The 106,406-nt window shown below is 72.0% G+C and carries 99 protein-coding genes and 1 pseudogene; 58 read left to right on the top strand and 42 right to left on the bottom strand.

The window, feature by feature from the left end:
* Nucleotides 1–326: 326 nt before the first annotated feature.
* Nucleotides 327–812, bottom strand: coding sequence for a pyridoxamine 5'-phosphate oxidase family protein (locus ACIRHA_RS00005; RefSeq protein ID WP_403838098.1), 486 nt, complete (start codon nucleotides 810–812; stop codon nucleotides 327–329).
* Nucleotides 813–971: 159 nt separating this feature from the next.
* Between ACIRHA_RS00005 and ACIRHA_RS00010 the strand changes: the two genes are divergently transcribed.
* Nucleotides 972–1,613 (top strand): cysteine hydrolase, encoded by a 642-nt coding sequence (locus tag ACIRHA_RS00010; protein ID WP_403838100.1) that lies wholly within the window; start codon nucleotides 972–974, stop codon nucleotides 1,611–1,613.
* 29 nt (nucleotides 1,614–1,642) lie between these two features.
* On the opposite strand, the gene ACIRHA_RS00015 is transcribed toward ACIRHA_RS00010, so the two are convergent.
* The gene (locus ACIRHA_RS00015) at nucleotides 1,643–2,113 is read right to left on the bottom strand and encodes a Rieske (2Fe-2S) protein (RefSeq protein ID WP_403838102.1); all 471 of its coding nucleotides are present in this window, start codon (nucleotides 2,111–2,113) and stop codon (nucleotides 1,643–1,645) included.
* A gap of 126 nt (nucleotides 2,114–2,239) precedes the next feature.
* On the opposite strand from ACIRHA_RS00015, the gene ACIRHA_RS00020 reads away from it, so the two are divergent.
* The 7 genes from ACIRHA_RS00020 (at nucleotide 2,240) to ACIRHA_RS00050 (ending at nucleotide 8,346) form a co-directional block, all read left to right on the top strand.
* Nucleotides 2,240–3,049 carry a HipA family kinase gene (locus ACIRHA_RS00020; protein WP_403838104.1) on the top strand — a complete coding sequence of 270 codons (810 nt, stop codon included), beginning with the start codon at nucleotides 2,240–2,242 and terminating at the stop codon, nucleotides 3,047–3,049.
* Entirely contained in the window at nucleotides 3,046–3,435 is a 390-nt protein-coding gene (locus tag ACIRHA_RS00025; RefSeq protein WP_403838106.1) for a DUF3037 domain-containing protein, read from the top strand. The genes ACIRHA_RS00020 and ACIRHA_RS00025 overlap by 4 nt, the downstream gene beginning before the upstream one ends.
* Before the next feature lie 159 nt (nucleotides 3,436–3,594).
* Nucleotides 3,595–4,356, top strand: coding sequence for a 3-oxoacyl-ACP reductase FabG (gene fabG / locus ACIRHA_RS00030; RefSeq protein ID WP_351342819.1), 762 nt, complete (start codon nucleotides 3,595–3,597; stop codon nucleotides 4,354–4,356).
* 17 nt (nucleotides 4,357–4,373) lie between these two features.
* A complete protein-coding gene (locus ACIRHA_RS00035; protein WP_403838108.1) occupies nucleotides 4,374–5,141 on the top strand; it encodes an SDR family oxidoreductase in 768 nt (255 codons plus the stop codon).
* A 163-nt stretch (nucleotides 5,142–5,304) separates the two neighbouring features.
* Nucleotides 5,305–6,882, top strand: coding sequence for an ABC transporter substrate-binding protein (locus tag ACIRHA_RS00040; protein ID WP_403838110.1), 1,578 nt, complete (start codon nucleotides 5,305–5,307; stop codon nucleotides 6,880–6,882).
* Between the two features lie 97 nt (nucleotides 6,883–6,979).
* The gene (gene ung, locus ACIRHA_RS00045; RefSeq protein ID WP_403838112.1) at nucleotides 6,980–7,663 is read left to right on the top strand and encodes a uracil-DNA glycosylase; all 684 of its coding nucleotides are present in this window, start codon (nucleotides 6,980–6,982) and stop codon (nucleotides 7,661–7,663) included.
* Nucleotides 7,664–7,800: 137 nt separating this feature from the next.
* A complete protein-coding gene (locus ACIRHA_RS00050) occupies nucleotides 7,801–8,346 on the top strand; it encodes a hypothetical protein (protein WP_403838113.1) in 546 nt (181 codons plus the stop codon).
* A gap of 88 nt (nucleotides 8,347–8,434) precedes the next feature.
* On the opposite strand, the gene ACIRHA_RS00055 is transcribed toward ACIRHA_RS00050, so the two are convergent.
* Complete coding sequence (locus ACIRHA_RS00055; RefSeq protein WP_403838115.1) at nucleotides 8,435–9,034, bottom strand: TetR/AcrR family transcriptional regulator; 600 nt, start codon at nucleotides 9,032–9,034, stop codon at nucleotides 8,435–8,437.
* A 95-nt stretch (nucleotides 9,035–9,129) separates the two neighbouring features.
* Here ACIRHA_RS00055 and ACIRHA_RS00060 point away from each other — a divergent pair, with 95 nt between their 5' ends.
* Nucleotides 9,130–10,404 carry an FAD-dependent monooxygenase gene (locus ACIRHA_RS00060; protein ID WP_403838117.1) on the top strand — a complete coding sequence of 425 codons (1,275 nt, stop codon included), beginning with the start codon at nucleotides 9,130–9,132 and terminating at the stop codon, nucleotides 10,402–10,404.
* Nucleotides 10,401–11,303: a Gfo/Idh/MocA family protein gene (locus ACIRHA_RS00065; RefSeq protein ID WP_403838119.1), complete on the top strand. Its 903-nt coding sequence runs from the start codon at nucleotides 10,401–10,403 to the stop codon at nucleotides 11,301–11,303. The genes ACIRHA_RS00060 and ACIRHA_RS00065 overlap by 4 nt, the downstream gene beginning before the upstream one ends.
* 40 nt (nucleotides 11,304–11,343) lie before the next feature.
* Here the strand turns inward: ACIRHA_RS00065 and lnt are convergent, their stop codons facing one another.
* Together lnt and ACIRHA_RS00075 are read right to left on the bottom strand one after the other, a co-directional pair.
* Nucleotides 11,344–12,897: an apolipoprotein N-acyltransferase gene (gene lnt, locus ACIRHA_RS00070; RefSeq protein WP_403838121.1), complete on the bottom strand. Its 1,554-nt coding sequence runs from the start codon at nucleotides 12,895–12,897 to the stop codon at nucleotides 11,344–11,346.
* A gap of 107 nt (nucleotides 12,898–13,004) precedes the next feature.
* The gene (locus tag ACIRHA_RS00075) at nucleotides 13,005–13,481 is read right to left on the bottom strand and encodes a nuclear transport factor 2 family protein (RefSeq protein WP_403838123.1); all 477 of its coding nucleotides are present in this window, start codon (nucleotides 13,479–13,481) and stop codon (nucleotides 13,005–13,007) included.
* Nucleotides 13,482–13,581: 100 nt separating this feature from the next.
* Here ACIRHA_RS00075 and ACIRHA_RS00080 point away from each other — a divergent pair, with 100 nt between their 5' ends.
* A complete protein-coding gene (locus ACIRHA_RS00080) occupies nucleotides 13,582–14,250 on the top strand; it encodes a maleylpyruvate isomerase N-terminal domain-containing protein (protein WP_403838124.1) in 669 nt (222 codons plus the stop codon).
* A 69-nt stretch (nucleotides 14,251–14,319) separates the two neighbouring features.
* Complete coding sequence (locus ACIRHA_RS00085) at nucleotides 14,320–15,060, top strand: SDR family oxidoreductase (RefSeq protein ID WP_403838126.1); 741 nt, start codon at nucleotides 14,320–14,322, stop codon at nucleotides 15,058–15,060.
* Nucleotides 15,061–15,102: 42 nt separating this feature from the next.
* On the opposite strand, the gene ACIRHA_RS00090 is transcribed toward ACIRHA_RS00085, so the two are convergent.
* Both ACIRHA_RS00090 and ACIRHA_RS00095 read right to left on the bottom strand, forming a co-directional pair.
* Complete coding sequence (locus ACIRHA_RS00090) at nucleotides 15,103–15,252, bottom strand: hypothetical protein (RefSeq protein ID WP_403842226.1); 150 nt, start codon at nucleotides 15,250–15,252, stop codon at nucleotides 15,103–15,105.
* Nucleotides 15,253–15,403: 151 nt separating this feature from the next.
* Entirely contained in the window at nucleotides 15,404–16,255 is an 852-nt protein-coding gene (locus tag ACIRHA_RS00095; protein WP_403838128.1) for a helix-turn-helix transcriptional regulator, read from the bottom strand.
* A gap of 101 nt (nucleotides 16,256–16,356) precedes the next feature.
* On the opposite strand from ACIRHA_RS00095, the gene ACIRHA_RS00100 reads away from it, so the two are divergent.
* Nucleotides 16,357–17,064 (top strand): SDR family NAD(P)-dependent oxidoreductase, encoded by a 708-nt coding sequence (locus tag ACIRHA_RS00100; RefSeq protein WP_403838129.1) that lies wholly within the window; start codon nucleotides 16,357–16,359, stop codon nucleotides 17,062–17,064.
* A gap of 119 nt (nucleotides 17,065–17,183) precedes the next feature.
* Here ACIRHA_RS00100 and ACIRHA_RS00105 read toward each other — a convergent pair whose 3' ends face one another.
* The 3 genes from ACIRHA_RS00105 to ACIRHA_RS00115 form a co-directional block, all read right to left on the bottom strand.
* Nucleotides 17,184–18,104: an NADP-dependent oxidoreductase gene (locus tag ACIRHA_RS00105; protein WP_403838131.1), complete on the bottom strand. Its 921-nt coding sequence runs from the start codon at nucleotides 18,102–18,104 to the stop codon at nucleotides 17,184–17,186.
* A 99-nt stretch (nucleotides 18,105–18,203) separates the two neighbouring features.
* A complete protein-coding gene (locus ACIRHA_RS00110) occupies nucleotides 18,204–19,079 on the bottom strand; it encodes an undecaprenyl-diphosphate phosphatase (protein ID WP_403838133.1) in 876 nt (291 codons plus the stop codon).
* A 155-nt stretch (nucleotides 19,080–19,234) separates the two neighbouring features.
* On the bottom strand, nucleotides 19,235–20,224 hold the full coding sequence (locus tag ACIRHA_RS00115; protein ID WP_403838135.1) for an ArsR/SmtB family transcription factor: 990 nt from the start codon (nucleotides 20,222–20,224) through the stop codon (nucleotides 19,235–19,237).
* Nucleotides 20,225–20,429: 205 nt separating this feature from the next.
* Here ACIRHA_RS00115 and ACIRHA_RS00120 point away from each other — a divergent pair, with 205 nt between their 5' ends.
* Nucleotides 20,430–21,671 (top strand): MFS transporter, encoded by a 1,242-nt coding sequence (locus tag ACIRHA_RS00120; RefSeq protein ID WP_403838137.1) that lies wholly within the window; start codon nucleotides 20,430–20,432, stop codon nucleotides 21,669–21,671.
* Here the strand turns inward: ACIRHA_RS00120 and ACIRHA_RS00125 are convergent.
* Nucleotides 21,601–22,314, bottom strand: coding sequence for a TVP38/TMEM64 family protein (locus tag ACIRHA_RS00125; RefSeq protein ID WP_403838139.1), 714 nt, complete (start codon nucleotides 22,312–22,314; stop codon nucleotides 21,601–21,603). The genes ACIRHA_RS00120 and ACIRHA_RS00125 overlap by 71 nt on opposite strands.
* A gap of 444 nt (nucleotides 22,315–22,758) precedes the next feature.
* On the opposite strand from ACIRHA_RS00125, the gene tuf reads away from it, so the two are divergent.
* Both tuf and ACIRHA_RS00135 read left to right on the top strand, forming a co-directional pair.
* Entirely contained in the window at nucleotides 22,759–23,940 is a 1,182-nt protein-coding gene (gene tuf, locus ACIRHA_RS00130; RefSeq protein WP_403838141.1) for an elongation factor Tu, read from the top strand.
* 64 nt (nucleotides 23,941–24,004) lie between these two features.
* Complete coding sequence (locus ACIRHA_RS00135) at nucleotides 24,005–24,871, top strand: spermidine synthase (RefSeq protein WP_403838143.1); 867 nt, start codon at nucleotides 24,005–24,007, stop codon at nucleotides 24,869–24,871.
* On the opposite strand, the gene ACIRHA_RS00140 is transcribed toward ACIRHA_RS00135, so the two are convergent.
* Nucleotides 24,858–26,150, bottom strand: coding sequence for an MFS transporter (locus ACIRHA_RS00140; RefSeq protein WP_403838145.1), 1,293 nt, complete (start codon nucleotides 26,148–26,150; stop codon nucleotides 24,858–24,860). The two genes, ACIRHA_RS00135 and ACIRHA_RS00140, sit on opposite strands and share 14 nt — an antisense overlap.
* Before the next feature lie 172 nt (nucleotides 26,151–26,322).
* Between ACIRHA_RS00140 and ACIRHA_RS00145 the strand changes: the two genes are divergently transcribed.
* The 4 genes from ACIRHA_RS00145 to ACIRHA_RS00160 all read left to right on the top strand — a co-directional run bounded on the left by ACIRHA_RS00145 (nucleotide 26,323) and on the right by ACIRHA_RS00160 (nucleotide 31,812).
* Nucleotides 26,323–26,760 carry a DUF4442 domain-containing protein gene (locus ACIRHA_RS00145; RefSeq protein ID WP_403842024.1) on the top strand — a complete coding sequence of 146 codons (438 nt, stop codon included), beginning with the start codon at nucleotides 26,323–26,325 and terminating at the stop codon, nucleotides 26,758–26,760.
* 210 nt (nucleotides 26,761–26,970) lie between these two features.
* Nucleotides 26,971–29,481: a beta-glucosidase gene (locus ACIRHA_RS00150; protein ID WP_403838147.1), complete on the top strand. Its 2,511-nt coding sequence runs from the start codon at nucleotides 26,971–26,973 to the stop codon at nucleotides 29,479–29,481.
* A 1-nt stretch (nucleotide 29,482) separates the two neighbouring features.
* A complete protein-coding gene (locus tag ACIRHA_RS00155; protein ID WP_403838148.1) occupies nucleotides 29,483–31,078 on the top strand; it encodes a carboxylesterase/lipase family protein in 1,596 nt (531 codons plus the stop codon).
* 89 nt (nucleotides 31,079–31,167) lie between these two features.
* Nucleotides 31,168–31,812, top strand: coding sequence for a DedA family protein (locus ACIRHA_RS00160; protein ID WP_403838150.1), 645 nt, complete (start codon nucleotides 31,168–31,170; stop codon nucleotides 31,810–31,812).
* A 79-nt stretch (nucleotides 31,813–31,891) separates the two neighbouring features.
* On the opposite strand, the gene ACIRHA_RS00165 is transcribed toward ACIRHA_RS00160, so the two are convergent.
* Complete coding sequence (locus ACIRHA_RS00165; RefSeq protein WP_351342380.1) at nucleotides 31,892–32,419, bottom strand: gamma carbonic anhydrase family protein; 528 nt, start codon at nucleotides 32,417–32,419, stop codon at nucleotides 31,892–31,894.
* 140 nt (nucleotides 32,420–32,559) lie between these two features.
* Here ACIRHA_RS00165 and ACIRHA_RS00170 point away from each other — a divergent pair, with 140 nt between their 5' ends.
* Nucleotides 32,560–33,303, top strand: coding sequence for an acyltransferase (locus ACIRHA_RS00170; RefSeq protein WP_403838153.1), 744 nt, complete (start codon nucleotides 32,560–32,562; stop codon nucleotides 33,301–33,303).
* Nucleotides 33,304–33,327: 24 nt separating this feature from the next.
* On the top strand, nucleotides 33,328–34,632 hold the full coding sequence (locus tag ACIRHA_RS00175; protein WP_403838155.1) for an MFS transporter: 1,305 nt from the start codon (nucleotides 33,328–33,330) through the stop codon (nucleotides 34,630–34,632).
* Nucleotides 34,633–34,822: 190 nt separating this feature from the next.
* On the opposite strand, the gene ACIRHA_RS00180 is transcribed toward ACIRHA_RS00175, so the two are convergent.
* Nucleotides 34,823–35,689 carry an EamA family transporter gene (locus ACIRHA_RS00180; RefSeq protein WP_403838157.1) on the bottom strand — a complete coding sequence of 289 codons (867 nt, stop codon included), beginning with the start codon at nucleotides 35,687–35,689 and terminating at the stop codon, nucleotides 34,823–34,825.
* 129 nt (nucleotides 35,690–35,818) lie between these two features.
* Between ACIRHA_RS00180 and ACIRHA_RS00185 the strand changes: the two genes are divergently transcribed.
* Both ACIRHA_RS00185 and ACIRHA_RS00190 read left to right on the top strand, forming a co-directional pair.
* Nucleotides 35,819–36,391, top strand: coding sequence for a helix-turn-helix domain-containing protein (locus ACIRHA_RS00185; protein ID WP_403838159.1), 573 nt, complete (start codon nucleotides 35,819–35,821; stop codon nucleotides 36,389–36,391).
* Between the two features lie 43 nt (nucleotides 36,392–36,434).
* Entirely contained in the window at nucleotides 36,435–36,995 is a 561-nt protein-coding gene (locus tag ACIRHA_RS00190; protein ID WP_403838161.1) for a YbaK/EbsC family protein, read from the top strand.
* A gap of 14 nt (nucleotides 36,996–37,009) precedes the next feature.
* On the opposite strand, the gene ACIRHA_RS00195 is transcribed toward ACIRHA_RS00190, so the two are convergent.
* Nucleotides 37,010–37,999, bottom strand: coding sequence for a LacI family DNA-binding transcriptional regulator (locus ACIRHA_RS00195; protein WP_403838163.1), 990 nt, complete (start codon nucleotides 37,997–37,999; stop codon nucleotides 37,010–37,012).
* A 225-nt stretch (nucleotides 38,000–38,224) separates the two neighbouring features.
* Here ACIRHA_RS00195 and ACIRHA_RS00200 point away from each other — a divergent pair, with 225 nt between their 5' ends.
* The 5 genes from ACIRHA_RS00200 (at nucleotide 38,225) to ACIRHA_RS00220 (ending at nucleotide 45,676) form a co-directional block, all read left to right on the top strand.
* Nucleotides 38,225–39,121, top strand: a complete 897-nt coding sequence (locus ACIRHA_RS00200; protein ID WP_403838165.1) for a carbohydrate ABC transporter permease — start codon at nucleotides 38,225–38,227, stop codon at nucleotides 39,119–39,121.
* A 5-nt stretch (nucleotides 39,122–39,126) separates the two neighbouring features.
* Nucleotides 39,127–40,062: a carbohydrate ABC transporter permease gene (locus tag ACIRHA_RS00205; RefSeq protein WP_403838167.1), complete on the top strand. Its 936-nt coding sequence runs from the start codon at nucleotides 39,127–39,129 to the stop codon at nucleotides 40,060–40,062.
* A 75-nt stretch (nucleotides 40,063–40,137) separates the two neighbouring features.
* Nucleotides 40,138–41,484 (top strand): ABC transporter substrate-binding protein, encoded by a 1,347-nt coding sequence (locus tag ACIRHA_RS00210; RefSeq protein WP_403838169.1) that lies wholly within the window; start codon nucleotides 40,138–40,140, stop codon nucleotides 41,482–41,484.
* Between the two features lie 39 nt (nucleotides 41,485–41,523).
* Nucleotides 41,524–43,575: a beta-galactosidase gene (locus ACIRHA_RS00215; RefSeq protein ID WP_403838171.1), complete on the top strand. Its 2,052-nt coding sequence runs from the start codon at nucleotides 41,524–41,526 to the stop codon at nucleotides 43,573–43,575.
* A 67-nt stretch (nucleotides 43,576–43,642) separates the two neighbouring features.
* Complete coding sequence (locus tag ACIRHA_RS00220; RefSeq protein ID WP_403838173.1) at nucleotides 43,643–45,676, top strand: RICIN domain-containing protein; 2,034 nt, start codon at nucleotides 43,643–43,645, stop codon at nucleotides 45,674–45,676.
* Nucleotides 45,677–45,724: 48 nt separating this feature from the next.
* Here ACIRHA_RS00220 and ACIRHA_RS00225 read toward each other — a convergent pair whose 3' ends face one another.
* Together ACIRHA_RS00225 and ACIRHA_RS00230 are read right to left on the bottom strand one after the other, a co-directional pair.
* Complete coding sequence (locus ACIRHA_RS00225; protein ID WP_403842027.1) at nucleotides 45,725–46,801, bottom strand: FecCD family ABC transporter permease; 1,077 nt, start codon at nucleotides 46,799–46,801, stop codon at nucleotides 45,725–45,727.
* Between the two features lie 2 nt (nucleotides 46,802–46,803).
* Complete coding sequence (locus ACIRHA_RS00230; protein WP_403838175.1) at nucleotides 46,804–47,856, bottom strand: FecCD family ABC transporter permease; 1,053 nt, start codon at nucleotides 47,854–47,856, stop codon at nucleotides 46,804–46,806.
* Between the two features lie 71 nt (nucleotides 47,857–47,927).
* On the opposite strand from ACIRHA_RS00230, the gene fes reads away from it, so the two are divergent.
* From fes to ACIRHA_RS00275, 9 genes are all read left to right on the top strand, one after another.
* Nucleotides 47,928–49,253 carry an enterochelin esterase gene (gene fes, locus ACIRHA_RS00235; protein WP_403838177.1) on the top strand — a complete coding sequence of 442 codons (1,326 nt, stop codon included), beginning with the start codon at nucleotides 47,928–47,930 and terminating at the stop codon, nucleotides 49,251–49,253.
* A gap of 68 nt (nucleotides 49,254–49,321) precedes the next feature.
* The gene (locus ACIRHA_RS00240; protein ID WP_403838179.1) at nucleotides 49,322–50,323 is read left to right on the top strand and encodes an ABC transporter substrate-binding protein; all 1,002 of its coding nucleotides are present in this window, start codon (nucleotides 49,322–49,324) and stop codon (nucleotides 50,321–50,323) included.
* Nucleotides 50,320–51,129, top strand: a complete 810-nt coding sequence (locus ACIRHA_RS00245; RefSeq protein ID WP_403838180.1) for a 2,3-dihydro-2,3-dihydroxybenzoate dehydrogenase — start codon at nucleotides 50,320–50,322, stop codon at nucleotides 51,127–51,129. The genes ACIRHA_RS00240 and ACIRHA_RS00245 overlap by 4 nt, the downstream gene beginning before the upstream one ends.
* Before the next feature lie 143 nt (nucleotides 51,130–51,272).
* Nucleotides 51,273–52,469, top strand: coding sequence for an isochorismate synthase (locus tag ACIRHA_RS00250; RefSeq protein WP_403838182.1), 1,197 nt, complete (start codon nucleotides 51,273–51,275; stop codon nucleotides 52,467–52,469).
* Entirely contained in the window at nucleotides 52,466–54,100 is a 1,635-nt protein-coding gene (locus ACIRHA_RS00255; protein ID WP_403838184.1) for a (2,3-dihydroxybenzoyl)adenylate synthase, read from the top strand. Before ACIRHA_RS00250 ends, ACIRHA_RS00255 begins: the two co-directional genes overlap by 4 nt.
* 14 nt (nucleotides 54,101–54,114) lie before the next feature.
* Nucleotides 54,115–54,756: an isochorismatase family protein gene (locus ACIRHA_RS00260; RefSeq protein WP_403838186.1), complete on the top strand. Its 642-nt coding sequence runs from the start codon at nucleotides 54,115–54,117 to the stop codon at nucleotides 54,754–54,756.
* Nucleotides 54,753–54,992: a phosphopantetheine-binding protein gene (locus ACIRHA_RS00265; protein WP_403838188.1), complete on the top strand. Its 240-nt coding sequence runs from the start codon at nucleotides 54,753–54,755 to the stop codon at nucleotides 54,990–54,992. Before ACIRHA_RS00260 ends, ACIRHA_RS00265 begins: the two co-directional genes overlap by 4 nt.
* On the top strand, nucleotides 54,989–58,882 hold the full coding sequence (locus tag ACIRHA_RS00270) for an amino acid adenylation domain-containing protein (protein ID WP_403838190.1): 3,894 nt from the start codon (nucleotides 54,989–54,991) through the stop codon (nucleotides 58,880–58,882). The genes ACIRHA_RS00265 and ACIRHA_RS00270 overlap by 4 nt, the downstream gene beginning before the upstream one ends.
* Nucleotides 58,883–58,903: 21 nt before the next feature.
* Complete coding sequence (locus ACIRHA_RS00275) at nucleotides 58,904–59,725, top strand: class I SAM-dependent methyltransferase (protein ID WP_403838192.1); 822 nt, start codon at nucleotides 58,904–58,906, stop codon at nucleotides 59,723–59,725.
* Between the two features lie 16 nt (nucleotides 59,726–59,741).
* On the opposite strand, the gene ACIRHA_RS00280 is transcribed toward ACIRHA_RS00275, so the two are convergent.
* Nucleotides 59,742–59,861, bottom strand: coding sequence for a hypothetical protein (locus tag ACIRHA_RS00280; protein ID WP_403838193.1), 120 nt, complete (start codon nucleotides 59,859–59,861; stop codon nucleotides 59,742–59,744).
* Nucleotides 59,862–60,271: 410 nt separating this feature from the next.
* On the opposite strand from ACIRHA_RS00280, the gene ACIRHA_RS00285 reads away from it, so the two are divergent.
* From ACIRHA_RS00285 to ACIRHA_RS00295, 3 genes are all read left to right on the top strand, one after another.
* Nucleotides 60,272–61,246: a TauD/TfdA dioxygenase family protein gene (locus tag ACIRHA_RS00285; RefSeq protein WP_403838194.1), complete on the top strand. Its 975-nt coding sequence runs from the start codon at nucleotides 60,272–60,274 to the stop codon at nucleotides 61,244–61,246.
* A 398-nt stretch (nucleotides 61,247–61,644) separates the two neighbouring features.
* The gene (locus ACIRHA_RS00290) at nucleotides 61,645–62,124 is read left to right on the top strand and encodes a hypothetical protein (protein ID WP_403838196.1); all 480 of its coding nucleotides are present in this window, start codon (nucleotides 61,645–61,647) and stop codon (nucleotides 62,122–62,124) included.
* Entirely contained in the window at nucleotides 62,121–62,474 is a 354-nt protein-coding gene (locus ACIRHA_RS00295; protein WP_403838197.1) for a hypothetical protein, read from the top strand. Before ACIRHA_RS00290 ends, ACIRHA_RS00295 begins: the two co-directional genes overlap by 4 nt.
* 16 nt (nucleotides 62,475–62,490) lie before the next feature.
* Here the strand turns inward: ACIRHA_RS00295 and ACIRHA_RS00300 are convergent, their stop codons facing one another.
* From ACIRHA_RS00300 to ACIRHA_RS00310, 3 genes are all read right to left on the bottom strand, one after another.
* Entirely contained in the window at nucleotides 62,491–62,673 is a 183-nt protein-coding gene (locus ACIRHA_RS00300; RefSeq protein WP_403838198.1) for a hypothetical protein, read from the bottom strand.
* Between the two features lie 370 nt (nucleotides 62,674–63,043).
* On the bottom strand, nucleotides 63,044–63,451 hold the full coding sequence (locus ACIRHA_RS00305) for a CoA-binding protein (protein ID WP_403838199.1): 408 nt from the start codon (nucleotides 63,449–63,451) through the stop codon (nucleotides 63,044–63,046).
* A gap of 74 nt (nucleotides 63,452–63,525) precedes the next feature.
* Nucleotides 63,526–65,496 (bottom strand): amino acid transporter, encoded by a 1,971-nt coding sequence (locus ACIRHA_RS00310; protein ID WP_403838200.1) that lies wholly within the window; start codon nucleotides 65,494–65,496, stop codon nucleotides 63,526–63,528.
* A 125-nt stretch (nucleotides 65,497–65,621) separates the two neighbouring features.
* On the opposite strand from ACIRHA_RS00310, the gene ACIRHA_RS00315 reads away from it, so the two are divergent.
* From ACIRHA_RS00315 to ACIRHA_RS00325, 3 genes are all read left to right on the top strand, one after another.
* A complete protein-coding gene (locus tag ACIRHA_RS00315) occupies nucleotides 65,622–66,242 on the top strand; it encodes a YigZ family protein (RefSeq protein ID WP_403838201.1) in 621 nt (206 codons plus the stop codon).
* Between the two features lie 160 nt (nucleotides 66,243–66,402).
* Entirely contained in the window at nucleotides 66,403–67,569 is a 1,167-nt protein-coding gene (locus ACIRHA_RS00320; protein WP_403838203.1) for an exonuclease SbcCD subunit D, read from the top strand.
* On the top strand, nucleotides 67,566–70,727 hold the full coding sequence (locus ACIRHA_RS00325) for an AAA family ATPase (RefSeq protein ID WP_403838204.1): 3,162 nt from the start codon (nucleotides 67,566–67,568) through the stop codon (nucleotides 70,725–70,727). The genes ACIRHA_RS00320 and ACIRHA_RS00325 overlap by 4 nt, the downstream gene beginning before the upstream one ends.
* Nucleotides 70,728–70,739: 12 nt before the next feature.
* On the opposite strand, the gene ACIRHA_RS00330 is transcribed toward ACIRHA_RS00325, so the two are convergent.
* Nucleotides 70,740–71,207 carry an Lrp/AsnC family transcriptional regulator gene (locus ACIRHA_RS00330; RefSeq protein WP_403838206.1) on the bottom strand — a complete coding sequence of 156 codons (468 nt, stop codon included), beginning with the start codon at nucleotides 71,205–71,207 and terminating at the stop codon, nucleotides 70,740–70,742.
* 94 nt (nucleotides 71,208–71,301) lie between these two features.
* Between ACIRHA_RS00330 and ACIRHA_RS00335 the strand changes: the two genes are divergently transcribed.
* Together ACIRHA_RS00335 and ACIRHA_RS00340 are read left to right on the top strand one after the other, a co-directional pair.
* Nucleotides 71,302–71,754 carry a rhodanese-like domain-containing protein gene (locus ACIRHA_RS00335; protein WP_403838208.1) on the top strand — a complete coding sequence of 151 codons (453 nt, stop codon included), beginning with the start codon at nucleotides 71,302–71,304 and terminating at the stop codon, nucleotides 71,752–71,754.
* Between the two features lie 183 nt (nucleotides 71,755–71,937).
* The gene (locus ACIRHA_RS00340; protein WP_403838210.1) at nucleotides 71,938–72,783 is read left to right on the top strand and encodes an SDR family oxidoreductase; all 846 of its coding nucleotides are present in this window, start codon (nucleotides 71,938–71,940) and stop codon (nucleotides 72,781–72,783) included.
* 19 nt (nucleotides 72,784–72,802) lie between these two features.
* Here ACIRHA_RS00340 and ACIRHA_RS00345 read toward each other — a convergent pair whose 3' ends face one another.
* Both ACIRHA_RS00345 and ACIRHA_RS00350 read right to left on the bottom strand, forming a co-directional pair.
* Entirely contained in the window at nucleotides 72,803–74,491 is a 1,689-nt protein-coding gene (locus ACIRHA_RS00345) for a DUF885 domain-containing protein (RefSeq protein ID WP_403838212.1), read from the bottom strand.
* Nucleotides 74,492–74,511: 20 nt separating this feature from the next.
* Nucleotides 74,512–75,009, bottom strand: coding sequence for an Lrp/AsnC family transcriptional regulator (locus tag ACIRHA_RS00350; RefSeq protein WP_403838214.1), 498 nt, complete (start codon nucleotides 75,007–75,009; stop codon nucleotides 74,512–74,514).
* 60 nt (nucleotides 75,010–75,069) lie between these two features.
* Between ACIRHA_RS00350 and ACIRHA_RS00355 the strand changes: the two genes are divergently transcribed.
* The gene (locus ACIRHA_RS00355) at nucleotides 75,070–76,332 is read left to right on the top strand and encodes a trans-sulfuration enzyme family protein (protein ID WP_403838216.1); all 1,263 of its coding nucleotides are present in this window, start codon (nucleotides 75,070–75,072) and stop codon (nucleotides 76,330–76,332) included.
* On the opposite strand, the gene ACIRHA_RS00360 is transcribed toward ACIRHA_RS00355, so the two are convergent.
* The 3 genes from ACIRHA_RS00360 to ACIRHA_RS00370 all read right to left on the bottom strand — a co-directional run bounded on the left by ACIRHA_RS00360 (nucleotide 76,229) and on the right by ACIRHA_RS00370 (nucleotide 80,808).
* Nucleotides 76,229–77,539 carry a GNAT family N-acetyltransferase gene (locus tag ACIRHA_RS00360; RefSeq protein ID WP_403838218.1) on the bottom strand — a complete coding sequence of 437 codons (1,311 nt, stop codon included), beginning with the start codon at nucleotides 77,537–77,539 and terminating at the stop codon, nucleotides 76,229–76,231. The two genes, ACIRHA_RS00355 and ACIRHA_RS00360, sit on opposite strands and share 104 nt — an antisense overlap.
* 123 nt (nucleotides 77,540–77,662) lie before the next feature.
* Entirely contained in the window at nucleotides 77,663–79,243 is a 1,581-nt protein-coding gene (locus ACIRHA_RS00365; protein ID WP_403838219.1) for an alkaline phosphatase D family protein, read from the bottom strand.
* 125 nt (nucleotides 79,244–79,368) lie between these two features.
* On the bottom strand, nucleotides 79,369–80,808 hold the full coding sequence (locus ACIRHA_RS00370) for a PLP-dependent aminotransferase family protein (protein WP_403838221.1): 1,440 nt from the start codon (nucleotides 80,806–80,808) through the stop codon (nucleotides 79,369–79,371).
* 102 nt (nucleotides 80,809–80,910) lie between these two features.
* On the opposite strand from ACIRHA_RS00370, the pseudogene ACIRHA_RS00375 reads away from it, so the two are divergent.
* A pseudogene (locus ACIRHA_RS00375) lies at nucleotides 80,911–81,699 on the top strand (DMT family transporter); the annotation flags it as partial.
* A gap of 84 nt (nucleotides 81,700–81,783) precedes the next feature.
* Here the strand turns inward: ACIRHA_RS00375 and ACIRHA_RS00380 are convergent.
* Nucleotides 81,784–82,614 carry an alpha/beta fold hydrolase gene (locus tag ACIRHA_RS00380; protein WP_403838223.1) on the bottom strand — a complete coding sequence of 277 codons (831 nt, stop codon included), beginning with the start codon at nucleotides 82,612–82,614 and terminating at the stop codon, nucleotides 81,784–81,786.
* Nucleotides 82,615–82,808: 194 nt separating this feature from the next.
* Between ACIRHA_RS00380 and sigJ the strand changes: the two genes are divergently transcribed.
* Nucleotides 82,809–83,702: an RNA polymerase sigma factor SigJ gene (gene sigJ, locus ACIRHA_RS00385; protein WP_403838224.1), complete on the top strand. Its 894-nt coding sequence runs from the start codon at nucleotides 82,809–82,811 to the stop codon at nucleotides 83,700–83,702.
* A gap of 235 nt (nucleotides 83,703–83,937) precedes the next feature.
* Nucleotides 83,938–84,699: a GntR family transcriptional regulator gene (locus ACIRHA_RS00390; RefSeq protein ID WP_403838226.1), complete on the top strand. Its 762-nt coding sequence runs from the start codon at nucleotides 83,938–83,940 to the stop codon at nucleotides 84,697–84,699.
* A gap of 143 nt (nucleotides 84,700–84,842) precedes the next feature.
* Here the strand turns inward: ACIRHA_RS00390 and ACIRHA_RS00395 are convergent, their stop codons facing one another.
* The 3 genes from ACIRHA_RS00395 to ACIRHA_RS00405 all read right to left on the bottom strand — a co-directional run bounded on the left by ACIRHA_RS00395 (nucleotide 84,843) and on the right by ACIRHA_RS00405 (nucleotide 88,023).
* Complete coding sequence (locus tag ACIRHA_RS00395; RefSeq protein ID WP_403838228.1) at nucleotides 84,843–86,000, bottom strand: ROK family protein; 1,158 nt, start codon at nucleotides 85,998–86,000, stop codon at nucleotides 84,843–84,845.
* A gap of 130 nt (nucleotides 86,001–86,130) precedes the next feature.
* The gene (locus ACIRHA_RS00400) at nucleotides 86,131–86,781 is read right to left on the bottom strand and encodes a response regulator (protein WP_403838230.1); all 651 of its coding nucleotides are present in this window, start codon (nucleotides 86,779–86,781) and stop codon (nucleotides 86,131–86,133) included.
* Between the two features lie 24 nt (nucleotides 86,782–86,805).
* A complete protein-coding gene (locus ACIRHA_RS00405; protein ID WP_403838232.1) occupies nucleotides 86,806–88,023 on the bottom strand; it encodes a sensor histidine kinase in 1,218 nt (405 codons plus the stop codon).
* Between the two features lie 108 nt (nucleotides 88,024–88,131).
* Here ACIRHA_RS00405 and ACIRHA_RS00410 point away from each other — a divergent pair, with 108 nt between their 5' ends.
* The 3 genes from ACIRHA_RS00410 (at nucleotide 88,132) to ACIRHA_RS00420 (ending at nucleotide 90,686) form a co-directional block, all read left to right on the top strand.
* Nucleotides 88,132–89,055, top strand: a complete 924-nt coding sequence (locus tag ACIRHA_RS00410) for an ABC transporter ATP-binding protein (RefSeq protein WP_403838234.1) — start codon at nucleotides 88,132–88,134, stop codon at nucleotides 89,053–89,055.
* A gap of 12 nt (nucleotides 89,056–89,067) precedes the next feature.
* A complete protein-coding gene (locus ACIRHA_RS00415; RefSeq protein ID WP_403842029.1) occupies nucleotides 89,068–89,802 on the top strand; it encodes an ABC transporter permease in 735 nt (244 codons plus the stop codon).
* An 86-nt stretch (nucleotides 89,803–89,888) separates the two neighbouring features.
* On the top strand, nucleotides 89,889–90,686 hold the full coding sequence (locus tag ACIRHA_RS00420) for an SAM-dependent methyltransferase (RefSeq protein ID WP_403838236.1): 798 nt from the start codon (nucleotides 89,889–89,891) through the stop codon (nucleotides 90,684–90,686).
* 28 nt (nucleotides 90,687–90,714) lie between these two features.
* Here ACIRHA_RS00420 and mug read toward each other — a convergent pair whose 3' ends face one another.
* The 3 genes from mug to ACIRHA_RS00435 all read right to left on the bottom strand — a co-directional run bounded on the left by mug (nucleotide 90,715) and on the right by ACIRHA_RS00435 (nucleotide 93,656).
* Nucleotides 90,715–91,257 carry a G/U mismatch-specific DNA glycosylase gene (gene mug / locus ACIRHA_RS00425; RefSeq protein ID WP_403842031.1) on the bottom strand — a complete coding sequence of 181 codons (543 nt, stop codon included), beginning with the start codon at nucleotides 91,255–91,257 and terminating at the stop codon, nucleotides 90,715–90,717.
* Entirely contained in the window at nucleotides 91,254–92,693 is a 1,440-nt protein-coding gene (gene purB, locus ACIRHA_RS00430) for an adenylosuccinate lyase (RefSeq protein WP_403838238.1), read from the bottom strand. Before purB ends, mug begins: the two co-directional genes overlap by 4 nt.
* Nucleotides 92,694–92,759: 66 nt before the next feature.
* Complete coding sequence (locus ACIRHA_RS00435) at nucleotides 92,760–93,656, bottom strand: LysR substrate-binding domain-containing protein (RefSeq protein WP_403838240.1); 897 nt, start codon at nucleotides 93,654–93,656, stop codon at nucleotides 92,760–92,762.
* A 177-nt stretch (nucleotides 93,657–93,833) separates the two neighbouring features.
* On the opposite strand from ACIRHA_RS00435, the gene ACIRHA_RS00440 reads away from it, so the two are divergent.
* Complete coding sequence (locus ACIRHA_RS00440) at nucleotides 93,834–94,844, top strand: aldo/keto reductase (RefSeq protein WP_403838242.1); 1,011 nt, start codon at nucleotides 93,834–93,836, stop codon at nucleotides 94,842–94,844.
* Between the two features lie 49 nt (nucleotides 94,845–94,893).
* Nucleotides 94,894–95,313: an SRPBCC family protein gene (locus tag ACIRHA_RS00445; RefSeq protein ID WP_403838244.1), complete on the top strand. Its 420-nt coding sequence runs from the start codon at nucleotides 94,894–94,896 to the stop codon at nucleotides 95,311–95,313.
* Nucleotides 95,314–95,330: 17 nt separating this feature from the next.
* On the opposite strand, the gene ACIRHA_RS00450 is transcribed toward ACIRHA_RS00445, so the two are convergent.
* The gene (locus ACIRHA_RS00450; RefSeq protein WP_403838246.1) at nucleotides 95,331–96,119 is read right to left on the bottom strand and encodes an SGNH/GDSL hydrolase family protein; all 789 of its coding nucleotides are present in this window, start codon (nucleotides 96,117–96,119) and stop codon (nucleotides 95,331–95,333) included.
* A gap of 123 nt (nucleotides 96,120–96,242) precedes the next feature.
* Between ACIRHA_RS00450 and ACIRHA_RS00455 the strand changes: the two genes are divergently transcribed.
* Nucleotides 96,243–96,524, top strand: a complete 282-nt coding sequence (locus ACIRHA_RS00455) for a holin (protein WP_403838248.1) — start codon at nucleotides 96,243–96,245, stop codon at nucleotides 96,522–96,524.
* A 12-nt stretch (nucleotides 96,525–96,536) separates the two neighbouring features.
* Here ACIRHA_RS00455 and ACIRHA_RS00460 read toward each other — a convergent pair whose 3' ends face one another.
* The 7 genes from ACIRHA_RS00460 to ACIRHA_RS00490 form a co-directional block, all read right to left on the bottom strand.
* On the bottom strand, nucleotides 96,537–97,550 hold the full coding sequence (locus ACIRHA_RS00460) for a hemolysin family protein (protein ID WP_403838250.1): 1,014 nt from the start codon (nucleotides 97,548–97,550) through the stop codon (nucleotides 96,537–96,539).
* Nucleotides 97,547–98,995, bottom strand: coding sequence for a hemolysin family protein (locus ACIRHA_RS00465; protein WP_403838252.1), 1,449 nt, complete (start codon nucleotides 98,993–98,995; stop codon nucleotides 97,547–97,549). The genes ACIRHA_RS00460 and ACIRHA_RS00465 overlap by 4 nt, the downstream gene beginning before the upstream one ends.
* Before the next feature lie 189 nt (nucleotides 98,996–99,184).
* A complete protein-coding gene (locus ACIRHA_RS00470) occupies nucleotides 99,185–99,610 on the bottom strand; it encodes a GNAT family N-acetyltransferase (protein WP_403838254.1) in 426 nt (141 codons plus the stop codon).
* Nucleotides 99,611–99,714: 104 nt separating this feature from the next.
* Nucleotides 99,715–100,605 carry an LLM class F420-dependent oxidoreductase gene (locus ACIRHA_RS00475; protein ID WP_403838256.1) on the bottom strand — a complete coding sequence of 297 codons (891 nt, stop codon included), beginning with the start codon at nucleotides 100,603–100,605 and terminating at the stop codon, nucleotides 99,715–99,717.
* A gap of 100 nt (nucleotides 100,606–100,705) precedes the next feature.
* Nucleotides 100,706–103,270, bottom strand: coding sequence for an ABC transporter permease (locus tag ACIRHA_RS00480; protein ID WP_403838258.1), 2,565 nt, complete (start codon nucleotides 103,268–103,270; stop codon nucleotides 100,706–100,708).
* A 2-nt stretch (nucleotides 103,271–103,272) separates the two neighbouring features.
* Nucleotides 103,273–104,064 carry an ABC transporter ATP-binding protein gene (locus ACIRHA_RS00485; protein WP_403838260.1) on the bottom strand — a complete coding sequence of 264 codons (792 nt, stop codon included), beginning with the start codon at nucleotides 104,062–104,064 and terminating at the stop codon, nucleotides 103,273–103,275.
* A 117-nt stretch (nucleotides 104,065–104,181) separates the two neighbouring features.
* A complete protein-coding gene (locus ACIRHA_RS00490) occupies nucleotides 104,182–105,447 on the bottom strand; it encodes a sigma-70 family RNA polymerase sigma factor (RefSeq protein WP_403838262.1) in 1,266 nt (421 codons plus the stop codon).
* A gap of 152 nt (nucleotides 105,448–105,599) precedes the next feature.
* On the opposite strand from ACIRHA_RS00490, the gene ACIRHA_RS00495 reads away from it, so the two are divergent.
* Together ACIRHA_RS00495 and ACIRHA_RS00500 are read left to right on the top strand one after the other, a co-directional pair.
* A complete protein-coding gene (locus ACIRHA_RS00495) occupies nucleotides 105,600–105,839 on the top strand; it encodes a toxin-antitoxin system HicB family antitoxin (protein ID WP_327664513.1) in 240 nt (79 codons plus the stop codon).
* 64 nt (nucleotides 105,840–105,903) lie between these two features.
* Nucleotides 105,904–106,242, top strand: coding sequence for a fic family toxin-antitoxin system, toxin component (locus ACIRHA_RS00500; RefSeq protein WP_389274051.1), 339 nt, complete (start codon nucleotides 105,904–105,906; stop codon nucleotides 106,240–106,242).
* Nucleotides 106,243–106,406: the final 164 nt, after the last annotated feature.

The raw sequence follows: 106,406 nt of genomic DNA on the forward strand, positions 1-106,406 counted from the left end.
GCCCCGGGCCCCGCGCCTCGCGCGCCGGCGGGGCTGACAGACCGGGGCTCGGCCCCGGGCCCCGCGCCTCAATCGCCGGCGGGGCTGAAAGATCGGGGCTCTGCCCCGGGCCCCGCGCCTCAATCGCCGGCGGGGCTGAAAGATCGGGGCTCTGCCCCGGACCCCGCGCCTCAAACGCCGGCGAGGCTGGAATAGCTCAAGTGCCGGCGGGGCTGAAAAGGCTCAAGTGCCGGCGGGGCTGAAAAGGCTCAAGTGCCGGCGGGGCTGGAATAGCTCAAGTGTCGGCGGGGCTGGAAAGGCTCAAGTGTCGGCGGGGCTGGAAGAGCTCAAGCGTCGGCGGGGTTTTGCATGGCCATTTTCCGGAAGTCCCATGACGCGATCTTGTCCGGAGTGAGCCGTGCCCACGCGTGCCGGCCGTCGTAGACCATCTCGGTCAAGCCGAAGTTCTTGTGTGCGAACAGTCGCTCGGGGGCGTCGAGTTCGGGGCACGGCTCGCCGGTGCGCGGGACCTCCCCGACGAACTCGATGCGCCCGGACAGCTCGACCCCGCGCAGCTCCCCGTACTCCTCGCCCGCGTCGACGATGACCGCCACCCGGCCGTCGGCCCGCAGGTCGGCCCAGCGGCGGCTGCGGGACAGCGAGTACAGCCACAGCGATGTGCCGTCCCAGGCGAACCAGAGCGGGCTGACGTGCGGCGTGCCGTCCGCGGCCACCGTGGCGACGCGGCAGGTGCGCTGCTCGGCGAGGAACGCGTCGCGCTCCTCGGGCGTCATCATGATCTTCCGGCCGCGGCGCTGGGTGGCGGTGGTCATAGGGGCTCCCTTGTCCGGCATCCGAGGCACGCCCGCCCCGGCGCGCCTGACGTGACATCAGGAACGCAGCATGCGGCCTCTTCCCTGTGCACGCAATGGTGGCTACCCTCCAGCAGCCCGGAGAAGCAGCCGAAAATCCGTACGGGACAGGGGGCGGTCGTGCCGTCGCACGAGAAGCGAGAGAGGCTGGCCGGGCTGCTCGACCCGGCGAGCACCGTACTGCTGACCGTCGAGTGCCAGCAGGGTGTCGTGGGAGCCGACAGCGCCCTTCCCGAACTCGCCGAAGAGGCACGGTCGTCGGGGGCCCTCGCCAACGTGGCGCGACTGGTCGCCGCCGCCCACGAGAGCGGGGTCCAGGTCCTGCACGCCGTCGCGGAGCGGCGCCCGGACGGCCGCGGGGCCAGCCGCAACGCCCGCCTCTTCCGCGCGACCGAGCGGCTGCCCGTGAAGCAGCTCTCGGGCACCGACGCCGTACGCGTCGCCCCGCCCGTCGAGGTCGCGGACGAGGACCTCGTCGTACGCCGTCTGCACGGGCTCTCACCGATCGCCGGCACCGACGTGGATCCGCTGCTGCGCAATCTCGGCTGCCGCACGCTCGTCGTCACCGGTGTCTCCGCCAACGTAGCCATCCCGAACGCTGTGTTCGACGCCGTCAATCTCGGCTACACGGTGGTGGTGCCCCGGGACGCCATCGCGGGGGTGCCCGCCGACTACACCCCCGCGATGATCGACAACACGCTCGCCCTGGTCGCCACCGTGACGGCGACGCCGGACGTGCTCGACGCGTGGAAGCGCCGTTAGCGCTTGTCGTTCGGAACAGGCGCTAACGGCTACGCGAGCTCGATCGAGTCGCCGCTGACCTTGAGCTGCTTCTCCTCCAGCGGATGCGTGGCCGGAGGGTGCGCCACGCTGCCGTCCTTGATGGAGAACTTGCTGCCGTGGCACGGGCAGTCGATGGTGCCGCCCGCCACCTTGCTCACCTTGCATCCCGAGTGCGTACAGATGTTGGTGAACGCCTTGAACTCGCCCGAGGCCGGCTGTGTCACCACCACCCCCGCGTCCGCGAAGATCTTTCCACCGCCCTCCGGGATGTCCGAGGTCTTGGCGATCGCCTGGCCTTTCTTCTCGCTCTTCTTCTCGCCGCCGCCCGACGACGCGTTGCCCGCGGGCTGTGACGTGTCCTCGTCCGAGCTGCCGCACGCGCTCAGCGCCGCGGCGATCCCCGCGGCGCCGACCACCGAGACGACGGTCCGGCGCGACGGGACGTGGTTCGTGGGGGCGGGCTCCTGCGAAGCGGTCATGAGGTGAAGGTCCCTTCATCGGTGGGTCGGTTCGAGGGGACGTGCTGGATCCCGTGGGGGTTTTCCTGAGGTACGTACGGTGATCCCTGGACGTTCAACGCCATCCTGATCTCATAGCCTGGGCGCATGCTCACCGAAGTCACCGCGACCCGCTATGTCACCCCATTGAGGGAAGGCGGGTCGCTCCCCGGTCTCGTCGAGGCCGACGACCTCGCCTCGTACGTCATGAAGTTCACCGGCGCGGGACAGGGCCGCAAGACGCTCGTCGCCGAGGTGATCTGCGGCCAGTTGGCGCGCGCCCTCGGCTTTCGCGTGCCGGGGCTCGTCACGCTCGACCTGGACCCCGTGATCGGCCTTGGCGAGCCCGACCAGGAGGTGCAGGAGCTGCTCAAGCGCAGCGGCGGCACCAACCTCGGTATGCGGTTCCTGCCGAGGGCGCTCGGCTTCGACCCCCTCGCGTACGTCGTCGATCCGGTGGAGGCGGGCCGGATCGTCTGGTTCGACGCGCTGATCAACAACGTCGACCGGTCCTGGCGCAACCCCAACATGCTGGTCCAGAGCGGCGAGCTGTGGCTCATCGACCACGGCGCCAGCATGATCTGGCACCACAACTGGCGTGGCGCGCACGCGTGGGCGGACAAGCCCTACGACGCGAGCGACCACGCCCTCGCCCGCTTCGGACCCGAGGTGGGCGTGGCCGCGGCCGAGCTCGCGCCGCTCGTCACCGAGGAGCTGATCGCCGAGGCCGCCGCCGACGTGCCCGACGTATGGCTTGCGGACGAGCCCGGATTCGACACCCCGGACGCCGTGCGGCGCGCATACGTAGAGACGCTACGCGCGCGTGCCACCACGATTCACGAACGCGTCACGCTGCCCGCCGGTGGCGCACGGCCCGCCGGAACGCCCGGCTGGGTGACAGAGGGGGCAGTCCGATGAGTGAGACCGAGCGCCATGTCTTCGAGTACGCCCTGCTGCGCGTCGTGCCGAGCATCGAACGCGGGGAACAGATCAACGCCGGTGTCGTCGTGTACTGCCGCGCCAAGTCCTTCGTCACGGCCCTCACCCACCTCGACGAGAAGCGGCTGCTCGCGCTCGACCCCGAGGCGGACGTGACCGGCGTGCGCGCCGTGCTTGCCGCCGTCGAGCGGCACTGCCGCGGGGGAGACGACGCGGGCCAGGCGGCCGAGGACGACGCCGGGCGGCGCTACCGCTGGCTCGTCGCGCCGCGCTCGACCGTGGTGCAGCCCGGCCCCGTGCACACGGGGCTGACCGCGGACCCGGCCGCCGAGGCGGAACGCCTCCTGGCCCTGCTGGTGCGCTGAAGGCCCAGGCCGGGACAGGTTCTAGTGATCAGCGGCACCTGGTGGGCACGTTGACACCGGGTGTCAGGGCTTCTAGCGTCACACGCACAGGGTACTAAGCGGTTGCTCACCCGTCTCGGGTGCGGCGGCCGCACCTCTAGGGCGAGGAGACCGAAGAGCATGTCCACCACTGAGCAGCGCGTAGCGATCGTCACGGGAGCCGCGCGCGGCATCGGCGCCGCCACCGCGATCCGTCTGGCCGAAGAGGGCCGCGCCGTCGCCGTGATCGACCTCGACGAGGCCGCCTGCAAGGACACCGTCGAGAAGATCACCGCCGCCGGTGGCAAGGCCCTTGCCGTCGGCTGCGACGTCTCCGACGAGGCGCAGACCGAGGCCGCCGTCGCGCGCATCGCCGAGGAGCTCGGCGCCCCCACGATCCTCGTGAACAACGCGGGCGTGCTCCGCGACAACCTGCTGTTCAAGATGAGCGCCAACGACTGGGACACGGTCATGAACGTGCACCTGCGTGGTGCGTTCCTGATGTCCAAGGCCGTCCAGAAGCACATGGTGGACGCCAAGTTCGGCCGCATCGTGAACCTGTCGTCGTCCTCGGCGCTCGGCAACCGCGGCCAGGTCAACTACTCCGCCGCCAAGGCCGGTCTGCAGGGCTTCACGAAGACCCTCGCCAAGGAGCTCGGCAAGTTCGGCGTCACCGCCAACTCCGTCGCCCCGGGCTTCATCGTCACCGACATGACGGCGGCCACCGCCGAGCGCGTCGGTATGGGCTTCGAGGACTTCCAGGCCGCGGCCGCGACCCAGATCCCGGTGCAGCGCGTGGGCCGCCCGGAGGACATCGCCAACGCCATCGCCTTCTTCACCGGTGAGGCGGCCGGCTTCGTCTCGGGCCAGGTCATGTACGTGGCCGGCGGCCCGCTCAACTGAGGCCGGGGGATACGGACATGACCACTTCTGAACTCCCGGAGCCCTCCGGCAGGGTCGCGCTCATCACGGGCGCGAGCCGCGGCATCGGCTACGGCATCGCCGAGGCGCTGATCGCGCGTGGCGACCGCGTCTGCATCACCGGGCGCGGCGAGGACGCTCTCAAGGAGGCCGTCGAGGCCCTCGGCTCCGAGCGCGCCGTCTACGTAGCGGGCAAGGCGCACGACGAGGCGCACCAGGCCGCCGCCGTCGAGCGCACCATGGAGGCGTTCGGCCGCGTCGACTTCCTCGTCAACAACGCCGGTACGAACCCGGTGTTCGGCCCGATCGCCGAGCTCGACCTGAACGTGGCGCGCAAGGTCTTCGAGACCAACGTCGTCTCCGCGCTCGGCTTCGCGCAGCAGACGTGGAAGGCGTGGCAGAAGGAGAACGGCGGCGCGATCGTCAACATCACGTCCGTGGCGGGCATCTCCGCCTCGCCGTTCATCGGCGCGTACGGCATCAGCAAGGCCGCCATGGTCAACCTGACGCTCCAGCTGGCGCATGAGTTCGCGCCGGTGGTTCGGGTCAACTCGATCGCTCCGGCGGTCGTGAAGACCAAGTTCGCGACCGCGCTGTACGAGGGCCGGGAGGCCGAGGTCGCGGCCACGTACCCGATGGGCCGGCTCGGTGTGCCGGAGGACATCGGGGGCGCCGCCGCGTTCCTCACCTCCGAGCAGTCCGGCTGGATCACCGGACAGAACCTCGTGGTGGACGGCGGCAAGTTCCTCAACGCCGGCGTCGAATAGGTCCCCGGGGCCGGCCCGCCCCGAGGTGAGATTCCGGGCGTTGCGCGACAACGTTCCACAAAGGGTCCCGCTCGTGAAGTGCCCCGTCGTTTCAAGCAGTTGAACCGGCGGGGCGCTGCGATATTGTCTGCCGACCTGGCATGGCTGATCGAGGAGCGAGCGCGTGTTCAACCGGTTCCCTGCCCCTCGTGCGTGGGCGGCATTCGCGTCGATGACCCTGCTCACCGGGTGCGGTCTGATGAATTCGGGCGAGGATTCCGATGAGCGGCCCATCGCCGTGGGCACCACCAGTGTGCCGAGCACGCTGGACCCCGCGATGTCCTGGGACGGCTCGTGGGAGCTGTTCCGCAACGTCTACCAGACGCTGGTGTCGTTGCCCTCGGGCGCCGCCGAACCGCAGGCGGACGCGGCCGAGTGCCGGTTCGAGGACTCAGCCAACCGCGTCTACCACTGCGAGCTGCGGGAGGACATGAAGTTCTCCAACGGGGACGCGCTCGACGCGAAGGCCGTGAAGTACTCCATCGACCGGGTCCGCAGGGTCGGCGGGGGTGGCGGGCCGGCGGGGCTGCTGGGCAGCCTCGACCGCGTGGAAACGCAGGGTGATCGAGGCGTAACGTTCCGCCTCACCAAGCCGGACGCCACCTTCCCGTTCGTGCTCTCCACTCCCGCCATGTCGATCGTCGACCCCTCCGCGTATCCCGCGAAGTCCGCGCGCACGGACGGCAAGGTGACGGGTTCGGGGCCGTACGTGCTCAAGTCGTACGCCGACGGCAGCAAGGCCGAGCTCGTGCGCAACGACAACTACCAGGGCTTCGCGGACCGCAAGAACGACGCGGTGACGATCCGCTACTTCAAGACGTCGTCCGCGATGGTCGGCGCCCTGAGGGCGAAGAAGATCGACGCGACCTTCCGCGGTCTCGCGGCCGACGACATCGTGAAGCTCCAGGACAAGCAGGGCGCAGGCGACCTGCAACTCGTCGAGGGCGCGGGCATGGAGATCAGCTATCTGGTGTTCAACCCCAAGGACCCGTGGGCGGGCAAGAGCGCGGTGCGCCGGGCGGTCGCCCAGATCGTCGACCGCGGGGCGATCGCGGAGAAGGTGTACGCGAACACCGTGGAACCGCTGTACTCGATGGTCCCGAGGGGCCTCGCGGGCCACACCACCGACTACTTCGACGAGTTCAACGACCCGAGCTCCGCGAAGGCGGCCGGGATCCTCTCCAAGGCGGGCATCAACGCCCCCGTCCCGCTCACGCTCTGGTACGCATCGGACCGTTACGGCTCCGCGACCGCGCCCGAGTTCGCCGAGATCAAGAGGCAGTTGGAGGCGTCGAAGCTCTTCAAGGTCACGCTCAAGAGCCGTCCCTGGAAGTCGTTCGAGCAGGGGTACAAGAAGGGCGAGTACCCGGTGTTCGGGCGCGGCTGGTTCCCCGACTTCCCCGACGCGGACAACTTCATCGCGCCCTTCGTGGGCGAGAAGAACGCCCTGAGCACGCCGTACGTCTCGCCGGAGATCACCGACAAGCTGCTTCCGCTGTCCCGCAAGCAGAGCGACCGGGGCGTCGTGGTGCGGCAGTTCGAGCAGGCCCAGCACATCATGGTGCGGGACGCGCGGCTGCTGCCGCTGTGGCAGGGCAAGCAGTTCATCGCGGCGAGCGAGGAGATCTCGGGCGGCGAGCGGGCCCTCGACCCGTCGACGATCATGATGATGTGGGAGCTGCACCGCAAGACGAGCTGGTGACTGACCCCGTCCGTGCCGGGGCGGGCGTGGATTGTCAGTGGGCGCCGGTAGGTTTCTGGGTGTTGAAGCACAGGCCCGTACCCCGGAGGTTGTTGACGTGACCGACACCGCGATGCTGCCCGAGTCCTGGCGCGGCGTCCTCGGCGACGAACTGCAGAAGCCCTACTTCAAGGAGCTCACCGAGTTCGTCGAGGAGGAGCGCGCGAGAGGTCCCGTCTACCCGCCGCGTGAGCAGGTCTTCGCCGCGCTTGACGCGACGCCCTACGACAAGGTGAAGGTGCTCGTCCTCGGCCAGGACCCCTACCACGGCGAGGGGCAGGGGCACGGGCTGTGCTTCTCCGTGCGGCCCGGCGTGAAGACGCCGCCCTCGCTGCGCAACATCTACAAGGAGATGCAGGCCGAGCTCGGCACGCCGATCCCGGACAACGGATATCTGATGCCGTGGGCCGAGCAGGGCGTGCTGCTGCTCAACGCGGTGCTCACGGTGCGGGCCGGCGAGGCCAACTCGCACAAGGGCAAGGGCTGGGAGAAGTTCACGGACGCGGTGATCCGCGCCGTCGTCCAGCGGGCGGACCCGGCGGTGTTCGTGCTGTGGGGGAACTACGCGCAGAAGAAGCTGCCGCTCATCGACACCGGGCGGCACGCGGTGGTGAAGGGCGCACACCCCTCGCCGCTGTCGGCGCGGAAGTTCTTCGGCTCGCAGCCGTTCACGCAGATCAACGAGGCGATCGCCGCGCAGGGCCACCCGCCGATCGACTGGACCGTTCCGGACCTGGGCTGAGCCCGGAGCCCGGGCGGGCCCGGCTCGCGGGGAGCCGCGCCTGAGCCGGATTGTCAGTGCCGCCGGTTAGCGTCGTCGGATCGGACATCGTGGTCGGGCGCGCGGGGCGTGCCGGGCGGTCGGGCTTGGAGGAGACAGTGGCACAGCAGCGTGAGCAGGCGTCGGACGACGCCATGATGAGCCGCATCGGGCAGGCGGTCATGCTGCACCACGGCGGCGACCGGGAGGAGGCGCAGGAGCGCTTCCTCGGCCTGTGGGCGGAGATCGGGGAGGACGGCGACCCGCTGCACCGTTGCACGCTCGCGCACTACATGGCCGACACCCAGGACGAACCGTCGGACGAGCTGGCCTGGGACCTGCGTGCGTTGTCCGCCGCGGATTCCCTTACGCAGGAGCGGCTCGCGGAGCATGAGTCGTCGTTGGCCTTGCAGGCGTTCTATCCGTCGCTGCATCTGAACCTGGCGGCGGACTATGTGAAGTTGGACCGTCCTGGGGCGGCCCGCAGCCATTTGACGCGGGCGCGGGCGGCGGCGGGGGCGTTGGGGGATGACGGGTATGGGGAGGGGGTGCGGGCCGCCCTCGCGCGGCTCGAGGAGCGGGTGGGGTCGATGGGGGTGGGTGTGGTGGAGCCGGGGGAGGGTGGTGGTGGGGAGCCGTTGGGGCCGCCACGGAGTGGGGCGTAGACGTCTCGGGGCTCTGCCCCGGACCCCGCTGCTCAATCGCCGCAGGGGCTTGAATTGCTCGCCCGCCGCTGGAGCTTGAAAGGCCTGCTCAATCGGCGCAGGGGCTTGAATGGGGGAGCATTCCGTGGAGCAGCTCTGCGTAGCCGTCGTGGAGTTGCGTGAGGGTGGGGGGTGTTGTGTGGAAGGAGCCTGCGATGGACGAGAACATGATGCCTTCCGTCCATGCCACCAGGGACAGGGTGTGCCGCTCGGGGGAGCGTGAGCCCGCCGCTCGGAGCAGCTGGGTGAGAGGTTCGCGGAACTGGCGGCCCGTCTCGTCGAAGAAGGCGCGCAGCTCGGGCCTGCGGGTGGCCTCGAGGGCCAATTCGTAGCGGCAGACGAGCAGTTGCGGGTGGCGGGTGAGGTAGCGGTGCAGGGCGAGGGCCATGCCGTCGGTCAGGGAGGCGAGGCCGCCCGCGGGGTTCGGCAGTTCGTCGACCGACAGCACCCGGCCCTCGCGCACGGCGAGCCGCCGTACCGCCGTTTCCAGGAGGGCGAGTCGGGTGCGCGCGTGGTTGGAGGTCGAGCCCTGGGGCAGCCGCGCCGCCTCGTCGACCGCGCGGTGGGTCAGCCCGCGCATGCCGCGCTCCGCGAGCAGCTCCAGTGCGGCGTCGGCGATGCGGTCGGCCCGGGGGAGGGGGAGGTCCATGGCGGCAATCTACCGCGATCACTACAGGTGTAGTACCGTCGAGGCCTGAGTTCACTACAGGTGTAGTGGCCGTTCGCTGCGCCAGGGGAGGCGTCATGTCCCGACAGCCCCGTGCCGTCGTCGTCGGAGGCGGGATCGGCGGGCTCACCGCCGGGCTCGCGCTCCATCTGCGCGGCTGGCAGGTCACCGTTCTGGAGAGGGCGAGGGAGCTCAAGCCCGTCGGCGCGGGGATTTCCCTGGCGCCGAACTCGCAGCGCGCCCTCGACGTGGTCGGGCTGGGCGACGAGATCCGCTCGCTCGAGGCCTGGGAGGGCGACGGTGGGCTGCTCACGCCGGAGGGTCGCTGGCTCTCGCGGGTCAACCCGAAGCCGGCGGCCGAGCGCTTCGGCGGTTCCATCGTGCTGCTGCACCGCGCGACACTGATCGACAAGCTGGCGGAGCGGCTGCCCGCCGACGCCGTGCGCACCGCGTCCGAGGCGCGGCTCGCCGACCCCGGAGACCCGGACGACCCGGCGCGCCCCGCGCGCGTCACCACCCCGGAGGGCGACCTGGAGGCGGAACTCGTCGTCGGCGCCGACGGCATCAACTCCGCCGTGCGCGGCGCGCTGTTCCCCGAGCACCCCGGCACCGAGTACACCGGCTTCACCACCTGGCGCGTACTCGTGCCGCCGCTCGGCCGCCCCTTCACGCAAGCCGAGACCTGGGGGCCAGGGCAGCTCTGGGGCACCCACCCCTTCGCCGACGGCACGATCTACTCGTACGCGGCGGCCATGGCCCCCGCCGGGCAGCGGGCGCCGGGCGGTGACGAGAAGGCGGAACTCCTGCGCCGGTACGGCAGTTGGCACGACCCGATCCCGGCGATCCTCGACGCGGTCGAGCCCGGCCAGGTGCTGCGTCACGACGTCCACCAGATCGCCGAGCCGCTGCCGGCCTTTCACCGTGGCCGCGTCGCGCTGCTCGGCGACGCCGCGCACGCCATGGCGCCGACCCTCGGGCAGGGCGGCAACCAGGCCATCGAGGACGCGGTCGTCCTCGCCCACCATGCCGCGCCCGGCGCCCCGCTCGACCTGCCCGGCTACACGGCCGCACGGCTGCCGCGTACGACGATGATCGCGCGCAAGGCGATGACCGTCAGCCGGATCAACCTCACCGCGAACCGGCCCCTGATCGCCCTGCGCAACTCCGCGATCCGCGCCGTCGGCGCGCTCGGCCCGGGTTTCCTGCTGCGCGGCATGGACGGCATCGCGGACTGGTGCCCGCCCCAGCGGAAGACCGGTGTCAGTGCGTCCCCGTATGCTGCCCAGACCCGGAAGGGCCCCGGCACGGCAGCCCGGCCGTCGCAGGAACAGGACAGGAGCACACAGACGTGAAAGTCGGCGTCATCGGACTCGGAGACATCGCCAAGAAGGCGTACCTGCCGGTGCTCGGCGCGCAGCCCGCGCTCGAACTGCACCTGCAGACGCGGACGCCCGCGACCCTGACCGAGGTCGCGGACCAGCTCCGTGTGCCCGCCGCGCAGCGCCACGCCGACCTCGACTCGCTCCTCGCGCAGGACCTCGACGCGGCGTTCGTGCACGCGCCCACCGTCGCCCACCCGGAGATCGTCACGCGGCTCCTGGAGGCGGGCGTCGCGACGTACGTCGACAAGCCGCTCGCCTACGAACTCGCCGAGTCCGAGCGGCTCGTACGGCTCGCCGAGGAGCGCGGCGTGAGCCTCGCCGTCGGCTTCAACCGCCGTTACGCGCCCGGGTACGCGCAGTGCGTCGAGCATCCGCGCGAGCTGATCCTGATGCAGAAGAACCGCGCCGGGCTCCCCGAGGAGCCGCGGGCGATGGTCCTCGACGACTTCATCCACGTTGTCGACACGCTGCGCTTCCTCGCGCCGGGACCGGTCGAGGACGTGAGCGTGCGCGCACGCGTCCAGGGCGGCCTGCTTGAACACGTGGTGCTCCAGCTCGCGGGCGACGGGTTCACCGCGCTCGGCGTCATGAACCGGCTGAGCGGTTCCACCGAGGAGATCCTCGAGGTGTCGGGGCAGGACTCCAAGCGGCAGGTGCTGAACCTCTCCGATGTGGTCGATCACAAGGGGCAGCCCACGGTGCGGCGGCGCGGGGACTGGGTGCCGGTCGCTCGCCAGCGGGGTATCGAGCAGGCCGTGCTCGCGTTCCTGGACGCGGTGCGGGCGGGCAAGGTGGTGAGTGCGTGGGACGCGTTCGCGACGCACGAGTTGTGTGAGCGGGTCGTGCGGGAGGTTCAGCGGCGGGTGTGAGTCAGCGGGGCTCGAACGCATCGTTCAGGCGGCGACGGCGTTACGGATTCGGGGCTCTGCCCCGGACCCCGCTGCTCAATCGCCGCAGGGGCTTGATCGATGCCAGCACCACGAGCGTCGTGACCGCCCCGTGTATCGGCCAGGCGCCGAAGCGTACGTACAGGGTGGTGCCCTGGGCGGTTGGTGTGTCGTAGACGCGGGCCGTGCTCGCCGATGTGTCGAGCCAGGGACCGGCGCGTGTGCCGTCGGGGCCGTATACCGCTGAGACGCCGGTCAGCGTCGCGTGCACCATGGGGCGGCCGGTCTCCGCGGCTCGCAGCGCGGCGAGCGAGGCGTGCTGCTCGGGGGCCCAACTGTGCTGGAACGTCGACGTGGAGGACTGTGCGAGCAGCACCTGCGCCCCGTCCCGCGTCAGCTGCCGCGTCATGTCGGGGAACGCCGACTCGAAGCAGACCAGCGGCCCGACGCGCAGGGCCCGTTCACCGTGGCGCACGTCCATCACGACCTGCCGTGTGCCCCGCATCCGGTCCTCGCCCGCCGCCTTGCCGACCGAGGTGGCCCAGCCGAGGAGCCCGCGCGCGGGCACGTACTCGCCAAAGGGGACGAGGCGCATCTTGTCGTAGTGGTCGCCGGTGGGGCCGTTCCTGCCGACGAGCACGGAACTCTTGTATATCCCCTGGCCGGAGCCGTCGGCGGCGCGGCGCCGCGCGTCGACGTTGACGAGGATCTCCGAATCCACCTCGCGGGAGAGCGCGGCGAGCCGGCGGGCCAGGTCGGGGCGGCGCGGCAGGTCGTAGCCGACGCTGCTCTCGCCCCACACCACGAGGTCCACATCACGGTCCGCCAGCTGACGCGTCAGCCGCACCTCCCGGTCGAAGCGGGCCCTGATGCTGCCGTGACCGTCGACCACGCCCGGCTGCACCACCGCGATCCGCGCCCGCCCGTCCGGCTCGGGCCGCGGCGCCCACACCCACGCGACCCCGGTGACCGTGACCATCGCGACAAGCCCCGCCACCGCCGGAGCGCGGGCGCCGCGCGCGACGACGAGGAGCGTCACGCCGGTGTTCACGGCCACCACGAGCAGGCTGAGCAGCCAGACGCCGCCCACCGAAGCGAGCCGCAGCGCGGGCGTCACCTGCCACTGACTGGAGCCGAGCAGACCCCACGGACCGCCCAACCCCTCCCAGGAACGGACCAGTTCGACCATCAGCCATCCCGAAGGGACGGCGAGGAGTGCGGTCGCCGCCTGCCCCGGCGTCGGCCGGCCGCCCAGGAGGCGGCGCAGCAGCCAGCCCCACGGCGCCCACAACGCGCCGAGCAGCGCCGCGAGAACGAGCGTGAACACGTGCAGGCTCGGCAGCAGCCAGTGGTGCACCGCGAGCATGAACCCGAGCCCGCCGAGCCAGCCGTCGAGCGCCGCCCGGCGCGGCGTCCCTGCCGAGCGCGCGAGCAGCATCCACGGCACGAGCGCGACGTACGCGAACCACCACAGGGAGGGGGCCGGGAACGCGAGCGCGGGCAGGGCGCCCGCGGCGACCGCCGCGGCGCCGCGCCACCACCGTGACGTGTCGAGCCGCTGCCGCCACCCCTCCATGCGCCGCGCCTCCCGCCTCGTACTCGTACGGCCATCGCCTCGCGCCTCCAGTGTGCGCGCCGCCGACGATCAACGACAGTGGGCGCCGGGCGGGGTGGGGCGGCGGGTCAACTGCCCGCGGTGGCCCGCTGCGGGACGCGGCGCCACTTCTCATAGACCGTCACCCGGCGCAGCCGCCAACCGATGGGCGTCCGCACGAGGTCGAAGGCGTACCGGCCGCCGCAGATGAAGTCGGGGGCCGTCGAGTCGCCGTCGCCCGCGAAGCGCATGGGGTTGAAGTAGTCGGCCCTGACGCGGCCCGTGTCGCCGACGTCGCGGTCGACGGTGTCGAAGCGCACCCGCCGGTTCACGATCAGGTGCTGGCGCATCGGGAACAGCTCCATCGTCGTCGACAGCCACTGCGCGATCTCCGCGGCGGTGCCCTCCACTCCTCCCGCCTCCCGGTAGTCGGCGCGGCCCTCCGGTTCGAACAGAGCGCGGTACGCCGCCCAGTCGCCGTCGTCCACGGCCGCGGCGTAGTCCGTCACCAACTCGTCGACGGCGAGGCGGTCGAGGACGGTCGCCAGTTCCACACGCTGCGTCATCGGCTCAGTCTCGGGCCCCGGGCGCACGGAGCCAAGAGGCGTGCGCCGCCGGGCCGAAAACTCCTGGGGAGCCCGCCGCGTGCGCTGTTACGGTCGCGCCATGTCAGCTGATCCGAACACGCAACTCCCGGCCGGGACACCAGGGCCCGTCACGGCGGACGACGTGGCGCAGGCCGTCGAGCTCACGGTCGCCGCGCTGCGGACCGCTCCCGACGCCGACTGGAACGCCCCGGCGGGCTCGCTCGAGTGGACGTGCTGGGAGACCGGCGAGCACCTCGCCGACGACCTCTTCTTCTACGCGGCGCAGATCGGCTCGCTGCGCCCCCTGGCGGACGACTCTGTGCGCTGGGGTTACAGCCGGCGCCGCGCCGAAGGACCCGACAACACCATCACCGTCGAACTCGACGCGGGCCCTTCGGCGATGCTCGGTGCCCTGGAGGCGGGCGGCGGCATCCTCGCCGCGGTGGTGCGCACGACCCCGCCGACCGCCCGCGGCCACCACGTCTTCGGCGCCTCCGACCCCGAGGGCTTCGCCGCGATGGGCGTCGTCGAGACGCTGGTGCACGCGCACGACCTGGCGCTCGGGCTCGGTATCGCGTTCGAGCCGCCGGCCGACCTGTGCGCGCGCACGCTGCACCGCCTTTTCCCCGACGTCCCCGGTGACACCGAGCCCTGGGCGGCGCTGCTGTGGGCCACGGGCCGGGGCGACCTGGAGGGCAAGGAGCGGCGCGGGAAGTGGCGCTGGTACGGTGCGCCCGGCGCGACATGATCTTCGTCCGCGTGGCCACATCCCGGCCTGCCTGGCCAGGGGGCCCGCACTTCTGACCGGGAGGCCCCCTTGAACCGCCCCATCACGCTCGTCACCGGCGGCAGCCGGGGCATCGGCGCCGCCACGTCCGTGCGTCTCGCGCGGGAAGGCCACGACGTCGCGCTGTCCTTCGTGAGCGACAAGGACGCCGCCGAGCGCACCGCCGAGGCCGTGCGCGCGGCGGGCGCCCGCTGCGCCGTCGTACGGGCCGACACCTCGCAAGAGGGCGACGTGGAGCGGATGTTCGACGAGGTGGGTGCCCAACTCGGGCCGCTCACCGGGCTGGTGAACAACGCGGGCGTCACCGCACCGGTCGGCCCGTTCGTCGAGGCGCGCACCGAGGACTTCCGCCGCGTTCTCGACGTCAACGTCCTCGGTGTCCTGCTGTGCTGCCGCCGCGCCGCGCGCGACATGACGGAGGCGGGCGCGGGCGCCATCGTGAACGTGTCCTCCGGGGCCGCCACCCTCGGCAGCCCCGGCCAGTACGTGCACTACGCCGCGTCCAAGGCGGCCGTGGACACGATCACCCTCGGGCTCGCCAAGGAACTCGGCCCGGTGGGCGTGCGGGTCAACGGCGTCGCGCCCGGCATCGTCGACACCGAGATCCACGTCACCAGCGGCACGCCCGACATCGCGTGGGAAGCGGCGCCCGGCATTCCGCTGCGGCGTCCGGGGGCGGCGGAGGAGATCGCGGCGGCGATCGCCTGGCTGCTGTCATCGGACGCGTCGTACGCGACGGGGACCGTGGTACGGGTGGCGGGGGGCCGCTGAGCGGACCGGGGGTGTGGAGGCGGTCAGGGGTGTGGAGGCGGTTCAGGCCGCTTCCACGATCTCCGCGCGCACCGCGGCCGCCCACTCCGTGACCAGCAGCGCGTACTCGGCGCGCTGCTCTCCGGTGAGCCGGCCTCCGGTGCGCAGCCACAATCCGCGGATCTGCTCGTTGACTTCCGCGGCAGACCGCACAGGACAAGAATTGACGGGCGGCATGTGCCAAAGGCTACGTGCGGGCCGCCTGGATGGGAACCCTGTGCGAGCGTTACTGAGCACCAAGTGACCAATGCTGTAAAGGAGTTGCGGGGCGCCAGGTCACGCGGCCCTCGTCACGTGTGCCAGGTCACGCGCCGACCGGCGTCGGCAGCGTCGTCGTGGCGAGCAGCGTCAGGCGGTCCGCGTCCGCGGTGCCGGGCTCGGCCGTGTAGAGCATGACGCGCAGATCGTCGCCCGCCACCGTGAGAATGTCGCAGTCCAGCGTCAGCGGGCCGATATCCGGGTGGTCGACCGTCTTGCGCGCGGCGGCGTGCCGGCCGACCACGCCCGAGTCCCACAGCTCGGCGAAGCGCGGGCTGCGCGTGCGGAGTTCGTCGACGAGCGTGTGCAGCCGCGGGTCCAGCGGGTAACGGCTCGCGGTCGTACGCAGGTCCGACACCAGGGCCGTCTCCATGGCCTGCCGCTCATCGGGGGTCTGACGGACCCGGCTCGTCGGCCCGAGGAACGTCCACCACACGCCGTTGCGCCCGTGCCCGCCCCACTCGGGCCGCTCGCCGAGCAGCGCGGTGTACAGCGGGTTCGCGAGCAGCAGCGTCCACGCCGCGTCGAACACGGCGGCCGGTGTCCCGGACAGCCGGTCGAGGAGCCGCCGCACGCTGGGGGTGAGCCGGCCCGGCACCGTCTCGAGCCCCGGCGGCGCGAGGCCCGCGAGGCGGAAGAGGTGCTCACGCTCGTTGTCCGTCAGCCGCAGCGCGCGGGCCAGAGCCTCCACGACCTGGTCGGAGGGGTGGGTGGCGCGGCCCTGTTCGAGCCGGGTGACGTAGTCCGCCGAGATCCCCGCGAGCAGCGCCAGCTCCTCGCGGCGCAGCCCCGCGGTCCGCCGCGGCCCCACGGAGGCGATCCCCGCGGCTCCCGGCGGTACCCGGTCCCGCCAGCGCCGCACCGTGTCCCCGAAAGCGCCGAGCTCCGCATGTGCCATGCCACCACTGTGCCCCGTCCGGGCCGGATCTTCCTGGTATCGCCGTTCCCAGGAAGACGGGACGGCTGGTTGCGGGGCCGCTCCGGGCGCAGCCTGGACGCATGACCACCACACTGATCACCGGCGCCAACAAGGGCCTAGGCCGCGAAACCGCCCGTCAGCTCATCGCAGCAGGTCACACCGTCTACGTCGGCGCCCGCGACCCCGAGCGCGGCCGCCGGGCCGCCGAGGAACTCGGTGCGCGGCACGTCGTCATCGACATCACCGACGACGCCTCCGTCGCGGCCGCCGCGAAGACGATCGAGGACGAGGGCGGCCTCGACGTACTGATCAACAACGCCGGTATCGAGGGCCGCACCGACGGCAACGGCATCGTGCTCCCGGCCGACGAGACCGTCGACACCCTGCGCCCGCTGTTCGAGACGAACGTCTTCGGCACCGTCCGCGTCACCTACGCGTTCCTGCCCCTGCTGCGCCGCTCCGCCGCCCCCGTCGTCGTCAACGTCAGCAGCGGCCTGGCCTCGCTGGCCGGCGCCACCGACGCCGGGAACCCGGCGGCCGCCTACCCGGGCCTCGCCTACCCGGCCTCCAAGACCGCCGTGAACATGCTGACCGTGCAGTACGCGAAGGCGTTCCCGGAGATCCGGATCAACGCCGTCGAGCCCGGCTTCACCAGGACCGACCTGAATGGCAACACGGGCGTCCAGACCGTCGAGCAGGGCGCCGAGATCATCGTCCGGATGGCGCGGGTCGGCGGGGACGGGCCGACGGGGACGTATGTCTCCGCGGAGGGACCCTTGCCCTGGTGACGGTCTGCCCTCACCAAGCCCCTGCGGCTATTGAGCAGCGGCGCCGTGGTCAAGGCCTCGGGGCTCCGCCCCGGACCCCGCTGCTCAATCGCCGCAGGGGCTCAATGGGCCGAACTTGGCTACGGCCGGAGCACGAGTTTGCCGTGGGTGTGGCGCCGCTCCAACTCGCGGAAGGCGTCCCGCACTTGCTCCAGCGGGTAGCCGCGGGCGATCGGCACCTCCAGCTCTCCGCGCGCGGCCAGCCGGGCCAGCTCCCCGAGGACGACCGCGCTCGCCGCCGCGCCCTCGCCGTACGTCCGGGCGCCGACCCGGCCCGCGACCGCCCAGTCGCGAATGGTGTTGACGCGCTCGGGCCGCACCCCCAACTCCACGGCGAGCTCGACATATCCGGTGCCGAACGTGTCGATGAACGCGTCGACGCCCCGGTCGCCGGCGGCCTCCCGGATCCGCTCCCGCACCCCGTCCCCGTACGCGACCGGGACCACGCCCTTCTCCTTCAGCCAGCCGTGATTCGGCTCGCTCGCGAGGCCGATGACGGTGACGCCGTGGCGCCGCGCGAGCTGCACGGCGATCGACCCGACGCCGCCCGCCGCGCCGGACACCACGACCGAGTCGCCGGGGCGGAGGTCCACGGCCCACACGCAGGCGTACGCGGTGGCTCCGGCGACGTACAGGGATCCGGCCACGTCCCAGGAGAGCCCGGCGGGCCGGTGCACGAGGTTCACGTCGTCGACGACGACATACTCGGCGTGGCTGGCCCGCCGGTGCGTGAACCCGGCGACCTCGTCGCCGACCGCGAAGTCCCGTACGTGCGAACCGACTTCCACGACGACTCCGGCCAGATCGCTGCCCTGCCCGGACGGGAACGTGGCGGGCCACCGCTCGTGGAGGAATCCCGTCCGGATGCTCACCTCACCGGGCTGGATCCCGGCCGCCCGCACCTCGACCAGGACCTGGTCGGCCGCCGGTACGGGCCGCGGCACGTCCTCGACCCGCAGCACATCGATCCCGCCGTACTCGTGAAACCGCACCGCTCGCATCCCGCGTCCACCCGTCCGAATCGGCCCAACTGTGATGTGGGGCGCAACACTTGGGGCGCTGGGTCTCTTCCCGGGGGCCGTCCCTTTTTCTGGGCCCGCTCACCCCGCCGATTGCGCGGCATGCGGGCTGAGGACGCCCACGCTCACCAGGATGAACAGCGCGATGCCGAGGATGATCCGGTAGTACACGAACGGCATGAAGCTGCGCGTCGAGATGAACTTCATCAACCAGGCGATCACCGCGTAGCCGACGCCGAAGGCGATCAGCGTGGCGAAGACCGTCGGCCCCCAGGAGACGTGGCCGCCCTCGCTCGCGTCCTTCAGCTCGAAGACGCCGGAGGCCAGGACCGCCGGGATCGCCAGGAGGAAGGAGTAGCGGGCCGCGGACTCGCGGGTGTAGCCGAGGAACAGGCCGCCGCTGATGGTGGCGCCCGAGCGGGAGACGCCCGGGACGAGGGCGAGCGCCTGGCACAGGCCGTAGATCAGGCCGTCCTTGACCGAGAGGTCCTTGAGCTCCTTGCGGGTGTGGGCCACGCGGTGCCGGCCGCCCGTCTCGTCGCGGGCCGCGAGCCGGTCGGCGATGCCGAGGACGACGCCCATGACGATCAGCGTCGTCGCGGTGAGCCGCAGATCGCGGAACGGGCCCTCGATCTGGTCCTTGAACGTCACGCCGAGCACCCCGATCGGGATCGAGCCGACGATCACCAGCCAGCCCATCTGCGCGTCGTGGTCGCCCCGCCTCGTCCTGTCGGTGAGGGACTTGAACCACGCCGAGACGATCCGCGCGATGTCCTTGCGGAAGTAGATGACGACCGCGGTCTCGGTGCCGAGCTGGGTGATCGCCGTGAAGGCGGCGCCGGGATCGTGCCAGCCCGCGAACGCGGCCGTGAGACGCAGGTGGGCGCTCGACGAGATCGGCAGGAACTCCGTGAGCCCCTGGACGAGTCCGAGGATGAATGATTCGAACCAGGACATGAGGTGGGTACGCGATCCAGGTGCTCGGCGGAACCTGCCGCGAACGCGGGCCAGGCGGGGCTGTGCGCACAACCGTCGCTTCAGCCCCGGGTGTTCGCGTGGGCAGAGTAGCGTTCGAAGGTGAAGGGAACACCACAGGGGAGTGAGCGAGAGGTTTACCGGCCCGGCTGCTGGGCCTCCAGGAGCGCGTCCCCCGTCGCCGTACGGAAGTAGAGCACCGAGCGGCCCGACCTGCGCCGCTGTACGAGGCCGGCCTCGTACAGCACCTTCAGATGGCGGCCCACCGAGCCGAGGCCCTGGCCGGTCAGGGCCACCAACTGGCTCGTCGTCAGCGGCTGTTCCAGGAGGACGAGGACCTGGGCGCGGGCCGTGCCGAGCAGCGCCGCGAGTCCGCCGGGCGGCACCGCCCTGTCCGCGTCCGCGAGGGCGCCCGCGCACGGGTAGACCACGGCGTACCGGTCGACCGTGGGGTCCGGTTCCGGCCATGACACCCAGCCCTGCTTCGGGGTGACCGGGACGAACAGGAGCCGCGTGCCGGCGATGTTCCGTGGCGGGTGGTCGTGGGCGTTGATCCGCAGCCGGCCCTCGCCGAGCCAGCCCATCGTGGGCCGCATCCCGCCGAACGCCGCCGCCCAGCCGCCCCGCGTCAACTCCCTGGTCCGGGCGAGGACATCGGCCTCGATGATCCGGCGGCGGCGCGGCCACTCGGGCAGCACCGTCTCCCGCCACACCCATGCGAGCAGCGCCGCCGCGCGCTCCGCGAGGTCGTCGGCGTGGGTGAGCGCGCCCGGCAGCGGACCCGGCGAGGAGACGGCGAGGTCGGCGCGGACCACCTCCGGTGGTGTGGCGCGGATCCGTGCGAGGCCGTCGGCCAGGTCGTCCTCGCGGACGCCGTCCGGCGTGGGCGTCATGAAGTCCGCGATCCACCGCGCCCCGAACGCGGCGTCCAGCAGCAGCCCCGTCGTCGGCTCGGCCGCGAGCCGCGCGCGGTAGCCGGGCAGGTGGGTGTCCAGCCAGCGCCGCTCGCCGGGGTGCGCGGCGACGGGAGCGGCGAGCTTCTTCAGGCTCGCGGTCGCCTCGGCCAGCCGCGACACGACGAACCGGCTCCCCGCGAGGGTGTCGGCGTCGACCTGCCAGATCCCCATGACTCCACCCCTCCCCGCACCACCGAAGCCGCCCCGGCCCCCGCGCCTGCGACGCCCGCCGGGGCTCGCGGCCGTCGTGGCTCCGATTGCACCGGTGTGCTGTCGGTATCGCGTCACCGCCCCGCGGGCCGCCACGCCCCGCACCTCGTTTCGCCGGTGCGCGAAAGATTAACGTCCGCCACGCGGGGGCCCGCAGCCTCCACTCATGAACACCTACCGGGACCTGTTCCGCACGCCCGAATTCCCCTCGCTCTTCGCCACCGTCTCGCTCCAGATCGCCGGGCAGACGGTCAGTGGATTCGCGCTCGGCTCGCTCGTGTACGCCTCCACCGGGTCGCCGCTGCTGTCCGCGCTCGCGATGTTCGGGCCCTCGCTGGCCCAGGTCGTCGGCGCGCTCACGCTGCTGTCCGCGGCGGACCGGGTGCCGCCGCGCGCGGCCCTCGTCGGGCTCGCGCTGTTCCTCGGCCTGGCCACGGCGGCGCAGGCGACGCCCGGTCTTCCGACGGCGGCGGCCCTCGCGCTCGTCCTCGTCCAGGGCGTGCCCGCCGCGCTCGGCGGCGGCGTCCGCTACGGCCTGCTCACCGACATCCTCGCCCGCGACGGCTATCTGCTCGGCCGGTCGGTGCTCAACATGAGCGCCGGCGTCTGCCAGATCCTCGGGTACGCGCTGGGCGGCCTGCTCGTCGCCGTGCTGTCGCCGCGCGGCACGCTCCTCGTCGCCGCCGGGCTCTACGCGTTCGCCGCGCTGGTCGCGCGCTGCGGACTGGCCCGACGCCCGGCGCGCGCCGCCGGGCGGCCGTCCCTGCGGGAGACCATGCGCGGCAACGCCGCCCTGTGGTCCTCCGTCCCGCGCCGCTACGTATATCTCGCCCTGTGGGTGCCCAACGGGCTCATCGTCGGCTGCGAGGCCCTCTTCGTCCCGTACGACCCCCGGCACGCGGGCGTACTGCTCGCGAGCGCCGCCCTGGGCATGCTCGCCGGGGACATCCTCACCGGCCGCTTCCTGCCGCCCCGGTGGCGGGCCCGGCTCGCCGCGCCGCTGCGGCTGCTGCTCGCCGTCCCGTACCTGGCCTTCGCGCTGCACCCCGCCCTGCCGTTCGCCGTGGCGGCGGTCGCCCTCGCCTCCGTCGGCTTCTCGGCGAGCCTGCTGCTGCAGGAACGGCTGGTGGCGCTGACGCCGGAGAGCCTGAGCGGGCACGCCCTCGGCCTGCACACCGCGGGCATGCTGACCACGCAGGGCGTGGGAGCGGTGCTCGCGGGCGCACTGGCCCAGGCGACCTCGCCCGCGACCGCGATGACCGTGCTCGCCATGGCCTCCGTCGCGGTGACGCTGCGTCTCGGTAGGGGGCTCAGCGGTGGACTCAAGGGCGGGCCCGTCAGTCCGACGTCTGCTTCCGCAGCTGATGACGCTTGCACCACGCCACGACCGCGCCCGCGCACCCCGTGACCACGATGAAGCCCATCGCGATCAGGAAGATGGGGGACGTCGGCGTCGAGGCGCGGGCGCCCGCCACCACGTACGCCGCCGTGTTCGGGATCGAGCCGAGCGCCGTGGCGAGGAGGAACGGGACGATGCTCATCTTCGAGATCGACGCGCAGTAGTTCGCCGCCCAGAACGGGATGCCGGGGAAGAGCCGCGCCGCGAGCATCGACCGGAAGGCGTGCTCGCTGAGCTGCCCGTCCGCCGCCTTCAGCCAGCGCCCGCGCAGCAGCGGCCGCAGTGCGTCCTGGCCGAGCAGCCGGCCGAGCAGGAAGGCGAGCCCGGCCCCGAGGACCGTCCCGCCGAGCGCGCCGAGCAGCCCCAGCTGGGAGCCGAACAGGGCGCCCGCCGCCAGGTTGAGCAGCGGTCTCGGGACGAACGCGACCGTGCACACTCCGTACGCCACCGCGAACAGGACGACCGCCGCCGCCCCGTTCACCTGCGGCGGCCAGCCCTGCGTGATCAGCTGCTGCGGCTCGAAGAGCAGCACGCACGTCGCGCCCGCGGCCAGCAGCAGCACCAGCAGCGAAAGCCGCGACCAGGGCGACAGCACGGCCTGGCCCAGGCGGGCGGCGAACCCGGTGGGCCGGGCGGGAACGGTCTCGAACATCCGGGGAGACTAACGGACCCCCACATAAGATCGCCGTAGGTTGTGTCTCACTTTCTCGACTCTTGCCCCAGTTGCGATGAGCGTCACATGAGCGTCACCGCGCCGCCGCCGAGCGTTCTGGCGGACACCCTCCGCGCGAGGCCCTGAAGAACGTGGGCGGACAACTCCCGCTCGGGGCGCGGAAAATCGTTCGACGCCGGGCGCCGCGTCGGAGAAGATCTGCCACATGTTCCGGCACGCCTTCCACGCAGCTACGTCCGCGGTCGCGGACGCAGCTCTGGCTGCCGTTCTCCTGACCGCCGCCGCAGCTGACGGCGCGCGAAGCTGACCCTCTCCGGACATTCCGGCGGACCCCGCAGGGGGAGGGTCGGTCCGGTTCAGGGGTCCCCGCCTCCCGCTTGGAGGCCAGTGCTTCTCTGAAGTTCCCGAAGGGACCTCATCGCCATGCCCAAGACGGCATACGTGCGCACCAAGCCGCACCTCAACATCGGCACCATGGGCCACGTCGACCACGGCAAGACCACCCTCACCGCCGCCATCACCAAGGTCCTCGCCGAGCGCGGCGCCGGCACGTTCGTCCCGTTCGACCGGATCGACAAGGCGCCCGAGGAGGCGCAGCGCGGCATCACCATCAACATCGCGCACGTCGAGTACGAGACCGACACCCGGCACTACGCGCACGTGGACATGCCGGGCCACGCCGACTACGTCAAGAACATGGTCACGGGCGCCGCCCAGCTCGACGGGGCGATCCTCGTCGTCTCCGCGCTCGACGGGATCATGCCGCAGACCGCCGAGCACGTGCTGCTCGCCCGGCAGGTCGGCGTCGACCACATCGTCGTCGCGATCAACAAGGCGGACGCGGGCGACGAGGAGCTCACCGACCTCGTCGAGCTGGAGGTGCGCGAGTTGCTGTCCGCGCACGGGTACGGGGGCGACGCCGTGCCCGTCGTACGGGTCTCCGGGCTCAAGGCCCTTGAGGGGGACCCGCGGTGGACGGCGTCGATCGAGGCGCTGCTCGACGCGGTGGACACGTACGTCCCGATGCCGGAGCGGTACGTGGACGCGCCGTTCCTGCTGTCCGTCGAGAACGTGATGACCATCAGCGGACGCGGCACGGTGGTGACCGGCGCGGTCGAGCGGGGCCGTGTGCGGGTCGGTGACCGGGTGCGGGTCTACGGGGCCGAGTCCCTCAAGGAAGGGGAGACCGTCGTCACCGGCGTCGAGACCTTCGGCAAGCCGATGGAGGAGGCGCAGGCGGGGGACAACGTGGCGCTGCTGCTCCGCGGTGTGCCGCGCGACGCGGTGCGGCGCGGGCACATCGTCGCCGAGCCCGGCACCGTCAAGCCCGCGCGGCGCTTCACCGCGCAGGTGTACGTGCTGTCGGCGGCGGAGGGCGGACGTTCCGCGCCCGTCGCCACCGGGTACCGGCCGCAGTTCTACCTGCGCACCGCGGATGTCGTCGGGGACGTCGACCTCGGGGAGGTGGCCGTCGCGCGGCCGGGCGACACCGTCGGCATGACGGTCGAGCTGGGGCGGGACGTCCCCCTGGAAGCGGGTCTCGGGTTCGCGATCCGTGAGGGCGGGCGGACCGTGGGGGCGGGGACGGTGACGTCCGTGGAGTGACCAAATACGACCCCGCTGTCGGACGGCAGGCAGCGGGGTCCGGGGCGGAGCCCCGTGTCCGACAATGGGAGGCGTGAACGCACCCGACCCCGACCCGATACCCGTCACCCGCGACGTCGACCACGGCACCGCCAAGCTGCTGCCCGACGTCGACCGGCGGCGGGCCTGGTTGCTCACGGTGGACGGCTCGCCCCAGTCGTACGTCGACCTGGACGAGCCCGCCCACCTGGAGTTCGAGTACACGCGCCGGCTCGGCCACGTCCTCGACTGCCTCGGCGACGAAGGCGCGCCGCTCGATGTGCTGCACCTGGGCGGCGGCGCGCTGACCCTGCCGCGGTACGTCGCCGCCACCCGGCCCGGCTCCCGGCAGGACGTCGTCGAGGCCGACCGGGGACTGCTCGCGCTGGTCGCCGAACATCTGCCGGTGCCGGACGGCACGGGCATCGTGGTGCACGGCGGCGACGCGCGGGCCTGGCTGGAGACGGCGCCCGAGGCCTGCGTGGACGTGCTCGTGGGGGACGTGTTCGGCGGCTCCCGGGTGCCCGCGCACCTGACGACCCTGGCGTACGCGCGTCACGCGGCGCGGGTGCTGCGGCCCGGCGGTACGTACGCGGCGAATCTCGCGGACGGTGCGCCCTTCACGTTCCTGCGGTCCCAACTGGCCACGTTCGCCGCCGTGTTCCCGCATGTCGCGCTCGTCGCCGAGCCGGCGGTGCTGCGGGGGAGGCGGTTCGGCAATGCCGTGCTGCTCGCCTCCCGCGAAGAGCTGGAGGTGGCGGAGCTGGCCCGGCGCACCGCCCGCGACGCGTTCCCCGCGCGGGTGGAGCACGGTTCCGCGCTGCGCCGCTTCGTGGGCGACGCGAAACCGGTGGCCGACGCGGACGCCGTGCCGTCGCCGGAGCCGCCGGGAGGCTCGTTCAGCGTGGGGTGACCGGGTCCGGTGCGGGGCTCCCGGAGGCCTTGGGCTCCGTCGGCTCGCGCCGCCGCAGGTGCCGTACGTCCGGCACGAACAGCACCGCCGTCGTCGCCACGACGACGAGCGCCGCGCACCCCCACAGCGAGGCCGTCCGCCCGAAGGCCGCCTCCGCCGGACCGGCGAGCGCGGTGGCCAGCGGCACCATCGCCACCGAGCCGAACCAGTCGTAGGCCGAGACCCGGGAGAGTTTCTCCTCGGGAATCTCCTGGTGCAGCGCGGTGATCCAGGAGACGCCGAAGATCTCGATGGTGACGCCGCTGACGAACATCACGGCGATCAGCCAGCCGAGCGGCACGGGCACCGCGAGCGCCGCCGACGGCAGGGCGAGCGAGAAGACGGAGAGCGTCGCCGCGAACAGCAGCCGCCTCGGCTTCCACCGCATCATCAGCAGTCCGCCGAGGATCGTGCCCACGCCGAACGCGCCGAGCGCGATGCCCCAGGGCCCCGCCCCGCCCAGATCGTCGCGCGCCACCAGCGGCCCGAACACCGACTCGGCCGCGCCCACCACGGCGACCACGACCGCGAACTGGGCGACGATCGTCCACAGCCACGGCCGGCCGATGACTTCACGCCACCCGTCCCGCATGTCGGCGAGCAGCCCGCCGCCCGGCTCCCGCGGCGGTATGTCCCGCACCTGGAGGAACATCCGCAGCGCCCCGGCGACCAGGAACGCCACCGCGTCCACGGCGAGCACCCAGCCGGGCCCGAACGCCGCGACCAACGCCCCGCCGAGCGCGGCGCCGCCCACCCCTGCCCCGGACATTCCCATCCGGAACAGGGCGAAGGCGCGGCTGGCCTGCTCGCCGGAGACGGAGGCCATCAGCATGCCCTCGGCCGCCGGGTTGAAGAAGGCCTGCCCCATGCCGCCGAGCGCGCTGAGCGCCATCATCTGCCACAGCTTCGGATCGCCCTGGAGGACGAGCAGCGCGAACGCGCCCTGGGAGAGGAAGTTGAGGGCGTTCGCCGCGACCATCACGTGGTGTCGCGGCAGCCGGTCGGCGACCGCGCCGCCGACGAGCAGGAAGACCACCAGGAACAGGGTGCGGGCCGCGGCCACCAGGCCCACGTCGCCGCCGTCGCCACCCGCGTCGAGCACGGCGAACGCCGAGGCGATCAGTGCGCCGTGCGCCCCCAGTGTCGTGACGACCGCCGAGACGGAGAGCAGCGTGTAGTTCCGTCCGGCCCACGCGGGGCGCAGGCGTGGCGGCTTCGGGTCGGGGGCGGCAGAGGTCACTGAGGGACTATCGCCGCCATGCCGCTGAATCGACAAACCGCTTCCCCGGACACCGGGTGATTGGTCGGCTGATGCCTCATATGTTCCGTTTCTTCGTGTGCTTGCGGCTGCTCGCGGAGGGATGGCCAAGCTTGCTACCCATGGGTAACATTCGGGCATGAGCGCAGATCAGATGTCCATCGGCGAGATGCTCGCCGCCACGGTGCCGATGGCCCGCACCCTGAACCTCGAGTTCCACGAGACCACGCCCGAGAAGGCGGTCGTCGCGCTGCCCGACCAGGCCGACTACCACAATCACGTCGGCGGACCGCACGCCGGAGCGATGTTCACGCTCGGCGAGTCCGCGAGCGGCGCCATCGTGCTCGCCGCCTTCGGCGACCAGCTCTCGCGTGCGGTGCCGCTCGCCGTGAGCGCCGACATCGCGTACAAGAAGCTGGCGATGGGCCCGGTCACCGCCACCGCGACGCTCGGCCGTCCGGTCGCCGACGTGGTCGCCGAACTCGACGCGGGCGAGCGCCCCGAGTTCCCGGTGAGCATCGCGATCACGCGCGAGGACGGCGCCGTGACCGGCGAGATGACCGTCCTGTGGACGCTGCGTCCCAACGGCTGAACGCCGCGCCCCAAGGGTTGAGTGGGCTCCGTACGGCGAGGAAGGCACTGCCCGACGGGGTGGTGCCTTCCTCTTTTCTTGTTCATTCCGTTGACACGAGTCACCTCCGGTCATAGTTTCCGCTTCGGTTTTGCGGTGTCCAACGATGCGTCAAGTCCGTTTTGTCGCGCAGTGCGTTTAACGCTCGAACGCAACGAGGAGAGACAGCCCATGCCCAACAGCGGGACCAGTAACGGAATCAGTGCGGACGGAGTCTCCAGACGGGCGGCCCTGCGCCTGGGCGGGGCGATCATGGTCGCCGCCACCGTCACCACGGGGCTGCCGAGCCTCGCGCAGGCGTCGTCGCGGCGGCCCGAACGCGGCGCCGGACGCAGGGTCGAAGCACTGCTCGGCCGGCTCACGCTCGACGAGAAACTCACCTTCCTGCACGGCGCCGACGACCCGAAGGACCTCGGTCAGGCCGGCTACATACCCGGCGTCCCCCGCCTCGACATCCCGCCGCTGCGCCTGGCCGACGGCCCCGCGGGCGTCCGCGTCACCAAGCACGCCACGGCCCTGCCCGCACCCGTCCTCCTCGCCTCCTCCTTCGACCCGGCGCTCGCCCGCCGCTACGGCGAGGTCATCGGCCGCGAGGGCCGGGCACTCGGCCAGGACGTCCTGCTCTCACCGATGGTCAACCTGATCCGCACGCCGTACGCGGGCCGCAACTTCGAGACGTTCTCCGAGGACCCGCTGCTCTCCGGCGACATGGTCACCGAGGAGATCGGCGGCATCCAGGACGAGGGCCTGATCGCCACCGTCAAGCACTTCGCGCTCAACAACCAGGAGAAGGACCGCACTTCGGTCGACGTGCGGGCCGACGAGCAGACCATGCACGAGCTGGAGCTGCGCGGCTTCGAGGCGGCCGTCGGGGCCGGCGCGGGCTCCGTCATGGGCTCGTACAACAAGGTCAACGGCGTCCACGCCTGCGACAACAAGGAGCTGCTCGACGACATCCTGCGCGGGCAGTGGCACTTCGCGGGCTGGGTGATGACCGACTGGTTCGCCACGCACACCACCGTCGCCGGGATGGCCGCGGGCCTCGACATGGAGATGCCGGGCGAGCTCGCGTTCGGCGCCGCGCTGAAGAAGGCCGTCCAGGACGGCACGGTGCCCGAGGCACAGGTGGACCGGGCCGTGCGCCGGATCCTGTCGGTGATGGACCGCTTCGGGCTGCTGGGCGGGAAGGTGCCGCCCAGGCCGGACCGGGACGCGGCGGCGGGCGCGGCCGTCGCCCTCGACGTCGCCAAGGCGGGCGCGACCCTGCTGCACAACAGGGGCCGCACGCTGCCGCTGCCCGAGGGCGGCTCCGTCGCCGTGGTCGGACCCACCGGTTACGTCCCGTTCGTCAGTGGCGGCGGCAGCGCGCACGTCGTCCCCGACCACGCCGACAGCCCGTACGAGGCCATCAAGTCCCGTGCTCGCAAGGGCGGTTCGGCCGCCTACGCGCTCGGCAGTGACATCTACGGCAAGGCCCTGCCCGGCGGCGCGCTCTCGCCCGCGGCCGACCTGGAGGGGCGGACGGTCGCGGCCGGAGCGACCTGGACGTACGAGGGGACGCTCGCCACCGGCGAGGCCGACGACTGGACCTTCGTCGTCCACTACTCGGGCGAGCGGCCCAAGGTGGTGCTCGACGGCACCGAACTGTTCCCCACACTGCCCGGCAGCGGCGAGTACTTCAGCGGCGGACTGGTCTCCATCGCGCCCGACGGACTCGCGGTGCGCCACAAGTCCCTTGATCTGGCGGCCGGTTCGCACCAGCTGGAGATCACGGCGAAGGGCGGCGACAAGGGACAGACGTTCCGGCTGCGCCGGGTGACCGGAGCGACGCGGGCCGACGACGTCGCCGAGGCGGTACGGGCCGCGCGCGGTGCGGACAGCGTGGTGCTCTTCGCGTACGAGGACGCGACCGAGGGCTCGGACCGCACGTCGCTCGCCCTGCCCGACCACCAGGAGGCGCTGATCGCGGCGGTGGCGCGGGCCAATCCCCGTACGACGGTCGTGCTCAACAGCTCCTCCGCGATCACCATGCCGTGGCTCGACCAGGTGGGCGCGGTGCTGCAGATGTACTACCCCGGCCAGGAGGGCGCGGCCGCCACCGCCGCCGTCCTCTACGGGGACTGCGACGCCGGGGGCCGGCTCACCCAGTCCTTCCCGACCTCCGAGGCCACCCACCCGATGTCAGGGGACCCGCGCCGCTACCCCGGTGTGGACGGCGTCGAGGAGTACTCGGAGGGCATCCACCTCGGCTACCGCTGGTACGACGCGCAGCGGGTGAAGCCGCTGTTCCCGTTCGGGCACGGCCTGTCGTACTCCTCGTTCGCGTACGAGGACCTGAGCGCGCGCTGGACGTCCGGGCGCGGCCTGGAAGTCGGCTTCACCGTGCGGAACACGGGACGGCGGGCGGGTATCGCCGTGCCGCAGGTGTATGTCGGACCGTCACCGGACCTCGAAGTCGACCAGGCCGTACGGGTGTTGGGCGGATATCGCAGGCTCGTGCTCCAGGCGGGGGAGCGGCGGCGGGTCACCGTGCGCGTCGCGCCCCGCACGCTCTCCTCGTGGGACAGCGAGCGGCACGGCTGGATGCTCGGCACCGGCAGCCGCACCGTGTGGCTCGGTGCGTCGGCCGGCGACCTGCGGCAGCGTACGGACGCGGTGATCGAGCGGAAGAGGGGGAAGTGACATGAGGCGCGGTCGAATACGTGTGGTGCTCGCGGCCGTGGTGGCACTGACCGCCGCGGCCCTCGTGCCCTCGCACGCCACCGAACGGTCCGAAGGGCCCCTGGCGCACACCACGTCCGGCTGGGTGCGCGGTCAGCACACCGAGGAGGGGCGGCAGTTCCTCGGCATCCCGTACGCCGAGCAGCCCGTCGGCAAGCTGCGCTGGCGGGAGCCGCGTCCGGCGCAGTCGTGGCGCGGCGTGCGCGACGCCACCGACTTCTCCAACAGGTGCGTTCAGGCGTCGAGTTGGGATCCGGGATACGGGAACCCGACCTACACGGAGGACTGCCTCGACCTGAACGTGTACGCGCCGGACGGTTCGGCGGGGCGGCCGGTCATGGTGTGGCTGCACGGCGGCGGGCTCACGGCGGGCGCGGGCGCCGACATCGTCCCCGACACCTTCGCCCGCAGCACGGGCACGGTCGTCGTCACCGTCAACTACCGCCTGGGAGCGATGGGTTTCCTCGCGGCGGCGGGCCTCGACAAGCAGGCGTCCGACGGGGTGTCCGGCAACTTCGGCCTCCAGGACCAGCAGCAGGCGCTGCGCTGGGTGCGCGCCAACATCGGCCGCTTCGGCGGGGACCGGGACCGGGTGACGATCGCCGGCGAGTCCGCGGGCGGCCGCTCGGTGTGCACCCAGCTCGCCTCGCCGGGCGGGCGCGGTCTGTTCCGGGCCGGGGTCATCGAGTCCGGGGCGTACGGGGACTGCGCGGCCCGCGCGCACACGGCGGCCGTCGCCGAGGGCGCGAAGTTCGCGGAGAAGGCCGGATGCGGTGCGGCGGCGGACACGGTGGCGTGTCTGCGCGGCAAGTCCGCCAAGGAGATCCTGGACGCGCAGGCCGGATTCGACTGGGCGCCGGTGACCGGCGGCGGCTTCCTGCCCGAACAGCCGGCCGCCGCGATCACCGCGGGCCGCTCGGCACATGTACCCGTACTCAACGGAGCCAACAAGGACGAGGGACGCCTCTTCGCTTACGGCGCATACGACGGTCAGGGCAAGCCGCTCACCGCCGAGGCCTACCCGAAGGCGCTCACGGACACGTACGGAAAGGCGACGGGGGAGAAGGCCCTGCGCGCCTATCCCCTCTCCGACTACGCGTCGCCCACCTACGCGTACGCCGCCGCCCAGGGCGACCAGCTCATGGCGTGCCCGGCGCTGCGGCTCGACCAGCGGCTCGCGGCGAGCGGGCCGCCCGTCTACGCGTACGAGTTCGCGGACCGCACCTCCCCGCCGTTCGCGTCGATCAGGGAGGCGGGCAAGAAGTTCGACTTCGGGGCCACCCACGTCAACGAGGTGCAGTACCTCTTCAAGCACTTCGGGCTCGACTCCCCGCTCAATACGGAGCAGCGGGCGCTCGCCGACCGGATGGTGCAGTACTGGGGCTCCTTCATCCGAGGCGGTACCCCGCGGGCCGACGGCGCGCCCGCGATGCCCGACCAGCGGCGGGCACCCGGACACGTGTTGTCCCTGAAGACGTCCGGTGTGGGCGGGATCACACTCTCCACGGACGTTCATCGCGAGCATCACTGCACCTTGTGGGACGCGGCGGCGTCATAGGGAGCAGGTAGGCTGCCCGGCGTGCGCGTACCGGAGGGGAGCGCGCGCCGGGCACAGGGCAACTTTGGTGGGTACGGGAGGCGACGTCGATGCACGTCCAGGCATGGCTCGACACGATTCCGGCGGTCGCCGTCTACGCCCTGGTGGCCGGGGTGATCGGCATCGAGAGCCTCGGCATCCCGCTGCCCGGCGAGATCGTGCTCATCTCCGCGGCCCTGCTCTCCTCGCAGCACGGCGACGTCAACCCGTTCATCCTCGGGGCCTGTGCCAGCGCGGGCGCCGTCGTCGGTGACTCCATCGGGTACGCGATCGGCCGCAAGGGCGGGCGCCCGCTGCTCGCCAAAATGGGCCGCAAGTTCCCCAAGCACTTCGGTCCCGGACATGTCGGCACCGCCGAGCGGTCCTTCGAGAAGTGGGGCATGTGGGCCGTCTTCTTCGGCCGCTTCATCGCCCTGCTCCGCATCTTCGCCGGACCGCTCGCAGGCGTCCTGCACATGCCGTACTGGAAGTTCCTCATCGCGAACGTCCTGGGCGGCGTGGTCTGGGCCGGCGGCACGACCGCCGTCATCTACTACGTGGGCGTGGTCGCGGAGGACTGGCTCAAGCGGTTCTCGTACGTGGGCCTGGGCGTGGCCGTCCTGATCGGCCTGGCCTCCATGCTCCTCGTGAAGCGCCGGGCAGCGAAGATGGTGGCGGACCACGAGGCGCAGGCCGAGGCGGAGCCGGCGCGTTAGGCAAATCAAGCCCCTGCGGCGTTTGAGCAGCGGGGTCCGGGGCAGAGCCCCGCGACCGCGACCCCGCCACAGGTGAGCGCTACTGATGCGCCGCCCGATGCACCTTCGCCAGCTCCACGTAATGCGTCCCGTTGAGCGTCACCATCTCCCGCTCCTCCGCGGACAGCTCACGCCGTACCTTCGCCGGCACACCCGCCACCAGTGACCCCGGCGGAACCACCATCCCCTGCGGCACCAACGCCTGCGCCGCGACCAGCGAACCCGCCCCGATCACCGCGCCGTTGAGCACGGTCGCCCCCATCCCGATCAGGACGTCGTCCTCGATCGTGCAGCCGTGCAGCACCGCGTTGTGACCGACGGAGACCCGCTCGCCGATCGTCGCCGGGAACCCGAGGTCCACGTGCACCGTGCAGTTGTCCTGGATGTTGCTGTCGGCGCCGAGCGTGATGGGCTCGAACTCGGCCCGCAGCACCGCCCCGTACCAGAGGCTCGCGCCCGCGCTCAGCGTGACGTCGCCGACCACCACGGACGTCGGGGCGGTGAACGCCTCCGGGTCCACCTTCGGTTCCTTGTCGCCGATGCCGGTGACGAGTGCCTCGTGGGACATGAGGTCTGTGCTCCCTACGTGTCGTACGTGTCATGCGGTGTGTGTCATGCATGTGTCGCGCCAAGGGAAAGGTACCTGTGGGGTGAAGATCACAGGTCGGCGAGGTGGGGGCGGACGATACGCGTGGGTAACGTGACGCCGTGCCGAAGAAGCGGAACGACAAGGGTGGGCCGGGACACCGGCTCGTACAGGCCGGATGGCGCTGGGTGCAGCGCAAGGGCGCGGTCACCGCGCGGCAGTCCGGCGGGCACCGGTTCGGCGCGATCGGGCACGGCACGAAGCTCGCGTTCCCCCAGGGCACGGTGTTCGGCGAACCGTGGATCCGGCTGGGCGCGCACTGCATCATCGGGGAGCAAGTGACCCTGACCGCGGGCCTGATGCCGGACCTGGACCTCGGCCAGGACCCGATCCTGACCCTCGGCGACGGCGTCGTGATCGGCCGCGGCAGCCATGTCATCGCCGATACGACGGTGCGGATCGGCAGCGACGTCTACATGGGCCCGTACGTCTACATCACCTCCACCAATCACTCGTACGACGATCCGCACGAGCCCATCGGCAAGCAGTGGCCCCGGATGGAGCCGGTCGAGATCGGCCCCGGCTGCTGGATCGGCACCGGCGCCGTGATCCTGCCGGGCGCCCGCCTCGGCCGGAACGTGGTGGTCGCGGCCGGCGCCGTGGTGCGCGGCGCCGTACCCGACCACGCGGTGGTCGCGGGCGCGCCCGCGCGCGTCGTACGGAGCTGGGACGCGGAGTCCGGCTGGCAGCCGCCGCTCAGGACGCCGGCGCCGCAGGCGATCCCGGAAGGGGTCACACCGGACCAACTGCTCGCTCTGTCCGAACTGGAGGACGAAGCCTGGGACACTGACCCCCGGACCAGATAGATGTAGCGAGCAATCAGGGAAGCCGTGGACACGAGCGAGACGAGCGACGACAGCAGGAACGCGACCGCGGACGGCACGGAGGCCGAGGCCACACCGCGCGGCTGGCGCCGCTGGGCCATGGACACCCGGCCCCTGCGCATCCCCGCCTACCGCCGCCTGTGGTCCTCGACCATCGTCACAGCCGTCGGCAGCCAGCTCACCGCGGTCGCCGTGCCCAAGCAGATCTTCGACATCACCGGGTCCTCGGCCTGGGTCGGCGCCGCGAGCATGGCGGGGCTGGTGCCGCTCGTCGTGTTCGCGCTGTGGGGCGGCGCGATCGCCGACCACATGGACCGCCGCAAACTGCTCCTGATCACGAACTCCGGCATCGCCGTGACCTCGGTCCTGTTCTGGGTGCAGGCGATATCCGGGCTCGACTCGGTGGCCGTGCTGATGGTGCTGCTCGCGATGCAGCAGGCGTTCTGGGGCCTCAACGCACCGGCCCGCAACGCGTCCATCGCGCGGCTCGTGCCCGAGAGCCAACTGGCCGCGGCCAACGCGCTCGGTTCGACGGTGATGCAGACCGGCCAGGTCGTCGGCCCGCTGCTCGCTGGTGTCCTCATCCCTGTCATCGGGCTGCCGGAGCTGTACCTGATCGACGCCGTCGCCCTGTGCGTCACCGTCTGGGCGGTGTACCGGCTGCCGTCCCTGCCGCCGCTCGTCGCGTCGGTGAAGAAGCGGGCGGGTGTGCGCGAGATCGTCGACGGCTTCCGGTACATGTCCACGCACAAGGTGCTGCTGTTGTCCTTCCTCGCGGACATCATCGCGATGGTGTTCGGCATGCCTCGCGCCCTGTTCCCGCAGCTCGCCGCGGAGACGTACGCGCCGTACGGGGAGGGGCTCGCGCTGGGGCTGCTGTTCGCGGCGATCCCCATCGGAGCGGTGGTCGGAGGTCTCTTCTCCGGTACGTTCTCGCGGGCGAAGCGGCACGGGTGGATGGTGATCGGGGCGATTGTGGCGTGGGGCCTGGCGATCACCGGATTCGGGCTGAGCGGGAACCTGTGGCTCGCGGTCGTCTTCCTCGCGGTGGCCGGGATCGCGGACATGGTGTCCATGGTGTTCCGCGGGGCGATCCTCTTGTCGGCCGCGACGGACGAGATGCGGGGCCGTATGCAGGGCGTGTTCACGGTGGTCGTGGCGGGTGGGCCCCGGTTGGCGGACGTTCTTCACGGCTCGGCGGGGTCGGCCTTCGGGGCGGGTCCGGCGGTGGCCGGGGGTGGGGTTCTGGTGGTCCTGGCGATGCTGACGCTGACCTTCGCGGCCCCGGCCCTCCGCCGCTACCGCATCTGACCCGGCCGGGGTCGACGTCCACGGTTCTCGTTGGGCAGCACCGGGGGCTTTTCCCCCACCCCGCCCCTTCCCGAAAGTCCTGCCGGACGGGCCTGTTCAATCGCCGCAGGGGCTATTTATAGCCCCGCCGGCGTTTGAGGCGCGGGGTCCGGGGCGGAGCCCCGTGGGTGTCACGCCATCCGGCGGATGGTCACCCCGTGGCCAGGAGGACCGTGCCGAGCAACGCCAGCCCTGCACCGGCGGCTTGGACGGTGCGCAACCGCTCACTCAACACACCCCTCGCAGCCAACGCCGTAACCACCGGATACAAGGAAGCCAGCACCGCCGCCACGACAACCGGTCCCTCCCGCGCGGCCAGCGCATACGTTCCGTTGGCCGCCACATCCGCGAGACCCACGAACCCGAGCGCCGGCAGCGACCCACGGACGATCCGCCACCCGCCCTCCTCCTGCAGCACCCGCCCACCCCGCTTCGCGGACACGTACAACGCACCCCCGCCCGCCACGACATTCGTCACCCGCTGCACGAACAGCGCGAGGAAGAGCCCGGTCAGCGTGGTGGACGACTCCGCGATCAGCGCCATCACCGCACCGAATCCGAACGCGGCGAGCAGCGTGAGCAGCACCGCTTGGCGCTGCACCGGCGCACCCCTGAACTGCGGCCCGCCTGCGAGGACCACCCCCACGACGGCGACCAGGATGCCCGCGAACTGCAGCAGTCCCGGCCGCTCGCCGAGCACGATCCCGACGCCGACCGGCACGGCGACACCGATCGAGCCGAGCGGCGAGACGACGCCCATCGGCCCGAGGGCGAGCGCCTTGTAGAAGGCGAGCATGGCGACGGGTCCGACGAGGCCCGCGGCGACCGCGAACCACAACTGCGGTCCCGCTTCCGAGAAGGCGCCCGTGGCGACCACGATCACGCCGAGCACGACCACGGCGATCGTCTGCGAGACGACCACTACGGTGAGCGCCGGGATGCGTCGCGTCAGCAGCCCGCCACCGAAGTCGGCCAAGCCCCACATGAGGCTTGTGGCCAGGGCGAAGAGTGCTGTCATGCCGGACCTCGCAGTACAGTTTGCTGGACGCTGTGGTGCAGCACACCGTAGTCCAATGAACTGAACGCTGCCATCCAAAATATTGACCTATGGGCCTCCGGGTCCCTGGACCCCGACCCTGGACGGAACGTGGCGGATCTCGACCTCCTGAACCAGGCGCTCGCGCGCAACGTCAAGCACTGGCGCTCCGAGCGCGGCTTCACCCTCGACGCGCTCGCCGCCCGCGCGGCCGTCAGCCGCGGCATGCTCATCCAGATCGAGCAGGCCCGCACGAACCCCAGCATCGGCACCGTCGTCAAGATCGGCGACGCGCTCGGCGTCAGCATCACCACGCTGCTCGACTACGAACAGGGCCCCAACGTCCGCATCGTGACGGAGGATCAGGCGGTTCGCCTGTGGCACACGGAGGCCGGCAGCTACAACCGGCTGCTCGCCGGAACCGAGTCCGAGGGCCCGCTGGAGATGTGGGACTGGCGGCTCGTGCCCGGCGAGGGCAGTGACTCGGACCCGCACCCGCAGGGCACCATCGAGCTGATCCATGTCACGACCGGCGAGCTGACCCTCGTCGTGGACGGGGTCGCGCACGTGGTGCCCGAGGGGGCGAGCGTCTCGTTCGAGGCGGGCACCCCGCACTCCTACCGCAACGACGGGACCGAGGACGTAGAGATGATCATGGCCGTGTCGGTGCCTTTCGTACGCTGAGACACCCGGTTGCCGGGTGCGCGGCGGCTGTTAGCGTGCCGCCATGCGCGCACCCATCGGCACCTTCGACCACGTCCTCGCCGCCCCCGAGGCCCTCGACCTGCTCACCCGGCCCGTCGCCGACGCCGTCCGCGACTGGCGCGGCACCGTGCCCGCGCAGGACCTGATCCACGTCGACACCGACCCCGAGTGGGCCGACACGGCGACGTTCGTCGAGCACTACGGCCCCGACCTGCTCGACACCTCCGCGAACTGCGTCGTCGTCGCGGGCAAGCGCGGCGGCGAGACCACGCTCGCGGCCTGCGTCGTCCTGTCCGCGACCAAGGTGGACGTCAATGGCGCGGTGCGCCGCCAACTCGGCGCCCGCAAGGCCTCGTTCGCCCCGATGGACACCGCGACCGGCGAGTCCGGCATGGAGTGCGGCGGCATCACCCCCATCGGCCTGCCCGCCGGCTGGCCGGTCCTCGTGGACGCCGCGGTCGTCGACCTCCCGCACGTCCTCATCGGCAGCGGCACCCGCCGCGGCAAGCTGATCGTCCCGGGCAAGGCCCTCTCCGAACTCCCGGGCGCGGTCGTGGTGGAGGGGCTCGGCGTCACCGTCTGACGTGCCTGCGGAGGTCACCCCCGCCGCGCCGCCCCCGTGCTCTCCCGCACCACCAGCCGCGTCGGCACCAGCGTCGTCCCGTGTTCCGCCTCGCTCTCCCGCACCTGGCGCAGCGCGCTCTGAACGCAGCGCCGGCCGACCTCGGCGAAGTCCTGGTGGACCGTGGTGAGCGGGGGCTGGTACGAGCCCGAGTCCGGGATGTCGTCGAAGCCGATGACCGAGACGTCCTCGGGGACCTTGCGGCCGCGCTCCTCCAGGGCCCGCAGCAGGCCGAGTGCCATCTGGTCGTTCGCCGCGAACACCGCGGTGCAGTCGGCCTGTTCGGCGAGGCGCAGGCCCGCGCGGTAGCCGGACTCGGCCGACCAGTCGCCCCGCACCAGCGGCGGGACGGCCCGGCCAGCGGCCTCAAGTGCCGTACGCCAGGCGTCCGTTCGGCGCTGGGCGGCGTACGACTCGGAGGGCCCCGCCAGGTGCCAGACCGTGCGGTGGCCGAGGTCGAGGAGGTGGCGCACCGCGTCACGGGTGCCGCCCGCCTGGTCCGTGTCCACCACCGCGTAACGGTCGCCGGCGTCCGAGTCCGCGACCACGACCTTCACGTGCGGCGGCAGCGACAGGCGCGCCGAGTCGAGCAGGTGGACCTCCATGATGACGATGACCGCGTCCACCGCCAGCTCGCCGAGGCGGGAGAACGCGCCGCGGACCTCGTCCTGCGTGGGCACCGCGACCGGGAGCAGCGTGACCGCGTAACCCTCCTGCGCGGCCGAGGTGGCGATCGCCTCCAGCGTGCGCATGTTGCCCGTCGTGGACAGCGTGAACGTGATCACGCCGATGGTGCGGAAGTCGCCCCGCTTCAGGGCCCGCGCCGCGCTGTTGGGGCGGTAGCCGAGCTCCTTCATCGCGGCGCGCACGCGCTCGCGGGTCTCCTCGTTGACGCCGGGGAAGCCGTTCGAGACGCGGGAGACCGTCTGGGACGAGACGCCCGCGACCCGGGCGACGTCGGCCATCGACGCGTTCTGTGTACGACGCCTGCCGCTCCGCGGCGCGCTCTCCTGGGTTGTCACCGTCTCCCTCACCGACTCTTGACCCTCGTCCTCAGTGCAGTGTAGACATGCCGCCACCGAATGTTTACGCAAACATAACAGCCGTCGGGTCCCTCACAGCCAGGGATGTTTACGCAAACATCGAACCGTGACGCATGGGCCGTGACGCATGGACCAGTGAGGGGCGAGATGACCACGCTGCAACCGCCGGTCGCCTTGAGGCGGCGCCGCTCGTGGACGGGATGGGGGTTCATCGGCCCCTTCGTGCTCGTCTTCGCCCTGGTCTTCCTGGCGCCGCTCGCCTACTCGGTCTACCTCAGCCTGTTCCGTACACAACTCATCGGCGGCACCGCCTTCGTCGGCCTCGACAACTACCAACAGGCGCTCCAGGACGGCCAGTTCTGGGAGGGCGTCGCCCGCGTCGGCCTGTTCCTGCTGATCCAGGTGCCGGTCATGCTGGGCATCGCCCTGCTCGTCGCTCTGGCGATCGACAGCGGCCGCCTCTACGGCAAGGACTTCTTCCGGATCACCGTCTTCCTGCCCTACGCGGTCCCCGCCGTCGTCGCGACCCTCATGTGGGGCTTCATGTACGGCACCCGTTACGGCCTGGTCGGCGACCTGAACGACGCGTTCGGCACGAAGCTGCCCGACCCGCTCTCCGCCGACCTGGTCCTCGCCTCCCTCGGCAACATCGTGACCTGGGAGTTCGTCGGCTACAACATGCTGATCTTCTTCGCCGCGCTGCGCGTCGTACCGCACTCCCTGTACGAGGCGGCGGAGATCGACGGCGCCGGGCAGTGGCGTGTCATCACCGCCATCAAGCTCCCGGCGATCCGTGGCGCCCTCGTCATCGCCACCATCTTCTCGATCATCGGCAGCTTCCAGCTCTTCAACGAGCCCGCCATCCTCCAGAAGCTCGCGCCGAACGCCATCACCACCGACTACACCCCGAACTACTACACGTACTCGCTGTCCTTCGCGGGCCAGCAGCAGAACTACTCCGCGACGGTCGCCATCGTCATGGGCGTGATCACGATGATCGTCGCCTACGTGGTCCAGCTGCGCGGCATGCGCAAGGGAGCGTGAGCGCGATGACCACCACCACCGGGCCCGTACGGCCGAGCACCCCGCTCAACTCCACTGCTCCGCGCCTGCGTTCACCGCGCCGCCGAGCGACGTCCGGTCGCCCCCGGCGCAGCGTCCTGCTGACCGTGCTCACCGGCGTCGTCCTCGTCTACAGCCTGCTGCCGCTGGTGTGGCTCCTGATCAGCGCCACCAAGTCCCAGCAGGGCCTCGCCCGTTCCTTCGGCCTCTGGTTCGACTCGGACTTCGACCTCTGGCACAACATCGGCGCGACCTTCACCTACCAGGACGGCGTCTTCGGCCGCTGGCTCCTCAACACCCTCCTGTACGTGGTGGTGGGCGCGGGCGGGGCCACCTTCCTCGCGGTCCTCGGTGGATACGCCCTCGCCAAGTTCGCGTTCCCGGGCAAGCGCGCCGTGTTCGCCGTCGTCATCGGAGCGGTCGCGGTGCCGGGCACGGCGCTCGCCGTCCCCACGTTCCTGATGTTCAGCAAGATGGGCCTCACCGACACCCCTTGGGCCGTCGTTATCCCGTCGCTGATCTCGCCGTTCGGCCTGTATCTGATGTGGGTGTTCGCCACCGAGGCGATCCCCACCGAGCTGATGGAGGCCGCCCGCATCGACGGCGCGAGCGAGCTGCGGACCTTCTTCCGGGTCGCCCTGCCGCTGCTCGCGCCCGGCACCGTCACCGTCCTGCTCTTCACCACCGTCGCGACCTGGAACAACTACTTCCTGCCGCTGATCATGCTGAAGGACCCCGACTGGTATCCGCTCACGCTCGGCCTCGACTCCTGGAACAAGCAGGCGCAGACGGCCGGCGGCGAGGCGATCCCGCATCTCGTGCTCACCGGCTCGCTGCTCACCATCGTGCCGCTGATCGCCGCCTTCCTTCTGCTCCAGAAGTACTGGCAGTCGGGTCTCTCCGCCGGAAGCGTCAAGGAGTAGGCGCGGCACCGCAGTTCACCCCTCGGACCTCTCGCACACCCTCTGTAGGACCACGAAGAAGTGGAAGCCACCGCCATGCCCCAGTTGCCCCAGCACTCCCGCCGCGTCCTGCGCGGCATAGGTCTCCTCTGCGCCCTCGCCCTCGGGGCCACCGCCTGCGGTGGCTCCGACGACGGCTCCGGTGACAAGAAGGTCGGGTCGGCCGACCTCCAGTCGGCCCTGAAGAAGGGCGGCACCGTCACCGTGTGGGCGTGGGAGCCCACCCTGAAGCAGGTCGCCGCCGACTTCGAGAAGAAGTACCCGAAGGTCGACGTGAAGCTGGTCAACGCGGGCACCAATAACGACCAGTACAAGGCCCTGTCGAACGCGATCTCGGCGAAGAAGGGCGTCCCGGACGTCGCGCAGATCGAGTACTACGCCCTCGGCCAGTACGCCCTGACGAAGCAGATCACCGACCTCAAGGCCTACGGCGCCGAGAAGCTGGCGGACTCGTACTCGCCGGGGCCGTGGAACTCGGTGAAGTCCGGCGACGGCGTCTACGGACTGCCCATGGACTCGGGCCCGATGGCGCTCTTCTACAACAAGAAGGTCTTCGACAAGTACAAGATCGCTGTCCCGACGACCTGGGACGAGTACGTCGAGGCCGCCCGCAAGCTGCACAAGGCGAACCCGAAGGCGTACATCACCAGCGACGTCGGCGACGCCGGCCTGACCACCAGCCTGCTGTGGCAGGCCGGTTCGCACCCGTACAAGGTCGACGGCACCAAGGTCGGCATCGACTTCACCGACGCGGGCGCGAAGAAGTACACCGACACCTGGCAGAAGCTGATCGACGACAAGCTCGTCTCGCCCGTCACCGGCTGGACCGACGACTGGTACAAGGGCCTCGGTGACGGCACCATCGCCACATTGCCCACCGGCGCCTGGATGCCCGCCAACTTCGCCTCCGGCGTGAAGGGCGCGTCCGGCGACTGGCGCGTCGCCCCCATGCCGCAGTGGGAGAAGGGCGCGAACGCGAGCTCGGAGAACGGCGGCAGCTCGCTCGCGCTGCCCGAACTCGGCAAGAACAAGGAACTCGCCTACGCCTTCGCCGAGTACGCCAACTCCGGCGCGGGTGTCCAGACCCGCATCAAGAACGGCGCGTTCCCCGCGACGACGAAGGACCTGAACTCGTCCTCGTTCCAGAACACGGAGTTCCCCTACTTCGGCGGCCAGAAGGCCAACAAGATCTTCGCCGAGTCCGCGAAGAGCGTGCCCACCGACTGGAAGTACCTGCCGTTCCAGGTGTACGCCAACTCGATCTTCAACGACACCGTCGGCAAGGCGTACGTCTCCCCGACCAAGCTGACCGCCGGGCTCAAGTCCTGGCAGGACGCGTCCGTCAAGTACGGCACCGAGCAGGGCTTCACCGTCAGCAAGTAGCGCGCGCTGCCTCAACTCCGCATGTCTGGAAGGACGTTCATGGTCGCCCCCCTCACCTCCCGATTCCCGTACGCGAAGAGCTCGGACGGCGCCCGGCGCCTCGGCTACGGAGCCGACTACAACCCCGAGCAGTGGTCACGGGAGGTGTGGGCGGACGACATCCGGCTGATGCGCGAGGCCGGGGTGAACGTCGTCTCCCTCGCCATCTTCTCCTGGGCGCGGATCCAGCCCACGGCCGACACCTGGGACTTCGGCTGGCTCGACGAGATCATGGACCAGCTGCACGCGGGCGGCATCGGTGTCGACCTCGCCACCGCCACCGCGTCGCCGCCACCGTGGCTGACCGCCGCGCACCCGGAGATCCTGCCGGTGACCGCGAGCGGCGAGACGCTGTGGCCGGGTGCCCGCCAGCACTGGCGGCCCACCTCGCCCGTCTTCCGTGAGCACGCCCTGAACCTCGTCCGCCGGCTCGCGTCCCGGTACGCCGACCACCCGGCCCTGGTCGCCTGGCACGTCAACAATGAGCTGGGCTGCCACAACGTCTACGACCACTCCGACGACGCGGCCCGCGCCTTCCGGCTCTGGCTGCGCCGCCGTTACACCACGCTCGACGCCCTCAACGACGCCTGGGGAACAGCATTCTGGTCCCAGCGCTACAGCGACTGGGAGCAGCTCCTTCCACCCCGGCTCGCCGCCTCGCACCCGAACCCGACGCAGCAGCTCGACTTCAAGCGGTTCTCCTCCGACGCGCTCAAGGACCATCTGCTGGCCGAGCGCGAGATCCTGCGCGAGCTGACCCCGGACACGCCCGTCACCACCAACTTCATGGTGATGCCCGGCACCAAGGGCATGGACTACGCGGACTGGGCGGACGAGGTGGACTTCGTCGCCAACGACCACTACGTCATCCCCGGCCCGCAGGACCGCGACGAACTCTCCTTCTCCGCCAACCTCACCAGCGGCATCGCCGGCCACCGGCCCTGGTTCCTGATGGAGCACTCCACCAGCGCCGTGAACTGGCAGCCCGTCAACCTGGCCAAGAAACCAGGGGAGTTGGCCCGCGACTCGCTGCTGCACGTCGCGCACGGCGCCGACGCCGTCTGCTTCTTCCAGTGGCGGCAGTCGGCGGCGGGCGCCGAGAAGTACCACTCGGCGATGCTCCCGCACGCGGGCGCCGACAGCGAACTCTTCCGTTCCGTCGTCGAGTTGGGTGGCATCCTCGACGCGCTCGCCCCGATCGCGGGCAGCGGGCGCGAGGCCGCCCGCGTGGCGATCCTCTTCGACTGGGACTCCTGGTGGGCCAGCGAGCAGGACTCCCACCCCACCGCCCGCCTCGACTACCACCGCGAGGCCCTCGACTGGTACTCGGCCCTGCTGCGCCTCGGCATCCGCGCCGACGTGGTGCCCGCACACCACACCGACCTGTCCGCGTACGACGTCGTCATCGCGTCCGTCCTGCACGTGGTGCCGCAGCCGCTCGGCAAGGAGCTCACCCGGTACGTCGAGGGCGGCGGCCATCTCGTGACCACGTACTTCTCCGCGATCGTCGACGAGAACGACCATGTGTGGCTCGGCGGTTACCCGGGGGCGCTGCGCGACGTCCTCGGTATCCGCATCGAGGAGTTCGGTCCGCTCCTCGACGGCGACACCGTCGACCTGGACAACGGCACCACCGGCAGCCTGTGGACCGACCGGATCTCCGTCACCGGCACCGACGTCGAGGTGCTCGCCGGCTACCGGACCGGCACGTACGCGTCCCGCCCGGCCGTCACCCGGCGCGGTACCGGCCGGGGCTCGGCCTCGTACGTCTCCACCCGCCTCGGTGTCGACGGCCTCACCGTGCTGCTGCCCGAGCTGCTCGCGCCCGCAGGAGTAAGCAGTGAACTCCCGGAACAGGCACGGGGGTTGGTCGAGGAGGTCGTACGGCGCGACGCCGAGCACCGCTACGTCTTCCTGGTCAACCGGAGCGACGAGCCGGTGGCGCTGCCGGGCCTGACCGGGGACGTACTGGTCGGACCCGCGGCCGAGGGCGACGGGCTGGTACTGGCGCCCCGCCAGGTCGCCGTCCTGCGGCAGCCCGCCGCCTCCTAGCCCCCACCACGTACCACCGTTCGGCACCACCAGCACCCCGCTCACACCACGACGTAGGGAGCACACGTTGGCGCGCTTGACCCGCAGACGGTTCATCGGCATCGCCGCGGCCACGGCCGCGGCCGCCGGCACCCAGATCTCGGCCGCGCAGCTCGTCGCCGCGGCAGGCACCTCGGCGACGGTCACGGTCACCCCCGACCCCTCGTACCGGCAGGACCGGTTCGAGGGGTGGGGCACCAGCCTCGTCTGGTTCGCGAACGCCACCGGGCACTACCCGGACGAGATCCGGGAGAGGATCGCCGACCTCGTCTTCGGACGGGACGGCCTCGCCCTGAACATCGCCCGCTACAACATCGGCGGCGGCAACGCCCCCGACGTGCCCGACTACCTGAGGGCGGGCGGCGCCGTCGAAGGCTGGTGGAAGGCCCCCGAGGGCACCACCCGCACCGACACCGACTGGTGGGACCCCGGCAACGAAAACCACTGGAACGACGACGCCGACGCGAGTCAGCGCTGGTGGGTGGACCGGATCAAGAAGGGCATCACGCACTGGGAGACGTTCTCCAACTCTCCGCCCTACTTCATGACGGTCAGCGGCTATGTCTCCGGCGGCTTCGACGCGTCGAAGGAGCAGCTGAGGGAGGCGTCCGTCGACGACTTCGCCACCTATCTGGCCGGGGCGACGCGACGCCTGGAGAAGGCGCACGGCATCAGGGTGAAGACCGTCGACCCGTGCAACGAGCCCAACACCGACTACTGGGGTACGAAGTTGGGCGCCGACGGGAATCCGACCGGCGGCCGTCAGGAGGGCTGCCACATCGGTCCCGGCCTCCAGCAGAAGATCGTGCCCGCGCTCGACACCGCGCTGAAGAGGGCGCGGACGACGGCCGTCGTCTCGGCGATGGACGAGACCAACCCGTCGACCTTCGTCACGAACTGGACGAGCTACCCGGCCGACGTGAAGAGCCGCGTCGCCCAGATGAACGTCCACACGTACGGCACCGGCGGCCGCACCTCCGTCCGTGACCTCGCCAAGGCGGAGGACAAGCCGCTGTGGATGAGCGAGGTCGAGGGTGACTGGGGTGACGGACAGTCCTTCACCGACATGCGGCCCGGCCTCGGGCTCGCCCAGCACATCGTCGACGATCTGCGGGAACTGGAGCCCAGCGCCTGGGTGTTCTGGCAGCCCGTCGAGGACTGGGACAACATGAAGCCCGGCGGGGAGTCGGCGAAGGGCGGCAACTGGGGCGAGGTCCAGGTCTCCTTCAGCGCGGGACCCGACGACACGCTGGACACCTGCCCGGTCCACACGAACACGAAGTTCGACACCGCCCGGAACTTCACGCATTACATCCGGCCCGGCGACCACCTCATCAAGACCGACGACACGAGCAGCACGGCGGCCGTCACACGTGGCGGCAACGGCGCCACCGTCGTGCACGTCAACAGCACCGCGAGCACCCGCACGGTGACGCTCGACCTGTCCCGGTTCGCGACCGTACGCCGAGGTGCGACCGTCACCCCGGTCGTGACCAGCACGGACGGCAAGCTGGCCGAGCGGGCACCGGTCGTGGTGAGTGGCCGGAGGGCGACGTTCACGGTGCCCGCGCAGTCGGTGACCACGTTCCTGATCAAGGGCGTGTCCGGGGTGGCGAAGGACGCCGCCGAACTGCGCCAGGGACGCACCTACCAGCTGACGGGTGCGCAGAGCGGCAAGGACCTGAGCGTCGCCGACGGCGGCGGCACGCTCGTCATCAGGTCCGGGTCGGGGGCGGCCGGCCAGCGGTGGCGGCTCGCGCGGATCAGCGGCGAAGGACCTACGAGCCGCAAGCGGCACGTGTTCACCAGCGCCGCCGATGGCAAGCGGCTCGCCGTCCGCGACGGTGTGCCGGTCGTCGAACCCGACACGGACGAGCGGGACGCGGCCGCCCAGTGGATCCCGTCGACCACGGGCGACGGCACGTACACCCTCGTCAACGCCGGTACCGGCCGTCTGCTTGAGGTCGGCGGGCAGGCCACGGGCGAGGGGGCGCCCGTCGGGACGTGGCAGCCCAACTCCGGCTCGAACCAGCGGTGGAGGGTCACCGATGTGACGTCCTGACCGGCGTCCCGCGCGCCCCACGGCCCCGTGCCGTGGGGCGCGTTCGTGTCACACGTGGTGAGCCCTGCGCTCCCGCAAGAGCAGCCACGCCAGGAACAGGCCGCCCGCCACGCCCGTCACCACGCCCACCGGCATCAGCGCCGAACCGGTCACCCGTTGCGTCAGCAGATCGGCGGCCGTCACCAGGAGGGCGCCCATCCACGCGGCGGGGAGCACGTTCGGTCCTGCCGCGCGGGTGACGCGGCGGGCCAGCTGGGGGGAGGCCATGGCGAGGAACGGGATCGGGCCCGCCGCGGCGACCGCCATCGCGGTAACACCCGTGCCCGCGCACAGCAGGATCAGCCGGCTGCGCTCCGGCGGCACACCGAGGGCGCCCGCCGTGTCGTCGCCCATCTCCAGCATCGTCAGCCGGCGCCCGAACACCATCACCACGGGGACGCAGACGATCAGGCCGATCGCGGCCGTCCAGGCCTCGGTCCAGCCGCGGTCGTTGAGTGAGCCGATCGTCCAGCTCGCGGCCTGGGCCGCCTTGCCGATGTCGGCACGGACGTAGAGGAAGCTGGTCGCAGCCCCGAGCACCGCGGAGACCCCGATGCCGACGAGCACGAGGCGGTAGCCGTGCACGCCCCGGCGCCAGGCGAGCAGATAGACGGCGGTGGCCGTGGCGAAGCCGCCGACGAGCGCGCCGAGCGCGGTCTGCGCTGCGCCCGCGTCGAGGAAGATGATCGCGACGAGCGCCCCCGCCGACGCGCCGTTGCCGAACCCGATGATGTCCGGGCTGCCCAGCGGATTGCGGGTGAGCGACTGGAAGACGGCGCCCGCCATGCCCGTCCCGAAGCCGACGAGAACCGCCACGACGGCGCGCGGCAGCCGCAGGTCGAGCACGATGAACTCGGCGCCCGGCGGCCCGTTCCCCGCGAACGTCCGCAGCACTTCCATCGGCGACAGCGCGTACGTGCCCGTGCCGACGGAGAGCACCACCAGGCACGCCGTGACCACGATCAGCGCCAGGCAGACGAGCACCGTGCGCGGGTCGAAGCGGACCGAGAACCTGCCCGCCCGCAGTCTCCCGCGGCGCAACTCGGCCTTGAAGGCGCGGGGTTCCTCCTTCTTCAGGGACGCCAGGGTCACAGCTGTGCCACCTTCCGCTGACGTACGAGGTGGACGAAGATCAGCCCGCCGATGAACGACGTGACGATGTCCGCCTGGATTTCCGACGGCGCCACCACGACCCGGCCGATGACATCGGCCACGAGCAGCAGGGTGGGCGCGAACAGCGCGCAGAAGGGCAGCATCCAGCGCGGATCGGGGCCCGTGAACGCGCGGACCGCGTGCGGGATCATCAGGCCGACGAAGCCGATCGGCCCGCACACGGCGGTGGCGCTGCCGCACAGCAGCGTGATGGCCACGATCGACAGGACCCGGGTGCGGCGCACCGAGGTGCCGAGCGCGCGGGCGTGGTCCTCGCCGAGCGAGAGGGCGCCGAGCGGCCGGGCGAGCGCGAACGCGAGGAGCGCACCGGCGATCAGCAACGGCAGGGCGGTGAGCAGGAGTTCGGGGTCGCGCTTCTCCAGCGTGCCGACGGACCAGAAGCGCATCGAGTCGAGCGTGCTCAGGTCCCACTGCTGCAAGCCGTTGACGTAACCGAACAGAGCCGCGTTGACGGCCGTGCCGGCGAGCGCGAGGCGCACCGGCGTCGCCGACCGGGTGCCGCCCAGGGCGTTGACGACGACGGCGGCGACGGCGGCGCCGAGCAGCGCGAACCACAGATACCCGGTGAACGACGTGATGCCGAACACGCTGATCGCGGTGACGACGGCGGCCGATGAGCCCGCGTTCACCCCGAGCAGCCCGGGGTCGGCGAGGGGGTTGCGGGTCAGCACCTGCATCACGCCGCCCGCGAGGCCGAGCGCCGCGCCCACGGCGATGCCGATGAGCGTTCGCGGCAACCGCAGTTCACGAACGATGTTGTCGCTCGGGGAGCCGGACGGCGAGAAGAGCCCGCTCCACACCTGGCCGGGCGCGAGGTGTTCGGTGCCCACCGCGAGCGAGAGGGCGGCCGCCGCGACGAGCAGCGCCAGGCCGATCAGGAGTCCCGCGGTGCGGGGTGGGCGGCTGCGCGGCTCGGTGGCCGGGAGTTGCTGTGTTCCGCCGGGGCGGAGTCGTATTCCTGCGGGCATGTGGTTAGCTTAGGCTAACCTAAGTTCATGTGCTAACAATTACGTCAACAGAACATCCGGGAAGAGGAGATATGAGCGTCCAGTCCGTTGCCGCCCTGCCGGACCACCGGCCGGACCGCGTCACCGGTGCCCGCGTCGCGCGCCTCAAGGAGCGCATCGCCGCGGCCGACGACGCTCAACGTGCTTACTTCGCCGCGGAGTTCTGGCGGGAGGCCGCCGCGCGGGGCACGCCATTCGTCGAGGAGCTCGACGACGCGCCCGACCACCGGGCGGTCACCTTCCTGTGGCGCGGCCACCGCGCCACCCGGCAGGTGCTGCTCATGGTCAGCCACCTCGGCGACCGCGCCCACCTCGCGGGCTCCCTCATGGAACAGATCCCGGGCACCGACATCTGGCACTTCGGCCTGCGGCTGCGCGCGGACCACCGTGCCTCGTACCGGATCGCCGCCGACATCTCGGCGAAGGAGCCGCCCGAGGACCCCGAGGTGCTGCAGGCGCGACTGCGTTCCCTGGCGGTGCACGCGGCACACGACCCGCTCAACTCCCGCCGCCTCCCCACCCGGTGGGGCGCGGGCGACAGCTCCGTCTTCGCCCTGCCCGCGGCCCCCGCCCCGGCCTGGACCGAGCGGCGCGGCACCGTGCCCGCCGGGCGCGTCGAACGGCACAGGATCGGCGCCGCGGCACTGGGCGGCGGACGCGACGTGAGCGGCGAACGCGACGTATGGGTGTATGTGCCGCCCGGTTCCCGCGAGGACATCGAACGGCTGCCCGTCCTCGTGCTCTGCGACGGAGACATGTGGTTCGGCCGCCTCGGACTGCAGCACACCCTCGACTCCCTGATCGCCGACGGGCTGCTGCCGCCGCTGGCCGTGCTCGCGCCGGACGCCGTCGACCGGGACACCCGCAACCGTGAACTCGGCGCGCGGGACGCCTTCGTGGAGTTCCTCGCGGACGAGTTGCTGCCGTGGGCGGCGGGCCGCTGGCCCCTCGCCACGGACCCGGCGCGCACCGTCGTCGCGGGACAGAGCCTCGGCGGACTCGCCGCCCTGCACGCGGGCCGGCTGCGACCGGACCGTTTCGGACATGTTGTCGCCCAGTCGCCCTCGCTGTGGTGGCGGCCGAGCCTGTCGCCGGGCGTCGTGCAGAAACACATCGCCGGCGTGCCGTGGCTCGTCGCCCGGTACGCGGAGACCGACCCCGCGCCGATCACCGTCCACCTCGACGCGGGGCTGCACGAGGGCCCGATGGCCGACCACTGCCGCGCGCTCTACGACACGCTGCACTCGGCCCGCTACCAGGTCACCCGCAACGAGTTCAACGGCGGGCACGACTACGCCTGTTGGCACGTCGCCCTCGCCGACTCACTGGTTCGACTGCTCGGTGCCGCCCCCGCCTAGCACGGCGCCCCGGACTTCCCCCCACACACCACCTCTCTCATCTCATTGCCCCAAGGAGCCCTGCGAACATGTCCTCCCCGATCCCGAGAACCCGCCGCGCCGCCCTCATACCGGCCGTCGCCGCCGCGGGGGCCCTGCTCCTGAGCGCCTGCGGCAGCGACAGCGACAGCGACAGCGGCGACGCCGCCGACAACGCCGCGAAGGCCGGGTCCGCGTCCACGACGCGGCAGCTCACCGACGCGCAGGGCCGCAAGGTCAAGGTGCCGAGCGCCCCCAAGAAGGTCGTCGCGCTCAGCGAGCCGACCCTCGACGCGGCGCTCGCCCTTGGCGTCGAGCCGGTCGGCACCACCGCGGGCCGCGGCCAGCAGGGCGTGTCCTCGTACCTCGCCGACAAGGCCGCCTCGTCGCAGGTCGTCGCCTCCGTCGCCGAGGCCGACATGGAGAAGCTCGCCGCGCTCCAGCCCGACCTGATCCTCCTCGACGAGACGACCGGCGCGAAGAAGACCGTCGACAAGCTCCAGGAGATCGCGCCGACCGTCGTCACCGCGAAGCTCAACGAGAACTGGAAGACGGCCTTCACCGACACCGCGGACGCCCTCAACAAGAAGGCCGACGCCGAGAAGTGGCTCGCCGACTTCGACACGCAGGTCGCAGACACGAAGGAGAAGCTCGGCGACAACGCCGGCACGTCCGTCTCCGTCATCCGCTGGCAGGACGGCGCGCCCTCCGTCGTCGGCAAGGGCGAGGGCCACGTCGGCTCGACGCTCAAGGCGCTCGGCATGGACCGTCCCAAGGACCAGCAGGGCGCGAGCACCGGGCACAGCGAGCCGGTCTCCCTGGAGAAGCTCGCGACCATCGACGGCGACTGGCTGTTCTTCGGCGCACTCGGCAGCGAGGACGACAGCCAGAAGTCCTACGAGGAGGCCCGGAAGGTCACCAACTTCGGCAAGTTGAAGGCCGAGAAGGACGGCCACGTCGTCGTCATCGACGGCTCGGCGTGGAACAGCGCGGGCGGCCCCATCGCCGCGCGGACCGTCCTCGACGACATCAAGGGGGCGCTCACCAAGTGATCCCCGCGATATCTGGTCAGGACCTGGCCGGCCGGCTCGCCCTCGTCACGGGGGCGGGCCGGGGGATCGGCGAGGCGGTCGTCGCCGCGCTCGCCGGGCGCGGCGCGCGTGTGCTGGCCACGGACCTGGATGCCGAGGCCGTCGCGAAGGCGGTGGCCCCGTACGCCGAAGGGCAGGTCGTCGGCCGTGCCCTCGACGTCACCGACGCGGCGGCCGTCGAGGCGCTCGTCGCCGACGCCGAGGTCGGCCTCGGCCCTCTCGACATCGCGGTCAACGTCGCGGGGATCCTGCGTGGTTCGCCCGTCGTGGACCTCGCCGACGAGGACTGGGCGGCCTGCTTCGCCGTCAATACGAACGGTGTCATGCATGTCTCGCGTGCCGTCGCCCGTCGTATGACACGGCGCGGCGGCGGGAGCATCGTCACTGTCGCGTCCAACGCGGCCGGGATTCCCCGCCACGGCATGGCGGCGTATGCCGCGTCGAAGGCGGCCACCGCGATGTTCACCAAATGCCTCGGGCTTGAGGTCGCCGCACACGGAGTGCGGTGCAACAACGTGTGTCCCGGGTCGACGCTCACCGATATGCAGCGTGGCATGTGGGAGGCGGCTCCCGGGGGTGACGCGGAGGCCGGTGCGCGGTCCGTCATCGAGGGGGACCTTGCTGCTCACCGCACCGGTATTCCACTCGGGCGCATCGCCGATCCCGAGGACATCGCGGAGGCGGTCGCGTTCCTCGCGTGCGACAGGGCTCGGCACATCACGATGCAGGACCTGTACGTCGACGGCGGCGCGACCCTCCGGGGCTGACCGGGGGCCGTTCCTACGCCACGGGGCTCCGCCCCGGGCCCCGCTGCTCAATCGCCGCAGGGGCTTGAAAGATCGGGGCGCTGCCCCGGCCCCCGCGCCTCAATCGCCGGCGGGGCTTGAATTGCCCAACTTTGGAGACGCCCATGACAACGGTTGCCAGTACCCGTGTGCCCGAGCTGGTTCTGCCCGGGTCCGCCACCGCGCTCCTCGAGGAGTACGCGCCCGGCACCGATCGCTTTCTCGCCACCCCGTACCGCACGCTCCTCGGGCGTGGCGTTGTCGCTGAACTTCCGCACAGAGAAGGGCCGTTGAGTCCCCGCGTGCAGGCGCTGCTCGATGCCCGACGCCGTGCCGGTGACCCGAATCCCGTCGTGATGGGGGCCCTGCCCTTCGACCCCGGCGCGGCGCCCGCCCTCGCCGTGCCGGAGGCCGTGCGATGGGCGCCGCCGCTGCGCGAGGATCCGCTCATCGCACTGCCCGTGCCGCCCACCGGGGACGCCGCGGACTGGACGGTGCGCGAGGTCCCGGAGCCCGGGGTGTACGGCGCCGCCGTCGCCGCGGCCGTCGAGCGCATGAAGGCCGGTGAGTTCGACAAGGTCGTCCTCGCCCGCACCCTCGAACTGACCGCACCGCAGGCACCGGACCTCCCCACGATGCTGCGCCGCCTGGCCCGCCGCGACCCGGCCGGCTACACCTTCGCCGTGCCCAGCGCCCCCGGCCGTACGCTCATCGGCGCGAGCCCCGAACTCCTCGTGTCCCGCACGGGATCCACGCTCACCGCCAACCCCCTCGCGGGCTCCGCGCCCCGCTCCGCCGACCTCGCCGAGGACGTGCGCCGCGCCGCCGCGCTGCTGGAGTCGGCGAAGGACCTGCACGAGCACGCCGTCGTGGTGGACGCGGTGCGCGCGGCCCTCGCCCCGTTCTGCCGGACCATCGACATACCCGCCCGCCCCACCCTCGTACGGACGGCCGCCATGTGGCATCTGTCCACCACCGTGACCGGCGAAGTCGCCGACCCCGAGCGCGCCACCGCCCTCGACCTCGCTGCCGCCCTGCACCCGACCCCCGCGGTGTGCGGCACCCCGACCGGCCTGGCGCGCCAAGTCATCGCGGAATCCGAGCCGTTCGACCGCGGCGCCTACACCGGGATGGTCGGCTGGCAGAACGCGGACGGCGACGGCGAGTGGGTCGTCACCATCCGCTGCGCCGAGGCCGAGGGCAATCTGCTGCGCCTGTTCGCGGGCGCGGGGGTCGTCGCCGAGTCCTCGCCCGAGGCGGAGACCGCCGAGACCGGCGCGAAGTTCCGTACGTTCCTGAACGCCGTGGGAGCCGCCCTGTGACCAGCCCCCTCACCCCCGGCGTCGACGCCCCCACCTGGCCCGCCGAGTACGCCGAGCGCTACCGCGCGGCCGGGTACTGGCGTGGCGAGACCTTCGGCGGGGTGCTGCGCGAGCGCGCCGCCTCCCACCCCGACCGGATCGCCCTCGTGGACCCGGCCCCGTCCAGACGCACCTGGACCTACGGCCAACTCGACCACCAGGCCGACAGGTTGGCCGCCGGGTTCGCGGCGCGCGGCATACGCAAGGGAGACCGCGTCGTCGTCCAGCTGCCGAACGTCGGCGAGTTCGTCGAGGTCGTCTTCGCCCTGTTCCGCATCGGCGCACTGCCCGTGTACGCGCTGCCCGCGCACCGCGAGAGCGAGATCGCGTACTTCTGCTCCTTCACAGAGGCCGTCGCCTACGTGATTCCGGAACGGCACGCCGGCTTCGACCACCGGGCGCTCGCGAGCAAGGTCAAGGCCGAGACCATGTCCCTCAAGCACGTTTTCGTCGCCGGGGGCGACCCCGGCGAGCACACCCCTCTGTCCGAAGTGCCGTGCGATCCCGTGGAGTTGGACGGACCCCAGCCGCACGAGCTGGCCTTCCTCCAGCTGTCCGGCGGCACCACCGGGCGGCCCAAGCTCATCCCGCGCACCCACGACGACTACCTGTACTCGCTGTGGGGCTCGAACGAGATCTGCGGCGTCGACGCCGACACCCGCTTCCTCGTTGTCCTGCCCGCCGCCCACAACTACCCGATGAGCAGCCCGGGTTGGCTCGGAGTCCTGTACGCGGGCGGCACCGTCGTGCTCGCGCCCGCGCCCGACCCTGACACCGCGTTCCCGCTCGTCGCGAGCGAGCGGATCACCATGACCGGGCTCGTCCCGCCGCTCGCCCTCGTCTGGACCGACTCGGCGGCCGCCACCGCGTACGACCTGTCGAGTCTGGAACTCGCCCTCGTCGGCGGCGCCAAATACAGCGAACAGGCCGCGCGCCGCCTCGAACCCGCCCTCGGCTGCCGACTGATGCAGGTCTTCGGGATGGCCGAAGGACTCGTCAACTACACGCGCCTGGACGACGATCCGGAGACGGTCGTCGCCACGCAAGGGCTGCCGATCTCCCCGGACGACGAGGTGCGCGTCGTCGACGACGCCGACCAGGACGTCCCCGACGGCGGCTTCGGTCATCTGCTCACCCGCGGCCCGTACACCATCCGCGGCTACTGGCGCGCCCCCGAGCACAACGCCCGTTCCTTCACCGCCGACGGTTTCTACCGCACCGGCGACATCGTGCGGCGCACCCCGACCGGGCACCTCGTCGTCGAGGGCCGGGCGAAGGACCAGATCAACCGGGGTGGCGAGAAGATCGCCCCGGAGGAGATCGAGAACATCCTTCTCGCCCACCCCGCCGTGCACGACGTCTCCGTCGTCGGCGTCCCCGACGAGTTCCTCGGCGAACGCTCCCTCGCCTACGTCGTCCTGCGCGCGGACGCCGAACCCCTGAGGTCCGTCGCCGTGAAGCGCTTCGTACGGGAGCGGGGCGTGGCCGCGTACAAGGTGCCCGACCTCGTCGAATTCGTCGACGCCTTCCCGCAGACCGGCATCGGGAAGATCAGCAAGAAGCACCAGCGGTCCGCCGCCGAGCAGCACTGAGAGGTACCCCCACCATGGCCCTGCCCGCCATCGCCGCCTACCCGCTCCCGACACCCGGAGAACTCCCCGCGAACCGCGTTTCCTGGACCGTCGACCCGGCCCGCGCCGTGCTGCTCGTGCACGACCTCCAGCACCACTTCCTCGCCAAGTACCCGCAAGCCGAACAGCCGTTGACCGGCATGCTCGACAACACCGCCCGGCTGCTCAAGGAGAGCCGCGCGCTCGGCATCCCCGTGTACTACTCCGCGCAGCGCGGCGGCCAGACCCCCGAGGAGCGCGGGCTCCAGCTCGACTTCTGGGGGCCCGGCGTCGCCGACGACCCCGCCGTCCTCGCCATGCCGGAGGCCGTGGCACCCGAGGACGGCGACACGGTCCTCACCAAGTGGAAGTACAGCGCGTTCGTCCGCACCGAACTCGACGAGCTGATGCGGGAGTCGGGCCGCGACCAGCTGGTGATCGTCGGCGTGTACGCGCACATCGGCGTCATGATCAGCGCCGCCGACGCGTGGATGCGGGACATCCAGGCGTTCGTCGTCGCCGACGCCGTCGCCGACTTCACCCGCGAGGACCACGACATGGCGCTGCGCTGGGCCGCGGGCCGCTGCGCCGTCGTCACCACCACCGAGGCGCTCATCGAGGAGGTACGGGCCGCATGACCACGCTCACCGTTCAGAGGATCCGCGAGGACGTCGCCGACTGCCTGGACGAGGACGACCCCGCCGAGATACCCCTCGACGAGAACCTCGTCGACTACGGGCTCGACTCCATACGCGTCATGACCCTGCTGGAGCGCTGGCGCAGGGACCACGGCGCCGAGGCCTCGTTCGTCGACCTCGCCGAACAGCCGGCCATCGAGGCCTGGGCGAAGATCCTGGGGGTGGCCGCCTCATGACCGCACTGATCAGCGAGCCCACCGAGGCCCGTGACCTGGTTCTGCCGCTCACCTCCGCCCAGTCCGGCATGTGGTTCGCGCAGGCCATCGACCCGCTCAGCCCCGCGCAGAACACCGCCGAGTACCTGGAGATCGAAGGCGACATCGACCCGGAGCTCTTCGCCGAGGCACTGCGCCGGGTCGTCGCCGAGGCCGACGCGCTGCGCGTCCGCGTCGAGGACACCGCCGACGGGCCGCGCCAACGCGTGTGCGGCCATGTCGAGTTGCCGCTGACCGTGCGCGAGGACCTGAGCGAGGACGAGGCCCTGGCCTGGATGCGCGCCGACCTCGCCGAGCCCTGCGACCTGGCCACAGGGCCGCTGTTCGGGCACGCCCTGTTCCGCGTGGGGGAGCGGCGCTGGCTCTGGTACCAGCGCATCCACCACCTCGTCATCGACGGCTTCGGCTACTCCCTCCTCGTCGGCCGGACCGCCGCCGTCTACACGGCACTCGTGCGCGGCGACGACCCGGGCCCCCGCGCCTTCGAGACGCTCGCCGACCTGCTGGCCGTCGACGCCGAGTACCGCGCGTCCGACGCCTTCGCCGCCGACCGCGCGCACTGGGGCGAGGCCTTCGCCGACCGCCCGGAGGCACCCCGGCTCGCGGGGCGCGGCGCGCTGCCGTCCCGCACCTTCCATCGCCGTACGGCACGGATCGCGCCGGAGACGACCGAGGGGCTCAAGCAACTTGCCGCGAGCACCCGGGCCACCTGGCCCGACGTCCTCATCGCGGCGCAGGCCCTCTACACGTCGCGCGCGAGTGGCCGCGAGGACGTCGTCCTCGGCCTGCCGATGATGGGCCGCATGGGATCGGTCGCGCTGCGCGTCCCCGGCATGGTCATGAACGTGCTGCCGCTGCGCCTGACCGTCACCCCGGGCGCCACCTTCGCGGAACTCGTCCGCCAAGTGGTCCTCGGCGTAAGGGAAGTGCGGCGCCACCAGCGCTACCGCTACGAGGACATCCGCCGCGACCTCGGCCTGCTCGGCGAGAGCCGCGGCCTCGTCGGACCGCTCGTCAACGTCATGCCGTTCGACTACGGCGCCGAGTTCGCGGGCGCCCCGGCCCGCGCCCACAACCTGTCGGCAGGACCGGTCGACGACCTCACGGTCAACATCTACGACCGCGCCGACGGCCGCGGTCTGCGCATCGACCACGACGGCAACCCGGCCCTCTACGAGGACGAGGACCTCGCCGCGCACCAGACCCGGTTCCTCGACCTCCTCGGCCGGCTCGCCGAGACCGACCCGCAGGCCCCGCTCGCCACGCACACCATCGCCACGCCCGCCGAACTCGCCCTTGTCCTCGACGAGTTCAACCGCACGGAACGGGCCCTGCCGCCCACCACCCTCATCGGCCCGATCGAGGCACAGGCCGCCCGCACCCCCGATGCGACCGCGCTCGTGTATGACGGCACGGTGCTCACGTACGCGCAACTCAACGCACGGGCCAACCAATTGGCGCGCCACCTGCAAGCACTGGGTGCGGCCCCCGGCCGCCTCGTCGCGGTCTCCGTCCCCCGCTCGGCCGAGCTGATCGTGACGCTCCTCGCCGTCCTCAAGTCCGGCGCCGCGTACCTGCCGCTCGACCCCGACTACCCCGAGCAGCGCCTCACGTACATGCTCCAGGACGCCGAGCCCGTCTGCGCCGTCACCGACGTCGCGGACCGCCTCCCGGCCGGCGCGGGCACACCGCTGGTCGTCCTCGAAGGGCTCGACCTCTCCGCGTACGCCACCGTCGACCCGGCCCGCGCTCTCACCCCCGCCCACCCCGCGTACGTCATCTACACCTCCGGCTCGACCGGCCGGCCCAAGGGTGTCGTCGTCCCGCACTCCGCGATCGACAACCGCTTGCGCTGGATGCAGCACGAGTACGGCATCGGGGCTGCGGACGTCGTACTCCAGAAGACACCATCCTCGTTCGACGTGTCGGTGTGGGAGTTCTTCTGGCCGCTGCGCGAGGGCGCGACGCTCGTCGTCGCCGAACCGGGCGGCCACAAGGACCCGGCTTACCTGGCCCGGATCATCCGCCAACAGGCCGTCACCACATGCCACTTCGTGCCGTCCATGCTCCAGGTGTTCCTCGCCGAACCGGACGCCGCGTCGTGCGCGGGCGCGCTGCGCCGCGTCTTCTGCAGCGGTGAGGCCCTGCCCCGCGAGACGGCGAACACCTTCGCGCGGACCCTCCCCGGCGTGGCCCTGCACAACCTGTACGGCCCGACGGAGGCCGCCGTCGACGTCACGTACCACGCCTGCGAGCCCTCCGGCGCCGGGCCGGTGCCCATCGGCCGCCCGGTGTGGAACACCCGCCTGTACGTCCTCGACCCGGCCGGGCAGCCGTGCCCGCCCGGAGTCATCGGCGAACTGCACCTCGCAGGCCGCCAGTTGGCGGACGGCTACCTCAACCGTCCCGAGCTGACCGAAGAGCGCTTCGTGCCGGACCCCTTCACGCCGTACGAGGGCCTTCGCATGTACCGCACCGGCGACCTCGCGCGCTGGACCGGACGCGGCGAGGTCGAGTACCTCGGCCGCACCGACCACCAGGTCAAACTGCGCGGCCAGCGCATCGAACTCGGCGAGATCGAGGCTGAGTTGGCGGCCCAGGAGGGCGTCGACGGTTCGTGCGCGCTGGTCCTCGACGACCGCCTCATCGGCTACGTGACAGGGGACTCGCCCGACCCCGCGCAACTCCGCGCCGCGCTCTCGCGCACCCTGCCCGAGCACATGGTGCCCTCGGCGATCGTGCCGCTCGACGCGTTCCCGCTCAGCCCCAACGGCAAGCTGGACCGTCGCGAACTCCCGAAGCCCGCCTTCACGGGCAGCGGTGCCAGGCGCCCGTCGACCCCGCGCGAGGAGACGCTCACCCGCCTCTTCGCCGAAGTCCTCGACGCCGAGGGAGCGGGCCCCGACGACGCCTTCTTCGACCTGGGCGGCACCTCGCTGCTCGCGGTCCGCCTCGTCAACCGGGTCCGCGAGGAACTGGGCGCGGAGCTGACCATCGGCTCGCTCTTCGCGTCGCCGACACCGGCGGCGCTCGCGGCCCGCATCGACGACGCGTCACCGGTGTCCACGGACGCCCTGGGTGTCGTGCTGCCGCTGCGCCGCGAGGGCTCCCGCCCACCGCTCTTCGCGATCCACCCGGCGGGCGGCATCTCCTGGTGCTACGCGGGCCTGACCGCGCGCCTCGACCGCGACCAGCCGGTGCACGGACTGCAGGCGCGCGGACTGACCTCGGAGGGCGCGCTGCCGGGCACTCTGGGGGAGCAGGCGGCGGACTACGTGGACGAGATCCGCCGGATCCGCCCGCACGGCCCGTACCGGCTCATCGGCTGGTCGGTCGGCGGCATCCTCGCGCACACGGTCGCCGTGCTGCTCCAAGAAGCGGGCGAACAGGTCGAACTCCTCGCCCTGCTCGACGCGTTCCCCGCCGAACAGTGGCGCGAGCGCCCCGCTCCGGAGGAGGGCGACGCCCTCACGGCCGTCCTGCGCATGGCCGGCTTCGAGCGCACCGACGAGGCCACCCGCGAGGACGTCCTGGCCACGCTGCGCAGGGCGGGCAGCCCGCTCGCAGGACTCAAGGACGGCACGCTGTCGCGGATCGTCGACATCGTCCCCAACCACGCCCGCATGATGCGCGCCCACGAACACCGGAGCTTCGAGGGCGACGTCCTGTTCTTCACGGCTGCCGCCCCGCGCCCCGAGGACTGGCTGACCCGCGAGGCATGGCGCCCGCACATCACCGGCCGGATCACCAACCACGATCTGCCGTGCACCCACCCGGAGCTGCTCAAGGAGGAGCACGTGGAGCGGATCGCGCAGGCTCTCGCGGCCCGCTTGAAGGAGCTGGACGCCTGACGCAGGCGTACCGTGCGGCAGGTGACCGACACCGAGCGTGAACGCCTGCGCGGCACCTTCACCCAGGACGCCGAACGCTACGACCGCGCCCGCCCCGGCTACCCGCCCCGCATGTTCGACGACCTCGCCGAGCACGCCGGGGCGGGTCCTGGGTGCCGTGTGCTGGAGCTCGGGTGCGGGACGGGGACGGCGACCGTGCCGCTGGCCGAGCGGGGGTGCCGGGTCGTCGGCGTGGAGTTGGGCGCGGAGCTCGCGGCGGTGGCCCGCCGCAATCTCCCCTCCGCCACCATCGAGGTGGCGGCCTTCGAGGACTGGCCGTTGCCGCCGGACCCCTTCGATCTCGTCCTCGCGGCGACCTCCTTCCACTGGATCGACCCCGCCGTCCGCATCGCCAAGAGCGCGGACGCGCTGCGCCCCGGCGGAACCCTCGCCACCGTCTCGACCCACCATGTCGCGGGCGGCACCGAGGACTTCTTCGCCGAGGTCCAGGAGTGCTACGAGCACTTCGACCCGACGACCCCGCCGGGCCTGCGCCTCACCCCGGCCGCCGACATCCCGTACGACAGCCAGGAAGCGCCGCACCGCAACGTCGAACAGGGCAACACGGCGCTCCCCGGTGCGGACCGCTTCGACCCGCCCGTCTTCCACCGCTACGAACGCGACGTCACCTACCGCACCGCGGACTACCTCGACCTGCTCGGCACCTACTCGGGCACCCTCGCCCTCGACCCGGCCGCCCGCGCGCGCCTGCTCGACTGCATCGGCACACTGATCGACACGCGCTACCGCGGCCGGGTCACCAAGCGCTACCTGACCGAACTCCGCCTCGCCACGCGCCGGTAGCGACCGACCGCGCCGCTCACGCGGCGGGCACGCGCGGCGCCGCCACCGGGACCGGCTCCGGCGCCGCCGCCAACAGGGCCTGCGCGTACGGGTCCTGGGGGCGTTCGCACACCTCGTCCGCGGGCCCCGTCTCCACGCAGAGCGGATCAGGGGGGGGGATGGGGCGTGTGCGCATGGCGGAGTACCTGTTCGTTTCGCTGCGGCGGAAAAGGGGCGGCCCGTACCGGCGGGTGGCGTACGGCAGCCGCGATCACGCGCTCGGCGGCGCGGACACGATCAGAGGTGGGGGTGACTCATCGGCGGCATGGACATCACCTTGCGGCACCCTCCTGAACAGTGGTTTCGATGACACCTCCGGGTCTGCGACGGGAAGTCCCGCCGGTCCAGCATGTGGGAGCACGTGTCACACGCATTGCAGGGTCGTGAAGCGATCCGGCGGAGCCTTGACCGGCTTTCGGGACGCCGCACATTCTCCTGTTCATGGCCGCGAGCGCCCCGCCTCGCTCCGACGGAAACCGCCCACCCGCCCAGTGAAGGGGTTCCTCCATGACGTCCACCGCACCCGCAGCGCCTGCCGCACCCACCGCGCCCGCCGTCACCGTCGAGAAGGTCGGTGGCCGGATCGGCGCCGTCGTCTCCGGGGTCCGGCTCGGCGGCGACCTGGACGAGGCCACCGTGGCCGCGGTCCGGGCCGCCATCGTGGAACACAAGGTCGTCTTCTTCCGCGACCAGGACCACCTCGACGCCGAGAGGCACGAGGCGTTCGCCCGCCTCCTCGGCACCCCGGTCGCCCACCCCACCGTCCCGTCCGTCGACGGCCGCTACGCGCTCGGCATCGACAACGAACACGGCGGGCGCGCCAACCAGTGGCACACCGACGTCACGTTCGTGCCCGCGTACCCCGCCTTCTCCATCCTGCGCGCCGAGGTCGTCCCGCCGTACGGCGGCAACACCCTGTGGTCCAACACGGCGGCCGCGTACGCCGAACTCCCGGAGCCCGTACGGGTGTTGGCCGAAAGCCTGCGCGGTGTGCACACCAACGACTACGACTACGCCGCCGCCCGCCCGGAGGCCCCGTCCGAGGCGCTGCAACAGCACCGCAAGGTGTTCACGTCGACCAAGTTCCAGACCGAGCACCCGGTCGTGCGCGTGCACCCGGAGAGCGGCGAACGCACCCTGATCCTCGGCAACTTCCTGCAGAAGCTCACCGGGTTCAACGCCCGCGACTCGCGCGCCCTGATCGGCATCCTCCAGTCGCACGTCGAGCGGCCGGAGAACACGGTCCGCTGGCAGTGGCGCGCCGGCGACGTCGCCATCTGGGACAACCGGGCCACCCAGCACTACGGCGTGGACGATTCCGACGCCCACACGCGCACCCTGCGCCGCGTCACCATCGACGGCGACGTCCCGGTCGGCGTGGACGGCCGCCGCTCGACACTTCTGGCCCCCACGTCGGTCCCGGAACCCGAATACGGCATCGCCTCCGGCGCCTCCACGGACGGGGAGTTCGCGCAGCCGTAAGGGCCCCCGCTCCCGGGGCTCCGCCCCGGACCCCGCGCCTCAATCGCCGGCGGGGCTTGAAATACCAATCCCGCCGGCGATCGGCCCATCAAGCCCCTGCGGCGATTGAGCAGCGGGGTCCGGGGCGGAGCCCCGTGAGCGGAGGACGGGTGGCCGCGCCGGGTCAGTCGAGGCGCGGGATCTCGATGGCCGGGGAGCTGTGGATACAAGTACGCACGTTCCGTGGGCTCGCGGCGGGCTCGGCGGTGATTTGGCCGGTTTCGTGATCGCGGCCTCCGGTCTGCTGTGCTGCGGCTCCCTTTTGCCGCAGTGGTGCGTGCCTGGGCCGGGCCGGAGGTCCCATGGACGGCACGTGACATCAGCAGTACTGTTGATGTATGAATGCGACGGTTCCAGAGGTGCCCTTCACCGAGCTGCTGCGCAGCCCCGCCGGCACGGCCGAGCGGTTGCGAACGGTGCGGGCGGTGCGGCTGCGGCGGCGGGACGCGGACGATCTCTTTCTGATGCGTGCGGATCGCATGCACGGTGAGGCGGAGGTGGTGGACTTCACCGCCACGCTGCTGACGGCGATGCTTGTCGACACCGAGGGTGGGATGGCGGCCATAAGGCGCGCCCTGCCCCGGGTGCTGCCATGGTTGCGGTTCCTGCCGGATGGCTCGGCTGAGGAGATGCTGGGCGAGCTGACCGAGGTTGCGACGGCCAGCCGGGATCTGGACACCATGGTGCCGATCGCGCAGGTCCTCACCGAGTGGCGACACACCGCGGAGATCTACGCCGACCCGGATCTGCTCGCCGAGCTCACCCGCGAGCGGGGCGGTGACGCCGGTCCGGTTCCCTTGCCTGCGGCCGCGGGACCGGCCGAGGACGACGAGCGGTGAGTCCGCGTCGGGGTGATCGGGCGGCCCCGCCGCCCTCGGACGCCGAGTGGGTCCTGCGGTTCGAGAACAACGACGCCGCCGCGGGGTGGGAGATCCTCTGCAAGCAGGCGCCCGGTAACGCAAGAACGGCGTGGTACGCCCTGACTGCTGCCCCGCGGCCGCTGCCCGCCACTCCTCGGCATCACCGGCTGAAGCGGGACTTGGCCACGGTCCGTTACAAGGGGGTGGCGCTCGAGCAGTGGCAGTACGAGATCACGGGCTCGGGGCGCATCTGGTATCTCGTCGACGACGAGCGTCGCACTTGTTGGATTACGTATGCCGGGCTTGCGCATCCCAAGAGGACGGACTGATCCCGTCGGGGCTCCGTCAGGGCGCGGGATGTTTCGGGGCGGGCGGAGGCGGCGGCCCGGATGGGAGTTTCACCTTGGACCAGCCGTCGCACGTCACCTGGTAGCGCTCACCGTCGTCGGCGTCCATGCGCGAGGTGAGGTGCACGTTCAGGTGGTCCTCATAAAGGGAGTAGTGGACGCCGCCCATCATGCCGAACACGGGGAAGAAGACGTGGACGTCGAGGCCCTCGGCCAGCGGAGTCAGCGGCGGCAGCAGGTGTTCGGTCTCCTTGAAACAGCCGCTCGCGCGTTCTCATAGCAGCGCGTGGAAGCGATGTTCCAGCTGCTCCTGCGGGGCGGGCAGGCGTCGTACCACGACCGGTTCCAGGAGTTCCAGCAAATGCCCGTGCCCCCGCTCCCGGGCGATGTCCACGGCCCTGCGCCCGTCGCGGGTGAGCTGCGTGCGCCAGGCGCCGTGCGCGATCAGTCGGGAGACGACGGCGAAGTGCGCTCCGTGCCAGGCTGCTTGGTGCAGTGGGGAGCTACGGGAACGACGATGCGTGCCCGCTGTCGCTCATCCAAAGCCCCCGCTAACGCAGGGAATTAAGTTCAATCGCCGGGCACTTGTCCATGACCATGTCCAGTCCCGCCCCGCGGACCCGCTCGTACGCCGCCTCGTCGACGACACCAAGCTGGAACCAGACGGCCTTCGCGCCGACGGCGGTCGCCTCCTCGGCGACGGCCCCCGCGAGCTCGCTGTTCACGAACACATCGACCACATCAACCGGGAACGGGATGTCCGCGAGCGAGGCGTACCCCGGCTCGCCGTGCACGGTCTCCGCCTTCGGGTGCACCGGCACGATCCGCTTGCCGAAGCGCTGCAGGACGCCGGCGACCCCGTAGGCGGCGCGGGACTGGTTCGAGGAGAGGCCGACCACCGCCCAGGTGTCCCCGGTCTCGGTGAGGATCTTGCGGACCGTGTCGTGATCGCCGTACATGGGACCTCCTGTGGGGCCGTGACTGGTATCCGTACGGGACAACTCCTCGCGCGGCGCGGGGATTCCGGGGCAGCTCAGCCCACGTGCACGCGCGGGCGGCGCTCCGGGTCGGGTTCGGCGCGGCGCAGCACTTCGCGGGTGACCGGGGCGACCTCGCCGTCGCCGAACACCAGGAAGCGCAGCAGGTGGCCGACGGGGTGGCCCTCGGTCCAGTTGAAGTAGGCGTGCGGGACGCTGCCGGTGCGGTCGCGCAGGTCCATGAGGACGGCGGCGGCCGTGTTGGGGACACCGGGGCCGCGCACCCGAAGGCGGCGCACACCGTGCTTCTCGTCGCCGTGGACGAGCAGGTCCTCGGTGAAGTCGGAGGAGTCCTGGATGAAGACCTCCAGGAACAGCACCCGGCCGTCGTCCGGCATGGGCGTGTCCTCGCGCTGGCAGTGCTCCTTGTCGCGGTACTCCGCGGTGGTGTGCTCCTGCGGCTCGTTCGCGATGATCCGCAGCGGGCCCCGCGCCGCCGCCTCGTCGATCAGCCGCAGGGCCGTCTCGTCGTACTGGACCGCGCCCGCGCGCAGTTCGAAGGCGCGGTGGACGCGGGAGGCGAAGGAGGTGATGAGGATCGCCGCGATGAAGATGATGGCGATCTTGATGCCGTCGGGGCGTTCCACGACGTTCGTGACCAGGGTGTAGGCGAAGACCGCCGTGATCGCGCCGAAGCCGATCGCCGACTTGCGGTGGCCGCGCCGGTGCACCGCGACCGTCGAGGCGAACGACGCGGAGAGCATCAGGACCAGCACGCCGGTCGCGTACGCGCCGGACTGGTCGTCGACGTTGGCGTTGAACCAGAGGGTGATGAAGACCGCCGCCGCCATGAAGACGAGGACCAGCGGGCGCACGGCCCGCGTCCACTCGGGCGCCATGCCGTAGCGGGGCAGATAGCGGGGGACCAGATTGAGCAGGCCCGCCATCGCGGAGGCGCCCGCGAACCACAGGATGGCGATCGTGGAGACGTCGTAGACCGTGCCGAAGCCCTCGCCCAGGTACGCGTGCGCGAGATACGCGAGCGCGCGCCCGTTCGCCGAGCCGCCGGACTCGAACTCGTGCTGCGGGATCAGGATCGTCGTGGCGAGGCTGGACAGGAGCAGAAAACAGCTCATGATCAGCGCGGCCGTCGTGAGCAGCTTGCGGGTGTCGCGGATGCGGCCCTTCGGCTTCGCGTACGTGTCCGTGGAGTCGCCCTGGACCTGCGGCATGACGGCGACGCCCGTCTCGAAGCCGGACATGCCGAGCGCCAGCTTCGGGAACACGAGCAGCGCGACGCCGATCATCATGAACGGTGAGGAGTGCTCGGCCGTCATCGCGTCCCACCAGTTGCCGATCTTGACCGGCTCGGTGAACACATGGGCGGCAGCCGTGACCAGCACGACGATGTTCAGCGTCAGATAGGCGCCCACGAGCACCACCGCGACCCGGATCGCCTCCCCGAACCCCTTGAGGAAGACCGCGCCGAGCGCCACGAGCAGTGCGAGCGTGATCCAGGTGTTCTCACCGTGCAGGCCGGAAGGCGCGAACGGGTTCTCGACGACGTGCGCGGCCGCGTCCGCCGCCGAGAGCGTCATCGTGATCATGAAGTCGGTGGCGGCGAAGCCGAGCAGCACGAGGACGAACAGCTTCCCCGCCCACCAGGGCAGGAGCCGCTCCAGCATCGCGATCGAACCCTCGCCGTGCGGCGACTCCTTCGCGACCCTGCGGTACACCGGCAGGGCGCCCAGCAGCGTGAGCGCGATGAGGACGAGCGTCGCCAGCGGCGACAGCAGTCCCGCCGCCAGCGCCGCGATGCCCGGCTGGTAGCCGAGCGTCGAGAAGTAGTCGACACCCGTCAGGCACATCACGCGCCACCACTTGTGGCCCTTGTGCTCCTCGGGGGCGTGCCCGTGCGGGCCCTGATGGCGGGCCGTCTGCTCGCTCAGCCCCTCCAACAGCCAGGAGCGGAAGCGGCTCGTGGAGGCTGCGGCGGCGGCAGGGCTCTCGGCCTGGGTGCCGGTCATGTGGCGGGTGCTTCCTGTCGGACGACTCGGGCGACTGTCTGGGACGACGAGCGAGTATCCATCACATCGTCACCTGTGCATCGGGCGGGGGCGAGTCCTGTACCACCTGCGCATACGCTGGACCGATGCAGGACGAGTACCGCACGGTGGCCCGCGAGGGCGTGCACGAGACAGAGATCAGCCGCTCCCGGTTCCTGTGCGCGCTCGCGCCCGCCGCGACCGAGGAGGAGGCCCAGGCCTTCGTCGCGCGCGTCCGAAAGGAACACCCGACGGCCAACCACAACTGCTACGCCTACGTCATCGGGGCCGACGCCTCCGTACAGAAGGCGAGCGACGACGGCGAGCCGGGCGGCACGGCGGGAGTGCCGATGCTGCAGATGCTCACCCGGCGCGACATGCGCTACGTCGTCGCCGTGGTCACCCGCTACTTCGGCGGCGTGAAGCTCGGCGCCGGCGGTCTCATCCGCGCCTACGGAGGCGCGGTGGGCGAGGCCCTCGACACGCTCGGCACGGTGACGCGCCGCCGCTTCCGCCTCGCCACCGTGACGGTCGACCACGCGCGCGCGGGCAAGACGGAGAACGACCTGCGGTCCACGGGCCGCGAGGTACGGGACGTGCGCTACGGCGCGGAGGTCACCATCGAGATCGCCCTCCCGGAATCGGACATCGCCCGCTTCCGCGGCTGGCTCGCGGACACGACGGCAGGCACGGCGGCCTTCGACCTGGGCGGAGAAGCGTACGGGTGACCAAATCAAGCCCCTGCGGCGGGTGACCACATCAAGCCCCTGCGGCGATTGAGCAGCGGGGTCCGGGGCAGCGCCCCGAGTCGTGTGGAACGACCACCGCAACAGGTCACCCGGGCGTAACCCCCCGCCATGTCAGACCCACCCGTTAGCCTCGTGCAACATGAGGCTCCTGCACACATCCGACTGGCACCTGGGCCGCTCGTTCCACCGCGTGAACATGCTCGACGCCCAGTCCACATTCATCGCCCACCTCGTCGACACCGCCCGCGAGCGCAGCGTCGACGCCGTGGTCGTGTCGGGTGACGTGTACGACCGGGCGGTGCCGCCCCTGGCCGCCGTGGAGCTGTACGACGACGCGCTGCACCGCCTCGCCGAGCTCGGCGTGCCCACCGTGATGATCTCCGGGAACCACGACTCGGCCCGCCGCCTCGGCGTCGGCGCGGGCCTCATCGGCCGGGCCGGCATCCATCTGCGTACGGAACCGTCCCGTTGCGGGGAGCCGATCGTGCTGCCGGACGCGCACGGCGACGTCGCGTTCTACGGACTTCCCTACCTCGAACCGGCCCTGGTGAAGGACGAGTTCGGGGTGGCGAGGGCCGGGCACGAACAGGTGCTCGCCGCCGCCATGGAGCGCGTGCGGGCCGACCTCGCCGCGCGCCCGGCGGGCACCAGATCCGTCGTTCTCGCGCACGCCTTCGTGACCGGGGGTGCGCCCAGCGACAGCGAGCGGGACATCACGGTGGGCGGCGTCTCGGCCGTCCCGTCCGGCGTCTTCGACGGCGCGGACTACGTGGCGCTCGGACACCTGCACGGCAGCCAGGTCATCAGCGACCGGGTCCGCTACTCCGGCTCCCCGCTGCCGTACTCGTTCTCGGAGGCCGACCACCGCAAGAGCATGTGGCTGATCGACCTCGACGCCGAGGGCGCGGTCACCGCCGAGCGCCTCGACTGCCCGGTGCCGCGCCCGCTGGTCCGCCTGCGCGGTGACCTCGACGACCTCCTCGATGCCCCGGACCTCGACCGCCACGAGGAATCGTGGGTGGAGGCGACGCTCACGGACGCGATCCGGCCGGACGACCCGATGGCCCGCCTCTGCGAGCGTTTCCCGCACACCCTCAGCCTGCTCTTCGACCCGCGCCGCACGGACGACGAGGAGCTGGACGCCAGCTACGCCGAGCGCCTCAAGGGGCGTGACGACCACGAGATCGCGGAGGACTTCGTGACCCACGTCCGGGGCGCAGGGCCCGACGAGAGCGAGCGGGTGGTGCTACGGGCAGCGTTCGACGCCGTACGCGCGGACGACGTGGTGCGCGAGGTGGCCAGGTGAGGCTGCACACACTCACGATCACGGCGTTCGGCCCCTTCGGCGCCACGCAGAAGGTCGACTTCGACGATCTGTCGGCGGCGGGACTCTTCCTCCTGCACGGTCCGACCGGCGCGGGCAAGACCTCCGTCCTCGACGCGGTCTGCTACGCGCTGTACGGCTCCGTGCCCGGCGCCCGGCAGGGCGGCAGCGGCCAGGGCCAGAACCTGCGCAGCGACCACGCAGAGGCGGGCGTGCGCACGGAGGTCACCCTCGACCTGACCGTCGCGGGCCGCCGCCTGGAGATCACCCGGCAGCCGCCCCACCTCCGTCCCAAGAAGCGCGGCACCGGATTCACGACGGAGAAGGCGCAGAGCTGGCTGCGCGAGTACGACGCCGTGGCGGCGAAGTGGAAGGACCTCAGCCGCTCCCACCAGGAGATCGGCGAGGAAATCACGCAGCTGCTCGGCATGAGCAAGGACCAGTTCTGCCAGGTGGTCCTCCTCCCGCAGGGCGACTTCGCGCGATTCCTGCGGGCCGACGCCGAGGCCCGTGGCAAGCTGCTCGGCCGGCTCTTCGACACGCACCGGTTCGCTGCCGTGGAGCAGCGGCTGGCGGAGGACCGCAAGGGCGCTCAGAAGCAAGTGGCCGCCGGTGACTCGGAGTTGCTGGCCGACGCCCACCGTATGCAGCAGGCGGCGGGGGACGTCGTGGAGCTGGAGCCGGTCTACGCGACGCCGGGCGACCCCGGTATCGCGGACTCCGTCCTGGCCTGGGCGGCCACGGCCCGCTCGACCGCGCGCGAACACTTCACGCACGCCCATCTCGCCCTGGACGCGGCCGAGTCGGCGCGGATCTCGGCGCAGCACGACCTGTCCGACGTGACGGAGACCCACCGCCTGCAACTCCGCTCCGCGCAGGCCCGCGAGCGGGCGGCGGCCCTGGAGGAGCGGGCCGGGGAACACCGGGCCCTCCAGGACCGGATGGACCGGGCCCGCAAGGCGGCGACGGTGGAGCCGGCGTTGGCCCTGCGGGCGGAGGCGGAGACGGACCACCGGGAGGCACTGGACCAGGACCGCCGGGCACGAGAGGAGCTGCGGGCCACGTGGCCGCCGCGGCCCGCCGGTCGCACGACACCCGACCCCGGATCCGGGACGGCCCACGGTGCGCGGGCCGTGGGCCGTGGCTCCGGGACCGAGGCACCGTGCGCAGCGGACGAGGCCGTGGGCAGCCCCGGCCCCGACCACCTCACCCACGACATTCCCGCCTCGCCGGAAGCGCTCGCCGAAGCCGCCCGGCGTGTCGCTCAGGAACTCGGTGGGCTCGACGCGGCGCGGCGCGCCGAGCGGCGGCTCGCCGGGCTCACGCGGGAGCGCGCCGACCTCGACCGCGAGGAGCGCGCCGACGTCGACCTGCTCGCCGACACGGAAGGCTGGCTCGACGGCTGGGACGCCCGGCGGGCCGGCCTCCAGGCCCGGGTCGACGAGGCGCAGGAGGCCGCCACCCGCGCCGAACACCTCGCGGGGCAACTCGAACCGGCCCGCAAGCAGGCCCGCGCCGCCGTCGAACGCGACCGGCTCACCGGGCGCGCCGAAGCCGCCGAAGCCGAGGCGCTGCGCGCCCGCGAGCAGGCGGCGACCGCGCACGAGCACTGGCTCGGCCTGAAGGAGCAGCGACTGCGCGACGTCGCCGCCGAACTCGCCGAGGCGCTCGTCGACGGCGAACCCTGCACCGTGTGCGGCGCGAGCGAACACCCCGCGCCCATGCGGAAGTCCGAGGGGCACGTCGACCGGGCCGCCGAGGAGTCCGCGCTCGCCGCCTACCGCACCGCCGACGAGCGCCGCACCCGGGCCGAGCGCGCCCTGGGTGACGTACGGGAGGAGTTGGCGGCGGCGAAGGCCGCGGCAGGGGAGGCGCCCGCAGCGCAACTCGCCGAGGCCGCCCGCGATTTGGCGGAGCGACACGCCGAGACGCACGCCCTCGCGGCCACCGCGCACCGGGCCCGCGAGGCCCTCGACCACGCCGACGGTGAGCGCGACCGCCGCCTCGCAGTCCGTCAGGAGGCCGCGCAGCGCACCGCCGCCCGCACCTCGCTGCGTGACGCTTTGGATCGTGAACAGGCGGGCCTTGAGCGGGAGTTGGTGGAGGCGCGCGGCGCGGCCGAGAGCGTCGAGGCGCGCGCGGAGCAGTTGGAGCGGCAAGGTGTGCTGCTCACCGGGGCGGCCGAGGCGGCCCGCGCCGTCGAGGACACGGCGCGGCGCCTCAAGGAATCCGACGCGCGACTCGCCGACGCGGCGTTCCGGGCCGGGTTCGACACGCCGGAGGCCGCGGCCGCCGCGCTGCTCGACGACGACCGGCACCGCGAGCTCCAGCACCGCCTGGACGCCCGGCAGTCGGAGGAGGCGGCCGTACGCGCGGTACTCGCCGAGGAGGACACCGCAGAGGCCGCCCGGAGACCTGTGGCCGACGTCGACGCGGCCCGGACCGCCGCGCAGGCCGCCGACGCGCGCGTGCGGACGGCCGGATCGGCGCGCGACGCGGCCCAGCGGCGTTGCGCCGAACTCGACCGGCTCTCGCGCCGCGTCGCCACCGAGGCCCGGCGTCTCGGCCCGCTGCGCGAGACGTACGACCGGGTGGCCCGCCTCGCGTCCCTCGCGGCCGGCACCGCCGCCGACAATGAGCGCAAGATGCGCCTGGAGTCGTACGTACTGGCCGCCCGTCTGGAGCAGGTGGCGGCCGCCGCGACCGCCCGCCTGCGCCGCATGTCGTCGGGCCGCTACACCCTCGTGCACTCCGACTCCCTTGCCGGGCGCGGCCGTTCGGGCCTCGGCCTGCACGTCGTCGACGCGTGGACGGGCCGCGAGCGCGACACGGCGACGCTCTCCGGCGGCGAGACCTTCTTCGCCTCGCTGGCCCTGGCGCTCGGCCTCGCGGACGTCGTCACGGACGAGGCGGGCGGTGTCCGCCTCGACACGCTCTTCATCGACGAGGGGTTCGGCAGCCTCGACGACCAGACGCTCGACGAGGTGCTCGACGTCCTCGACTCCCTGCGCGAGCGGGACCGCAGCGTCGGCATCGTGAGCCACGTCGGCGATCTGCGCCGCCGCGTGCACGCGCAGTTGGAGGTCGTGAAGGGGCGAGAGGGGTCGGTGGTGCGCCAGCTCGGGGTCCAGCAGGCCTGACCCGCAAGGGAGTCAGTGCCCGATCGCGCGTCTCGGCAGCGGCGACGAGTACACGACACTCGTCGTCACCGAGCCCAGCGTGCCGATCCTGCCGGAGACCTCCTCCAGGTGTTTCATGGAGCGCGCCGCGACCTTGATGACAAAGCAGTCGTCGCCGGTGACGTGGTGCGCCTCCAGGATCTCCGGTGTCACCTCGACGAGGTCGTGGAACGGCTTGTAGTTCCCGTTCGGGTAGCGGAGGCGGACGAAGGCCAGGATCGGCAGGCCGAGCCGTTCCGGTACGACCACCGCCGTGTAGCCGGCGATCACTCCCGCCTCCTCCAGCCTGCGCACCCGCTCGGTCACGGCGCTGGCCGACATGGACACGGCCCGCGCCAGCTCCGCGTAGCCGGCGCGGCCTTCGCGCTGGAGGACCTGGAGGATGCGCCAGTCGGTGGCGTCGGGGACGTACGGGGAGGCGGGTGTGGAATCGGCGGTCATTCTTGAGAGATAGCAGGGGAATTCCCGGCGGGGCAAGGTATTTGCCGGGGATCGTGCCTTCAGGTGGTGGGTCGGCGACCGTAGATTTTTGGTCATGACCACCACCACGTACGCCTCGCCGTCCGCCGCTGCCGCCTACTTCGGTGCGAGCCTCGCCTTCCACGCCGACGTGTCGGACGTCGCCGCGGCGCTCGCCACCGGCGGCGAACCCGGGTTCGTCCTGATCGACTCCCGGTCCACGGAGTCGTGGGACCAGGGGCACGTCCCCGGCGCGCTGCACCTGCCGACCGCGCTGATCGCCGAGCAGGCGGAGCGGCTGCTCGACACGTCCGTGCCGGTGGTCACGTACTGCTGGGGGCCGGGCTGCAACGGCGCGACCCGGGCAGCCCACGCCCTGGCTCAACTCGGCTTCCAGGTCAAGGAGATGCTCGGCGGGTTCGAGTACTGGGTGCGGGAGGGCTTCGCGTACGAGACGTGGGAGGGGCCTGCGCGTCGGGCTGCCGATCCGCTGACCGTCCCGCTCGACACGGAGGCCTGCGGCTGCTGACCCGTTCCTGTTTCGGCCGACCGTCCTCAGGCCACGGGGCTCCGCCCCGGACCCCGCTGCTCAATCGCCGCAGGGGCTTGAATGATCGGCACCACGGTGCGGCGCAACGTAAACGGTCGGCCCCCGCCCCGCCCCGCCGGAATCCGCGTGCGTCGCCGCGCCGGCCCCGGCATGATGCGCAGCATGCCGAGACTCCCTCACCCCACCCCCGCCGAACTCCGTCGCGACCCCCTCCCGCTGCGTGGGCGTACCGCGCTGGTCACCGGTGCCAGCCGGCGCGGTGGGATCGGGTTCGCCGTGGCCCGGCGGCTCGCCGCGTACGGGGCGAGCGTGTATCTGCACCACCACGTGGCGCACGACGAGGCGATGCCCTGGGGCGGCGACCGGCCCGCCGACGTGGCCGACGCCGTGCGAGAGGTGTGCGGCGCGGCGGACGCCGTCGTCGCGCACGGGCCGGCGGATCTGACCGAACCCGGCGCCCCCGCGCGCCTGGTCCAGGACGCCGCCGAAGCGTTCGGTGGGCGCCTCGACATCGTCGTCGCCAACCACGCCCTCAGCGGCACCGACGGCACGCTCGACACCATCGACGCCGCCATGCTGGACGCCCATTGGGCCGTCGACGCCCGCTCCGTCCTCCTGCTCGTCCAGGCCTTCGCCCGGCACAGGACCGCCTACGAAGGCGTGCCCGGAGGCCGTGTCGTCATGATGACCTCCGGGCAGGACATCGCCGACGGGATGCCCGGCGAGATCGCGTACGCCCTGCAGAAGGGGGCACTCGCGTCGATCACCCGCTCGCTCGCGACCGCCCTCGCCCCGCAGTTCGTGACCGTGAACACCGTCAACCCGGGCCCCGTGGACACGGACTACCTGGACGGCGAGGTCTACGAATCCATCGCCGAACTGTTTCCCGCCAAGCGGTGGGGGATGCCCGACGACCCGGCGCGGCTCATCTCATGGCTGGCCACGGACGAGGCCGCGTGGATCACCGGGCAGGTCATCGACTCGGAGGGCGGTTTCCGCAGAAGCTGAGGGCAGCTGAGGGAATCCCTCAGAGCTTCGACAGCTCGTCCACCAGGTCGTCGAGGCCGAGCGATCCCTGCGAAAGCGCCGCCATGTGCCACGCCTTCGCGTCGAAGGCGTCCCCGTGCGCGGCCTGCGCGCCCGCGCGGCCCAGCAGCCACGCCCGCTCGCCCAGCTTGTAGCCGATCGCCTGGCCCGGAATCGACAGGTACCGGGTCAGCTCGCTCTCCACGAAGTCCGCGGGCCGGCTGCTGTGCGCGCCGAAGAACTCCTGCGCGAGCTCCGGTGTCCAGCGCTCGCCGGGGTGGAACGGCGAGTCCGCGGGGATGTCGAGTTCCAGGTGCATGCCGATGTCGACGATGACCCGGCAGGCCCGCATCATCTGCGCGTCCAGATAGCCGATCCGGGTCTCCGCGTCCGTGAGGAAGCCCAGCTCGTCCATCAGCCGCTCCGCGTACAGCGCCCAGCCCTCCGCGTTCGCGGAGACGATGCCGAGCGTCGCCTGGTACCGGGACAGATCACCGGCTACGTGCGCCCACTGGGCGAGCTGGAGGTGGTGGCCGGGGACGCCCTCGTGGTACCAGGTGGTCACCAAGTCGTAGGCGGGGAACCGGGTCTGCCCCATCGCGGGCAGCCACGTACGCCCCGGGCGCGAGAAGTCCTCCGACGGCGGAGTGTAGTAGGGGGCTGCGGCGTTGCCGGGCGGTGCGATGCAGGACTCCACTTCCCGTACCCGCTCCGCGAGGTCGAAGTGCGTGCCGTTGAGCGCGCCGATGGCGTCGTCCATCAGCTTCTGCAACCACTGCCGCACCTCCTCGACGCCCTCGATGTGCCGCCCGTGCTCGTCGAGGTGCGCGAGCGCCACCCACGGGGTCGCGGCGCCCGGCAGGATCTTCTCGGCCTCCGTACGCATCTCGGCGAGCAGCCGGTGGAACTCGCTCCAGCCGTACGCGTACGCCTCGTCCAGGTCGAGGTCCGCGCCGTTGTAGTAGCGCGACCAGCGCGCGTAGCGCTCGCGGCCCACCACGTTCGGCGCGCCCTCGACGGCGGGCGCGTACACGTCCCGCATCCAGTCGCGCAGTTCGACGGTCGCGGCGTCCGCCGTGCGCGCCGCGGACGTCAGCTCCGCACGCAGCGCCTCAGGGCCCGCGGCCGCGAAATCCTCGAACCAGCCCTGCCATTCGTCGAGTTGGCCGATGAACGTCTCCGTCGGCCGCGGCGCCGCGTGCAGCTTGCGGTCCAGGCCGAGCGCGAGTGTCTCCCGGTAGCCGGCGAACGCCGCGGGCACCGCGCGCAGCCGCTCGGCGATCGCCGCCCAGTCCTCGTCGGTGTCGGTCGGGGTGACCGTGAACACCTCGCGCGCGTTGTGGATCGGCGAGCCGAGGTTCGAGACCTCGCGCAGGTGCTCGTCCGCCTCGTGCACCGCGAGCGCGGCGGTCAGACGCTCGCGCAGCAGCCGGGCGCAGCGCCGCTCGACGTCGCTGTCGGCGCCGGGTGCGCGCTCCGCCTCGTCGAGCCTCGCGAGCGTCTCCCGCGCGAGGTCCGCGACGGCGGTGAGGCCGGCGGGGGACAGATCGGGCAGCTTGCTGTGGGCCTCCCGCACGCCCAGGAAGGTGCCCTCCACGGGGTCGAGGGCGACCATCGCGTCGACGTAGGCATCGGCGATCTGCCGGGGCAGCGGGGCAGTGGAGGGATGAGAGTTCGCGGTGTGTGGCATGCGACACATCCTCGTACGGGTCAGGGGGCCGCGTCACCAAGATTCGCCGCGGGCGGAAGCAGCGGACCGCACTCCCACTGCTGGAAGATCAACCGGGTCTCGACGCGCGCCACTTCGGAGCGCGCCGTGAACGAGTCGAGCACGAGGCGCTGCAGATCCGCCATGTCGCGCACGGCGACGTGCACCAAGTAGTCGTCGGGCCCGGTCAGATGGAACACCGTGCGGGCCTCGGGCAGGGCGCGGACCCGCTCCACGAAAGGCCCGACGAGCTCCCTGCGGTGCGGACGTACCTGCACCGAAAGCAGCGCCTCCAGGCCGCGGCCCAGCTTGGCCGGGTCGAGCCGCAGCACGTGCCCGAGGATCACGCCGGAGCGCCGCAGCCGGTTCACCCGGTCAAGACACGTGGAGGGCGCGACGCCGACCTGCGCCGCCAGATCCCGGTACGTGGCGCGGGCGTCGTTCTGCAACAGTCGCAGTATGTCCAGGTCGACCGGATCAAGTACGACGGAATCGGTCATCCGCCGAACGTAGCACGGGAGTTGAACCATGATCCCCGCCCATTGTTCAGGATGCCGACCATGGATACGCACTGGGACATGAGCGGTGCCCGCACCCGGGCCTTCGCCACCGAAGCCGTGCACGCGGGCCGCGACGACCTCGCCGCGCTCGGCCTGCACGCCCCGCCCCTCGACCTGTCCACCACCTACCCGTCCGCCGACACCCGCGGCGAGGCCGCCCGCATCGACGCGTTCGCCGCCGACGGGGCCCTCGACGACGGGCCGCCCGTCTACGGCCGCCTCGGCAACCCGACCGTCGCCCGCTTCGAGACCGCCCTCGCGCGCCTCGAAGGCACGGACAGCGCGGTCGCGTTCGCGAGCGGTATGGCGGCGCTGACGGCCGTGCTCCTCGTACGTCTCGGGGCGGGCCTGCGCCATGTCGTCGCGGTCCGCCCGCTGTACGGGTGCAGCGACCACCTGCTGACCGCGGGCGCGCTCGGCTCCGAGGTGACGTGGGTCGACCCGGCGGGGATCGCCGACGCGATACGGCCCGACACCGGCCTCGTCATGGTGGAATCGCCCGCCAACCCGACGCTCGCGGAGGTCGATCTGGCGGCCGTCGCGCACGCCTGCGGCTCGGTGCCGCTGCTCGTCGACAACACGTTCGCGACACCCGTGCTGCAACGGCCCGCCGAGAGCGGCGCCCGGCTGGTCCTGCACAGCGCCACGAAGTACATCGGCGGACACGGCGACGTGCTCGGTGGTGTGGTGGCCTGCGACGAGGCGTTCGCGCGTGAGCTGCGCAAGGTGCGGTTCGCGACCGGCGGAGTGCTGCACCCGCTCGCCGGCTATCTGCTGCTGCGGGGCCTGTCCACCCTCCCCGTACGCGTGCGTGCCGCGTCCGCGACGGCCGCGGAGCTCGTCCGGCGGCTCGCCGCGGACCCGCGCGTCACCCGCGTCCACTACCCGCGGATCGGCGGCGCCATGGTCGCCTTCGAGGTCGCGGGCGACCCGCACGCGGTGACCGCCGGAGTCGAACTGATCACCCCGGCCGTCAGCCTCGGCAGCGTCGACTCGCTGATCCAGCACCCGGCCTCGATCAGCCACCGCGTGGTCGCCGCCGACGACCGCAGAGCGGCGGGCGTCGGCGACCGGCTGCTGCGGCTCTCGGTCGGCCTGGAGGACGTCGAGGACCTGTGGGCGGACCTCGATCGGGCGCTGGGCGCGGGCGAGCCCGAACTCAGTGCTGCTCGGCCCGCTCGTACCCGTCCTCGTACGCGTACGGAAGCTCATTCGCGTACGGAAGCAGGGACGCCGCCGGTACCGCATCGAGCCGGGCGGTGATCACCAGGGTGCCCTCCTCGATCTGGTAGTCGAGGGGCAGGCCGAGGCCGCGCATCGCCGCGACCATGCCCGTGTTGGCCGACTGCGTCACCGCGTACACGCTGGAGCAGCCCGCCTCGATCGCCATCGCGACCAGGCGGCCGAGGAGTTCGGCGCCGATGCCGCGGCGCTGCCAGTCGTCCTCCACGAGCAGCGCGACCTCGGTCTCGTCGCCGTCCCACAGCAGATGGCCGAGGGCCACTATCCGCCCAGAGGCGGTCTGTGCGGCGAGGGTGCGGCCGTGGCGCGGGCTGAGCAGGTGGGTCAGATAGCGGTCCGCGTCGGCGACGGGCCCGTGGTAACGGCGGGCCAACGTGGCCTGCGAGCACCGCTCGTGCATCGCCCTCGACGGGGCGAGGTCGCCGCTGTCGGCGCGCCGCACGGTGATGTCGTTGCCCTCGGGCAGCGTCAGGACGTCCTCGCCGTTCGGCACCCGCGGGCCGAGCCGGGTGTCCAGCTCCACGAGGGCGCGGGCGCGTGCGAACTCGGTGGGTGTGAACGGCAGATACGGCCGTTCCACCGCGATGACCCCGCCCTCCGGGGTGCGAAGCCGCAGCACGGTGTCGTCGAAGCCGCCCTCGACCGGCGTATCGCCGGACGCGGCGGCCGCCTTCGCCGGGAGCGACCTGATCGTGCAGCGCCCCAGCAACTGGCGCAGTGCGAGCGGGAGTTCGGCGGCGTCGAGCGCCGTGCGGGTGGCGAGGCCGAGGATGCGGGTCGGGGCGTCCACCAGGTCGTGGGTGTCCGCCCGCTCGATCCAGGTGTCGGCGCCGCCCGCGCCCGCGACGAGCCCGGCCAGCGCGCCCGAGGTCAGCTCCTCGGGCGCGCGCAGCAGGAACTCGTCCACCGTGCCCTCGGCCAGCGGGTGCGTCTGCAGGCTCAGGATGTCGACCCGCTGGTGGGCGAGGACCGTGCACAGCGCGGCCAGCGAACCCGGCTCGTCCCGCACGGTCGTGCGCATCCGCCACAGCGTGCTGCTCGCCGGGTCGAGCGGCCCGGCCGCGGCCTCCGAGTCCGTGGAGGCGGGCGGCCGGGCGCCGGTATCCGCCGTGGGTGGCGCGTGCTCCCTGCGTTCTGTCCTGAGCATGCGGAACCCGGCGGTGGCCGCGGCGAGCAGGGCCGCGGCGCAGCAGAGGACAACAGCGACAACTTGCGTCTCGTTACTCATGCGTCCACTGTGCAGGACCGGTGTTGCGTGATCACAAACGCTTTGTGACCGACGGGTTAAGCGTGCTTATGTCTGTTTTTGGGTGCTGGGTGGCCGAGGTCACTGCCGAGGTGATTGCCGGGGTCACTGCCCCACCCGCCCCGGCTGCAACGTCTGCGAGAACAGCACGTCGCCGCCCTCCTGCCGCAGCCGTACGGTGAGTTCCCCGCTGCCGCCGTCGATCTCGACCTCGCCGAAGTACGGCGGGGTCTCGGCGGGCGAGGTGTTGTTCCGGTCCGGCGCCTTGACGAAGGCCTGCCGCGGGCCGAACGTCCCGTCCAGCTTCAGCGCCTTGAACCCGCCTGCCGCGAGCGGCCCCGACACGAACTCCCAGAACGGCTCGAAGTCCTTGAACGCGGCGTTCGACGGCTCGTAGTGCTGCGCCGACGTGTAGTGCACATCGGTCGTCAGCCACAGGGTGCCGGTGATCCGCTCGTGCTTGATGTGCCGCAGCAGCTCGGCGAGCTGGAGTTCGCGCCCGAGTGGCGCGCCGGGGTCGCCCTGCGCCACCGCCTCGAAGTTCGTGCCGTCCGGGACGACGAGGCCCAGCGGCATGTCGGAGGCGATCACCTTCCACACGGCGCGCGAGCGCGACAGCTCCCGCTTCAGCCACGCGAGCTGCTCGGCGCCGAGGATCCCGGTCGGGTCCTCGGTCTGCCGCCCCGGCGAGTTGGCGTTCCGGTACGTCCGCATGTCGAGCACGAACACGTCGAGCAGGGGCCCCTGCCGCAGCACCCGGTACACGCGGCCGTCCGCGTCGCCCGGTGGCAGCGTCGAGACGGGGAAGTACTCACTGAAGGCGCGCAGCGAGCGGGCCGACAGCACATCGACGTTCTTCTCGGTGTAGCGGTCGTCGCTGAGGATCTGTCCCGGATACCAGTTGTTGTGCACCTCGTGGTCGTCCCACTGCGTGACCGTGGGGATCTGGGCGTTGAAGCGGCGCAGGTTCTCGTCGAGCAGGTTGTAGCGGAACGCGCCGCGGAACTCGCCGAGCGTCTCCGCGACCTTGGACTTCTCCTCGGTGGTCACATTGCGCCACACGCGCCCGTCCGGCAGCGTCACGCTGGGCAGGATCGGGCCGTCGGCGTAGATGTTGTCGCCGCTGCACAGGAAGAAGTCCGGGTCGAGGGCGCGCATGTCCTCGTACACGCGGTAGCCGCCGCGGTCCGGGTTGATGCCCCAGCCCTGTCCGGCGATGTCCCCGGACCACAGGAACTTCACCCCGTCCCGGCGTGACACGGACGCCGTACGGAAGGTCCCCTCGACGGGCTCGCCGGTGCGCCGCGGGTCGTCCGGGTCGGCGAGCCGCACGCGGTAGTGGATCTGCTCGCCGGGCGGCAGACCGCGCAGCCGGGTCGTCCCGGTGAAGTCCGTGTCGGGGCCGATCAGCGGCCCCCGCCATCTGGTGACGTTCTTGAACGAGTCGGTGGCCGACGTCTCCACGACCATCCGCGCGGGCCGGTCGGAGCGCACCCACACGAGGCCCGAGTGCGCGCCCACGTCACCGGCCTGGACGCCCCAGCCGGCCTTCGGGCGCCCGGACAGCGCGAACGCGGGCGCGGCGGCCCCGCCGATCGCCGGAAGGGCCAGCGCCGCGGACGTGGCGAGCGCGCCGCGCAGCACGCCGCGGCGGCCGGGCTGAGGAGTTTGTGGACGATCTGACATGGACGCCTCCGGTGACGGTCTCGACGACAGCACGGTGCCATGGCCTGCGCGCGGCGCCGTGCTGCCACTCCTACTGGGGCGCCACGGCCCACACGCGAACCCCAAGTGAACAACTGCCCCCACCATCAAGGGAACCTGGCGCGCAGGGCGGCGTGCGCCAAGAGGCGTACCCCTTCGGTGATACGGGCCGGGGACAGATGCGCGTAGCCGATCACCAGGGACACGCCGTCGCCCGCGGCGCCTCCGTAGTGGCCGAGTGGGCGGACGGACACTCCGGCGGACGCGCAGCGGTCGATGAGTTCCTGGTGCGGGCCGTGGCGGGCCGGGAGCGTGGCGATGGCGTGCAGGCCCGCCGCGATGCCGGAGACCTCGGTGCCGGGCAGGTGCTCGTGCAGCGCCGTCACCAGGGCGTCGCGGCGTTCCCTGTACGCGCGTTGGCAGCGGCGCAGCTGGCGGTCGTAATCGCCGCGCTCGACGAAACGGGCGAGCACCGCCTGGTCGAGCGCCGGGTTGCCGAGGTCCATGTAGCGCTTGCGCGCGACGACGTCGTCGGTCAGCGCGTCCGGCACGATCAGCCAACCGAGCCGCAGTCCCGGCGCCAGCGACTTGCTCACCGATCCGGTGTACGCGACGTGCTCGGGGTCGAGCCCCTGCAGCGCGCCCACAGGCGCGCGGTCGTAGCGGAAGTCCCCGTCGTAGTCGTCCTCCACGATCAGGCCGCCCACCCGTCGCGCCCAGGAAAGGAGTTGAGTCCTGCGGCGCGCCGAGTACGCGATGCCCGAAGGGAAGTGGTGCGACGGGGTGGTGACCGCCGTGCGGACCCCGGACTCCCGAAGCGCCTCCATGACGAGCCCCTCGCCGTCCATCGGCAGGCGCACCGCCCGTGACCCCACGGTCGCGAACAGGTCCTCGTACTGCGGGCTGCCCGGGCTCTCCACGCCGATGTCGTGCTGTCCGCGTGCGCGGAGCACGATGCCGAGCAGCGTCACCGCCTGCGTCACCCCGGAACACACGATGATCCGCTCCGGGTCCGCCACCACTCCGCGCCGCCGGGTGAGCAGTTCGGCGAGGGCCGTACGCAGGCGGGGGAGGCCGCGCGGGTCCGGGTAGCCGAGGGTGTGGTGCGGAAGGTCGGCCAGGACCGCCCGCTGCGCCGCCGACCACGCCGCACGCGGGAACAGCGACAGGTCGGGGGAGCCTGCCACGAAGTCGGCCCGTACGCCGGTCGGCGGGCGCGGCGCCAGGTCGCTCGCGCCCGGCGCGGCCGCCCGCGCCGCCTCCCCCACCCAGGTCCCTGACCCCCGCCCGGCGCGCAGGTACCCCTCGGCGGTCAGCTGCTCGTACGCCTCCGTGACCAGGCCCCGCGACACCCCGAGGTCCCGCGCCAGATCCCGGCTCGACGGCAGCCGGGTGCCGGACGCGAGCCGCCCCGAACGCACCGCGTCCCGAAGCGCGGACTGAAGAGCGCGACCACGCGCGCGTGCGGGAGCGGACGACGCGGGAAGCAGCAACTCCCAGGAGGGGGAGGCGGGTTCGCGGTCCCCAGGGGCAGGCGGCTGTGTCATACCGGGACCCTACGGCGGACCCGGGTGTCCGTGATTGGTCCCCGATACGGCTGTACGAATGGACCTCGTGGCGGACCACCCACCCTTCCTAACGTCGCCTCCATGAACGCCATTTCTCTTCGAGGCTCCCTGCTCGCCACGTTCGCCTGCGTCCTCGTGGGCGGCTCCTTCACCGCCAACAGCGTCCTGGGCCACTACCCGTACGCCGGCGGCCAGTTCCTCCGTTACGCCGTCGCGTTCCTGTTGCTTCTGCCGCTGGTCGGCCGCGGCGGCCTGCGCCCGCTGCGGAGGCTCGCGCCGCGCCAGTGGGCCCGGCTCGCGCTGCTCGCCGCCGTCGGCATGGTGGGCTTCAACCTCGCGGTCCTCGCCGCGGAACGCTCGGCCGAACCCGCGGTACCGGGCGTCTTCGTAGGATGCGCGCCCGTGGTGGTCGCCGTACTGGTGCCCCTGATGCGCGGGGCACGTCCGCAACGGGCCGTGCTGTACGGGGCGTCGCTCGTGGCGGCGGGGGCCTTCACGGTTCAGGGGTGGGGGCGTACGGACGTCGCCGGGATCGCCTTCTCCGTATGCGCCCTGTTGGGCGAGGTCGGCTTCGCGGTGCTCGCCGTGCCGGTGCTGCGCCCGCTCGGACCCCGGCTGCTGTCCTGCGTGGTGTGCGGAATCGCCGCACTGGAGGCGGCCGTCGTCGGGCTCGTCGTGGACGGCGGCTCCTGGCTGCGGATGCCCGACGGCGCCGAGTCCGCGGCCCTGGTGTGGCAGGCCGTCGTCGTCACGGTCGTCGGCTTCGTGTGCTGGTACATGGGCATGCAGCGGATCGGCGCCGAACGGGCCACGCTGTTCTCCGGGCTCATCCCCGTCGCCGCGGCCTGCACCGCGCCCCTGGTCGGCTCCGGGGCGTACGGCCTCGCACAGGGCGCGGGCAGCGCGCTCGTCGCCGCCGGGGTCGCCCTGGGCTCCGGTGTGTTCGCGCGGCGCTCAGCGGCTGCCGTCGAGGATGACCCGCGCGACGAGCGCCGGGTCGTCGTTCATCGGGACGTGCCCGCAGCCGGGAAGCTTGACCAGGCGGGCCTGCGGGATGACGTGCTTGGCGCGGACGCCCTGGCGGCGCACGAGGAGACGGTCCTTGGACCCCCATCCGATCGTGACCGGCAGCTCCTGGATGTCGTCCCGGAACAGCACCGAACGACCCGCCTCCAGCGTCTCGCGGAACCCGGTGGCCTCCCGCAGGGCGATCGTCTCCGCGACGACCGCCTCGGGTGAACGGCGGCCGGGGCGCGCGTAGATGGTGCTCGTGAGCGCGGCGCGCCCCGCGGCGGAGCGGGAGAGCCGCTCGATCACCGGCACGGGCATGGCTCGCGCGCCCGCCCGCATCGCGAGCAGCGTCCCGAAGGCGTAGCGCCGCTCGGCCCCGGTCCAGAATCCGGCGGGGGAGAGCGCCGTGACGGACCGCACGAGCTTCTCCCGGCCGAGGTCGAGGGCGAGCAGCCCGCCCAGCGAGTTCCCCGCCACATGCGGCCGCTCGACCCCGAGATGGCGGCAGAACGCGTCGAGGACGGGGACCACGCCGTCCAGGTCGTACCCGAGCCCGTCCGGCAGCGCGGGCGACTGCCCGAACCCCGGCAGATCCACCGCGATCACGTCCCGCTCCGCCGCGAGGATCGCCAGTACGGGCTGCCAGGCCTCCCAGTGGTGACCTATCCCGTGCAGCAGAAGCAGCGGTTCACCGGTGCCCCTGCGCTCGTACGTGAGGCGTACGGTGCGGGGCCCGCCGGCGCTCTCGATGCTGAAGGACGCCTCTGTCGCCATGTCGCTCGCTCCCTGTCCCCGCCACACCGCGACGGTCTCCTTAGACTCCTTGTCAGCAACAATTACCGCTCAGTAGCTCGCAGTTCAAGGGGCTCGGCCGAAGAGGCTCAGCCGAAGAGACACGGCCGAGGCGTCGTGGCTGAAGCGGCAGGCGCCCGCTGGACAGCGCCCGACGCGTCCTATGGGATGGGTGGGTGGCCGCCGATACAGAGATCGATACCGAGATCGATGACTTCGAAGAGCACCGCTCCGTCCTGATGGGCGTGGCCTACCGCATGCTGGGCCGCGTCGCCGACGCGGAGGACGTGGTGCAGGACGCCTGGCTGCGCTGGTCCCGCGCGGACCGGGCCGAGGTCCGCGAACCGCGCGCCTACTTGGTACGTGTCACGACCCGGCTCGCCATCGACCGGCTGCGCCAGGCCCAGGCGCGCCGCGAGTCCTACGTGGGGCCGTGGCTGCCCGAGCCGCTCGTCACCGACTTCGGGCCCACGGTGCCCGACACCGCGGAGCAGGCCGTGCTCGCCGACTCCGTGTCGCTCGCGGTGCTCGTCGTCCTGGAGTCCCTCTCGCCGCTGGAGCGCGCGGTGTTCGTGCTGCGGGAGGCCTTCGGCCTGACCTACGCGGAGATCGCCGGCACGCTGGAGCGCGGCGAGGCCGCCGTGCGGCAACTCGCCGTACGCGCGCGTAAGCACGTGGACGAGCGTCGGCCCCGCTTCGACGTCGACCCGGTCCAGCAGCGCGACCTCACCGAGCGCTTCCTGACCGCCGCGTCCGAGGGCGACCTCGACGGGCTGATGGCCATGCTCGCCCCGGACGCCCGGCTCGTGGGCGACAGCGGCGGCAAGGCGAAGGCGCCGCTGCGGGTCATCGAGACCGCCGACAAGGTGGGCCGGTTCGTGCAGGGCGCCGTGCGGCAAGGGGGCGCCGAGGGCTTCGAGCTCCGCATCGTGGAGTTCAACGGCGCCCTCGGTGTGCTCGTCACCGGGAACGGAAAGCCGGACGCCGTCATCCAACTCGGCCTGCGCGAGGGCCGGATCCAGGAGATCTACATCGTGCGCAACCCGGACAAGCTCGGCTCGCTCGAGTAGCTCGGACCCCGGACACCGCGCTCCAGGCCCGCTCCCGTCGACTCCTGTCGCACATACGGGGGCGGGCCTTCCGCGTTCCGCCACGCACCGCCGCGTTCCGCCACGTGAGAACCCGGCGACGATTGGTATTGACCAAGTTCCGAGAACGGTCCTACTCTCGCAGGGATAAGGCAGGAACCTTTAATAAACAAGGGCGATAAAAAGCTGCCAGGGCACGGCTGTTGCGGAGGACAGGGTGGGGACCACGCAGTTGGAAGCGGCTCCGGAGCCGAAGTACTGGCACCTGAAGACCGTGCTCACCGATGCTCTCGACTCCGAGTTCGCGGTGGGCGAGATCCTGCCGAACGAGCGGGACCTCGCGGCCCGCTTCGGTGTCGCCCGCGCCACTCTCCGCCAGGCCCTTGAGCAGCTGGAGCTGGAAGGCCGGCTGCAGCGCCGCCGCGGCGTCGGCACCACGGTCGCGCCGCCCCGCATGGGCGTCGCCGTCGCGTCGAACGACCGGGACTGGCCCGGTGGCAGCGCGGACGCGTGGCAGGCCGTCGACGCCACGGTCGAGGTGCCGCCGAGCGCCGTCGCCGCGGCCCTGGAGACCGCGCCGGGCACCGAGGCGCACGTCCTGCGCCGCACGCGGGTCTCGCACGGCCAGCCGGTCGCGGCCGAGCTGCTGTACGTCCCCGTGGGCTCGGCCCCCGACCTGGCGGCCGTCGACGCCGTGTCCGGCGCGGCACGCGCGCGTGCGGTCGTGCGGGAGCTGCAGCGTCTCGGCCTGGACGGGGAGGACCGCGCGGTCGAGCTGGGCTCGGCGCGCGCCGACGACGCGAAGGAACTCGACCGGCTGCCCGGCGCCCCGGTCCTCGTCGTCACGACCCGCTACTTCAGCCGCGGCACGACCGCCGCCGTCTCGGTGGCCACCTACCGCGCGGACACCTGCCGCCTCACCTTCGGCGACACAGCAGGCGTGGAAATCCACCACGCTCCCCAAACACGGGCATCCTGACGCCTGGGGGCGCGAGGAACCGCGCACCGGGTCACGGGTGACGTCTACAGGTCGGTCGACCATTGCCACCAGGGGCGCGAGGAACCGCGCACCGCTCCACGGGTGACCGTAAACAAGCGGTCGGCGGCGCCCCACCGCCCCGTTCACCGGCGGGCCGTAACCGTGCTCTCCGTAGCGAAGAGCTCCTCCTCCACATGGTCGAGCGCCAGCCGCAACGCCCCCGTGGCCACCGCCGCCTCGCCCAGCGTGGACAGCGCAACCCGCGGCGGCCGCAGACAGTACCGCTCCAACTCCCGCCGCAGCGGATCGAGCACCCCGTCGAGCCCCGCGGCCCAGCCGCCCACCACGACCAGCTCCGGATCCAGCGCGAGCACCAGCGCGGCGACGTCGTGCACGAGCCGCTGGAGGAACCGCTCGACCGCGGCCGACGCCCGGTCGTCGCCCTCGCGCGCCAGCGTGAACACATGCGCCACGGCGAGCTCGTCCAGCGGATGCAGCGGCTCACCCGTGGTGGACAGCAGCGTCTCGGGCCGCACCTCGCGGCCCAGCAGGTGCAGCGCGCCGATCTCCCCGGCGGCGCCCCCGTAGCCACGGTGCAGGCGGCCGCCGATCAGGGCGCCGGCCCCGGGGCTCAGCCCCGCGAGGACGAACACCATGTCGTCCGTCTCCGACCCGGCGCCCTTCCAGTGCTCAGCCACGGCCGCAGCGTTCGCGTCGTTCTCCACGAGGACCGGGCACTTGAAGGAGCGCCGCAGCCGCTCGCCCAGCGGAAGCCCGGTCCACCCCGGCAGCGCGGTGCCGAGCCGCACCGTCCCGTCCGCCCGCACGATCCCCGGGCTGCCGACGCCGACCGCCCGCAGTGAGTCACGGGCCACGCCCGCACGGCGCAGCAGATCGGCGACGGTGCCGCGCAGCTTCTCGAGCCGCTCGTCCGCCGACGCGGCCTCGTCGACCTCTTTGGACGCCGAACCGAGCACCCTGCCGTCGAGCGCCGAGAGCACCGCGGCCACCCGATGCGCGCCGATCTCCAGACCGAGCAGATGCCCGGCCTCGGCCCGGAAGCGGAACTTGCGCGCGGGCCGGCCCTGCCGCCGCGCGCCCGGCTCCTCGACCGTGGTCTCCACGACGAGCCCGGCCACGATGAGCCCCTCGACGACACCTTCCACCGTGGGCCGCGACAGGCCGGTGACGCGGGTGACCTCGGTGAGCGTCGCGAAGTCGGTGGAGCGCAGCGCGTGCAGCACCACCGCGGAATTGATCCGCCTGAGCAGAGAGGGGTCCCCGCCGGTCAGCCGCCCCACCGTCGTCCTCCCCGCAGTCGCGCGTGTCCGCCGGATGGTACCCGCAGCCTCCGACAGCGGCGAGAGCCGGGTGCACCTCTGTGACGTACGGTGCTCAGCCGCGCACCCGCGAAACGGTGCAGGTCGGACCTCAAGCCGGCGCCACGAACCCCGACTCGTACGCCGCGATCACCGCCTGCGTCCGGTCCCTTGCGCCCAGCTTCGTCAGCACGGCGCTGACGTGCGACTTGACCGTCTCGGTGCCGACGACGAGGTCCGCGGCGATCTCCGCGTTCGAAAGGCCGCGCGCCATGAGCCGCAGCACCTGCCCCTCGCGTTCGGTCAGCGCCGCACGCTCCAGTGCCGCGCGCGCCGCCGAACTCCCGTACTCCGCGGCCAACTTGCGGACCGCCGCGGGGAACAGGAGCGACTCGCCCGCCGCGACGAGGCGCACCGCGTGCACGATCTCCTCGGGTCGCGCCCGCTTCAGCAGGAAGCCGTCGGCGCCCGCGCGCAGCGCCCCGTACACGTACTCGTCGTTCTCGAACGTGGTGATCACGAGGATCTTCGGCGGCTGCTCCGCGCCGCGCAGCACCGCGCGCGTGGCCTCGATCCCGTCGAGCAGCGGCATCCGGACGTCCATGGCGACCACGTCGGGTCGCAGCTCGCGGACGAGCGGGACGACGGCGGCGCCGTCCGCGGCCTCACCCACCACCGTGATGTCGGGTTGGGCTTCGAGCACGGCACGCAGCCCTGCGCGGACCAGGGGTTCGTCGTCGACAAGAAGCACGGTGAGCGGCACGCCGCCAGAGTAGATCACGAGCGATTACGTGACGGGCAGTTCGACGTGAACCTGCCACTCGTCCCCGAGCGGGCCCGTGCGGGCGTGCCCGCCGAGCAGTGCCGCGCGCTCCCGCACTCCGCGCAGCCCGCTGCCCGTACCGCCGTTCCCGGACCCGCGTCCGGTCGGCAGCGGATTGCGCACCTCCAGGAGGAGGCGCTCGTCCGCGACCTGGAGGGTCACGGAGACCGGCACGGTTCCGCAGTGCCGCAGCACGTTCGTGAGCGCCTCCTGGAGGATGCGGTAGCCCTCACGGGAGACGGGCCCAGGGACCGTGTCCAGCGGACCCGTCACCTCCACGTCCACCTTCGAGCCCGCCGCCCGCGCCGAGTCCAGGAGCCGGTCCGCGTCCTGCAGCGTCGGCCGGGTGCTCGCGGGGCGCTCCGGTTCGCGCAGCACCACGAGGACCCGCTCCAGGTCGTCGAGCGCCGCCCGCCCCGTCTCCTCGATGGCGCCCAACGCCCGGTCGGTGAACGCCGCATCGCCCGCCGCCCGCGCCGCACCCGCCTGCACGACGGCGACCGTCAGCGCGTGGCCGATGGAGTCGTGCAGCTCGCGGGCGATGCGATTGCGCTCCAGGAGTTGTTCGGTGCGCTCCTCCAGGGCGGCCAGCCGCTCCGTCGCCGAAGGTCCGAGCAGCAGCGGTGCGAGCCGCGCCATGATCCGGCCCACGCCCGCCACCACGTACACCATCGCCACGAGGACGACGGGGATCAGCGCCCCGTACCACCACCCGGTGCCGTCGATCGGGACGACGGTGGCGCCGCCGCTGTCCTCGCCGGCCGCCGCCCCCGCCAACTCCAGTGCCAGGGCCATCGCCTGGCCCGAGAACAGCGCCACGCTCAGCCCGAGGACGTGCCGCAGTACGAGCCACAGCGCCGTCCTGCCCCGGTCCCGCCAGGACGCCGACGGGGCGATCGAGACGGAGCTCGCCTCCTCGCTCTCCGCCACGCGCGCGTGCCCACCGGGGAACAGCATCAACCGCGCCTGCAGCCCCTCCGCCCGGCGCATCACGGGCACCAGGCCCACCAGCACGAGCAGCGGCACCGGGATCGCGTAGATCGTCAGCCAGTCCCCGAACGAGGGCCGTACGAGCCCCGGATACACGGCGGCGCACACGAAGGCGAGCACGGCCGCGCAGAGCAGATGCAGCCAGCGGGTGTACGTGACCGCGCGCGCGAGCGGTCTCGGGAAGCGGGGCATGCCGCCATCGTGCCAGCCGCCCCACGCCCGCCGGTTCCCCCGCGCGGGGGAGACGAACTCCACGGGCGGGGGAGGCCCGAGGCCCCCGGCAGCGGCCAAGCTGACGCCATGACCAGTATCGACGTCCAGGACCTCACCAAGGTGTACGGGAAGACGCGCGCCGTGGACGGGCTGACCTTCCAGGTCGAGCCCGGCCGCGTCACCGGCTTCCTCGGACCGAACGGCGCCGGCAAGTCCACCACGATGCGCCTCGCCCTCGGTCTCGACCGCCCCACCTCCGGGACCGCGCTCATCGGGGGCCGCCCGTACGCCACGTACGACGAACCGCTGCGCGTCGTGGGCGCCCTGCTCGACCCGCAGGCGGCGCACGGCTCCCGCACCGCGCGGGAGCACCTGCGGGCGCTCGCCGTCAGCAACCGGATCCCGACGCGCCGGGTCGACGAGGTGCTGGAGCGGGCCGGGATCGCCACCGTGGCGAAGAAGCGCGTCAAGACGTTCTCGCTCGGCATGCGGCAGCGGCTCGGCATCGCGGCGGCGCTCCTCGGCGACCCCGAAGCGGTGCTGCTCGACGAGCCGTCCAACGGCCTGGACCCCGAAGGCATCATCTGGATCCGGGAGTTGATGCGCGACCTCGCGCGCGAGGGACGCACGGTGCTGGTCTCCAGCCACCTCATGAACGAGACCGCGACCTTCGCCGACCACCTCGTCGTCCTCGGCCGCGGGCGGCTTCTCGCCGACACCCCGATGCCGGAGTTCATCGCCGCGCACAGCGTGCGTCGCGTACGGGTGCGCTCCACGGACCCCGCCCGCCTGAGAGCGGCACTCGTGCGCGCCGGACACACGGTGACGCTCGACGCCGACGGCCGCTGCGACGTGGAGGGCACCACCGCCGCCGACGTGGGCGCGCTGGCCGCCGCCGAAGGTGTGCCCGTCCTCGAACTCGCCGACGAACAGGCCTCGTTGGAGCAGGCCTACCTCTCCCTCACCGCGAACGAGACCGAGTTCGCCGCCGCATCCCTCCAGGAGGCCTGACGCATGTCCGCCATGTCACCCACCGCCGTACTGCACTCCGAGTGGATCAAGGTCAGATCGCTGCGCGGCAGCTTCGGCTCGCTGCTCGCCGTCCTCATCGCCACCCTCGCCGTCACCGTCCTCGCGTTCGCCACGGTCGGCCAGGCCGAAGCCGACAACGGCGGGGACCTGCTCTTCGGCGCCTTCTACGCCCTCAACTTCGGCCAGATCGCGGTGCTCGCCTTCGGCGCCACCGCCGTCTCCTCCGAATACCTCAACAACGCGCTGCGCGTCTCGCTCGCCGCCGTGCCGAACCGGAACCTCTTCTACGCGGCGAAGATGGTGGTCGTCGGCGCGAGCGCGCTCGTCGTCGCGATGGTCACGAGCTTCGCCACCTTCCTCGTGGGCCAGGCGTTCATGGGCTCGTACGCGCTCGACCTCGGTGATCCGGGGGCGCTGCGGGCCTGCGTCGGCGGCGGGGTGTATCTCGCGCTGATGGCCCTGCTCGCGGCGGGGCTCACGGCCGTACTGCGCAGTGCGGTGGCCGTGCTGAGCATCCTGGTGCCGTTCCTGCTGATCGTGTCCTTCGTCGTCGGGGACATCGCGGGCTCGGCCGCCGACTACCTTCCCGACCGCGCCGGCCAGCAGATCCTCTACCAGCACACCGAGGGCTCCCTCGGCCCGTGGGCCGGGCTCGCCGTCACCGCGCTGTGGTCGGCGGCCGCGCTGCTCGCCGGATGGTGGGCCGTACGGCGCAGGGACGCGTAGGAACGCGGGCCCGTCGCGCACCTCCTCGAACTCCCGTGCCAAGATGGGATCTTGAGCAGAGCCCGGCAACGTACGAGGGAGATCGCATGAGTGACGCCGACGGGTCCAGGCCGGGGGGACGGATCTCCAGCCATATCGCGCACAACGCGCGCGTGTGGAACTACTGGCTGGGCGGCAAGGACCACTACGAGGTCGACGAGGAAGTCGGCAACATGGTGACGTCCATGTACCCGAGCATCGGCGAGGTGGCCCGCGCCGACCGCGCGTTCCTCGGCCGCGCCGTCACCTTCCTCGCCGGGGAAGCGGGCGTCCGCCAGTTCCTCGACGTCGGCACGGGCCTGCCGACCGTCGACAACACGCACGAGGTCGCCCAGCGGATCGCGCCGGACGCGCGCGTCGTCTACGTCGACAACGACCCGATCGTCCTCACCCACGCCCGCGCGCTGCTCACCAGCTCCGCCGAAGGCCGGACGAACTACGTGGACGCGGACGCCCGTGACCCGCGGGCGATCATCAAGGCGGCCTCCGAGACGCTCGACCTCGACCGGCCGGTCGCGATCATGCTCCTGGGCATCCTGAACTTCGTGCTCGACACGGAGGAGGCCGCTTCCATCGTGCGCGAGCTCGTCGCCGCCGTCCCCTCCGGCAGCTACGTGGTGCTCACCCACCCCACCCTCGAACTCGGCGGCGAGGGCAACGAGGAGGCCATGGCGTTCTGGAACGAGAACGCGAAGCCGCCGATCACCGCCCGCACGGGCGCCGAGGTGGCGGCTTTCCTCGACGGCCTGGACCTCGTCGAGCCCGGCCTCGTCTCGTGCGCGCGCTGGCGCGACGAGGAGGGCACGCAGGTCGCCCAGTTCGGCGCGGTGGCCCGCAAGCCGTGAGCTGAACCGGATACGGCTACGGCTACGGCTACGAGGCGGCTTCGCGGAGGCGTGCGTACTCCGCGGCCATCGTCGCCGCCGTCCAATGGGCGTTGAGGCCGCTGGGGTTCGGCAGGGCCCACACCCGGGCCCCGCCGATCGTCCGCTCCTGCGGGCCGATGTGCGCCTTGGGCTCGCCGAAGGCCGAGCGGTACGCGGTCACGCCCACCACGGCGAGCCACGCGGGCCGCAGGAGCGCCACCTTCTCCTCCAGCAGCCGGCCGCCCTCCCGGTACTCCTCCGTGCTCAGCTCGTCCGCCCGCGCAGTGGCCCGCGCGACGACGTTCGTGATCCCGAGCCCGTACGAGAGGAGCTCCCGCTGCTCGGACGGCTTCAGCTGCCGGGGCGTGAAGCCGGACAGGTGAAGGACCGGCCAGAAGCGGTTGCCGGGGCGGGCGAAGTGGTGGCCGGTCGCGGCCGTCATGAGGCCGGGATTGATACCGCAGAACAGAACCCGAAGGCCGCTCGCGACGACGTCCGGAACGAGACGGTCACGAGCGGCCTCCAGGTCCGCTTGAGCAAGGCGGGTCAGAGGATCGCTCCCGGCGTGTACCCGGCGGCCTCCGGGTGCTGCTTCGCGATCTCCTCGACGCGGGCCACGATCTGCGCGACCTGACCGGCGGCGGCGCCCGTGAACGACAGCTTGTCCGCCATCAGCTCGTCGAGCTGCGCGCGGTCCAGCGGGATCCGGGAGTCGGCGGCCAGCTTGTCGAGCAGCTCGTTGCGCTCGGCGCCCTGCTCGCGCATCGCGAGGGCGGAGGCGACGGCGTTCTCCTTGATGGCTTCGTGGGCCTCCTCGCGGCCGACGCCCGCGCGCACCGAGGCCATGAGCACCTTCGTGGTGGCGAGGAACGGCAGGTAGCGGTCCAGCTCACGGGCGACGACGGCCGGGAAGGCCCCGAACTCGTCGAGCACCGTCAGGAACGTCTCCAGGAGACCGTCGAGCGCGAAGAACGCGTCCGGCAGTGCCACGCGGCGCACCACCGAGCACGAGACATCGCCCTCGTTCCACTGGTCGCCCGCCAGCTCGCCGGTCATCGACGCGTAGCCGCGCAGGATGACCATGAGGCCGTTGACGCGCTCGCAGGAGCGGGTGTTCATCTTGTGCGGCATCGCGGAGGAGCCGACCTGGCCCGGCTTGAAGCCCTCGGTGACCAGCTCGTGCCCGGCCATCAGCCGGATCGTCTTCGCCGTGGACGAGGGGGCGGCGGCCAACTGCACCAGCGCGGTCACGACCTCGTAGTCGAGCGAGCGCGGGTAGACCTGGCCGACGGAGGTGAAGGCCTGTGAGAAGCCCAGGTGCTGGGCGATCCGCTGCTCCAGGTCGGCCAGCTTGTCGGCGTCGCCGCCGAGCAGGTCGAGCATGTCCTGGGCGGTGCCGACCGGGCCCTTGATGCCGCGCAGCGGGTAGCGGTTCAGCAGCTCCTCGACCCGGCCGTACGCGACGAGCAGCTCGTCGGTGGCGGTCGCGAAGCGCTTGCCGAGGGTGGTGGCCTGTGCGGCGACGTTGTGCGAGCGGCCGGCCATGACCAGCTCGCCGTACTCGCCGGACAGCTTGCCGAGGCGGGCGAGGACGGCGACGGCACGGTCGCGGACCAGCTCGAGCGAGAGCCGGACCTGCAACTGCTCGACGTTCTCCGTCAGGTCGCGCGACGTCATGCCCTTGTGGACCTGCTCGTGCCCGGCGAGCGCGTTGAACTCCTCGATGCGGGCCTTCACGTCGTGCCGCGTGACCTTCTCGCGCTCGGCGATGGAGGCCAGGTCGACCTGGTCGAGCACGCGCTCGTAGTCGGCGATGGCGGCGTCCGGGACATCGATCCCGAGATCCTTCTGGGCCTTCAGCACGGCGAGCCAGAGCTGTCGCTCCAGCTTCACCTTCTCCTCGGGGGACCAGAGAGTGGCGAGCTCGACGGAGGCATAGCGGCCGGCGAGAACATTCGGGATACGGGGCTTTGCAGGCGCAGTCACGTGTACGGAGTTTACCGGGCGTCCCTACAGGCTCCGAACCGTCGTCCGAATGTAGGAACGTACAGGTCACGCCCCGGTGGCCAGGACCGTCGCACGGAACGACGCGACGACCGGGCGCAGGTCGACCTGGTGCCAGACGGCCCACAGGCGAACGGACCGGGCGAACCAGTGGAGTTCGCGCACGGTGACACCCTCGGTGCCGCGTTCGCGCACCATGCTCCGCTGGATGAACGCCGCACCGAGCCCCGACGCCACCAGGCCCACCGCCGTGAGCGGGTCGGGGGCCTCGAAGCGGATGTCCGGGGTGAAGCCGGCGGCGGCGCAGGCCGCGACGAAGTCGTCGCGCCAGACGTGGTCCTGCGCGTCCTCCACGGCGATCCACGGCAGGCCGTCGAGGTCCTCGGGGCGCACCTCGTCCGCGTCCGCCAGCGGGTGGGTGCTGGGGACGGCCAGGAGCAGCGGGTCCTCCAGGAGGAGCGTGCTGCGCAGGTCCGGATCGTCCTCGGGCGGCGCCTCCCGGACCAGGGCGAGGTCGAGGCTGCGCTGGCGCAGGCCCTCGAACTGCTCGTGCGCGGTCATGTCGTAGAGGGCGACGTGGATGCCGGGGCGCTCCTCGTTGAGCGAGCGCAGGGCCCTGGGCAGCAGGCCGGTGTGCATGGCGTCGCCCACGTACCCGACGCACAGGCCGCCCTCCTCGCCGCGGCCCAGGCGGCGGCCGAGGTTCTCCAGGCGGGCGGCGTGCCGCAGCAGCGCCGTCGCCTCGGTGAGGAAGACGCGGCCGTCGGAGGTGAGCCGGATGCGCTGCTGGCTGCGCTCGAACAGGGTCAGGCCCAGGTTCTTCTCCAGCTGCGCGATCTGCCGGCTCAGCGGCGACTGCGAGATGTGCAGCCGCTCGGCGGCCCGGCCGACGTGCTCCTCCTCGGCCACGGCCACGAAATAGCGAAGTTGTCGCAGGTCAAGCATGTTGGACCTCGGGGGACTCAAGTGTGTCCAAGCAAGTCTTGGACAGTCTTACCCGTCGATCCTAACCTCGGAGGAGTAAGAGGCGCGGAGCAGGAGAAACCCGAAGGAAGCAGGAGAAATCCGGAGGGGCCTCCGCAGAGCCGCGTACAGCACCAAGGCAAGGAACGAACGAACTCCATGGGCATCAAGTCCCTCCTCCCCGGCCGGCTCGGTTTCGGCACCGCACCCCTCGGCAACATGTTCCGCGCGATCCCCGACGACGAGGCCCGCGCCACCGTCGAGGCGGCCTGGGACCACGGCATCCGCTACTTCGACACCGCCCCCTTCTACGGCGCGGGGCTGGCCGAGGAGCGCCTGGGCGAGGTCCTGTCCGGCAAGCCGCGCGACTCCTACGTCCTGTCGACCAAGGTCGGCCGCGTCATCCTCGACGAGCACGAGAGCGACGTCCCCGACTTCGGCGAGAAGGGCGGCCTGTTCGAGCACGGCAACCCGAACAAGATCCTCCACGAGTGGACCGCCGACGCCACCGAGCGCTCCATCGAAGGCAGCCTCAAGCGCCTCGGCACCGACCGCCTCGACATCGTCTGGGTCCACGACATCGCCCAGGACTTCCACGGCGACCAGTGGATCCAGAAGTTCGAGGAGGCCCGCACCGGAGCCTTCCGCGTCCTGTCGCGGCTGCGGGACGAGGGCGTCATCAAGGCCTGGGGCCTCGGCGTCAACAAGACCGAGCCCATCGAGCTGACCCTCGCCCTCGACGAGCCGCGGCCCGACGGCTTCCTCCTCGCCGGCCGCTACACGCTCCTCGACCACGACCACGCCCTCACGCGCGTGCTGCCCATGGCTCAGGAGCAGGGCGTCGACCTGGTCGCCGGCGGCCCCTACAGCTCCGGCATCCTCGCCGGCGGCACCCACTTCGAGTACCAGGAGGCGCCGCAGGAGATCATCGACCGCGTCGCCCGGCTGAAGGCGCTCACCGAGAAGCACGGCATCGGCATCAAGTCCGCCGCGCTCCAATTCTCCCTGGCCCACCCGGCCTCCGCCGCCGTGATCCCCGGCGCCACCCGCCCGAGCCGCATCGCCGAGGACACCGCCGCCCTCGCCGAGGAGATCCCGGCCGCGTTCTGGACCGACCTGCGCGCCGAGAGCCTCGTCAGCCCGGCCGCGCCGCTCCCCAACAACGCCTGAACCCCCACCAGTTGTACGTACCAGTTCGAACGTAAAGGAGGGGGTCGTCGTGGCTTCCACCACCGCATCCCTCGACATCCCGCGGAGCCCCGACCACGTCTGGCAGCTCATCGGCGGCTTCGGCTCGCTGCCGGACTGGCTCCCGTACATCCCGAAGAGCGAACTCGGTGAGGGCGGCCGCGTGCGCCGCCTGACGAACGCGGACGGCGGCGTCATCGTCGAGCGCCTCGTCGAGTTCAACGAGGCCGAACGCCACTACGGCTACGCCATCGAGCAGGCCCCGTTCCCGGTCACCGGCTACCTCTCGACCCTCACGGTGCACGCCGTCCCCGGCAGCCCCGACACCTCCCGCGTCGAGTGGTCCGGCGCGTTCACCCCGGTCGGTGTGAGCGACGCCGAGGCCGAGGACCTCTTCCACGGCATCTACGCCGACGGGCTCGCGGCACTCCTGAAGACGGTTCAGGCCTGACGGGCGGCCGGCCGGGGTCAGGACAGGGGATCGGACTCGTACGGTGCGAGGTCCGCGCGCTTGGGTGCGAGGCCGTCACCCGAGGAGCGGCCCGTGAGGCGACGTCCGATCCACGGCACCAGGTGCTGCTTCGCGAAGCGGGCGTCGGCCGCCCGGCGGGACAGCCAGTTCGGCGGGAGCGTGGACGGCAGGGCGGCGCGCCAGTCGGACTCCGCGTCGTAGCCGAGGCCCTGCCAGACCGCCTCGGCGACCCGGCGGTGGCCCTCCGCCGTGAGGTGCAGCCGGTCCACGTCCCACAGGCGCTGGTCGCCGAGGACCGGCGCACCGTACAGGTCGACGACGAGGGCGCCGTGCTTCGCCGCCAGGTCGTCGATGCAGGTGAACAGCTCCTCCATGCGCGGCCGGAAGCGCTCCATCACCGGGCCGTTGCGGCCGGGGCTGCGCATCAGGACGAGCTGCTCGCAGGACGGGGCCAGCGTCTCCACGGCCCGCGTGAGCAGGTCGCGGACGCGGACCATGTCGCACTTGGGGCGCAGGGTGTCATTGAGGCCGCCGACCAGGGTCACCACATCGGCCTTCATGGCCGCGGCGACGTCGATCTGCTCGTCGACGATCTGGCCGATGAGCTTGCCGCGTACGGCGAGGTTCGCATAGCGGAAGTCCGGGGTGTGCGCGGCCATCCGGGCGGCCAGGAGATCGGCCCATCCCCGGTAGGAACCGTCCGGCAGCAGGTCCGACATGCCTTCGGTGAAGGAATCGCCGACCGCGACGAGGCTGGTGTGCTGAGGGTTCGTGTTCGTGTGCATGGCTGGGTAGATCGTATCCCGAGGCAACGAAGTGGTGGGCGCCGCGGGGCTGGGCAGCCGGGTCCGACGGCGGTATGCCAGGAGCGGGCCCACGAACGGGCACCGCGAACGGGGGAGTGCGTCATGTGGAGCATCGGATTCTGGAAGGCCACCGCCGAGCGCGCGATCCGGACCTTCGCGCAGGCACTCGCGGCGGTGCTGGTCGCCGGCGCGACGAACCTGCTGGACGTCGACTGGCCCGCGGCGCTCGGCACCGCGGGCCTCGCCGCGCTGCTCGCGGTCCTCACGGCGCTCGGCACCGCGGGGATCGGGCCGCACGGGCCGGGTGTGCTGGAAACTCCGGCGCAGCACCCCGCCGCGCCCGCCCCGCACGCCACGCCCGAGCCGCCCGTCACCCGCACCTGACGGCCCGCGGGCTCACACCGGCTGGCCGAACAGCTCCCGGAGCACGTCCTCCATGGTCACCAGACCGGCGAGCCGGCCGTCCGCGCCGAGCACCGCCGCGACGTGCGTACGGCTGCTGCGCATCGCGGTCAGCACGTCGTCCAGCGGCGTCGTCTCCCGCACGCGCGCGATGGACCGCATGTCCGGCACCCGGAACGGCAGATCGCGCGGCATCGCGTCCAGGGCGTCCTTCACGTGGAGGTAGCCGACGATCCGCCGGCCCTCGTCCACCACGGGGAAGCGCGAGAAACCGGACTCGGCGGAGAGCCGCTCCAGCCCCTCGGGCGTGACGCCCACGCGCGCGTAGACGACCTTTTCGATCGGCAGGACGACGTCCTTGATGGGCCGGCGGCCCAGTTCCAGCGCATCGTGCAGGCGCTCCTGCGCGCGGTCGTCGATCAGCCCCGCCTCGGAGGAGTCCTTGACCATGCGGGCCAGCTCGTCGTCCGAGAACGTCGCCGTGACCTCGTCCTTCGCCTCCACACGGAGCAGCTTGAGCAGCCCGTTCGCGAAGGCGTTGATCGCGAAGATCACCGGGCGCAGGGCGCGCGCGACGGCGACCAGGGGCGGGCCGAGCAGCAGCGCCGAGCGCACCGGCTCGGCGAGCGCGATGTTCTTCGGCACCATCTCGCCGAGCAGCATGTGCAGATACGTCGCCACGGTCAGCGCGATCACGAACGAGATCGGGTGGACCAGGCCGTGCGGCACGCCGACCGCGTCGAACGCGGGCTCAAGCAGATGCGCGATGGCCGGCTCGGCCACGATGCCGAGCACCAGCGTGCACAGCGTGATGCCGAGCTGCGCCGCGGCGAGCAGCGCCGACACGTGCTGAAGGCCCCACATGACGCTGCGCGCACGCCGGTCGCCCTCCTCGGCGTACGGCTCGATCTGGCTGCGGCGCACCGAGATCAGCGCGAATTCGCCGCCCACGAAGAAGGCGTTGACGAAGAGTGTCGCCAGGCCGATGAGCAATTGGATCGCGGTCATCGGGCCGCCCCCTTCTCCTGAGAGGCCTGATCGGCCTTGGCCGCCTTGTCGGCCTTGGCGGACCTGTTCGCCGCCCTGGACCTCGCGGTCACCCGGCCGGCCTTCGTCTCGTCCGCCGTCCCGCCTTCCTCGGTGTCCGGGACCAGCGGCGCGTGCAGCAGTACGCGGGCCGCGCGGTGCCCGTGCGCGTCCACGACGTCGAGCCGCCACCCGGTGACCTCGACGCTGTCGCCGATGTCCGGGATCCGGCCCAGCTCCGTCGCGACGAGCCCGGCCAGCGTCTCGTACGGTCCGTCCGGTGCGCGCAGCCCGACCCGGGCGAGCTGGTCGGTGCGGGCGGCGCCGTCGGCGGAGTACAGCGCCCGGCCCTCCGGGTCGGTGCCCGCGGCCGCGATGTCGGAGGTCTCGTGCGGATCGTGCTCGTCGCGGACCTCGCCGACGACCTCCTCGACGATGTCCTCCAGGGTGGCGACACCGGCCGTGCCGCCGTACTCGTCGATGACGACGGCCATCGTCCGCTTGCCGGAGAGCCGGTCGAGCAACCGGTCGACGGTCAGCGTCTCCGGCACGAGCAGCGGCTCGCGCAGCAGATCGGCGACGCCCTTGCGGGACCGCTGCTCGTCGGGCACGGCGAGCACGTCCTTGATGTGCACGACGCCGACGACCGAGTCGAGGCTGCCGCGGTAGACGGGGAAGCGGGACAGGCCGGTGGCCCGCGTCGCGTTCGCCACGTCCTCGCAGGTGGCCTGCAGGTCGAGGGCCATGACCTGGACGCGCGGCGTCATCACGTTCTCGGCGGTCAGGTCGGCGAGGTTCAGGGTGCGTACGAACAGCTCGGCGGTGTCCGCCTCCAGGGCGCCCTCCTTCGCCGAGTGCCGGGCGAGCGCCATCAGCTCCTGCGGGCCGCGCGCGGAGGCCAGCTCCTCGGTCGGCTCGATGCCGAAGCGGCGCACGAGCCGGTTCGCGGTGTTGTTGAGGTGCGTGATGAACGGGCGGAACGCCGCGCTGAACCAGCGCTGCGGCGTCGCCACCTTCTTCGCCACGGCCAGCGGGGACGAGATCGCCCAGTTCTTCGGCACCAGCTCGCCGACGACCATCAGGAACACCGTCGACAGAGCGGTGCCGAGCACCAGGGCGACGGAGGTGGAGGCCCCCTCGGACAGGCCGAGGGACTCCAGTGGCCCCGACAGGAGCTTGGAGATGGAGGGCTCGGCGAGCATGCCGACGACCAGGTTGGTGACGGTGATGCCGAGCTGGGCGCCGGAGAGCTGGAAGGTGAGGTTCTTGACGGCCCGCAGGGCGCCGGCCGCGCCGCGCTCACCGCGCTCGACGGCCTCTTCGAGGTCCGCGCGCTCGACGGTCGTGAGCGAGAACTCCGCCGCGACGAACGCGCCGCAGGCCAGCGAGAGCAGGACTGCGACCGCGAGCAGCAGTACTTCGGTCATCGGGACGTCACCTCCGTCCCATGGTCGGCCAGGGCCGGGACGGATGCGCGCTCGTGGGGGCCGCGCGGGGGGACGAAGCGGGGACTGGGAGGCTCGCCCATGGGCGGACGCTCACACCTTTCGTAGGAGTTCGAGTGGCTCATCCATGTTAAAGGACCGGCAAAGCAATATTTCCGGCTGCCGGAACCGTCAGTCGGTGAGCGGCTTGACCCAGCGCGACCACTGCGGTTCCGGTGCGTATCCGGCCGCCTGCCACGCGTGCCGCGCCCGCTCGTTCCGGTCCAGGACCATGGCGTCCCCGCGGCGCCCGCCGAGCGCGACGAAGCGCTCCTCCGCCGCCGCGAGCAGCGCGGTCCCGATGCCCTGACGCCGCGCCCGCGGATGTACCGCGAGCCGGTACAGATGGCAGCGCCAGCCGTCGAACCCGGCGATGACCGTGCCCACGAGCTCCCCGTCGCGCTCGGCGAGCAGCAGGGCCCCGGGGTCCCGCTCGACCAGGCGCTCGACGCCCGCGCGGTCGTCGCTGATGCTGGTGCCCTCCGCGGCCTCCTTCCAGAACGCGAGCACGGCGTCGAGATCGGCGGGTCCTGCGGCACGTATACGAAGATCGCTCATGCTCCGATCCCACCACCGCGGCCCGCCGGACGCCGCCGATTTCACATGCCGGACGCTCGGCGGTCCCCACTGCTCCTCGGCCGGCGGTCCCCATCGCTCCTCGATCAGCGGCCTCCCAGTTCCTCGACCACCGGCGCGAGCGCTTCCATGAACGGCTCCAGGACCGTGATGTACGAGAACCCGAACCGCTCGCGCTGCGCGAGCAGTTGCGCGACGATCTGCTCGACGGTGCCGACGAGCAGCAGCGGGGAGTCGAGCACCTGCTCCTCGGTGAGGTGCGGCAGGTGTTCGCGGAAGGGCCGGACGGCGGCGGTCCGGTCGTCCGTCACCGCCACCAGATGTACGAGCAGGTTGAGTTCGGCGCTCTCCGGGCGGTCGGCGGCGAACTTCCGGTACGTGGCGACCCGCTCCTCCAGCTCCTCACCGGTCAGCGGTTCGAGCCCGCCCGCGTTCCCCGCGGGCGCGCGGGCCCCGGTGAACGCGGCGATGTCGGCGTGCTCGGCGGTGATCCGCAGCATCCGGTCGCCGTTCGCGCCGATCAGGAGCGGGGGCCGGGGCCCCTGGTCGGGGGCGGCGAGCAGCCGGTCCAGCTCGGCGATGGTGTGCTTCAGATGCCCGACCCGGCTGCCGGGCGTGCCCCACTCCAGGCCGGCCTGCTCGAACTCCTCGCGTACGTAGCCGGTGCCGAGGCCGAGTTCGAGGCGGCCGCCGGTGAGCGCGACGGTGGTGGTGATCTCGCGGGCGAGCAGCACCGGGTTCCAGAACGCGCAGTTGAGGACGAACGTCCCCACCTTCGGCCGGCTCGTCGCGTCGGCCGCCGCCACGAGTGAGGGGAACGGCGACGGGGCGCCCAGATGGTCGGGCACGAGGATCACGTCGTAGCCGAGCTCCTCGGCCCGCCGGCACTTGGCGCGCCACGCGTCGTCCGGCGCGGGGGTGACCAGGTTGACGCCGAAGCGGAACGGGCGCGCCGCCTCCGAACCATCCGTACTCATGAACTCTCCTCGGAACGTGGACAGTTGACGTATCGATTGCCGTGTCGATCGCCGTATCGGCTGCGGTACCGGTCGCGGAATCGACCCTACGTCCGCCCCGCTACTCGTGCGCGATCGCCGCCAACACGTTCAGCCGCGAGGCCCGCAGCGCCGGCAGCAGCGCCGCCGCGAGTCCCACGATCACCGAGCCGACCACCACCGCGACGATCGTCGACCACGGGATCGCCAGCGCCTTCATGCCCTCCAGGGCGAGCACCCGCTGGGCGACCACGCCCCATATGAGGCCGAGCGCGAGCCCGAGCACCGCCCCGAACACGGCGATCACCACCGACTCCAGGCGGATCATGAGCCGCAACTGGCGTCGCGCGAGCCCGATCGCCCGCAGCAGGCCTATCTCCCGCGTGCGTTCCACGACCGACAGGGCAAGGGTGTTGACCACGCCGAGGACCGCGATGACGATCGCCAGGCCGAGCAGCGCGTACACCAGATACAGCAGCACGGCGATCTGCCCGTGGATCAGTTCCTTGTAGTCGGCGAGGTCGCGCACCTGCACCTGCGGATACGGGTCGAGCGTCTTCTCAAGACGCTCGCGCAGCGCGTCGGGCGAGGTGCCGGGGGAGGCGTTGACGTACACCGCCGAGTCCTGGCCGCCCGGCGCGAACCTCTCCAGCGTGGCCATGCCCATCGCGAAGCCGCCGGACATGCCGAAGTCGTTCGCCTCCTGGTCGGTCACCGCGCCCACGGTCAGCTCCGTGTGCTTCCGGCCGGGGAACTCCACGGACAGGACACTCCCGATCCGCGCCCCGTGCTCGTCGGCGAACTCCTTCTGCAGCAGCAGATGCCCGGGCGCCAGGCCCGTGGCACTGCTGCCCCGCGCGTACGTGACGTGCGCGACGTCGTCGACCCGCCGGTCCCACCCGGCGGCCGTCGTCTTCACCCGCTTCCCGTCCGGCATGCGCACCGCGAGCGCGCTGAACCGCTGGCGCACGACCTGGCCCACCCCGTCCGTCGCCCGGATCTTGCGCGTGACCTCCTGCGGGAACGGCATGAAGTTGGCGTTCTGCACGGTGAAGTCGGCGCCCAGCGTGTCGTCGATCTGCTGGTCGAACGACTTGCTCATGGAGGCGGACGCCACCGACATCCCCGCCACCAGGGCGAGCCCCACCATCAGGGCGGCGGCCGTCGCGCCCGTCCTGCGCGGGTTGCGCAGCGCGTTGCGCTGGCTCATCCGGCCGACCGAGCCGAACACCCTGGGGAACGTGCCTCCGAGGACCCGGATCACGGGCCGTACGAGCAGGGGCCCCGCCACGACCGTGGCGAGCAGCGTGAGGACGATGCCGAGGCCGAGCAGCGAGGCCGCGGACCCGGTCTCGTCCGCCGTCCAGCAGCCGATCAGCGCGGCGGCGCCGGCCGCGCCGATCACCGAGCCCACCAGCGCCCGCACCTTCAACGGCCGCCCCACACCCGCGATCTCGGCATCGGCGAGCGCGGCCATCGGGGAGACGCGGGACGCGCGCCGCGACGGCAGATACGCGGCCACGAACGTGACCCCGACGCCGACCACGAACGACACGATGGGCGTGCCCCAGCCCACGACCATCTCCGTGGACTTGAGGTTCATCCCGAAGACGCCCATCAGCTTGATGAGCCCGACGGCGAGCCCCACCCCGAGCGCGAACCCGGTCGCCGAGCCGACGAGGCCGAGCAGCAACGCCTCCGTAAGCACGGAGCGCCGCACCTGCCTGCGGTCCGCGCCGAGCGCCCGCAGCAGCCCCAACTCCCGGGTCCGCTGGGCGATCAGCATCGAGAACGTGTTGACGATGAGGAACACGCCGACCAGGACGGCGATCCCGGCGAAGCCGAGCATCACGTACTTGATGACGTCGAGGAATCCGCCCAGGTCCTCGGCGGCCGACTTGGCGTCCTCGTCGGCCGTCTTCACGTCGTAGGCGCCGCTCAGCTCCTGGCCGATCCGCCGCTTGAGCGTCGCGTCGGCGACACCCGGCGCCGCGTCCACCGCGATGCTCGTCGCCCGGCCGGGGCCGCCGAGCAGCCTGCGCTGCGCGGTGGCGGTGTCCAGGAAGACGAGGGCCGCGCCCGGGTTCGTCGTACGGAACGTGGCGATGCCCACGACCTCGACCTTGAACGAGCCGGGCTTGGCGAGGACGGTGAGCGGGTCCCCGATGCGGACGTGCTTCTTGTCGGCGGTGTCCGCGTCGAGCAGCGCCTGGCGGGGCCCGCGTGGCGCGTGCCCCGACGTCAGACGCACCGGACTGCGGTCCGTGGGCTCCCAGTTGGTGGCGATCGTGGGCGCGCCGGTGGTCGGTCCGACCGACTTGTTGTGCCGGTCGACGACGGTGATGTTCTCGACCCCGGCATCGATGTGCGTGGCGGCCACGCCCTCGACCCTGTCGATCCGCCCGGCCAGTGAGGCGGGCACCGTACGCACCGTGCCCGACGGCACCGACTCGTCGAAGTCGCCCTCCTCGGGGGCCACCCGCACATCCGCCGACGTCGACGCGAAGAGCCGGTCGAAGGTGCGCGACACGGTGTCCGAGAAGATCAGGCTGCCCGCGACGAACGCCACCGACAGGACGACGGCGAGTGCGGACAGGACGAGGCGCCCCTTGTGCGCCAGGAAGCTCCGCAACGTCGCCTTCAGCATGGCTACGCCCCGGAGCCCGGCTTCTCGGCGACGACCTGGCGCGCGACGTCGAACCGCTTCAGGCGCTCAAGGACGGCCTCGGCGGTCGGCTCCCGCATCTCGTCCACGAGGCGGCCGTCGCCGAGGAAGAGGACCAGGTCCGCGTGGGCGGCGGCGCCCGGGTCGTGGGTCACCATGACCACGGTCTGGCCCAGCTCGTCGACCGACTGGCGCAGGAATCCGAGCACTTCGAGCCCGGCCCGCGAGTCCAGGTTCCCCGTCGGCTCGTCCGCGAAGATCAGCTCGGGGCGCGCGGCGAGCGCCCGCGCGCACGCGACGCGCTGTTGCTGCCCACCGGACAGCTGGGCGGGGCGGTGCTTCAGCCGGTCCCGCAGGCCGAGCGTGTCGATGACCTGCTCCAGCCACTTGGGGTCCGGCGACTTGCCCGCGATGTCCATCGGCAGCGTGATGTTCTCCGCCGCGTTCAGCGTGGGGATCAGGTTGAAGGACTGGAACATAAAGCCGATGCGGTCGCGCCGCAGCTGCGTCAGTTCGCGCTCCTTCAGGCCCGTGATTTCCGTATCGCCCAGCCACACCTGTCCCGCCGAGACCGTGTCGAGGCCCGCCAGGCAGTGCATCAGCGTGGATTTTCCCGAGCCCGAAGGGCCCATCACCGCCGTGAACCGGCCGCGCGCGATGTCCACGTCCACCGCGTCGAGGGCGAGCACCTGCGTCTCGCCCGAGCCGTACGCCTTCGTCAGGCCCCTGGCCCGCGCGGCGACGGCGGCATCCTTGACCACACCCGTTCCCCCCACCCCAACTCCCTTACTCCGTAAGTCAGTTGCGCCTCGGGCTGCAAGGCTCGACATCGGATCCGAGGATAGCCGCTCGCACTGACAACGGGCCTTCAGAGCGCGTCCACGCCGCCGGCGTCAGCGAAACATCTCGCCGGACCACGTGCCGTCCGAAGGACTTGGCAAGTCCTTCCCCACGGATCTCGGCACCCATCCGGTCCCCCTCCGGCCGTGCTGACGCACTTCTGACACTTGCTCTGCGGGGAGACGGGGGACGCCCGTCGCACCGGAACCGGATTTCTTCGAACGGGCCTCCGGCTGGGGGCGACGGGTGGGCACATCAAGCCTCTGCGCGCGACGACTGGGCAATTCAAGCCTCTGCGCGCGACGGGTGGGCAAATCAAGCCCCTGCGGCGATTGAGCAGCGGGGTCCGGGGCGGAGCCCCGTGGCGTGGGAGGAGTGATACCGAGACGGAGCCGGGGCGCAACCGACACCGGCGGCAGCCGAACGGTGAGGCGCGGCAACGCCACCGCCAGAGGCGCACGCTCCGACGCCGACGCCCCGCCGACGACGCCCGGTCGCACAGGGGCAGCCGGCGCCGGGCCACGACGGCCCGCCCCCTGTGCCACCCGGGCTCGGGTCACCTCGGCGCCCACCTCACCCCCGCCGGAGGCATCCCGCCCGGACCCCGTGAGCACCGTGACCGCCCGCGGCTCCGCCGACGTCCGCGGAGCGGAGGGCTCGGCGGCGTACGGCAGGACGAACCCCGTCACCACCAGCCCCGCCGTCGCCGAGGACACCGCGACGGCCTGCACGGGACTGCTCGCGAGAAGCTTCCCGCGCCCCCACAGGAACACGGCGAGGCCCAGCGTCCCGGCCAAAGTGGTCCGCAAGGTGCGCCTGGCCCGCGCGAGCAGCGACTCGACGGTCCGGTAACCGAGCCGCATCCGCAGGGCGACCTCGCCCACGTCGAGGCCCTCGGACTTCAGCCGCAGCGCCTCGGCCTGGCGCTCGGGCAACTGGGCGCTGCGGGCCGCCAGCCAGCGCGCCTCGTCCCGGTCGCACGCGGCCTCCTCGACGGGCACGGGGCCCGGCACCGTCAGCGTCGGGCTGCGGTGCACCTCGGCCTCCCGGGTGACCTGCCGGTGCCGGTCGACGCACAGCCGCATCGTCACCGTCGTGAGCCACCCGCCGAGCCGCTCGTCGTCCAGGCCCGGCCGCTCCGCCGCGCGCAGCATCGCCTCGTGCACCGCGTCCTCGGCGTCCTCCGGCGTCATGGATCTGCGCCGGGCGACTCTGAGCAGGTCCTCGCGGTGGCTCCAGACGCGCAGCCAGCGCTCGGGGTGCGCCTGCCGGCCCGCGGCCGCGGCGGCGTTCGGTGTGTCCGGCCTGTCCATCGGCATGAGGGCCCCTTCGCGCTCATCCGCATGTCCTGTCCCGTCCGGCTCCCGTCCGGCCCGCGAGAGTACAGCCGGAGATCAAAGGTGTGGAGAGGCACAGACGATCGATCGTCCGTACCTTGCCGCTGCTAGCACATCGGCGCTAGCGTGGAGGCATGGCCAAGACGCAGCTGAACGTCAGGGTGGAAGAGGGCACAGCCCGCGCCGCCCGGGAGCGCGCGCTCGCCCAAGGGGTGAGCGTGAACCGGTACATCGAGGAGCTGGTGCGGCGCGACGCGGGCGAGCAGGGGCGGACGTTCGTCGACGCCGCCGCGGACTTCATGAAGCAGTACGAGTCGGTGTTCGCCGAGGAGTTCGGCGCGGACACGGAAGGCCGGCGCCGTCCCGTTGAGTGAACCGCCACAGCCGTCGCAGCCGTCACAGTCGCCGCACCTCACCATCGACCTCGCCTGGCTGCTGATGGTCGCGGAGCAGAAGACCCCCGGCGATCCGCAGGTCACCGACTGGGGAGCCCTCGTGGGTGCCGTCGCCCGCCACCGGGCCGCGATATTCGACGTGCCGGTCTACGACTCGCCGCACGCGCGCGCCGCGTCGCTGCTCCAACTTCTCATCCACGTACCGGCGTTGGAGCGCTCGAACGCGATGTACGCGACGGCCGTCGCCTACGCGTATCTCGTCGCCAGCGGGCTGAAGATCGTCACGTCGCCCGAGCAGATCCGCGATCTGGCGCGCCTGGTGAAGACGGGCACGGCGACGATCGACGACATCGAGAAGGAACTCCGCACCTGGTGCCTGTGAGGCCTCACGCCTGGCACCCGGGGTGCGGGGGGGGGCCCCCGGGGCCCCCCCCCCCCCCCCCGGGCCCCCCCCCCCCCCCCCCCCCCCCCCCCCCCCCCCCCCCCCCCCCCCCCCCCCCCCCCCCCCCCCCCCCCCCCCCCCCCCCCCCCCCCCCCCCCCCGTAC

Origin of the sequence: Streptomyces sp. NPDC102360 (genome assembly GCF_044766085.1) — a bacterium.
GTDB lineage: Bacteria > Actinomycetota > Actinomycetes > Streptomycetales > Streptomycetaceae > Streptomyces.

What these genes read in the sequence shown, in the direction of transcription:
- ACIRHA_RS00005 (WP_403838098.1), bottom strand. Translation starts at nt 812, where the DNA reads ATGACCACCGCCACCCAGCGCCGCGGCCGGAAGATCATGATGACGCCC.
- ACIRHA_RS00015 (WP_403838102.1), bottom strand. Translation starts at nt 2,113, where the DNA reads ATGACCGCTTCGCAGGAGCCCGCCCCCACGAACCACGTCCCGTCGCGC.
- ACIRHA_RS00020 (WP_403838104.1), top strand. Translation starts at nt 2,240, where the DNA reads ATGCTCACCGAAGTCACCGCGACCCGCTATGTCACCCCATTGAGGGAA.
- ACIRHA_RS00025 (WP_403838106.1), top strand. Translation starts at nt 3,046, where the DNA reads ATGAGTGAGACCGAGCGCCATGTCTTCGAGTACGCCCTGCTGCGCGTC.
- fabG (WP_351342819.1), top strand. Translation starts at nt 3,595, where the DNA reads ATGTCCACCACTGAGCAGCGCGTAGCGATCGTCACGGGAGCCGCGCGC.
- ACIRHA_RS00035 (WP_403838108.1), top strand. Translation starts at nt 4,374, where the DNA reads ATGACCACTTCTGAACTCCCGGAGCCCTCCGGCAGGGTCGCGCTCATC.
- ACIRHA_RS00055 (WP_403838115.1), bottom strand. Translation starts at nt 9,034, where the DNA reads ATGGACCTCCCCCTCCCCCGGGCCGACCGCATCGCCGACGCCGCACTG.
- ACIRHA_RS00060 (WP_403838117.1), top strand. Translation starts at nt 9,130, where the DNA reads ATGTCCCGACAGCCCCGTGCCGTCGTCGTCGGAGGCGGGATCGGCGGG.
- lnt (WP_403838121.1), bottom strand. Translation starts at nt 12,897, where the DNA reads ATGGAGGGGTGGCGGCAGCGGCTCGACACGTCACGGTGGTGGCGCGGC.
- ACIRHA_RS00075 (WP_403838123.1), bottom strand. Translation starts at nt 13,481, where the DNA reads ATGACGCAGCGTGTGGAACTGGCGACCGTCCTCGACCGCCTCGCCGTC.
- ACIRHA_RS00080 (WP_403838124.1), top strand. Translation starts at nt 13,582, where the DNA reads ATGTCAGCTGATCCGAACACGCAACTCCCGGCCGGGACACCAGGGCCC.
- ACIRHA_RS00095 (WP_403838128.1), bottom strand. Translation starts at nt 16,255, where the DNA reads ATGGCACATGCGGAGCTCGGCGCTTTCGGGGACACGGTGCGGCGCTGG.
- ACIRHA_RS00100 (WP_403838129.1), top strand. Translation starts at nt 16,357, where the DNA reads ATGACCACCACACTGATCACCGGCGCCAACAAGGGCCTAGGCCGCGAA.
- ACIRHA_RS00105 (WP_403838131.1), bottom strand. Translation starts at nt 18,104, where the DNA reads ATGCGAGCGGTGCGGTTTCACGAGTACGGCGGGATCGATGTGCTGCGG.
- ACIRHA_RS00110 (WP_403838133.1), bottom strand. Translation starts at nt 19,079, where the DNA reads ATGTCCTGGTTCGAATCATTCATCCTCGGACTCGTCCAGGGGCTCACG.
- ACIRHA_RS00115 (WP_403838135.1), bottom strand. Translation starts at nt 20,224, where the DNA reads ATGGGGATCTGGCAGGTCGACGCCGACACCCTCGCGGGGAGCCGGTTC.
- ACIRHA_RS00120 (WP_403838137.1), top strand. Translation starts at nt 20,430, where the DNA reads ATGAACACCTACCGGGACCTGTTCCGCACGCCCGAATTCCCCTCGCTC.
- ACIRHA_RS00125 (WP_403838139.1), bottom strand. Translation starts at nt 22,314, where the DNA reads ATGTTCGAGACCGTTCCCGCCCGGCCCACCGGGTTCGCCGCCCGCCTG.
- tuf (WP_403838141.1), top strand. Translation starts at nt 22,759, where the DNA reads ATGCCCAAGACGGCATACGTGCGCACCAAGCCGCACCTCAACATCGGC.
- ACIRHA_RS00135 (WP_403838143.1), top strand. Translation starts at nt 24,005, where the DNA reads ATGGGAGGCGTGAACGCACCCGACCCCGACCCGATACCCGTCACCCGC.
- ACIRHA_RS00145 (WP_403842024.1), top strand. Translation starts at nt 26,323, where the DNA reads ATGTCCATCGGCGAGATGCTCGCCGCCACGGTGCCGATGGCCCGCACC.
- ACIRHA_RS00150 (WP_403838147.1), top strand. Translation starts at nt 26,971, where the DNA reads ATGCCCAACAGCGGGACCAGTAACGGAATCAGTGCGGACGGAGTCTCC.
- ACIRHA_RS00155 (WP_403838148.1), top strand. Translation starts at nt 29,483, where the DNA reads ATGAGGCGCGGTCGAATACGTGTGGTGCTCGCGGCCGTGGTGGCACTG.
- ACIRHA_RS00160 (WP_403838150.1), top strand. Translation starts at nt 31,168, where the DNA reads ATGCACGTCCAGGCATGGCTCGACACGATTCCGGCGGTCGCCGTCTAC.
- ACIRHA_RS00165 (WP_351342380.1), bottom strand. Translation starts at nt 32,419, where the DNA reads ATGTCCCACGAGGCACTCGTCACCGGCATCGGCGACAAGGAACCGAAG.
- ACIRHA_RS00180 (WP_403838157.1), bottom strand. Translation starts at nt 35,689, where the DNA reads ATGACAGCACTCTTCGCCCTGGCCACAAGCCTCATGTGGGGCTTGGCC.
- ACIRHA_RS00190 (WP_403838161.1), top strand. Translation starts at nt 36,435, where the DNA reads ATGCGCGCACCCATCGGCACCTTCGACCACGTCCTCGCCGCCCCCGAG.
- ACIRHA_RS00195 (WP_403838163.1), bottom strand. Translation starts at nt 37,999, where the DNA reads ATGGCCGACGTCGCCCGGGTCGCGGGCGTCTCGTCCCAGACGGTCTCC.
- ACIRHA_RS00200 (WP_403838165.1), top strand. Translation starts at nt 38,225, where the DNA reads ATGACCACGCTGCAACCGCCGGTCGCCTTGAGGCGGCGCCGCTCGTGG.
- ACIRHA_RS00205 (WP_403838167.1), top strand. Translation starts at nt 39,127, where the DNA reads ATGACCACCACCACCGGGCCCGTACGGCCGAGCACCCCGCTCAACTCC.
- ACIRHA_RS00210 (WP_403838169.1), top strand. Translation starts at nt 40,138, where the DNA reads ATGCCCCAGTTGCCCCAGCACTCCCGCCGCGTCCTGCGCGGCATAGGT.
- ACIRHA_RS00215 (WP_403838171.1), top strand. Translation starts at nt 41,524, where the DNA reads ATGGTCGCCCCCCTCACCTCCCGATTCCCGTACGCGAAGAGCTCGGAC.
- ACIRHA_RS00230 (WP_403838175.1), bottom strand. Translation starts at nt 47,856, where the DNA reads ATGCCCGCAGGAATACGACTCCGCCCCGGCGGAACACAGCAACTCCCG.
- fes (WP_403838177.1), top strand. Translation starts at nt 47,928, where the DNA reads ATGAGCGTCCAGTCCGTTGCCGCCCTGCCGGACCACCGGCCGGACCGC.
- ACIRHA_RS00240 (WP_403838179.1), top strand. Translation starts at nt 49,322, where the DNA reads ATGTCCTCCCCGATCCCGAGAACCCGCCGCGCCGCCCTCATACCGGCC.
- ACIRHA_RS00250 (WP_403838182.1), top strand. Translation starts at nt 51,273, where the DNA reads ATGACAACGGTTGCCAGTACCCGTGTGCCCGAGCTGGTTCTGCCCGGG.
- ACIRHA_RS00260 (WP_403838186.1), top strand. Translation starts at nt 54,115, where the DNA reads ATGGCCCTGCCCGCCATCGCCGCCTACCCGCTCCCGACACCCGGAGAA.
- ACIRHA_RS00265 (WP_403838188.1), top strand. Translation starts at nt 54,753, where the DNA reads ATGACCACGCTCACCGTTCAGAGGATCCGCGAGGACGTCGCCGACTGC.
- ACIRHA_RS00270 (WP_403838190.1), top strand. Translation starts at nt 54,989, where the DNA reads ATGACCGCACTGATCAGCGAGCCCACCGAGGCCCGTGACCTGGTTCTG.
- ACIRHA_RS00285 (WP_403838194.1), top strand. Translation starts at nt 60,272, where the DNA reads ATGACGTCCACCGCACCCGCAGCGCCTGCCGCACCCACCGCGCCCGCC.
- ACIRHA_RS00305 (WP_403838199.1), bottom strand. Translation starts at nt 63,451, where the DNA reads ATGTACGGCGATCACGACACGGTCCGCAAGATCCTCACCGAGACCGGG.
- ACIRHA_RS00310 (WP_403838200.1), bottom strand. Translation starts at nt 65,496, where the DNA reads ATGACCGGCACCCAGGCCGAGAGCCCTGCCGCCGCCGCAGCCTCCACG.
- ACIRHA_RS00315 (WP_403838201.1), top strand. Translation starts at nt 65,622, where the DNA reads ATGCAGGACGAGTACCGCACGGTGGCCCGCGAGGGCGTGCACGAGACA.
- ACIRHA_RS00320 (WP_403838203.1), top strand. Translation starts at nt 66,403, where the DNA reads ATGAGGCTCCTGCACACATCCGACTGGCACCTGGGCCGCTCGTTCCAC.
- ACIRHA_RS00330 (WP_403838206.1), bottom strand. Translation starts at nt 71,207, where the DNA reads ATGACCGCCGATTCCACACCCGCCTCCCCGTACGTCCCCGACGCCACC.
- ACIRHA_RS00335 (WP_403838208.1), top strand. Translation starts at nt 71,302, where the DNA reads ATGACCACCACCACGTACGCCTCGCCGTCCGCCGCTGCCGCCTACTTC.
- ACIRHA_RS00340 (WP_403838210.1), top strand. Translation starts at nt 71,938, where the DNA reads ATGCCGAGACTCCCTCACCCCACCCCCGCCGAACTCCGTCGCGACCCC.
- ACIRHA_RS00345 (WP_403838212.1), bottom strand. Translation starts at nt 74,491, where the DNA reads ATGCCACACACCGCGAACTCTCATCCCTCCACTGCCCCGCTGCCCCGG.
- ACIRHA_RS00350 (WP_403838214.1), bottom strand. Translation starts at nt 75,009, where the DNA reads ATGACCGATTCCGTCGTACTTGATCCGGTCGACCTGGACATACTGCGA.
- ACIRHA_RS00355 (WP_403838216.1), top strand. Translation starts at nt 75,070, where the DNA reads ATGGATACGCACTGGGACATGAGCGGTGCCCGCACCCGGGCCTTCGCC.
- ACIRHA_RS00360 (WP_403838218.1), bottom strand. Translation starts at nt 77,539, where the DNA reads ATGAGTAACGAGACGCAAGTTGTCGCTGTTGTCCTCTGCTGCGCCGCG.
- ACIRHA_RS00365 (WP_403838219.1), bottom strand. Translation starts at nt 79,243, where the DNA reads ATGTCAGATCGTCCACAAACTCCTCAGCCCGGCCGCCGCGGCGTGCTG.
- ACIRHA_RS00370 (WP_403838221.1), bottom strand. Translation starts at nt 80,808, where the DNA reads ATGACACAGCCGCCTGCCCCTGGGGACCGCGAACCCGCCTCCCCCTCC.
- ACIRHA_RS00380 (WP_403838223.1), bottom strand. Translation starts at nt 82,614, where the DNA reads ATGGCGACAGAGGCGTCCTTCAGCATCGAGAGCGCCGGCGGGCCCCGC.
- ACIRHA_RS00405 (WP_403838232.1), bottom strand. Translation starts at nt 88,023, where the DNA reads ATGCCCCGCTTCCCGAGACCGCTCGCGCGCGCGGTCACGTACACCCGC.
- ACIRHA_RS00410 (WP_403838234.1), top strand. Translation starts at nt 88,132, where the DNA reads ATGACCAGTATCGACGTCCAGGACCTCACCAAGGTGTACGGGAAGACG.
- ACIRHA_RS00415 (WP_403842029.1), top strand. Translation starts at nt 89,068, where the DNA reads ATGTCACCCACCGCCGTACTGCACTCCGAGTGGATCAAGGTCAGATCG.
- ACIRHA_RS00420 (WP_403838236.1), top strand. Translation starts at nt 89,889, where the DNA reads ATGAGTGACGCCGACGGGTCCAGGCCGGGGGGACGGATCTCCAGCCAT.
- ACIRHA_RS00435 (WP_403838240.1), bottom strand. Translation starts at nt 93,656, where the DNA reads ATGCTTGACCTGCGACAACTTCGCTATTTCGTGGCCGTGGCCGAGGAG.
- ACIRHA_RS00440 (WP_403838242.1), top strand. Translation starts at nt 93,834, where the DNA reads ATGGGCATCAAGTCCCTCCTCCCCGGCCGGCTCGGTTTCGGCACCGCA.
- ACIRHA_RS00450 (WP_403838246.1), bottom strand. Translation starts at nt 96,119, where the DNA reads ATGCACACGAACACGAACCCTCAGCACACCAGCCTCGTCGCGGTCGGC.
- ACIRHA_RS00455 (WP_403838248.1), top strand. Translation starts at nt 96,243, where the DNA reads ATGTGGAGCATCGGATTCTGGAAGGCCACCGCCGAGCGCGCGATCCGG.
- ACIRHA_RS00460 (WP_403838250.1), bottom strand. Translation starts at nt 97,550, where the DNA reads ATGACCGCGATCCAATTGCTCATCGGCCTGGCGACACTCTTCGTCAAC.
- ACIRHA_RS00465 (WP_403838252.1), bottom strand. Translation starts at nt 98,995, where the DNA reads ATGACCGAAGTACTGCTGCTCGCGGTCGCAGTCCTGCTCTCGCTGGCC.
- ACIRHA_RS00470 (WP_403838254.1), bottom strand. Translation starts at nt 99,610, where the DNA reads ATGAGCGATCTTCGTATACGTGCCGCAGGACCCGCCGATCTCGACGCC.
- ACIRHA_RS00475 (WP_403838256.1), bottom strand. Translation starts at nt 100,605, where the DNA reads ATGAGTACGGATGGTTCGGAGGCGGCGCGCCCGTTCCGCTTCGGCGTC.
- ACIRHA_RS00480 (WP_403838258.1), bottom strand. Translation starts at nt 103,270, where the DNA reads ATGCTGAAGGCGACGTTGCGGAGCTTCCTGGCGCACAAGGGGCGCCTC.
- ACIRHA_RS00490 (WP_403838262.1), bottom strand. Translation starts at nt 105,447, where the DNA reads ATGCCGATGGACAGGCCGGACACACCGAACGCCGCCGCGGCCGCGGGC.
- ACIRHA_RS00495 (WP_327664513.1), top strand. Translation starts at nt 105,600, where the DNA reads ATGGCCAAGACGCAGCTGAACGTCAGGGTGGAAGAGGGCACAGCCCGC.
- ACIRHA_RS00500 (WP_389274051.1), top strand. Translation starts at nt 105,904, where the DNA reads ATGGTCGCGGAGCAGAAGACCCCCGGCGATCCGCAGGTCACCGACTGG.